Source organism: Paracholeplasma morum (genome assembly GCF_016907055.1).
GTDB classification, from domain to species: domain Bacteria; phylum Bacillota_I; class Bacilli_A; order Acholeplasmatales; family UBA5453; genus Paracholeplasma; species Paracholeplasma morum.
On the sequence record NZ_JAFBBG010000001.1, the window covers coordinates 1 to 115343 of the forward strand.

Annotated in this window: 109 protein-coding genes and 1 riboswitch (1 of these 110 running past the window's edge); of the genes, 30 read left to right on the top strand and 79 right to left on the bottom strand. The window is 34.6% G+C overall.

Annotated features, from left to right (window positions below; translation table 11 throughout):
• Nucleotides 1-221: 221 nt before the first annotated feature.
• The 4 genes from JN09_RS00005 to JN09_RS00020 all read left to right on the top strand — a co-directional run bounded on the left by JN09_RS00005 (nucleotide 222) and on the right by JN09_RS00020 (nucleotide 2617).
• Nucleotides 222-758, top strand: a complete 537-nt coding sequence (locus tag JN09_RS00005; RefSeq protein ID WP_204431742.1) for a GNAT family N-acetyltransferase — start codon at nucleotides 222-224, stop codon at nucleotides 756-758.
• A 67-nt stretch (nucleotides 759-825) separates the two neighbouring features.
• Nucleotides 826-1182, top strand: a complete 357-nt coding sequence (locus JN09_RS00010; protein ID WP_204431743.1) for an ASCH domain-containing protein — start codon at nucleotides 826-828, stop codon at nucleotides 1180-1182.
• A 151-nt stretch (nucleotides 1183-1333) separates the two neighbouring features.
• The gene (locus JN09_RS00015) at nucleotides 1334-1840 is read left to right on the top strand and encodes an AAA family ATPase (protein ID WP_204431744.1); all 507 of its coding nucleotides are present in this window, start codon (nucleotides 1334-1336) and stop codon (nucleotides 1838-1840) included.
• Between the two features lie 93 nt (nucleotides 1841-1933).
• On the top strand, nucleotides 1934-2617 hold the full coding sequence (locus JN09_RS00020; protein ID WP_204431745.1) for a hypothetical protein: 684 nt from the start codon (nucleotides 1934-1936) through the stop codon (nucleotides 2615-2617).
• 78 nt (nucleotides 2618-2695) lie between these two features.
• Here JN09_RS00020 and JN09_RS00025 read toward each other — a convergent pair whose 3' ends face one another.
• From JN09_RS00025 to JN09_RS00045, 5 genes are read right to left on the bottom strand one after another with little or no spacing between them, the layout of a single operon-like run.
• Nucleotides 2696-3763 (bottom strand): NADH:ubiquinone reductase (Na(+)-transporting) subunit F, encoded by a 1068-nt coding sequence (locus JN09_RS00025; RefSeq protein WP_204431746.1) that lies wholly within the window; start codon nucleotides 3761-3763, stop codon nucleotides 2696-2698.
• An 11-nt stretch (nucleotides 3764-3774) separates the two neighbouring features.
• Entirely contained in the window at nucleotides 3775-4356 is a 582-nt protein-coding gene (locus JN09_RS00030; RefSeq protein WP_204431747.1) for an Rnf-Nqr domain containing protein, read from the bottom strand.
• An 8-nt stretch (nucleotides 4357-4364) separates the two neighbouring features.
• Nucleotides 4365-4985, bottom strand: a complete 621-nt coding sequence (gene rsxE, locus JN09_RS00035) for an electron transport complex subunit RsxE (RefSeq protein WP_204431748.1) — start codon at nucleotides 4983-4985, stop codon at nucleotides 4365-4367.
• Nucleotides 4982-5566, bottom strand: a complete 585-nt coding sequence (locus JN09_RS00040) for an FMN-binding protein (protein WP_204431749.1) — start codon at nucleotides 5564-5566, stop codon at nucleotides 4982-4984. The genes rsxE and JN09_RS00040 overlap by 4 nt, the downstream gene beginning before the upstream one ends.
• On the bottom strand, nucleotides 5563-6375 hold the full coding sequence (locus JN09_RS00045) for an RnfABCDGE type electron transport complex subunit D (protein WP_204431750.1): 813 nt from the start codon (nucleotides 6373-6375) through the stop codon (nucleotides 5563-5565). The genes JN09_RS00040 and JN09_RS00045 overlap by 4 nt, the downstream gene beginning before the upstream one ends.
• Nucleotides 6376-6577: 202 nt before the next feature.
• Between JN09_RS00045 and JN09_RS00050 the strand changes: the two genes are divergently transcribed.
• Together JN09_RS00050 and rsmH (JN09_RS00055) are read left to right on the top strand one after the other, a co-directional pair.
• Nucleotides 6578-7192 carry a helix-turn-helix domain-containing protein gene (locus JN09_RS00050; protein WP_204431751.1) on the top strand — a complete coding sequence of 205 codons (615 nt, stop codon included), beginning with the start codon at nucleotides 6578-6580 and terminating at the stop codon, nucleotides 7190-7192.
• Between the two features lie 70 nt (nucleotides 7193-7262).
• Complete coding sequence (rsmH, locus tag JN09_RS00055) at nucleotides 7263-8294, top strand: 16S rRNA (cytosine(1402)-N(4))-methyltransferase RsmH (protein ID WP_204431752.1); 1032 nt, start codon at nucleotides 7263-7265, stop codon at nucleotides 8292-8294.
• A 359-nt stretch (nucleotides 8295-8653) separates the two neighbouring features.
• Here the strand turns inward: rsmH (JN09_RS00055) and JN09_RS00060 are convergent, their stop codons facing one another.
• Complete coding sequence (locus tag JN09_RS00060; protein ID WP_204431753.1) at nucleotides 8654-9319, bottom strand: LemA family protein; 666 nt, start codon at nucleotides 9317-9319, stop codon at nucleotides 8654-8656.
• 35 nt (nucleotides 9320-9354) lie between these two features.
• Nucleotides 9355-11157, bottom strand: coding sequence for an MAG1210 family protein (locus JN09_RS00065; protein ID WP_204431754.1), 1803 nt, complete (start codon nucleotides 11155-11157; stop codon nucleotides 9355-9357).
• Nucleotides 11158-11407: 250 nt separating this feature from the next.
• On the opposite strand from JN09_RS00065, the gene JN09_RS00070 reads away from it, so the two are divergent.
• The gene (locus tag JN09_RS00070; RefSeq protein ID WP_204431755.1) at nucleotides 11408-12442 is read left to right on the top strand and encodes a threonine aldolase family protein; all 1035 of its coding nucleotides are present in this window, start codon (nucleotides 11408-11410) and stop codon (nucleotides 12440-12442) included.
• A 13-nt stretch (nucleotides 12443-12455) separates the two neighbouring features.
• On the opposite strand, the gene JN09_RS00075 is transcribed toward JN09_RS00070, so the two are convergent.
• From JN09_RS00075 to JN09_RS00110, 8 genes are all read right to left on the bottom strand, one after another.
• A complete protein-coding gene (locus JN09_RS00075; protein WP_204431756.1) occupies nucleotides 12456-13286 on the bottom strand; it encodes an aldo/keto reductase in 831 nt (276 codons plus the stop codon).
• 31 nt (nucleotides 13287-13317) lie between these two features.
• Nucleotides 13318-15618 carry an ATP-dependent DNA helicase gene (locus JN09_RS00080; RefSeq protein ID WP_204431757.1) on the bottom strand — a complete coding sequence of 767 codons (2301 nt, stop codon included), beginning with the start codon at nucleotides 15616-15618 and terminating at the stop codon, nucleotides 13318-13320.
• A 40-nt stretch (nucleotides 15619-15658) separates the two neighbouring features.
• Complete coding sequence (locus tag JN09_RS00085; RefSeq protein WP_204431758.1) at nucleotides 15659-16114, bottom strand: NUDIX hydrolase; 456 nt, start codon at nucleotides 16112-16114, stop codon at nucleotides 15659-15661.
• A gap of 99 nt (nucleotides 16115-16213) precedes the next feature.
• Nucleotides 16214-16705: a hypothetical protein gene (locus tag JN09_RS00090; RefSeq protein ID WP_204431759.1), complete on the bottom strand. Its 492-nt coding sequence runs from the start codon at nucleotides 16703-16705 to the stop codon at nucleotides 16214-16216.
• 170 nt (nucleotides 16706-16875) lie between these two features.
• Nucleotides 16876-17223: a cupin domain-containing protein gene (locus JN09_RS00095; protein ID WP_204431760.1), complete on the bottom strand. Its 348-nt coding sequence runs from the start codon at nucleotides 17221-17223 to the stop codon at nucleotides 16876-16878.
• A gap of 67 nt (nucleotides 17224-17290) precedes the next feature.
• On the bottom strand, nucleotides 17291-18547 hold the full coding sequence (locus JN09_RS00100) for an HlyC/CorC family transporter (RefSeq protein ID WP_204431761.1): 1257 nt from the start codon (nucleotides 18545-18547) through the stop codon (nucleotides 17291-17293).
• 225 nt (nucleotides 18548-18772) lie between these two features.
• Nucleotides 18773-19165, bottom strand: coding sequence for an iron-sulfur cluster assembly accessory protein (locus tag JN09_RS00105; RefSeq protein WP_204431762.1), 393 nt, complete (start codon nucleotides 19163-19165; stop codon nucleotides 18773-18775).
• 51 nt (nucleotides 19166-19216) lie between these two features.
• A complete protein-coding gene (locus JN09_RS00110) occupies nucleotides 19217-20065 on the bottom strand; it encodes an RluA family pseudouridine synthase (protein WP_204431763.1) in 849 nt (282 codons plus the stop codon).
• A 129-nt stretch (nucleotides 20066-20194) separates the two neighbouring features.
• Between JN09_RS00110 and JN09_RS00115 the strand changes: the two genes are divergently transcribed.
• Nucleotides 20195-20980 carry a pseudouridine synthase gene (locus JN09_RS00115; protein ID WP_235985139.1) on the top strand — a complete coding sequence of 262 codons (786 nt, stop codon included), beginning with the start codon at nucleotides 20195-20197 and terminating at the stop codon, nucleotides 20978-20980.
• Between the two features lie 25 nt (nucleotides 20981-21005).
• Here the strand turns inward: JN09_RS00115 and JN09_RS00120 are convergent, their stop codons facing one another.
• From JN09_RS00120 to JN09_RS00130, 3 genes are all read right to left on the bottom strand, one after another.
• A complete protein-coding gene (locus tag JN09_RS00120) occupies nucleotides 21006-21986 on the bottom strand; it encodes an aldo/keto reductase (protein WP_204431764.1) in 981 nt (326 codons plus the stop codon).
• A 1-nt stretch (nucleotide 21987) separates the two neighbouring features.
• Nucleotides 21988-23190, bottom strand: a complete 1203-nt coding sequence (locus JN09_RS00125) for a BaiN/RdsA family NAD(P)/FAD-dependent oxidoreductase (protein WP_204431765.1) — start codon at nucleotides 23188-23190, stop codon at nucleotides 21988-21990.
• A 137-nt stretch (nucleotides 23191-23327) separates the two neighbouring features.
• Nucleotides 23328-23675: a hypothetical protein gene (locus tag JN09_RS00130; RefSeq protein WP_204431766.1), complete on the bottom strand. Its 348-nt coding sequence runs from the start codon at nucleotides 23673-23675 to the stop codon at nucleotides 23328-23330.
• A gap of 93 nt (nucleotides 23676-23768) precedes the next feature.
• Between JN09_RS00130 and JN09_RS00135 the strand changes: the two genes are divergently transcribed.
• The gene (locus tag JN09_RS00135) at nucleotides 23769-25106 is read left to right on the top strand and encodes an aldehyde dehydrogenase family protein (RefSeq protein WP_204431767.1); all 1338 of its coding nucleotides are present in this window, start codon (nucleotides 23769-23771) and stop codon (nucleotides 25104-25106) included.
• 36 nt (nucleotides 25107-25142) lie between these two features.
• Here JN09_RS00135 and JN09_RS00140 read toward each other — a convergent pair whose 3' ends face one another.
• The 4 genes from JN09_RS00140 to JN09_RS00155 form a co-directional block, all read right to left on the bottom strand.
• Entirely contained in the window at nucleotides 25143-25829 is a 687-nt protein-coding gene (locus JN09_RS00140; protein WP_204431768.1) for a winged helix family transcriptional regulator, read from the bottom strand.
• 421 nt (nucleotides 25830-26250) lie between these two features.
• The gene (locus tag JN09_RS00145; protein WP_235985141.1) at nucleotides 26251-26763 is read right to left on the bottom strand and encodes a glutathione peroxidase; all 513 of its coding nucleotides are present in this window, start codon (nucleotides 26761-26763) and stop codon (nucleotides 26251-26253) included.
• A 107-nt stretch (nucleotides 26764-26870) separates the two neighbouring features.
• A complete protein-coding gene (locus tag JN09_RS00150) occupies nucleotides 26871-33569 on the bottom strand; it encodes an InlB B-repeat-containing protein (RefSeq protein WP_204431770.1) in 6699 nt (2232 codons plus the stop codon).
• Between the two features lie 223 nt (nucleotides 33570-33792).
• A complete protein-coding gene (locus JN09_RS00155) occupies nucleotides 33793-35310 on the bottom strand; it encodes a sensor domain-containing diguanylate cyclase (protein ID WP_204431771.1) in 1518 nt (505 codons plus the stop codon).
• A gap of 273 nt (nucleotides 35311-35583) precedes the next feature.
• On the opposite strand from JN09_RS00155, the gene JN09_RS00160 reads away from it, so the two are divergent.
• The 7 genes from JN09_RS00160 to JN09_RS00190 all read left to right on the top strand — a co-directional run bounded on the left by JN09_RS00160 (nucleotide 35584) and on the right by JN09_RS00190 (nucleotide 41384).
• Complete coding sequence (locus tag JN09_RS00160; RefSeq protein WP_204431772.1) at nucleotides 35584-36630, top strand: mechanosensitive ion channel family protein; 1047 nt, start codon at nucleotides 35584-35586, stop codon at nucleotides 36628-36630.
• An 80-nt stretch (nucleotides 36631-36710) separates the two neighbouring features.
• Nucleotides 36711-37442, top strand: coding sequence for a sugar nucleotide-binding protein (locus JN09_RS00165; RefSeq protein ID WP_204431773.1), 732 nt, complete (start codon nucleotides 36711-36713; stop codon nucleotides 37440-37442).
• Nucleotides 37443-37511: 69 nt separating this feature from the next.
• Entirely contained in the window at nucleotides 37512-38171 is a 660-nt protein-coding gene (locus tag JN09_RS00170; protein ID WP_204431774.1) for a hypothetical protein, read from the top strand.
• A 186-nt stretch (nucleotides 38172-38357) separates the two neighbouring features.
• Nucleotides 38358-38999, top strand: a complete 642-nt coding sequence (locus JN09_RS00175; protein WP_204431775.1) for a cobalamin B12-binding domain-containing protein — start codon at nucleotides 38358-38360, stop codon at nucleotides 38997-38999.
• The gene (locus tag JN09_RS00180; RefSeq protein WP_204431776.1) at nucleotides 38996-40162 is read left to right on the top strand and encodes an ABC transporter permease; all 1167 of its coding nucleotides are present in this window, start codon (nucleotides 38996-38998) and stop codon (nucleotides 40160-40162) included. Before JN09_RS00175 ends, JN09_RS00180 begins: the two co-directional genes overlap by 4 nt.
• Nucleotides 40155-40850, top strand: a complete 696-nt coding sequence (locus JN09_RS00185) for an ABC transporter ATP-binding protein (RefSeq protein WP_204431777.1) — start codon at nucleotides 40155-40157, stop codon at nucleotides 40848-40850. Before JN09_RS00180 ends, JN09_RS00185 begins: the two co-directional genes overlap by 8 nt.
• 126 nt (nucleotides 40851-40976) lie before the next feature.
• Nucleotides 40977-41384 (top strand): Hsp20/alpha crystallin family protein, encoded by a 408-nt coding sequence (locus JN09_RS00190; protein ID WP_204431778.1) that lies wholly within the window; start codon nucleotides 40977-40979, stop codon nucleotides 41382-41384.
• Between the two features lie 30 nt (nucleotides 41385-41414).
• Here JN09_RS00190 and JN09_RS00195 read toward each other — a convergent pair whose 3' ends face one another.
• The 11 genes from JN09_RS00195 to JN09_RS00245 form a co-directional block, all read right to left on the bottom strand.
• Complete coding sequence (locus JN09_RS00195; protein ID WP_204431779.1) at nucleotides 41415-42158, bottom strand: hypothetical protein; 744 nt, start codon at nucleotides 42156-42158, stop codon at nucleotides 41415-41417.
• Nucleotides 42148-42852 carry an ABC transporter ATP-binding protein gene (locus JN09_RS00200; RefSeq protein WP_204431780.1) on the bottom strand — a complete coding sequence of 235 codons (705 nt, stop codon included), beginning with the start codon at nucleotides 42850-42852 and terminating at the stop codon, nucleotides 42148-42150. The genes JN09_RS00195 and JN09_RS00200 overlap by 11 nt, the downstream gene beginning before the upstream one ends.
• Nucleotides 42853-42945: 93 nt before the next feature.
• On the bottom strand, nucleotides 42946-43410 hold the full coding sequence (locus JN09_RS00205) for an NUDIX domain-containing protein (protein WP_204431781.1): 465 nt from the start codon (nucleotides 43408-43410) through the stop codon (nucleotides 42946-42948).
• Between the two features lie 49 nt (nucleotides 43411-43459).
• Nucleotides 43460-43987, bottom strand: a complete 528-nt coding sequence (locus JN09_RS00210; RefSeq protein WP_204431782.1) for a 2-oxoacid:ferredoxin oxidoreductase subunit gamma family protein — start codon at nucleotides 43985-43987, stop codon at nucleotides 43460-43462.
• The gene (locus JN09_RS00215) at nucleotides 43980-44723 is read right to left on the bottom strand and encodes a thiamine pyrophosphate-dependent enzyme (RefSeq protein ID WP_204431783.1); all 744 of its coding nucleotides are present in this window, start codon (nucleotides 44721-44723) and stop codon (nucleotides 43980-43982) included. Before JN09_RS00215 ends, JN09_RS00210 begins: the two co-directional genes overlap by 8 nt.
• Nucleotides 44720-45787, bottom strand: coding sequence for a 3-methyl-2-oxobutanoate dehydrogenase subunit VorB (locus JN09_RS00220; protein WP_204431784.1), 1068 nt, complete (start codon nucleotides 45785-45787; stop codon nucleotides 44720-44722). Before JN09_RS00220 ends, JN09_RS00215 begins: the two co-directional genes overlap by 4 nt.
• Nucleotides 45780-46004, bottom strand: coding sequence for a 4Fe-4S dicluster domain-containing protein (locus tag JN09_RS00225; protein ID WP_204431785.1), 225 nt, complete (start codon nucleotides 46002-46004; stop codon nucleotides 45780-45782). Before JN09_RS00225 ends, JN09_RS00220 begins: the two co-directional genes overlap by 8 nt.
• A gap of 11 nt (nucleotides 46005-46015) precedes the next feature.
• Nucleotides 46016-47095 (bottom strand): Glu/Leu/Phe/Val family dehydrogenase, encoded by a 1080-nt coding sequence (locus JN09_RS00230; protein WP_204431786.1) that lies wholly within the window; start codon nucleotides 47093-47095, stop codon nucleotides 46016-46018.
• Between the two features lie 183 nt (nucleotides 47096-47278).
• Nucleotides 47279-47707, bottom strand: a complete 429-nt coding sequence (locus tag JN09_RS00235; RefSeq protein WP_204431787.1) for a hypothetical protein — start codon at nucleotides 47705-47707, stop codon at nucleotides 47279-47281.
• A 27-nt stretch (nucleotides 47708-47734) separates the two neighbouring features.
• Nucleotides 47735-49111 (bottom strand): GGDEF domain-containing protein, encoded by a 1377-nt coding sequence (locus JN09_RS00240; RefSeq protein ID WP_204431788.1) that lies wholly within the window; start codon nucleotides 49109-49111, stop codon nucleotides 47735-47737.
• Nucleotides 49112-49124: 13 nt separating this feature from the next.
• A complete protein-coding gene (locus JN09_RS00245; protein WP_204431789.1) occupies nucleotides 49125-51287 on the bottom strand; it encodes a sensor domain-containing diguanylate cyclase/phosphohydrolase in 2163 nt (720 codons plus the stop codon).
• Between the two features lie 151 nt (nucleotides 51288-51438).
• Between JN09_RS00245 and JN09_RS00250 the strand changes: the two genes are divergently transcribed.
• The 4 genes from JN09_RS00250 to JN09_RS00265 all read left to right on the top strand — a co-directional run bounded on the left by JN09_RS00250 (nucleotide 51439) and on the right by JN09_RS00265 (nucleotide 54082).
• A complete protein-coding gene (locus JN09_RS00250; RefSeq protein ID WP_204431790.1) occupies nucleotides 51439-51939 on the top strand; it encodes an NUDIX domain-containing protein in 501 nt (166 codons plus the stop codon).
• On the top strand, nucleotides 51926-52639 hold the full coding sequence (locus JN09_RS00255) for a pseudouridine synthase (RefSeq protein WP_204431791.1): 714 nt from the start codon (nucleotides 51926-51928) through the stop codon (nucleotides 52637-52639). The genes JN09_RS00250 and JN09_RS00255 overlap by 14 nt, the downstream gene beginning before the upstream one ends.
• A 60-nt stretch (nucleotides 52640-52699) precedes the next feature.
• Complete coding sequence (locus JN09_RS00260; RefSeq protein WP_204431792.1) at nucleotides 52700-53263, top strand: DUF2179 domain-containing protein; 564 nt, start codon at nucleotides 52700-52702, stop codon at nucleotides 53261-53263.
• A gap of 150 nt (nucleotides 53264-53413) precedes the next feature.
• The gene (locus tag JN09_RS00265; protein WP_204431793.1) at nucleotides 53414-54082 is read left to right on the top strand and encodes an MIP/aquaporin family protein; all 669 of its coding nucleotides are present in this window, start codon (nucleotides 53414-53416) and stop codon (nucleotides 54080-54082) included.
• A gap of 39 nt (nucleotides 54083-54121) precedes the next feature.
• Here the strand turns inward: JN09_RS00265 and recD2 are convergent, their stop codons facing one another.
• The 5 genes from recD2 to JN09_RS00290 are packed head-to-tail and all read right to left on the bottom strand — an operon-like array spanning nucleotide 54122 to nucleotide 61036.
• Complete coding sequence (recD2, locus tag JN09_RS00270) at nucleotides 54122-56326, bottom strand: SF1B family DNA helicase RecD2 (RefSeq protein ID WP_204431794.1); 2205 nt, start codon at nucleotides 56324-56326, stop codon at nucleotides 54122-54124.
• Nucleotides 56323-57489, bottom strand: a complete 1167-nt coding sequence (locus JN09_RS00275; RefSeq protein ID WP_204431795.1) for an MFS transporter — start codon at nucleotides 57487-57489, stop codon at nucleotides 56323-56325. Before JN09_RS00275 ends, recD2 begins: the two co-directional genes overlap by 4 nt.
• The gene (mnmA, locus tag JN09_RS00280; RefSeq protein WP_204431796.1) at nucleotides 57489-58619 is read right to left on the bottom strand and encodes a tRNA 2-thiouridine(34) synthase MnmA; all 1131 of its coding nucleotides are present in this window, start codon (nucleotides 58617-58619) and stop codon (nucleotides 57489-57491) included. The genes JN09_RS00275 and mnmA overlap by 1 nt, the downstream gene beginning before the upstream one ends.
• The gene (locus tag JN09_RS00285; protein WP_204431797.1) at nucleotides 58616-60475 is read right to left on the bottom strand and encodes an NAD(+) synthase; all 1860 of its coding nucleotides are present in this window, start codon (nucleotides 60473-60475) and stop codon (nucleotides 58616-58618) included. Before JN09_RS00285 ends, mnmA begins: the two co-directional genes overlap by 4 nt.
• A 3-nt stretch (nucleotides 60476-60478) precedes the next feature.
• Nucleotides 60479-61036, bottom strand: a complete 558-nt coding sequence (locus JN09_RS00290; RefSeq protein WP_204431798.1) for a nicotinate-nicotinamide nucleotide adenylyltransferase — start codon at nucleotides 61034-61036, stop codon at nucleotides 60479-60481.
• A gap of 104 nt (nucleotides 61037-61140) precedes the next feature.
• Here JN09_RS00290 and JN09_RS00295 point away from each other — a divergent pair, with 104 nt between their 5' ends.
• The 3 genes from JN09_RS00295 (at nucleotide 61141) to JN09_RS00305 (ending at nucleotide 62337) form a co-directional block, all read left to right on the top strand.
• Nucleotides 61141-61620 (top strand): 1-acyl-sn-glycerol-3-phosphate acyltransferase, encoded by a 480-nt coding sequence (locus JN09_RS00295; RefSeq protein WP_204431799.1) that lies wholly within the window; start codon nucleotides 61141-61143, stop codon nucleotides 61618-61620.
• A 90-nt stretch (nucleotides 61621-61710) separates the two neighbouring features.
• On the top strand, nucleotides 61711-61911 hold the full coding sequence (locus JN09_RS00300) for a hypothetical protein (RefSeq protein WP_204431800.1): 201 nt from the start codon (nucleotides 61711-61713) through the stop codon (nucleotides 61909-61911).
• On the top strand, nucleotides 61912-62337 hold the full coding sequence (locus JN09_RS00305; protein ID WP_204431801.1) for a Fur family transcriptional regulator: 426 nt from the start codon (nucleotides 61912-61914) through the stop codon (nucleotides 62335-62337). It abuts the gene before it with no gap.
• Between the two features lie 59 nt (nucleotides 62338-62396).
• On the opposite strand, the gene JN09_RS00310 is transcribed toward JN09_RS00305, so the two are convergent.
• The 14 genes from JN09_RS00310 to cysK form a co-directional block, all read right to left on the bottom strand.
• Nucleotides 62397-63416 carry a DUF2804 domain-containing protein gene (locus JN09_RS00310; RefSeq protein ID WP_204431802.1) on the bottom strand — a complete coding sequence of 340 codons (1020 nt, stop codon included), beginning with the start codon at nucleotides 63414-63416 and terminating at the stop codon, nucleotides 62397-62399.
• 59 nt (nucleotides 63417-63475) lie between these two features.
• The gene (locus tag JN09_RS00315; RefSeq protein ID WP_204431803.1) at nucleotides 63476-64555 is read right to left on the bottom strand and encodes a phospholipase D-like domain-containing protein; all 1080 of its coding nucleotides are present in this window, start codon (nucleotides 64553-64555) and stop codon (nucleotides 63476-63478) included.
• Nucleotides 64555-65463 carry a 16S rRNA (cytosine(1402)-N(4))-methyltransferase RsmH gene (rsmH, locus tag JN09_RS00320; RefSeq protein ID WP_373422795.1) on the bottom strand — a complete coding sequence of 303 codons (909 nt, stop codon included), beginning with the start codon at nucleotides 65461-65463 and terminating at the stop codon, nucleotides 64555-64557. Before rsmH (JN09_RS00320) ends, JN09_RS00315 begins: the two co-directional genes overlap by 1 nt.
• Nucleotides 65453-67429 (bottom strand): LTA synthase family protein, encoded by a 1977-nt coding sequence (locus tag JN09_RS00325; RefSeq protein ID WP_204431805.1) that lies wholly within the window; start codon nucleotides 67427-67429, stop codon nucleotides 65453-65455. Before JN09_RS00325 ends, rsmH (JN09_RS00320) begins: the two co-directional genes overlap by 11 nt.
• Nucleotides 67430-67568: 139 nt before the next feature.
• Nucleotides 67569-67754 (bottom strand): 50S ribosomal protein L32, encoded by a 186-nt coding sequence (gene rpmF / locus JN09_RS00330; protein WP_204431806.1) that lies wholly within the window; start codon nucleotides 67752-67754, stop codon nucleotides 67569-67571.
• Nucleotides 67755-67765: 11 nt separating this feature from the next.
• Nucleotides 67766-68215 carry a YceD family protein gene (locus tag JN09_RS00335; protein WP_204431807.1) on the bottom strand — a complete coding sequence of 150 codons (450 nt, stop codon included), beginning with the start codon at nucleotides 68213-68215 and terminating at the stop codon, nucleotides 67766-67768.
• Nucleotides 68216-68321: 106 nt separating this feature from the next.
• Entirely contained in the window at nucleotides 68322-68975 is a 654-nt protein-coding gene (locus JN09_RS00340) for a hypothetical protein (protein WP_204431808.1), read from the bottom strand.
• Between the two features lie 153 nt (nucleotides 68976-69128).
• On the bottom strand, nucleotides 69129-69353 hold the full coding sequence (gene secG / locus JN09_RS00345; RefSeq protein ID WP_204431809.1) for a preprotein translocase subunit SecG: 225 nt from the start codon (nucleotides 69351-69353) through the stop codon (nucleotides 69129-69131).
• A 63-nt stretch (nucleotides 69354-69416) separates the two neighbouring features.
• On the bottom strand, nucleotides 69417-70418 hold the full coding sequence (locus tag JN09_RS00350) for a siderophore ABC transporter substrate-binding protein (RefSeq protein ID WP_204431810.1): 1002 nt from the start codon (nucleotides 70416-70418) through the stop codon (nucleotides 69417-69419).
• Entirely contained in the window at nucleotides 70415-71194 is a 780-nt protein-coding gene (locus JN09_RS00355) for an iron ABC transporter ATP-binding protein (RefSeq protein WP_204431811.1), read from the bottom strand. The genes JN09_RS00350 and JN09_RS00355 overlap by 4 nt, the downstream gene beginning before the upstream one ends.
• Nucleotides 71191-72168 carry an iron chelate uptake ABC transporter family permease subunit gene (locus JN09_RS00360; RefSeq protein WP_204431812.1) on the bottom strand — a complete coding sequence of 326 codons (978 nt, stop codon included), beginning with the start codon at nucleotides 72166-72168 and terminating at the stop codon, nucleotides 71191-71193. Before JN09_RS00360 ends, JN09_RS00355 begins: the two co-directional genes overlap by 4 nt.
• On the bottom strand, nucleotides 72158-73114 hold the full coding sequence (locus JN09_RS00365; protein WP_204431813.1) for an ABC transporter permease: 957 nt from the start codon (nucleotides 73112-73114) through the stop codon (nucleotides 72158-72160). The genes JN09_RS00360 and JN09_RS00365 overlap by 11 nt, the downstream gene beginning before the upstream one ends.
• A gap of 115 nt (nucleotides 73115-73229) precedes the next feature.
• Nucleotides 73230-73859, bottom strand: coding sequence for a serine O-acetyltransferase EpsC (epsC, locus tag JN09_RS00370; protein WP_204431814.1), 630 nt, complete (start codon nucleotides 73857-73859; stop codon nucleotides 73230-73232).
• 2 nt (nucleotides 73860-73861) lie between these two features.
• Nucleotides 73862-74788, bottom strand: a complete 927-nt coding sequence (cysK, locus tag JN09_RS00375) for a cysteine synthase A (protein WP_204431815.1) — start codon at nucleotides 74786-74788, stop codon at nucleotides 73862-73864.
• Between the two features lie 129 nt (nucleotides 74789-74917).
• Here cysK and JN09_RS00380 point away from each other — a divergent pair, with 129 nt between their 5' ends.
• Both JN09_RS00380 and JN09_RS00385 read left to right on the top strand, forming a co-directional pair.
• Complete coding sequence (locus JN09_RS00380) at nucleotides 74918-75529, top strand: MBL fold metallo-hydrolase (RefSeq protein WP_204431816.1); 612 nt, start codon at nucleotides 74918-74920, stop codon at nucleotides 75527-75529.
• Nucleotides 75530-75577: 48 nt separating this feature from the next.
• Nucleotides 75578-76933, top strand: coding sequence for an O-antigen ligase family protein (locus tag JN09_RS00385; protein ID WP_204431817.1), 1356 nt, complete (start codon nucleotides 75578-75580; stop codon nucleotides 76931-76933).
• A 95-nt stretch (nucleotides 76934-77028) separates the two neighbouring features.
• Here JN09_RS00385 and JN09_RS00390 read toward each other — a convergent pair whose 3' ends face one another.
• The gene (locus JN09_RS00390) at nucleotides 77029-79389 is read right to left on the bottom strand and encodes an ABC transporter ATP-binding protein/permease (protein WP_204431818.1); all 2361 of its coding nucleotides are present in this window, start codon (nucleotides 79387-79389) and stop codon (nucleotides 77029-77031) included.
• A gap of 128 nt (nucleotides 79390-79517) precedes the next feature.
• On the opposite strand from JN09_RS00390, the gene JN09_RS00395 reads away from it, so the two are divergent.
• Nucleotides 79518-80189, top strand: a complete 672-nt coding sequence (locus JN09_RS00395; protein WP_204431819.1) for a response regulator transcription factor — start codon at nucleotides 79518-79520, stop codon at nucleotides 80187-80189.
• Entirely contained in the window at nucleotides 80186-81217 is a 1032-nt protein-coding gene (locus JN09_RS00400) for a sensor histidine kinase (protein WP_204431820.1), read from the top strand. The genes JN09_RS00395 and JN09_RS00400 overlap by 4 nt, the downstream gene beginning before the upstream one ends.
• Nucleotides 81218-81389: 172 nt before the next feature.
• On the opposite strand, the gene JN09_RS00405 is transcribed toward JN09_RS00400, so the two are convergent.
• The 6 genes from JN09_RS00405 to nrdD all read right to left on the bottom strand — a co-directional run bounded on the left by JN09_RS00405 (nucleotide 81390) and on the right by nrdD (nucleotide 92084).
• Nucleotides 81390-81707 (bottom strand): hypothetical protein, encoded by a 318-nt coding sequence (locus tag JN09_RS00405; protein WP_204431821.1) that lies wholly within the window; start codon nucleotides 81705-81707, stop codon nucleotides 81390-81392.
• A 245-nt stretch (nucleotides 81708-81952) separates the two neighbouring features.
• Nucleotides 81953-85732: an InlB B-repeat-containing protein gene (locus JN09_RS00410; protein ID WP_204431822.1), complete on the bottom strand. Its 3780-nt coding sequence runs from the start codon at nucleotides 85730-85732 to the stop codon at nucleotides 81953-81955.
• A gap of 737 nt (nucleotides 85733-86469) precedes the next feature.
• The gene (locus JN09_RS00415; protein WP_204431823.1) at nucleotides 86470-88122 is read right to left on the bottom strand and encodes a ribonucleoside-diphosphate reductase subunit alpha; all 1653 of its coding nucleotides are present in this window, start codon (nucleotides 88120-88122) and stop codon (nucleotides 86470-86472) included.
• Between the two features lie 24 nt (nucleotides 88123-88146).
• The gene (locus tag JN09_RS00420; protein ID WP_204431824.1) at nucleotides 88147-89385 is read right to left on the bottom strand and encodes a ribonucleotide-diphosphate reductase subunit beta; all 1239 of its coding nucleotides are present in this window, start codon (nucleotides 89383-89385) and stop codon (nucleotides 88147-88149) included.
• 105 nt (nucleotides 89386-89490) lie between these two features.
• Nucleotides 89491-90156, bottom strand: a complete 666-nt coding sequence (locus JN09_RS00425) for a radical SAM protein (protein ID WP_204431825.1) — start codon at nucleotides 90154-90156, stop codon at nucleotides 89491-89493.
• Nucleotides 90153-92084, bottom strand: a complete 1932-nt coding sequence (gene nrdD / locus JN09_RS00430; RefSeq protein WP_204431826.1) for an anaerobic ribonucleoside-triphosphate reductase — start codon at nucleotides 92082-92084, stop codon at nucleotides 90153-90155. The genes JN09_RS00425 and nrdD overlap by 4 nt, the downstream gene beginning before the upstream one ends.
• A gap of 104 nt (nucleotides 92085-92188) precedes the next feature.
• Nucleotides 92189-92358: riboswitch (cobalamin riboswitch) on the bottom strand.
• Nucleotides 92359-92394: 36 nt separating this feature from the next.
• Here nrdD and JN09_RS07695 point away from each other — a divergent pair.
• Both JN09_RS07695 and JN09_RS00440 read left to right on the top strand, forming a co-directional pair.
• On the top strand, nucleotides 92395-93120 hold the full coding sequence (locus JN09_RS07695) for a recombinase family protein (RefSeq protein WP_308699511.1): 726 nt from the start codon (nucleotides 92395-92397) through the stop codon (nucleotides 93118-93120).
• Between the two features lie 84 nt (nucleotides 93121-93204).
• A complete protein-coding gene (locus tag JN09_RS00440) occupies nucleotides 93205-93468 on the top strand; it encodes a hypothetical protein (RefSeq protein WP_204431828.1) in 264 nt (87 codons plus the stop codon).
• 406 nt (nucleotides 93469-93874) lie between these two features.
• Here the strand turns inward: JN09_RS00440 and JN09_RS00445 are convergent, their stop codons facing one another.
• The 16 genes from JN09_RS00445 to JN09_RS00520 all read right to left on the bottom strand — a co-directional run bounded on the left by JN09_RS00445 (nucleotide 93875) and on the right by JN09_RS00520 (nucleotide 110134).
• Complete coding sequence (locus tag JN09_RS00445) at nucleotides 93875-94945, bottom strand: S66 family peptidase (protein ID WP_204431829.1); 1071 nt, start codon at nucleotides 94943-94945, stop codon at nucleotides 93875-93877.
• Nucleotides 94938-95819, bottom strand: a complete 882-nt coding sequence (locus JN09_RS00450; RefSeq protein WP_204431830.1) for a nucleotidyl transferase AbiEii/AbiGii toxin family protein — start codon at nucleotides 95817-95819, stop codon at nucleotides 94938-94940. The genes JN09_RS00445 and JN09_RS00450 overlap by 8 nt, the downstream gene beginning before the upstream one ends.
• Nucleotides 95816-96406, bottom strand: a complete 591-nt coding sequence (locus JN09_RS00455; RefSeq protein WP_204431831.1) for a type IV toxin-antitoxin system AbiEi family antitoxin domain-containing protein — start codon at nucleotides 96404-96406, stop codon at nucleotides 95816-95818. The genes JN09_RS00450 and JN09_RS00455 overlap by 4 nt, the downstream gene beginning before the upstream one ends.
• Before the next feature lie 491 nt (nucleotides 96407-96897).
• Complete coding sequence (locus JN09_RS00460; protein ID WP_204431832.1) at nucleotides 96898-97284, bottom strand: hypothetical protein; 387 nt, start codon at nucleotides 97282-97284, stop codon at nucleotides 96898-96900.
• A gap of 106 nt (nucleotides 97285-97390) precedes the next feature.
• Nucleotides 97391-98272, bottom strand: coding sequence for a nucleotidyl transferase AbiEii/AbiGii toxin family protein (locus tag JN09_RS00465; RefSeq protein WP_204431833.1), 882 nt, complete (start codon nucleotides 98270-98272; stop codon nucleotides 97391-97393).
• Nucleotides 98269-98859 carry a type IV toxin-antitoxin system AbiEi family antitoxin domain-containing protein gene (locus JN09_RS00470; protein WP_204431834.1) on the bottom strand — a complete coding sequence of 197 codons (591 nt, stop codon included), beginning with the start codon at nucleotides 98857-98859 and terminating at the stop codon, nucleotides 98269-98271. The genes JN09_RS00465 and JN09_RS00470 overlap by 4 nt, the downstream gene beginning before the upstream one ends.
• A gap of 208 nt (nucleotides 98860-99067) precedes the next feature.
• Nucleotides 99068-100333, bottom strand: coding sequence for a 23S rRNA (uracil(1939)-C(5))-methyltransferase RlmD (gene rlmD / locus JN09_RS00475; RefSeq protein ID WP_204431835.1), 1266 nt, complete (start codon nucleotides 100331-100333; stop codon nucleotides 99068-99070).
• A complete protein-coding gene (locus JN09_RS00480) occupies nucleotides 100330-101526 on the bottom strand; it encodes an L-serine ammonia-lyase, iron-sulfur-dependent, subunit alpha (protein ID WP_204431836.1) in 1197 nt (398 codons plus the stop codon). The genes rlmD and JN09_RS00480 overlap by 4 nt, the downstream gene beginning before the upstream one ends.
• 9 nt (nucleotides 101527-101535) lie before the next feature.
• Nucleotides 101536-103029, bottom strand: coding sequence for a carboxypeptidase M32 (locus JN09_RS00485; RefSeq protein ID WP_204431837.1), 1494 nt, complete (start codon nucleotides 103027-103029; stop codon nucleotides 101536-101538).
• Nucleotides 103030-103042: 13 nt separating this feature from the next.
• Complete coding sequence (locus JN09_RS00490) at nucleotides 103043-104014, bottom strand: magnesium transporter (protein WP_204431838.1); 972 nt, start codon at nucleotides 104012-104014, stop codon at nucleotides 103043-103045.
• Nucleotides 104011-105342 (bottom strand): magnesium transporter, encoded by a 1332-nt coding sequence (gene mgtE / locus JN09_RS00495; protein ID WP_204431839.1) that lies wholly within the window; start codon nucleotides 105340-105342, stop codon nucleotides 104011-104013. Before mgtE ends, JN09_RS00490 begins: the two co-directional genes overlap by 4 nt.
• 80 nt (nucleotides 105343-105422) lie before the next feature.
• Nucleotides 105423-107231 carry an ABC transporter ATP-binding protein gene (locus tag JN09_RS00500; protein WP_204431840.1) on the bottom strand — a complete coding sequence of 603 codons (1809 nt, stop codon included), beginning with the start codon at nucleotides 107229-107231 and terminating at the stop codon, nucleotides 105423-105425.
• Nucleotides 107228-108976, bottom strand: a complete 1749-nt coding sequence (locus tag JN09_RS00505) for an ABC transporter ATP-binding protein (RefSeq protein ID WP_204431841.1) — start codon at nucleotides 108974-108976, stop codon at nucleotides 107228-107230. Before JN09_RS00505 ends, JN09_RS00500 begins: the two co-directional genes overlap by 4 nt.
• Before the next feature lie 29 nt (nucleotides 108977-109005).
• The gene (locus JN09_RS00510) at nucleotides 109006-109392 is read right to left on the bottom strand and encodes an SHOCT-like domain-containing protein (protein ID WP_204431842.1); all 387 of its coding nucleotides are present in this window, start codon (nucleotides 109390-109392) and stop codon (nucleotides 109006-109008) included.
• A gap of 10 nt (nucleotides 109393-109402) precedes the next feature.
• A complete protein-coding gene (locus tag JN09_RS00515; RefSeq protein WP_204431843.1) occupies nucleotides 109403-109771 on the bottom strand; it encodes a DUF2089 domain-containing protein in 369 nt (122 codons plus the stop codon).
• Nucleotides 109772-109786: 15 nt separating this feature from the next.
• Nucleotides 109787-110134 (bottom strand): hypothetical protein, encoded by a 348-nt coding sequence (locus JN09_RS00520; RefSeq protein WP_204431844.1) that lies wholly within the window; start codon nucleotides 110132-110134, stop codon nucleotides 109787-109789.
• A gap of 220 nt (nucleotides 110135-110354) precedes the next feature.
• Here JN09_RS00520 and pepT point away from each other — a divergent pair, with 220 nt between their 5' ends.
• On the top strand, nucleotides 110355-111566 hold the full coding sequence (gene pepT, locus JN09_RS00525) for a peptidase T (RefSeq protein ID WP_204431845.1): 1212 nt from the start codon (nucleotides 110355-110357) through the stop codon (nucleotides 111564-111566).
• A 48-nt stretch (nucleotides 111567-111614) separates the two neighbouring features.
• Here the strand turns inward: pepT and JN09_RS00530 are convergent, their stop codons facing one another.
• The 4 genes from JN09_RS00530 to JN09_RS00545 form a co-directional block, all read right to left on the bottom strand.
• On the bottom strand, nucleotides 111615-112361 hold the full coding sequence (locus JN09_RS00530) for an alpha/beta hydrolase (protein ID WP_204431846.1): 747 nt from the start codon (nucleotides 112359-112361) through the stop codon (nucleotides 111615-111617).
• A gap of 4 nt (nucleotides 112362-112365) precedes the next feature.
• Nucleotides 112366-113634, bottom strand: a complete 1269-nt coding sequence (locus JN09_RS00535; RefSeq protein ID WP_204431847.1) for a tetratricopeptide repeat protein — start codon at nucleotides 113632-113634, stop codon at nucleotides 112366-112368.
• Nucleotides 113635-113705: 71 nt separating this feature from the next.
• Nucleotides 113706-114674: an SGNH/GDSL hydrolase family protein gene (locus JN09_RS00540; RefSeq protein WP_204431848.1), complete on the bottom strand. Its 969-nt coding sequence runs from the start codon at nucleotides 114672-114674 to the stop codon at nucleotides 113706-113708.
• A protein-coding gene (locus JN09_RS00545; protein WP_204431849.1) for a glycerophosphodiester phosphodiesterase crosses the window boundary here: on the bottom strand, nucleotides 114667-115343 show its 3' portion. Its footprint extends 799 nt past the window's final position; only the last 677 of its 1476 coding nucleotides appear in the window; its start codon lies off the right edge, out of view; it ends in the stop codon at nucleotides 114667-114669. The genes JN09_RS00540 and JN09_RS00545 overlap by 8 nt, the downstream gene beginning before the upstream one ends.

A 115343-nucleotide genomic window follows, 5' to 3' on the forward strand; every position in this document is an offset into this window, starting at 1 on the left:
AGAACCGTAGGGACTACGGGGATAGCCTATTGAGTCACTGGTGGGTACATCGGTTTGGATAGGAAGCCCCCACTTCTATTTAAGTGGTGGGTAGTTCACTTACAACATCAATATCGAATCACTGGGATTGAACTATAAGTATAAACAAAAACAATAATTGATATTACATAATATAAAGACATTTATTTCATCATCACTAGTTTTTTCTAGGAGGTACACTTATGCAAAACCCTTATATCTTTTGTCCTACTTATGAAACTGATTCTTTCATTATTAGGCTAGTTAAAGAATCCGATGCCGTTGATTTACTCACCTGTTATTCTGATCCAAAAGCTCAAGAATTATTCAATTGTGATCGCTGTTTCGGTGACTTTAAAATGACGAAACTTGAGGATATGAAATCCTGTATTAAGGCTTGGTTAATGGCCTATGAAAATGGTGATTTTATCAGGTTTTCCGTTATAGACAAAACCGCTTTTAAAGCAGTAGGAACAATCGAAATGTTTGGCTCTGTTGGTAAGACAAATGTAACTGCTGGTATCTTAAGAGTGGATATCGCCTCAAGGTATGAAGAGCTCTCCTATCTAGATGAACTGTTTAGAGTTACAAGCGAACACTTCTTTAATTTGTTTAAGGTTACTAAGATTTCTACCAAAGCGATTCCTTTAGCCAAAAATAGAATCGATTCTATAAAAAGACTTGGTTATAAAGAGCGTGTTATTACTGAAGGAAACCACTACTACTCATTAACTAGATAAGTATCCATCTTCAAAGTTGAAAACACATTATAAAAGAAGTAATTATCCCTACTGTAAGGAGTACTAAATGACACATTCAATGAACTTAAATGAGTCGCCTTTTCAAATGATTATGATGGGTAAGAAAACCATTGAGCTTAGACTTAATGATGAAAAAAGACGTCTGATCCATATAGGAGACTACATCTTATTTACTAATACAAGCAATAAAACTGAAACACTCTTGGTTGAGGTCATTAATCTATATCATTTTGACAGCTTCAAAAAGCTATATGAATCATTACCACTAGATAAGTGCGGGTATGAACCTGATGAGTTATCATCTGCAAGTCCGGATGATATGCTCTTGTATTATACAGAAAAAGAACAGCAATTATATGGTGTTCTAGGAATCGAACTAAAATGCTTAAAATCAGTCTATTAAGATAATAGCCTGATACATCTGTATTAGGCCATTTTATATATCAGGCATTTGATAGTACTAGGAACGATTGTATAAAATATCTATTGATGATAGAATAACGGCATATAAACAACAACTTTTTTACTTAAGAAGCATGATATAAGGGGTCAGTATGAAGATATGTATTATTGGACACTCCGGTAGCGGAAAAAGCACGCTTGCTAGAATACTATCCAAACACTACAATATACCAGTATTACACATGGACACCTTACAGTTTATGCCAGGATGGGTTGAAACAGACCGAAGGACATTCAATCATCAAATGAAATCATTCTTAGAGACTAATGAGTCTTGGGTAATTGACGGAAACTATAGGAAAATAGCTAAAGAACGTTTCGACTTAGCCGATAGGATTATTTATTTAGACTATAACAGATGGGTATGTCTATGGAATGCATTTAAACGATACAGAGAATTTAATGGCAAGACAAGAATCGATATGGCAAACGGCTGTAAAGAAAAAATGGATTTAGAGTTTATCAAATGGATTTTATATAAAGGTAGAACCAAAGAAAAGAGAGCCTTTTATCACTCTTTAGTAACTCATTCTAAAGATGGACTGATCTTCAAAAACCATAGGTCTCTAAATAAGTATCTTAAAAATAACAATTACTGATCACTTAGGATGTGATTACCCTTATAGAATCATCCACGCTTACAGAGAAAGGAGTTACTCAGATAAGTATGACTATCTGAGTGCACAATCGAGATGAAAAGAATAGCTGGATTATTTGTTATTACTGTTTTTGTTTTTCTATTATCTTCTTGTAAACTACTGCTGCCTGATGTGCGATTACGATCAGAGAAAAAAGACATCGTTGAATCTAAGTATGGTAATTTGGAGTACGTTATTGAAGGCATTCTCGTATATAAGAATCTAGAGAATCAATTTAAAGACATCGATGGTATTGACTATATCATAGAAAACGCTGGTGATAGAGGAAGCATCGCACCAAGACTTAAAGAAAACTTATTACTATTCGTTGATATCGTTAAACAAGACGATACCTACAAACTCTTAGTATATAACGATGTGATGAAGCGTAACAAAGACAAAGAAAAAATGTTTATCTTAACAGATTATATGCTTCCTGTCGATATGAATGAAGTAGAAACATATTTTAAGGATAAGGATGACGACTTTTCACTTATGGATTTGACAGTGGATTACTTTAAGAAAGACTCATCACTAGAAGGTAATATCTCTTACATGGATGAGATTATGATTGCTTTTTATAATAAACTTGCGGAAGGTGAAATCATGGTAACTTGTTATCATGATGAATCTGGAAACATCCTTATTAAGAGTGGTACCTCACTTTTGTTTGGTAATTCAGAAGACAAAATCATCTATTTTCCTAGTGATATAATCTACGAAGATTACATCAACTAGACCTATTTGCCTTTATTAGATAGTATTATTCTAAAACATAAACAAAAAACGGCTTATTAAAGCCGTTTTCTGTTTTTATTAGAATTTATCAAAGTAGATATTTTCTTCTTTCATACCTTTAGATTTTAACACTTTTACACACGCATCAATCATGCCAGGAGACCCGCAAAGATAAGCTTCATGTCCACTTAAATCATCGGTTAGTTTAGCAACCACTTCTGTGATTAAGCCTCTTTCACCTTTCCACGGACTATCCTTTAGTTCATGAGAGAGTGCTGGCACATAAGAGAATTTTGGAAATCTATTTGAAACATCAAGGAAATAATCTGTTAAGTAAAGATCCGCTTCTGTTCGTGCCCCAAAGAAATAGGTAGCCTCACGTTTGAACCCTTGTTCCATAAGACGGTATATGATTGAACGAATCGGTGCTTTACCAGATCCCCCCGCAATCATGATGATTGGTTTTGTCGATTCTTCTTGTAAGTAGAAATCTCCGAATGGTCCTGTAAGTTTTACAGTATCTCCAATCCTTAGGGCTTGGTTAACAAAGGTTGAGGCTAATCCATTTGGCACTTGTCTAATGATAAACTCAATTTCATAAGGGTTTGAAGAATCAGAGGCAATCGAATAAGCTCTAACCTCATCAAATCCAGGCACTTCAATTTGACCATACTGTCCAGGTTTAAAATACATAGGTTCGTCAAGTCTAAATCTAACCAGTTTGATGTCATAAGTCATTTTGTCCAATTTGATGACTTTTCCTTTAAAGCTTTTCGCGGTTAGTAACCCTTTAGGTAAAATGATTTTTAAGTCTGTAGAGACTTTAGTTTGGCAGGATAATCTAATTCCATTTTCCACTTCTTCTTTGGATAATAACCCAATTTCGGTCGGTTTTGGCGGTTCATGATAATCTATCAATCTAAATTTACAAGTCCCACAACTTCCTTTTCCGCCACAAGCAGACGGGATGTATATTTTATTTTTGGATAATGAATTGAGCGCTGTGTCATTGCCGAATACAGGGATCAATGTGTCTTCATTAATCGTAATCGTTCTTTCGCCGGATGAGCCTAATAGTTTTTCAAATACTAAGACAAATGCTGTGATTAAAATAAGGAGTCCCACTAATATGATAAATGTCCACATAGTATTTCCTCCTATATCGCGCCAATGCCAGTAAAGGCAAAGAACGCTAATGCTAAAATACCAAGGATAATGAATGAGATTGCTTTTCCTTTTAATCCACGAGGAATGTTTGATATCTCTTTCATCTTAATTCTTATACCAGCTAATAACACTATCGCAAGCATCCATCCTAAGCCACTTCCAAACGCGAATACTGAGGTTTCTAAAAATGAGTATTCTCTATTCATAAAGAATAAAGAGATGGCTAATACAACACAGTTAACTGTAATCAAAGGTAAAAAGATACCAAATGAGTTATACACTCTTGGTAAGTATTTCTCGATTACCATTTCCAGTAACTGAACGGTTGCTGCAATGGTAATCATAAAGACTAATAAGGCTAAATTGGTAGTATTGGTCTTTAACAATAATTGATAAATCGGCCAGTTAATCATGGCTGTAAGTGTGACTACTAAAACAACCGCAACCCCCATATTAAGTGCGTTTTTTATCGATGACGAAACCGCGATTAAAGAACACATCCCTAATATAAAGATTAGTGCGATATTTTGTGATAATATTGATGCAATAAAAATATCCCATAAACGTTCCATATACTCACCTACTCCTCATAATTTTTGGTTAGACTTCTCATGCCCCAAGCGAGTAATCCGATTACGAAGAATCCGCCTGGTGCCATCGATAAGACAACCCAATTAATCCAACTTGATGGCATGACTTGCATGCCCAATAATGTGCCATAGCCTAATAGTTCTCTAATGCCTGCAACCACAACTAAAACAATCGTATAACCCATACCGTTTGCGAATCCGTCAATCAGTGTATACTTAACTGGATTCTTTACGGCATAAGCCTCAGCTCTTCCCATGACGATACAGTTAGTAATGATTAACCCGACATAAGCACTTAAGTTTTTTTCAATGGTTGGGAAAAAGCCTTTTAAGAACATTTGAACAAGGATAACGAATGTCGATATAATGACCATATAGGCAACCATTCTCACTTTTGAAGGAATGAAGTTTCTTAGTAAAGATACGGTAGCCGATGAAGCCATTACTACGAATGTGACACCTAAGCCCATGGCAATTGCGTTAACGACTTGGTTCGTAACCGCAAGTGCACTACAAATCCCTAGTACTGAAATCAAAATTGGATTTTGACTAGATACCCCATTTTTTAGAGTTTGAAACCACTTGGTGTATTTCATTCTTAAGTAGTTCATAGTAACCCTCCCATTTTGATTTCATAGTTGTCATTTAACAGTAGGATGAACCGTCTTGAAGTCCCAGTAGCCCCTGTAATTTGATCGACTTGAACGGCTTTATCCAATGACAAATCCGGATCAGAGAGTGCTAAACTTGGATCAAACTTCTTACCTACAAAATTATTAAGGTATTTTCTGGTAGAGACTAACCCACCAAGACCTGGGGTTTCTTGTTGATTTAAGACGGTGATTTTAACAATCGTCTTTAAATCGCTTTCTAAAGTAATAACGCCATTGATTTCACCCCATAAACCAGAGCCTGTAAAGTAATAACTATATGTCCCCTCTGTTTTATGTTTGTATACAACTTCTCTTGGTGTAGAAGCTTCTACTTCTACTAAAAAATTCTCATCAAAAATACTCGCATGGTTCTCAACTGCAGAAGAGACTCCGTGATGATTTAACATCGCAGACTTCCATTCATAATTGGAATTGCGCAAGATTCTATTCTTAGTCAGTGCATCTACGCCTGTGATTAATCCAGCAGTTAAGACGCCTAATACTATCATAAAGATAAACGATTTCATTGAGTCTTTCATTCAATCACTTCCTTAATGGTTGGTTTGATAATATAGGCTGAAACAAACTGATCAATAAGTGGTGATATAGCATTGACTAAAATGACTGCATATATACCCGCAAACTCTCTATTTGAAGATTTTGTATTAATCAACCACATTAAAAACCCGAGAGTGATCCCATACATGAGTTTTCCAATATTCGTTTTTGATCCTGTTGAATGCTCACTGCCCATAAATAGACCAATGAAAACCATATTCGTTGTTAATAAGATATCCATAGGGTTTGGATTGGCACCATTTGATAAAGAAGAAACAAAGTAGAATCCAAAGAGTGTGACTAGGAAACTGATAACTGTATAAACCGATATTGCCTTAAGTGCCATTAACACAACAGCAAGCCCTAATGAAGTATAAATAAATAAATCCCCTACGACATTCCCAGACTTTTGATTAAGTAAGTAAGTTGGAAAAGACATAATGATGAATATTAACCCAAGTGCTTCAGCATTAAACACGTTCTTGTCTTGACCTCCAAAAAGGGCTTTGGCAAAAAACAGTCCAAACATTACACCTAACGAAACCATCCAGACATGATCTAGGATGTTGTATGGCACAATCAACGCGATTACCAGAGGGGTAATAAAATACGCCGTAAAATCGTAAGTCTCTTTTCGAAGATGCGTTGCCAAGAGTTCAACAACCAGTGAAGAAATGATTGCTACTAAAGCAATCCATAATACATTTAAACCATTCTCATAAATTGAGACGCCTAAAAGGACGGTTAATGCGCCAATAATCATTAACCGGTTTTTTTGATTGATACCCATATTTAAACCTCCTGTATTTTTTTTAATTCTATCATGAAAGTGTTTTCATATACAAGCAAATTACTTTGAACGTTAAATCATTTAGTTTTGTCATTTTTGTGATTCGCACACCCTGGTTTCATTACCAAACACTTAATATCTACTTTGAGTAGGTATTATTGCTAGTAAAATTGAATTATAATGAGATTGAAGAGGTGATTGTATGGATCAATACATAACCGGACAGGTTATAAGACAATTAAGAGAAAAGTGTGGATTAACACAATTAGAACTGGCTATAAAGTTATCCATAAGTGATAAGACTGTCTCTAAATGGGAGACAGGCAAAGGATACCCTGATATCACGTTGTTAGAAGGACTATCGAAAGCTTTAAATGTCTCAATTACAGAGCTATTAATGGGTAATCCAGTCGATAATACTAACTTAGCATCAAACATGTTAAAAACGCATTTCTATGTTTGCCCAATATGTGGAAATGTCACTCATTCTATTGGTCAAATAGCACTTAGTTGTCATGGTATTACACTACCCGCTCTAGAGGCTGAAGATTATCAAGTTAAGTCAAACGACTTTATGAGCATTGTTGAGGATGATATGTATATTAGAATTGATCATCCAATGACAAAGATACACTATTTATCATTTATTGCAGGGGTATCTTTTGATAGAGTTGAACTCGTTAAGTTATATCCAGAAGGCCCCAGTGAAGCAAGACTAAAGCAAAGGGGTTTAAAACACATCTACTTTTATTGTAATAAGGATGGTTTATATCGAATAAAGGTAGAAAATAGCGCACTTGTAAAAAAAATACCTTAAATGATGCTGAATGCTTTCATAATTTGTTAAACTAGGTTCTTTTTGGTATGATAGTTTTGGATGTGATAAAATGAACGCTGAAAAACCAAAAAGACGTGTTAGGTATAGTGGTAAGTACCCAAAACGCTTTGAAGAAAAATACAAAGAACAACAACCTGAGAAATACCAAGAACTCATTACCCATGTCATGAATAAAGGCAATACCCCTGCAGGAATGCACAGATCGATAATGGTCGATGAAATATTGGATTTCCTGGATATTAAACCTAACGAAATTGGTCTAGATGTTACCCTCGGATTTGGGGGTCATACTAAAGCAATGCTAACTAAGCTCAATCACACTGGGCATATTCATGGCGTCGACCAAGATCCTATTGAATTACCAAAAACATTGGATAGGTTATTAGATGCTGGATTCACTGAGAAAGACTTTAGTCTACACCAACTTAACTTTAAAGACATTGATCAAATCGGAGAAACCTTTGATTTCATTTTGGCTGATTTAGGCTTGTCTTCTATGCAAATCGATGATCCTAAAAGAGGCTTTACTTATAAGTTTGAAGGTCCACTTGACCTAAGAATGGACCCAACTACTGGCATTAGTGCAAAAGACCGTTTAATCAACATGACTTTAGAAGAAATCGAAGGTATGCTAATTGAAAATGCTGATGAACCTTATGCAAAAGAGATTTCAAAAGCGATTATCGAATCTTATCGTAAAGGTCATGCTATTGAAACAACAAAAGATTTACACGAGGTTGTCAAAGAAGCTTTAAAATTCCTGCCTAAAGCATTATTCGACGAGGCAGTAAAGAAGTCCTCAACGAGAACATTTCAGGCACTAAGAATAGATGTTAATGCTGAATATGAGGTTTTGTTTGAACTTCTGGAGAAAATCCCACCTCTTTTAAATAAAAACGGTAGGGTAGCGGTACTTACTTTCCATTCTGGGGAAGACCGTTTGGTAAAGAAAGCATTTAAACATTATGAAAAACTTGGAATTTATCAAGAAACCTCTGGACCGATGTTACCGACTCAAGACGAAGTATTTTTGAATCCTAGGTCAAGATCAGCTAAATTAAGATGTGCTATAAAAGCTTAAGAAGACAAGAATGTCTTCTTTTTTTGGCGAAAAAAAAGAGGCAATTTGCCTCTTTGGTTAAACGCCCTTATTTGCCTGTGATGAAATTAATCTTTAAGCCTTTTTTTCTAGCGTTTCTGACTTTGTTTTTCTTTAGGTGTGTTCCTCTAGAATCTTTGCCTTGAACTTGCATATATATGCTCCTTATAGTGGGATTTCTCCATACATATCATACGCCTATTTTTTTCAATTTTCCACAAAAATATTTTGAAATTTATAATTTTTTTATATAATTTATCGGCGCTCATCCTTAGGTGCTGTTGGGATAGAAAAAACGTCTATGGGTTGCCCCTTAGACGTTTACTTTTTTTAGTATTATCTTAGAAAAATTTTGATCTAGCTTGTTCTTTAACTTCTTTACTTGCAGTGAAAGGAATTCTAGTAGTGTATCCTGCTTTGGCAGCAACAATCATCTTAGTTGGCCATGCGAAAATATCAGAGTTCCATCTTAAAACTGTGTCGTTATAAACTTCTCTAGCAGCCGTAATTTCTTTTTGTAGATAACTATTTTGTTGCATAGCATCTGCAAGTGCACGGTGTGCTTTTAAGTCTGGGTAAGCTTCGAAAGCTACATTAATACTTCTCATAGCGGCATCTAATTGACCAGCAACTTCATTTCTGTTTGCTTCATCTGGATGTACGCCACCTCTAAACGCTGCCACAGATTTCATGACATCTTTGTCTAAATCTACGGATTTTTCAACAATACCAACCACGTTTTGAAGAATTTGAACTCTTTGTTCAAGATAGTTGTCAATTTGTGATGCGTTATGTTGAATTCTTTGTTGAAGTTGTCTTAAATATTTTTGTGCATTGATCTTCATGAATAAGAAGACAAGCCCTGGAATAATGAATAAAATCCACAATACAACTTCAAATATAATTGAACCAACACCTGTCTTAACAGGAATTTGCTTTTCAATTACATTTACATCTCGTCCGGCTTCGTTAACTGGACCATTCATTTCATCTAATTCGTTTGCCATTTACATATCCTCCATGTATTATATTTTATCAGACATTAGTCTTTGTTGATAACTGTTGCAATAAACGTACCCATCTTTAAGATCTTGTCTTTGTCAACATTGGAATCTTTAAGATCTTCAAATAGTTTTCTAAACTTTTCTTGGTGCGTTGGTTCTTTTTCTTCTGTTAAGACATTGATCTCAACTTTAGAATCCTGTGAAACTGGAATATACTCAGTCCATGGAACTGTAATGGTATGCATTCTACCATCTCCACCCATCTTGTTGACATAATCCACTCTAGGTTCTGAACGGTAGCCATAAGCAGTAACTACCACGTGGTCTTTTTCATCATTACTTTTAACTACCCTTGTTTTCAAGATGTTTCTTGTAACACATAATGGGTGTTTAAAGTTAGATTCATTCATACGGTTAACCACTTTCTCATGTTCATAAAATGATACATAGGAGTCGTATAACCCTTTATAAATATATTCGTGTGGTAATGTGTGTTGGTATAGCGGAATCGCTAGTATTGGGGCGAATGTGAAATACACATGTCTGAAGTATTCAACATTGTATTCTGTAAAACGTTTGATGATATCGTCAATGTCATACCCATGAAAGTAACTTGGAGCTATGTCTAGTTTTATTTCCTTTAGATGTTCTGGATAGACAATATTGATCTTTTTATGTTTTACAAAATCAAAGTCGTCACCAAATCCAATTTCTTTTTCCTTCATAAGTTCGAGTAATTGTTTTTGAGCGAGTGGGGTAAATAATAATCTAAACTGTACTTCGTTATTACGGTTTGTCGCACCGAATAAAACTTCAAACTCAGAGTTTCCCATTACGGTGTAGTTTTCACCTTTTGTAATACTCTTTTGAGATTTTTTCTCTAAGCGCTTAATCTCTTTATTAACCACTTTATCGATTTGTTTTTCAGAGAGATTTTCAGCATCTGAATCTTCTCTTGAGAAAATCAAATCTGGGGCTGCATCATTCCCATAAATTAAATAAGGTTGTTCTGCATACATCGGAAATGGTTTTTCAACGGTTGCAGTTAATACTTGTGTATGATGTTGTGTCACTCTTTTACCATTCACGGTTGTGCTAGTCGTCCAGTGAATCGTTTTCGAGCCTGAGTATTGTTTCACCCCTAAACGGTGAACTAAATCGTCACAAATGAAAAATGGATTGCCATTGATTTCGCCTGATTGAACAAACAGAGTCGAACGATCTAAATCCGGCACACCGCTCAAACCGAAACGGTTAACCAAATAGTCAAATCTCTTTGAATCAAACATTCTATCGAGCTTAATGAGTGGAATGGTCTTTTGAAAGAGTTCTCTACTCATGCCTTCATAAAATAACTGATTAAGTGGTAACATTTGTTGGAAAGCTTCTTGCATCAATGTGTTAATCACTTCATCGAGCTTCTGCTTATCTTTTTTCATTGTTTTAATCTGTGGGTTTAACTTCTTAATGATTAGGAATAAAAATAACCCAATAAATATAACTGATCCTACCATCACGAAAATCATGGTCATCTCTTCAGATAATGTAAACTGATTAATCGAAATGATAAGTGCTATCGCTAAAACAATAATCAAGAAAATCAATAGTCCACGTAAAGTCGATTTCTTTCGAATCGCCTTAACGATGGTATCGCGTTTTTGTTCTTCTTTTCGAATGGTTTTAATAGTTGATCTATTTGCTTCAACGTCTACATTAGATTTTTTGACTAAATCATCGATAAACTCCGTAACATTTTGGTGGTGTTTATCTTTATAGATTTGTTTATACTCTCTTAATGGTTCATCGATATAGGGATTGGTTTCAAAAATGGAATCTGACATCTATACACCTTTCTACCCTTCACGATAAAAAGACAAGGGTGAGTTTAATTGAATGTGTCCTTTAAAATTGTTCAAAGATATGATTTTTTTAACTCTAATTTAAGTTTACTACATAATCGCGTAATGTCAAGGTTTAATCGTAATAATTTACATAAATTTGTCCTATTTTTTTGAGTAAGGTTCAACTATGAACAAAAACCCTTAATTGAGGGTTTTTGTCCTATGATATAATACAAATAGGTGATAAAACATGATTAATTTCAAAAATGACTACAGCGATATCGCGCATCCAAACATCCTTAAAAAATTTGTAACCCATCAAAGTAAATCCTACACTGGATATGGTCTAGATCAAGAAACCATTAAAGTTGTTTCACACATGAAAAGCATGTTTACTAACGATATAGATATACACTTTTTAACTGGAGGAACAATCACGAATAAAACGGTGATCTCCCATATACTAAAACCTTATGAGGCAGTTATATCTGCAGAGACTGGGCATATCTTTGTCCATGAGACCGGTGCGATTGAACACACAGGACATAAGATTATCAGTGTCGCAACCAAGGATGGGAAACTCACTCCAGAAATGATTCAGAGTGTCTATCAATCCCATGTAGATGAACACATGGTTAAACCTAAATTAGTCTATATTTCTAACTCTACAGAGACCGGATTAATCTATTCTAAACAAGAACTCATGTTGTTGTATGATACTTCAAAATCCTTAGATTTGTGGCTTTATTTAGATGGAGCAAGATTAGGCGTTGCCTTAAATGCGAAAACAAATGACCTTACCTTAGATGAGATATCCAAATATACCGATTTATTTTACATAGGTGGGACTAAGAATGGTGCTTTGTTTGGTGAAGCACTCATCATTAAAAACAACACACTGAAACCTTTCTTTAGATACTCCATCAAACAAAATGGTGGATTGCTTGCCAAAGGCTTCTTAACCGCATTACAGTTTGATGCCCTGTTTGAGGATAACTTATTTAATGAGATTGCAATAAGTGCTAATGAGTCTTCTAGATATTTGATAGAGGGACTTCATAGCTTAGGGCTAGAACTTCATAGCACACCGACGAATCAACAGTTTGCGACCCTACCAAATGAGTGGATTAAAGCTTTAGAGAACAAATATTTGTTTGAAGTATGGACTATGGGTGATAAGAAAAGCACCATCCGTTTAGTCACAACCTATCAAACGACTAAAGCGGATATTGATTCATTAATAAGAGACATAAGTCTACTTATGAATAAAGAAGGACTGGCTTAGCCAATCCTCTTTTTTAGTCCCAGCGTCTTGGATCGCCTTTAATGGTATCCAAAACAGCCATATCTTCTGGTTTAATTGTAAAGTCGACTTCTTTATTCATGATGATACGATCTAAGTGTGTCGATTTTGGTAGTGGTGCTGTGTCTTTTTCTAAACAAAAACGAATGCAGATTTGTGCTGGGGATACATTGTATTTTTTAGCCATTTCAATAATGGTTTCATTTGTTAACAAATACCCAATTCCCAGTGGTGAGTACGCTTCTACTGTGATGTTATGTTTACGACAGTGTTCGATGGTTTCTTTTTGATCCATCCCAATGAAGTAGGCTATTTGATTCACTTGAGGCGTAATTTCACAGTGGGTTAATATATTGTCTATGTCTTCTTTATTGAAATTAGAGATTCCGATTGCGCGAATCTTTTTTTGTTTGTATAAGTCTTCCATTGCTTTATAAGCTAAGACGTTACCTTCTTTACAATCTTTTCCCATCTCACTCCATGGCCATGGGGCATGGATTAAGAATAAGTCTAGGTAATCAAAACCTAAAGCCTCTAAAGTCTTACTAAAGGCTTCGATGGCACCTTCATAAGTCTTGATGTGTGATTCTAATTTAGAGGTCACAAATATCTCTTCTCGTTTGATTTTAGAGTCTCTGATGGCTCTGCCAACTGAGGCTTCGTTTTGATAGCCTTCTGCGGTATCGATGTGTCTATAACCGTTTTCGAGTGCCATTAACACCGAATGATAGGCTTCATCGCCGTCTTTGACTTGCCAAGTTCCAAGCCCGATTTTAGGTATTTTTACGCCATTGTTTAAAACAAAGTATTGATTGATTGCTTTCATGTATATACCCTCCAAATTCATTATACCACCCTTAAGATTCGATTTTTTTCCAGAAACCATCTAAAGATTCTTTAACTCTCAAAAAATCATAATGCGTCTCTATCGGTTTCCAATGTTTAGGAATGAGTTTCGTATATCGATAACTTTGGTAACGATCATCCATCAGAATCGCAACCCCATAGTCTGAATCTCTACGAATGACCCTTCCTACAGCTTGAATGACTTTATTCAGCCCAGGATAAGTATAGGCATAATCAAACCCCTTGTTAAAGGTTTCCTCATAGTAGGCTTTTTGTTGTTCAGTCTCACTGTTAAATGCTGGCAATCCTACTCCAACAACGATAACACCATTGAGCATATCCCCTACATAATCAATGCCTTCTGAAAACATGCCTCCTAAGACAAAAAAGGCTACTTGAGAATATGGTTTGATTTGTGTAAACTCATCAAGGATGTCAGCTTTATTAGATTGATCCGATTTTGTTTGAATGTAATACTTATAATCTCTATCTGCTTCTATTTCTTTTGTGACAAGGTCTAGATATTGATAAGATGGCAAGAAACAAATGTAGTTGCCTTTTTTAGAGGCTGTTAAGGTATCCACCATCTTTAGTATTTCTTTTACCGTATAAATTCTGTTTTGATATCTGGTATCAATCGGATAATTAATGACTTTGAGCCTTTCTTTATCAAAAGGATTCTCGATCATAATGTGTTCACCAAGGTCATTAGATAGTAAAGTTTTATAGTATTCTAGTGGCATTAAGGTGGCAGAAAATAAGACAGAGCCATGAGCTTTATCTTTAAAAGTTTCTTTTAAGAACTTACTGGCATCCAGGCACCTCAACGTAATGGTGGTATCGGTATCCGAAGTCACAACATTCGTTTTGTAGTTAACTCCGTAAAGTTCATAGATTTTTTCAAACTGTAAGAGTTTAAAATATTCATCCATGATTAAGGATTTTCTACTATCTTTGGAGATAGAATCCATCGATTTTTGCATTTTACGCAAAAGATTACTAATTAAATCTGTTAAATCCTTACTTGGTTTATCATATTCAGAAAAGCCTATTGCTTCATAATTTTCGAAATGATTAATCAGCTTGTTAACAGAGTTTGTTACAGAAGGTTTAATCTTTCTGGTATATTTTCTAAGGTTAATCAGGTCTGATTTATTAAGAGAGGCTGAATACATTTCTTTTGAACGAGATACTAAATTATGAGCTTCATCAATCAATAAGATTGGATTGTACTTATCGTCTTCAAAATACCTAATGAGTCTAGCCCTTGGGTCAAAGGCATAATTGTAGTCACAAATAATGATATTAGAGATATTTGAAACCTCTAGTGAGAACTCAAATGGACAAACCATATGTTTTTTGGCATAGGATTCAATTGTCTCTCTATCAAAGATGCTTTCATGTTCATAAATGTCTTTTAACGCATCTGTTAACCTGTCAAAGAATCCTTTTGAGAAAGGACATGCCACGGGATCACAGTTTCTAACAGGTAAAAAACAAATCGCGTCTTTAGAGGTTAGAATAAGGGTTTTTGCCTTTAATCCATTAGCCTCCAAAAGTTTAGTTGCTTCATATGCCACTTGTTTGGCTTCGGTCTTTGCCGTTAAGTAGAAGATTTTTTCATTAGGGTCTTTAAGGGTTTTAAGGGTAGAAAAAAGGCTTGCCAATGTTTTACCAATGCCTGTAGGTGCTACGGCATAAAGTAAATCTTTCTGGTTAACGGTATGAAATACCCCCTTCATAAAGGCCCTTTGACCTTTACGATAATTTGGAAAAGGAAAGGTAATGCAAGCCAAGCTGTTGAAAAATAACGTCTCTTTCTCTTCAATCATTAATAGCCACCCTAAAAATACTTCTTTTGTATGATCGTAAAACTTTTTTAAGTCTTCTTTGGTAAATGTATAATAAAAAGCTTTTGTTTTGTAATCTACAATGGAAATATAAGTCAGTACGCCATCAATAGAATCGAGGTTTTCATTAATTATGTACATATAGGCATATAGTTTTAATTGAGCTAAATGCGTTATTTCAGGTTCAAAAAGGAAATCAAGAGACATGGTCGACTTGATTTCCTCAATAGAGGTCAAACTCATTAATCCATCCATTCGTCCTTCAATTAAAAAAGGATTGCCTTTAAAGGTATCTAGAAAGGTGATTACCACTTCTTTTTGTTTATCCGAACCATAATTTTTTTGAATGAGTTGATGGGCTTTAATGCCTTCTAGTTGGCGATTATTTTGAAATGTTTGACTGGACAGGTCACCATGCATATAGACATAGTTCACCATTTCTGTCACACTGACTTTAATCATGAGATCACCTTCAGTACCATTATAACGCAAAAAAAGACACCTACAAAGTGTCTTTGAATTCTGATCTAATTAAGTGGCCTTTTTCATAGAATAAATCGAGTCTAGTAAAGGGTTCATTGGCAAGAATCTTTTTGAGAAACAGGATATCGCCTTCCCATAGTTCTAAATTTAGGATGTCATCTTTATGGATATAATCCAAAACCCCTTCAGAAGATTCGATTACTGTACCTTCATAATCCTCTGATACATACAAATACATGTGTTCATAATAATTATCATCATGGAAGAAAACATGTCCGAAGAAGGTTTCATTTCTAAGTACTAACCCTGTTTCTTCTAATACCTCGCGGTATAGACATTCTTTTACCGTTTCGTTTTCGATTTTCCCGCCAACCCCTATCCACTTATTATGGTTATAGTCATTGGGTTTTAAGATTCGGTGCATCATCAAGTAATAATCGCCTTTTTTTATATAACATAGAGTAGTTTCAGGCATGTTTGTGACCTCCTAATTCGTATAAGTATCTGTCTTGATTGAGACTAATCGTACCAGAGCCAACAATTTTCATGATTTTGTCTTTGTACATGTATAAATCTACAGGGCTGACAATGTATAGCTTGGGTCTTTTTGGTGTTCGCGTTTTATGAGTTCTTTAGAGATATCTAAATAGTGTTTAATGCCTTTGTTATCGAGTTTCCCGCATGAACCAAAATGCATATTTTGATTACAAATAGTGCATATGAGTTTGTCATAACTGGATGTAATGGTTTCATTCTTACGACTAGGACAAGTATACACGATATGTTCTAAGCCTTTTATGTCATTCATCTTATATTTGAGTTTTGCCGTTTCATTATAGAGGTATGGGTCATAATAGAGATATTCAATCACAGTTTGATAGATTACATCTAGACTCATCACTTTTAGTTCTTCTTTCTTAAGACATTCTATCGTCGTATTTATGCGTCCTTTGAAAGATCTCTTTGTCCAAGGTGGGTTAACCATATAGGCGTTATGATGCTTAATAAAATAAACATCCACATTGGCTTTTTTTAAGAGTTTAGCTAAAGAGAAACTGTGGTTCATAAAGACCCCACTCATTGAGATTTGGCATTCAGGGAAAATCGAGATAATACCTTTTCTTCTTAATACCGTGAACTACTCAACACCGAATATATCTGCTGAGGCAAAACCATCTTTTTTTTCATGTATGACATTGATTAAGTTGTCTATAACGATAGACTCTCCTTATAGTATTAAATAATGTGTCCTTCTTTAGGAACGATGCAAATGAATTTAAATGGGGTATTTCCTGTGTTTCTAAATTGATGAAGTTTATTGCCTTCAATAAAGGCATAAGAACCTTCAAAAACCTTAGTAATGACGCCATCTATCTCGATTTCGCCTTCACCCTCTAAGACATAATTGATGTGTGGCCAAGGGTGTTTGTGTAATGGGCTATAACCATTGACATCCAAAGTCAAGACTCTAAGGACATGTGAATCCCAACCTTCATTAGGACCGACAAGTGCCTTCATCGTTGCGTTTTTGACCAAGGGACTATTCATAACAATCACTTCGCTATTTTTTTCATGATTTACCATACTAATACCTCCATATACTTATTTTACGTGATATTCTCACTTTAAGAAAGAAAAACTAGTCGGGTGACTAGTCTTCTGTTATCTCTTGAGTTCGAATGTCCTTAATGAGAACTTTTTGGATACGTTTCCCATCTATTTCTTTGATTTCTATTTCAAAGTTGTCAGTGGTGAAGGATTCCCCTTTTCTTGGTAGATGTCCAAGTGTTTCAACAATCCACCCAGAAACTGTAAATACATCGACTTCGTGCTTATAGTTAATGAGTTCGAAGAATTTCTCTACATTAGCATGACCAGATACTAAGAACTCATGTTCACCGATTCTTTCGATTTCATGAATGACCTCATCATGTTCATCCCAAATCTCTCCAACTAACTCTTCTAATATGTCTTCCATGGTTACGATCCCTACGGTACCACCAAACTCGTCAAGGACAACAGCGATGTGTATCTTCTTACGTTGTAGTTCACGAAGTAATACATCAATCTTCATGGATTTTGTGATGTATAGAGCAGGTTTGATGTATTCACTTACTAACGCGTCTGTACTATAGATATAGTTATGGAAGTCTTTATGGTGAATAATCCCAGTGATATGGTCGATTGTACCTTCATAAACTGGTAATCTCGAATACCCTGTTTCTGCAAAAACTTTCGCTATCTTCTCTTTATCTAAATCAGATGGAATAAACGTCACATCTGTACGAGGAGTTAAAATATCGGCTGCTTCAAGTTCAGTAAACTCGATTGCACTACGGATTAATGTGCCTTCATCTTTATTGATTCCGCCAGCTTCTTCAGCTTCATCCACAATCGTTAATAATTCTTCTTCAGTGATGCTTCTATCATCACTTGATTTAAAAATCTTGGATAAGAGTTTTTTCCAATGGGTGAAAAAGTAATTAAATGGCGTAAATACCTTTAACAAAACATTGATAAACGGTGCAATCCATAAAGCAAATTTTTCAGGTGACTCCTTGGCAATGGTCTTAGGTGAAACTTCAGCGAAAATCAAGATTACGATTGTTAGAACAACTGTCGAAACGGTTGCACCAACTTCTTGACCAAGAAACCCAGCGAAAAACAATGTTCCCATTGAGGCTGCTAAAATATTTACAATGTTATTTCCAATTAAAATCGTAGAAAGTAACACATCGTAACGTTCCGATAGTTTGATTACGAGTTTCGCTTTCTTATTTCCTTTTTCTGCAAGATTTTTCATTCTAATTCTATTGAGCGATGAAAAAGCGGTCTCAGTAGCTGAGAAAACCCCAGAAAGAACTATCGAAAATAAGATAATTATTAAGTATATACTGTCACTGTCCATATTGTATTGTTTAGATCCCCTTATGTTTATAGTTTTGACCCATAGGTCATATGTAGATATTATTATATCACAGGTTATTTTATTTTTATAACGAATATACAAAATACCATATTTTTTTTAATAAGTAATCTACAATAAGCGACACAACAACTATAGACATGGAAACATCCTATACAAAAGATAGTTATGATCGAAAAAAAAACCGAACAAGTCGGTGTTAATTAATTACTCGTGATGATGACCACATTGACATTCATGGTCTTCGTGATCGTGTTCACAGTCACAATCGTGTTCTTCATGATGGTGTCCGCCACAACCACATTCATGATCATGGTCATGATGGTGGTGCATAGATGCATTTTCATCCATAAACATTAATTCATCATTCTCAACATAGATTGTAACGCCTTCTGCGTGTAAGTAAGTTTCTTCTTCCATAACGCATTTTATGCCGTTAATATCATAAACGGTGTCGCCGTCTTCGATATTACCTAATCCGAAAACAATTTGGGCTTCTCCACTGCAGCAGCCATATTCTAAACCAGCGATTACGCAGTTAAAGTTTTCTTGTTTTAACGCATTCTCTAATAGTACTTTTGCTTCATCTGTTATTTTCATTTATATTATCTCCTTATAATCAGTAACATTATACTCTTATTTTTCCTAAACTCAAAGTAAAACATTCTCATAAAATGGAATGTCAGTTTGTATCGTTACAACATTCCCGTAAAGGTCTCTAAACTTAGTTTGATAGAAGTGTAAATAAAGTCTTTCATCTTTAGAACCATATAAAATATCGCCTTTTATAGGGTGTCCGATACTTGAAAGGTGTACCCTTATTTGATGTTTTCTACCACCGGCAATCATAATCTTTAAATAGGTCTCATTCTCCATTTTTTTCAAAACTTTGTAAGAGGTATAAGCATCTTTGCCTGTTTCTGAGATACGCATTTTGTTGGAGTGTCTATCTAGAGCAATTCTTTTCTTAATAAATCCATCTTTAACAACAAGCCCTTCTACGATAGCTAAATAGGTTTTCTCAATGTCTTTCGACTCAAATAGATTGGATAAGAAACTAATACTTAATGGGTTTTTGCCAAATAAAACAATCCCTGATGTATCGACATCAATCCTATGTGCTGGCAAAACACTAAAAGGATGATCATGCTTTTGATAATGAGCATTTACACGACTGGTTAGATTGTCTTTTTTATTTGAATCATCATAAACCAAAAGACCAATAGGTTTGTATACTGCGCAGAAAAACGCATCTTCATAAATGATATCAATGGTTTTATCAATAAGATGAATAGTAGGTTCTTTCATAAAACTAAAATCGATTTGGACAAAATCATTGGACTTAATGGGTACATCTTTTCTGATGATTTCTTGGTTTATCATTATTTTCTTACCAAAAATAAGTTCATTTACGTATGAACTTTTGATTTTGGTATGGATTAGAAACGATTGAATTGTCCCTTGATAGCCTTCCGGTATCATAAACGATAAAATACTCATATGAAAAGTTCCTTTGAATCTCAGTCTGGTAGAAAATAATCCTATAAACCATTATACCAATATTCCTAAAGAATGCGCATTTTAATAATACTTATGCCCTAGTTTTGGTATAATCTAACTGGTGATAAAATGTACGCAAAAAGAATATCTGAAATCCATAATGGCCAGGATGTAACAATAACTCATGAAAAAACGAAAGGCATTAGTATTAATAAATACTTAGCAGATGCTGAAATTGCTTCAAGAAGAGGCGCAGAGACGCTCATTAAAGATGGCAGAGTCAAAATTGATCAAGTGGTAGCAAAACTGGGTGACCGTGTGCTCGAACATCAAGTTGTTACACTGGATAATAAAGAAATTACCCCAGTTACCACGAAGGTGTATTATATTCTAAATAAACCAAAGGGAATTGTTTGTACCACAGAACCTTTAGACGGTAACATCGTAGATTACATGAATGTAGAAGAAAAAATCTTCCCAGTAGGAAGACTAGATAAAGATTCCACAGGATTAATCCTACTTACCAATGATGGTGATATCGTGAATAAAATCCTTAGAAATGAATTTGGACATGAGAAAGAATATGTTGTAACAACCGATAAACCGCTCACTGAATCATTTTTAAACTATATGAGAAACGGTGTCGTTATCTATAATCAAAAACGCAATACTTACCAACAAACCTTGCCTTGTGAAATCAAGAAACTTTCAGACAATTCCTTCTCAATAATTTTAAAAGAAGGGATGAATCGTCAGATTAGACGAATGACTCAAGCGCTTGGATACCAAGTGGAATCTCTAACACGTATTAGAGTCATGAACTTCACTTTAGATGGTATCCAAGAAGGATACTACAGACATCTAACTCAAGCAGAACTGTTAGACTTAAAAAAACAATTAGTCGAAGTAAAATAAAAACGGTCAGTCGACCGTTCTTTTTTTACCATAAATGATGAACTGATGGTTTGATATACTTATCGTAGATGCGTTTAACCTCATCCATTTCTTCAATAGATAAAGGCTTCAAATCGCTTGCTCTAACATTTTTGTATACTTGCTCAGGTTTGGATGCCCCAGGAATTACGACAGAGACTTCATCAAACATGAGAATATACTTAAGGGCAAATAACGTTAAGTCATTTGTATTGAAGACTTTCTTTAGTTCTTCTACAGCCCTTAACCCTAACTCATAATCCACACCGGAGAATGTCTCACCCTTATCAAAGGATTTACCCTCACGGTTATAAAAACGGTGGTCTTTCTCCTCAAATTTCTTTTGGTTATCAAATTTACCTGTTAAAAGACCACTTGCTAGAGGAACTCTAACGATAATTCCAACATCTTTCTTCTTAGCTTCCTCAAAGAAACGTTCGAGAGGCTTAAGACGAAACATATTAAAGATGACTTCAATAGCAGCAACCCCTTCATATTCGAGTGCTTTAAACCCTTCTTCTAGCGTTTCAATAGAAACCCCATAATTACGAATTAACCCTTCTTGTTTAAAGGATTCTAAAGCATCAAATACTGCTTTATCCTCATAGACACTTGAAGGTGGACAGTGAAGTAAAACCAAATCCAATTGGTCTTGTCTTAAATTCGCTCTAGAGTCGTTAACATACCCTAATAGTGTATCTTTGGTATAAGATTTAGCATCATGAGGATTAGATCGTCGCCCTATTTTTGTAATAATGTAAGGTTTTTCTTTGTTGATGAAGAAACTCCCGATGGTTTTTTCAGCAACCCCTCCTGAATAGACATCTGCTGTATCAATACAGTTAATTCCAGTATCAATGGATGCACATAGAGTCTCGTTTGCAAGATCAATATTAAATGGTTTGCCCCACGCATTCCCTAGTTGCCAAGTTCCTAAGGCAATTTCTGACACGAATACATTTGTTTTACCCAATCTTCTTTTCTTCATATTAAGCTCCCTTTAGTTTTTGTTTAACAGACTGTCCGGCTAAATGACCTGTAGATAGTGCGATGGTAATGTTAAATCCTCCAATTGGACCAGCTAAATCCATGGATTCACCTGCAATATATAATCCATCATGGTTTTTTAATGCCATGGTATTTGGGTCTATTTCTTCTAGAAGAATACCGCCTGCATTAACAAAAGATTTCTCTTTTACCTCAACATGGGATACCTCTACTGTAAACTTAAGAATCCTATCTTTAATTGCATTTAGTTTCTTACTTGATAGTTCCTTCAAACTGACATTTTCGATTTGAAGTGCATCTAGGACATACTTAGCTAATCGTTTTTGGACTAAGGATTCCAATAAAGCTAGTACTGATGAGTTCTTAGCCACTGTTTCATTAAGAACTTTATCAAAGTCTAAAGTAGTCAAACTAAAACTTAAACTGACTGGCCCTTTAGCTAAATCTTCATAAATCAGCTCAGATATGTGTAAAATCAGTGGCCCAGACAACCCAAAATGGGTAAAGATGACATCGCCTTTAAACGTCTGTTTACGTGTACTCATCTTCAGTTCAGTTGATAATGAAATGCCTTGAAGGTCTTTATAGACTTCATTATTCTTCAAATAGATAGGTGCCTCTGCTGGAGAAAACTGCTTGAATCCAACATTAAAAGGTTCTAACAATTTAAGGATGTCACCACTCGAACCCGTTGAAGGGTAAGCGTTCGATCCTACACATAAGATGACATTTTTTGCATAATAAGTGTCTGTCTTTGTTTTAATGACATAATAGTCTTCTTTTTGAATCTCTCTAACTGCTTGATTATAAAGAATTCTACCTGGTTCTATATCTCTTAATAAACTATTTAAGACATCTCTACTTTTTTCAGTTTCAGGAAAGAACTTGAAGTCTTGTTCAAGTTTAAGATTTAGTGCCCTATCCCTGAAAAAACCTATAATATCTTCCCGACCAAATTGGGTTAATGCCTTATATAAAAACTTACTTTTCTTACTGTTTAATGAGGCCATAAAAGCTTCTTTTGATAATACATTGGTTATATTACAACGCTTACCACCTGTAAGCATTAATTTCTTACCTACTTGTTCATTTTTTTCTAATAGAAGGAAATCGGTTCCTTTTAACTGGTTTGCAGCCATAAGACCAGCTGGTCCACCACCAACGATGATGACATCTTTAATCAAATTCTCACCCCTCATCTCTATTATATCTTCTCATATAACTATAAACAAAGAAAACCATCAAAGGATGGTTTTCTTTTCCTGAAAAAGGGATTTCTGTTGTATACATGGGAGGTATACATAGAGTATACGCCCCACAATTATTTTTTATTGGTAAAAATATTTGGTTCTCCACAATTTTTACAAAATTTATCTTCTTGGGCTATTCTCTCACCGCAATAAGCACAAAGAAGCGATGTTTTAACAGAACTAACAAATGGATCTTCATCCCTTTCATTCTTCCTAGCCTGATTTTTCATCCGTTTAATACTTTGTGATCCCACAATAGAAATAATTACAAAAAACACAAAGAATCCAGCAAATACAAAGATAAATGCATCTGCACCAGTTTGAGTCATCATCCCAAAATCCCCCAATCCAAAAACTATGAAAAACATTATAAAGAATAAAGCCATATAGGCTATCGGAGCCCCTTTTTTCTTATTCATCTAGTCACCACCTATCTATAGTATAATCTAAAAGCTTCTATTAATAAAATAATATTTATTTCGTATATAATATAATTATCCAAGGAGGTATTTATGCAAACACTTCTATCTTTACAACAAACCTATTTTAAAACCCAAACAACTAAATCCTATGAATTCCGTATCGAGGCGCTAAAACGATTAAAAAGATCGATTCAGAAACACGAGACAGAAATTCTAGAGGCTCTATATAAAGATTTAGGAAAAAATGAGATGGAGGCCTACTCTACTGAGGTAGGGTATGTCCTACATTCGATTAACTTTATGATGAAAAGACTCAAAAAATGGATGCGTGTCAAAAAGGTAAAAACCCCTCTATACATGCTGAATACTAAATCCTACATTCTTCATGAACCCCTTGGATCTGTACTCATAATCGGACCCTATAATTATCCTTTTCAATTAGTTATAGAACCACTCATCGGCGCAATATCAGCAGGTAATACCGCGATTGTTAAAGTTAGCGAGTTCGCACCTCATACAGAAAACATCCTTGAAATAATCCTTGGGGAGGCTTTTGAAAAGTCATATGTTACCCTAGTGAAGGGCGATTACCGAGTCAATCAACAACTTGTTAGTATGAAGTTTGATCACATCTTCTTTACTGGTTCAACGCATGTTGGGAAACTAATCTACCAAGAAGCCGCTAAAAACCTAGTCCCTGTTACGCTTGAATTAGGGGGTAAGAGTCCAACTATCGTCTGCAAAGACTCAGATATCCAAGAGGCCGCTACAAGAATCGCATTCGGCAAATTCACAAATGCAGGTCAAACTTGTATCGCACCGGATTATATCTATGTGGATAAGCATATTGAACAACCATTCGTTGAAGCTTTAAAAATGGCCATAAGAAAAATGTATCCAAATGAAGCAGATTTCACAAATGTAATTCCAAGACATGTTAAAAGAGTGAGTAGCCTAATTGATAAAGAAAAAGTGACTTTCCAACCTCATTTTGAATCAAAAATAGCTCCAACTATTATCCAAAATGTAACTTGGCAAGATGACGTGATGCAAGAAGAGATATTTGGACCTATCTTACCTATCTTAACGTTTGATCATATCGATGAAGTCATTGAGGTATTAATAAGCAAAGAGAAGCCTTTGGCTTTATACTTATTCACAAAAGATAAAGCTCTGCAAAAAAAAATTCTTAAAACCCTATCGTTTGGTGGTGGCGCGATTAATGACACATTGATGCATGTAGCCAATCCGTATTTACCGTTTGGTGGCATAGGGTTTAGTGGCATCGGACATTATCATGGGTATTACTCCTTTGAACTCTTTTCAAAGAAAAAAGGCTATATCAAGAAGGGTAAATGGGATTTAGGTATCCAGTATCCGCCTTATTCTTCTTTCAAGAAACGTCTAATCAAGTTTTTTCTTAAATAGATACGTTTACAAAAAAAACGAGCTCAGGGGCTCGTTTTAATCTAGTATGGGCTTGTTGAATCGATATCCTATCCCCCAGATTGTGTCAATCACGGGTGAATTTGGGTCGTACTCAACTTTTTGTCTAAGACGCGTTATATGTATACCAAGCGCATTATCGGTTGCAGACTCATCGTCATTCCATGCGTGTTGAATAACAGAATCTTTATCGACAACTGTATTTGCATTCTTAATCAATATACGTAAGATTTTTGATTCTGCATTGGTAAGTTTAATCTTTTCTCCCTCTTTGATAATTAACCTATTGTTTAAGTCGATTTCAACAGGACCAATTACAATTCGATTACTGACTCTGCTGGTTTTGATTAACAACTCAGTGATTGCATTAATCCTTAAAGCGGTCACTTTAGGGTTGGTCGCGGTTCTAATGACCCCACAAACCCCAGCTTTGTATATTTCACACTCTTCAGCATCTGATAAGCTTTTACCACAAGCATACACAGGAACCAGCGCATTACTCACTAAAACTCGAAGACGGTATAAGTCCTCTGAAAAATCGGATGACAAATCGTAAATAACGAAATCATAATTAAAACCGCTAGGCATCTTTGAATCAAACACAGAATACCGTTTTACGAGTACCTGAAATCCGGTTATTTCTATCTCAGAAACTAACTCTGAGAGTCTTTTCGCCCTCTCAGAAATGATCAGCACATTTCCCATTCTCTTTCCTTCTTTCATTTTTAAGCTTAATAATATGAAAAAGTATCAGATAGATTTTCACATCCTACCAATTCTAGTATATCAAATAAAGAACTTCGAATTCACTTCTTTTTTTACAATTTTGCATTTTTTGCATAAATATGTAAGCGTTTGTATTAAACTGCTTTATTTGTCTTAATAAAGGCTTAAATGAATTGAGCGTTTCTTTTTTTTATGAATACAAATTTTATGAAAGACATATTATCGCATACCTAACAGATAATCTAATAAGTTAATAATTATTCTTTTAATGTAAAATAAAGAAAAAGCCACTGTAATTAGAGTGAACCCATAATAGTAGACACAAAATAAAAAGTGCCTATTTTTTTTGGTTCATATCAGTAATAGCGTGCTTTTTCTGAATGAGATTTTTTATATGTCTTTAATTTGACTGAATGAGTTCTTTTATGAACGGTTCGATTTCTTCAGGTCTAAATGACGGAGAGAATCTGTACACTACCTCACCCTTTTGATTAACTAAGAACTTTGTAAAATTCCATTTAATTCTGCCTTTATACAAAAACTTAAAGGCGCCTTTCTTACCATAGTCAACTGGTTTGGCCTTTTTTAAGTGTCTAAACAGGTCAGATTGATTCTTACCATTTACATCTATTTTCGCATACGTTTCAAACTTGGTATTAAATTTGAGCTTGCAGAAGTTAGATACTTCTTCGTCAGATCCTGGTGCTTGATTCATAAACTGATTAGAAGGAAAGTCTAAGACTTCAAGGCCTTGTGACTTATACGTTTCATATAAAGCTTCAATTGCTTCATACTGATTTGTATAGCCACACTTTGTTGCTGAGTTGAAGATCAGCATAACTTTGCCTTTATACGCCGATAAATCCGTTGTTTCATGATTCGCTTTTTGAACTTTGATTTGGTATATACTCATATGTACCTCCATTTATTATCTATATATTATATAATGTTTCATTCACAATTTTTATATAAATGCTTTGTTAATATATAAGAAAAAAGCTCACCGAAGTGAGCTTCTTGCTATAAAGTTGGTAATGCTTCTTCATACACGATTAAGCACACGTGTGGATATCCATCAAAGCTAGAACCCACTTGTCCTAAAATGAATCCTTGGACTGTGACTTCGGTACCGGTGACTTGTAATTCCTGGAATTTAGGCGATTGATTCGAAATGATTTCAATTGTATCCGCTCCAGAATTAATACTTAGATAAATAATCCCCTGATCATTAACGATTGTACCAGTGGTTTCTACATACGCATGTGTATATTCACTCATGTATTCGCCATCAACTATCAAAGCATCAAGATCAATTACGGTAGCTGTTTCATTGATGCCTACATAATTACCAACTTTCAAATATTCGGTATTATAGATACCATAAACATCTCCGTACATGTTTCCTACACTACCAAATAATGTAACTTCATGGCCAATCATCGTGCTTGCATCGACTTCGAATTCAAAATACTGAACAATACCTGTACCATCGTAAACATAAACGATACCATCAAAGTTATAGTCTATGCCAATGATTACACCAGATATTGCTACACCTTCAACTTCAGATTGGAGCTCAAGCATTTCGATGATTTCACCAATGGATATGATATTCATTGGATTAACTGTAATCATAATAGGAACAACCACGCTTAGATTTTCAAAGGAGATAGTCATATCCAATTCATAAGTTGTTTGAACGAGAACATCCGAAATGAATAGATTATAACCATCATAAGTGAATATGTCTGATACTTCTGAGAAATCTACTGAGAATTCTCCGCCATATTCTGGATGAGTAGACTCTAATTCATAGGATTGTGTTCCTAAGAAGACTTGATTGAATTGATTGATTGCATATTCTTGAATGATCGTCAATTTTTGTTCAGCAGTTAACTCTCCAACAACGATGTTATCTTCGCCACTTGGAACTATTAAGATTATTACTGGTTCAATGTAGTTCTCTACACCTGATATGTAACCCTTGATTGTGACATTTTGTCCATTATACGGGAACAAGTATTCATCTGAGATCAACATGATACTGTAAGTGCCATCTGTAATCATGTAATTCGCATAATTAAAGGTCACAGTTCCTGTAAGCGTGACGTATGTCATAGGGATGACATCTTCCTTTAGTAAAGGTTGTAGTTCTTCAATTGTGGTTGAAACTGGATTATTAATGATTTGATTGTCACTAGATACGATATTAATTAAAGGTTTTTCAAAGTCACTTCTGAGTGTGATCCTTGAGTTATAATTATCTACAGAAGCAATTACTTCAATAAAATCGCCAATTTCTAGTTTGTAATAGGTGTTTAGAAGCACATAACCAGAATCATCCATAATGATGTATTCATAGTAATTACTAGCTTCGACTACTAACCCTTCGACATAAACATAGTCCTGTTGTCCATAATGAATCAAATCAGCGATACGGGTTAAGTTATATGGTTCAACATGAATTGTAAAGGTCTTTGTTCTACTGTAATCATTAATCGTAATTACTACTGAAAGTTCAATTGTTCCTGGCTGTTCAAGTTCAACGACATTGTTATCGATATCTAGTAGGTCAGCACCAGATAATAATGTAAACTCTAATGTAGCATCGAAAATAGGGTAACTATCTGGGAAATCGATTTGTTGGTAAGGTCTAAATGTTTGACTGTAATAGTAAGTGCCTTGCGCGACAATCTCATCGACCATTTCAGCTTCATCAGCATAGCCAAGTAGAACTGAGTAGGTATCACCACTAAACAATAAGATGTTTCCATCAAGCTCGTCATAGACCATGAAGCCTCTAACCTTAACTTTAATGTTTTGATACCACGATAAAACGTGAGCTCCAAATTGGTCTACTCTAACATGGTTTAAACCATCTGGTGACTCAATGACATAGGAGTAGTTCATTTCATCGAATCTAATCACACCTGAAACCTCTACATATCGATAATCAAATGGATCTGTTGTCGTGAATGCATTAAAATCATTAATCGATATTGGGGTTGCTGTAAGTGGATTGTCATGACCATAACTTAATTCTACTCCATAATAAGGAACACTTAATATTGGTGTTTCTCCAACAAGTACTAGACTGCCATATAAAGACAACTTAGTACCTTGACCGAACCCTAAGAAACCTTCTAACATCATAAATCCGGTTTCATCGGCAATAATTGTGTAATGGGATTGATACGAGTTTCCAACCACAATAACCTCAGTGAAGAACGAATCTCCTTCTTCACCTAATAGAATTTCTTCAATGGTTGAAATGGCCTTATTAACAATAAAGACTTCAAATGGATACTCTTGAATGATGTCTTCATAAGTTAAAACAAGTTTAAACTCAATAAGGGTTTCATTTGGCGTATCCAGATGGATGACGTGAGTAACGGCATCATAATATAGTGCATTCTCACCAATTGCTTCAATTTCATAAGTTAATCCATCGAATGTTGCTACGACAGGTTCAAATAAGTTCCCTGGCATAAAGAACGTTGGCAAGTATTGAGAAGCCTCATCAGCAACTTCATCCATTTGAGATTCAATGGACTTAGGAATTTCAATATCTCTAAAACCGTTCATAATCATAAACATATTGCCTTCAGGATTAACGACACCATGTCCATGAAGGATTACTTCATAAGAAACATAGTCATCGATCATGTCTACATAGTCTGCATGATTGATGTTAACAGATAAACGATTTGTTCCATCACTTAGATAATAATCGGATATTAACTCATCATATAATAATGTACCTCTGATATTTAGATTGAGATATCCTGTACCATATTGACTTAAATCGGCATTTAAAAATGTCTCAATTGACATAGTGATTTCATCTGGTACATTTCCATATCCATCATACGAGACCACTGGATCATAATTTTGGTTGATTACTCTAGGCGTGTGTAGGGCTTCTAAATACCCTTCGACAGTGACGATATCACCAATGCTAAGATAACTATTGGAGTACACTAACACGGTTCCTGTTTCATCCGCTATTAACACCATTCCCTTATCGTTGTAGTCAACGACAACACCAGTGAACTGTCTTAAATATATCTGTTCATCTTGAAGAATACTATAAATCGTGGTTGGTTCAAGCTTAACAAAAATATTAAGAGCTATAGATATTGTTTCTGAATAGATCTTGTAATTAATAGTAACGAATAATTCGATTTCTGTCGTAAATCCAATCTCATCGCTAATCTGTCCTGTTGTTATATCAATGAGTGTTGGATCAACAGCTTGATATACAATCTCTGCCCCAGGAATCAATGGATAAGAAGTAATTAACTCGACGATATCACCTTTTTCATATTGATTAAAATGGTATACCGTTTGAAGATGATTAGAAATCATGTCAATGACATTTTCATCTTTAAGAGTAACTGATATCTCAGCTTGATTGCCTGTAAATAGTAATGATAGTCCTAAATGAAATGGGAATATCAATCCACTGATTGTGATTTCATTTCCGACAAACAGAGACAACATTAAGTTAGCTTCTGCCGTTGGATTGATTAGCGGTACGCAACCATCTACATTACAAATACCATACCAACCATCTGAGCCCATTGAACCAACAACACCAGTGATATTTACATATTTAAACCACTCACTCATCAGTTCGATTTCTAGGAATTCTTGGATGGTGATGATTTCACTGATTTGAGGCATTGGGTTATCAGAAGAAATAACTTTAGGCATTGAATCATCTGATGCAAACAGAACCACAATACCATCTTGTGTAAATTTATACCCGCTGATTTCAATGATATCGCCAAAAGTAAGATCTTTCATAATCATAATAGGCACTACGCCATACTCATCCATGATGATTCCAAGACTAGCTTCCTCTTCATAAAAGTAGACAAAGCCTCTTAAGGTAACGAACGTTTCATCTGGAACATTAGAAAGTGTTGATGGTGTAACTACCAATTCTGTTTTTAAATTAATATAGAAAGTCTTTTGAACTGTCGTTTCATTAAGCGTCACTGTACAACGGAGTTCGATGACTCTATCAACATCAGTTTCTAGGAACTCGCCTGTTTCAACGTTGAAGTAATCCTTATTGTCACCTATGGTTTCAAAGGATAGTTCAACATTAAAGTATGGGTCATATGTCGGAAGCTCAATTATCATACCAGCATAGAAGTTCATTTCATTGAGCATATCACCTGATTGGAGAACTAAGTTAATTTTCTCTTCATCAGTCAAAACGATTTCTTCATATGAATCTATATCGATACGAACAACATATTCCTCGTACTCATGATCAATACTTTCAATATAGAATTCTATTTGGACGTATTTTCCAAGGTATGGTTCCATATCTTTATTTGGATAGGATATTGGTGAGACGACAAGTGCGATATCATCCATCATATCTGTTAAGAAGTAATCATAACCATCTGAATAGATGAATGCTAATGTAGAATACTTAATTGTATAGATTAACACCTCATATGAATTAAACTCACGGAAGTCTATTAATTCAATTGGCGTTGCTTCTGGAATTAGAATCGTTTCAGAAACCTCTTGTTCATCTGTAACATCAACGATTGTTGGTATATCAAATATGAAGTCAAATGTTCCTGATACTTCTAATGTGTCTCCAACTTCTACTAACCCATTCACGCTAGAGACGACAATAGCTATGTCACCATCTGATAAGTAGTAACCTGATTTATCAGGAAATACATATGTGACGATTCCTTTAACCTTCACTGAAGTTAAGCGTGGCATTAACAACATTACATCGAAGTTAACATAACCATCATCGATGACGAAATGAGCGTAGATAATTAAATCTGCACTTGGCATAACATATGAGTTTACCTTCGTATCAAATGTAGGTTCTAAATACCAACCTTCAAACTTGAATCCTTCTTTAGTTGGAATGCTAGGTTGATAAGTTTCTAGGTATTCTACAGTTTGTTCGGATGTAACACCATCTACACTAAGTGTAAGTGTATACGAATTAATTTCAAATTTAGCATAAACTGTGATATCCCTAGCAGGCATTGGATCGTTACCTACGGCAACTTCATATTGATTATCATAGTACCAACCTTTAAATGTATACCCTTCTTGGGTTGGGGCTGTAAGTTCGATTAATTCACCATACTGAACGTTAATTGGATCTAATGTAACCCCAACAAACGTAATCTTATAGGATATCGCTTCAAACTTAGGAACAATAATGATATTTCGAGCAGGCATGCTTGTAAGTATAAATGCCACATCCCCTTCAAAATACCCTTCAAATGTATATCCTGCAGGAATTACCGGTTCTGGTAATGTAATCGATGCTCCAAATACGACATCAATAACAACATCCGTTTCTAAATCAATTGTGATTGAATAAGTGTTTGGGGACCATTTAGCATACACCCTAACAGTATCCATTGGCATATTTGTTAATGCGAATGCCGTTTCAAGTGTGCTATCAAAAAACCAACCTTCAAACTTGTAACCATCTTTAGTTGGGGTAGTAAGCGTTGGAATGACTTGATTATAAGTTAACTTAAGTGTTGCAATCGCGTTACCACCATTGGTTTCGAAGATAAAATCGTATTTGATTGGTTCCCATTTCGCATATATAACAACATTTCTAGAAGGCATTGTAGTAAAGCTAAATGCGGTTTCTAACGTTTGATCGGAATACCAATTTACAAATGTGAATCCATCTTTAGTTGGATTAGCTGGTGCTGCCGTTGCTTGTCCAAATGTATAGGATGCCATAGCAACTTCTGAGCCACCATTTGTATTATATGTAATTGTATAAGTCTTAGGTGTCCATTTGGCATATAGTGTGACGTTATTAGCAGGCATTGTTTGGAAAACATAAGCCGTTGTAAGTAATTCATCACTATACCAACCTACAAAGTCGAAACCGTCTTTCGTAGGAGCTGTTGGCGCTGTAATGGTGCTACCATAAGCATATGAGACTGATGTAATTTCCGTTCCACCATTCGTTACAAATGATAAACTGAAATTCTTAGGAGTCCATTTGGCATATAGATTTACATTGTTTGCAGGCATGGATGTAAATACATATGCTGTAGTTAGAAGTTCATCTGCATACCAGCCACCAAAATCATAACCAGCTTTGGTTGGGTCAGTTGGTTCTGTAATCACTGAAGCGTATGCATGAGTAGTGACATCTATCGCTGTACCACCATTAACGTTATATGTTATTGTGTAGTCATTTACTGTCCATTTAGCGTATAGAACCAAATCGTTGTTTGGCATTTTAGAGAATGTATACGCAGTTTCTAACAAAGCATCTATATACCATCCTTGGAATGTATGCCCTGTCTTAGTCGGAGCGGTTGGCGCCACTATGTTTTCATCGGCCTCATATGTAAGTGTAGCAATCTCACTACCTCCATTTGTATTAAAGGTGATTGTATGACTTGATGCAAGCGGTAACCATTTAGCATATAAAGTAAGGCCACCAGTATTACTTAACAAGTCTGCGATTGAGAAAGGTTTGCTCAATAATTCATCTGTAAACCAACCACCAAATTCAAACCCTGTTCTAGTTGGTTCAGGCAATGTGATGTTTGAGTCGGTTGTTTTAATGGTTTGTTCGGCAATATCGTTGCCTCCATTAGAAACGAACGTGACTTTAATGGTTTTATCTCCTGTACAAGCAGACAAAAAACCTAGTAATAGAACGACAATTACTAAAAATCTCTTTCGCATATAAAAGTCTCCCCCTTTTTAAATGCTTTCGGACAGAAACTAGCTCCATCTAGTTCTCTTCTTAACTTCAATATATCTCATATAAACTGTATATACAACAGAATTTCCAATATATTAAATGTATTTCACTGTTTTAGGCTATTTTTAGTCTGTTTTATTCAAAAAACTACCATTTTTTCTACTTTACTAAGAAAAAAACCGGCTGTCTATAGACAATCGGTCATTACTTATGATGTTTTTTAGTTTTTTCTTCATACATTTTTTTATCTGCTTCATGAATTAGTTCTTCAAGTAACTTACCTTCTTGTGGGTATTTAGAATAACCTAAACTTGCCCCCATATTGATGGTATTCCCGTCGAGTTCTTTAAATCCTTCAATGGCTTTTCGTGTTCGATTTATTTTCTCAATGACGTCTTTTTCTGTACTGTCACTTCTTAAAAGAACGATAAACTCGTCCCCACCTAATCTTGCAACAAAGTGATTATTGAACACGGTTTTAAGAATTCTCGCAACCTCAATTAATACTAGATCTCCAAAGTCATGACCATAGGTATCATTAACTGGTTTGAATCTATCTAAATCCATAAACACTAGGGTAAATCCCTTCTTGGTTTTTAAGAACTCCATAACAAGTTCATTAAAGTGATTATTAAGCTGATGTCTATTCAACAATCCTGTTAATGAGTCATGTGTAGCAAAATAAGTGAGTTCTTCTTTTGCTTTGTAAAGCTCTGTTACATCACTCACTAGAGAAATAATTGTTTTTTCTCCTAATAAAGCCATTTCACTGGATGAGAAGATGACATCAATTACTTTGCCTGACTTAGTGTTTAGTTTGACTTCCAGTGGTGCTACTTTTTCACGACTGAAAAGTTTTCTATAAGTTTCCGCTCTGTAACTTTCAGACTCCCATATACCTAACTCTACACTGGTTCTTCCAACAGCTTCTTCTTTTGTAAATCCCGTAATTAGTTCAAATGATTTATTAACATCTAGAATTAACCCATCATCATATTTAGAGATGATCATTACGGTTGGTGACTCATAAAATGCACTTTCAAACTTGACCTCTTCAACTAAAATTTCTGCTTGAGCACGATTGTGAATGAGAACCAAAAGTGAAATAGGCAATAGTGTCATATAAACGATAATAGCAATCCCACTCACCGTACCATTTAACTGGTTATCAAATAGGTCTTTGAATACGATTCCAAACGAAACTAAATAAATGAGTCTCACAATGTTCACTGCAATAAAAGACAATGAGACTGCCATTAAAAACCTTGTCGTTTTGACGTAGTATGCAGGCATCTTGTATAAAATCATGTAACTCAAGTATCCGAAGAAATAGATGCTAACTAATGAAATAATCACAAACCTCATTTGTAAGGAAGGGTATACGTATAGGAAATATAGAAATGTCAATATCATTATAAAGACAATAATCCCATGCTGAGCTTTTCGATTAGGGATAATCATAAACCTACAAAACCCTCTAATTAACAAGACATAACTCGAAAAAATAAGCATGTTAGAAATGAATATGGTTAAAAACTCATTTGAGTCCGTTCGATATATCGTCAAATTAACCCCAATAGCCTGAATAAACAAACTCAAAATCCATTCGAATAATCCCTTATAACGATATTTATTGATGTACCACACTTCAATGAGTGCAATCGCAAAAATAAAAGCGACAACACTACCACCGAGATAAAGCGTTCTAACATCTAATTGCATAAGAACACCCTCTTTCACTATTATCATATCAAATCTTTACCGTTTCTACATAATCTATTGATTATTATTTGCCTAAAACATATCAAATTTTGCCGTGTATATCAAATCCAAACGTATTAATTATCAAGCATTATAACTCTATGTAGTTACTATTCTTATAAAATCTGATTTAGAGGATATTTTCTATCAAAAAAATCCAGTGCTTGTGTTATAATACACTCATGAAAGGAGTAGATTTAACGTAATTAGATTGGTCGTTAAATCCGTATAAATATGTCAAATATACTATCATTATTCACGAACAATATTTGGAATGCAGCATTAACAATCGCTGTTATTGTCTTCGTTGTAAGTCTCTTCATTCTTGAGAACAAACTTATGAAGAGATATGAAAACAAATGGCACAAAGTAGTCCTTCTTCTAATGTTTATCGTATCCGCAATCGTATTACTTGCAGGAATTGGGTTTATCCTCTTTATTTGGGGATATGACTTCAGCCATTACTTTGAAGATACATCAGTCATCATTCTCGAGTTTATCGAAAAGAGCCTTGGGATGATTATTGGATCTGTTATTGTTATCGCGTTATCAATGTTCATCATTAAAATTGCAAAACTTGGGTTTAAAAGCGTTGGCAAAAAACAAGGTCCGCTTCAAAAAAGAAAGAGAACCATTGCGAAAGTGTCTTTAAGCATTGTTAGATACTTTGTGGGTATCTTAGCAATTCTAATCATCCTATCGATTTGGGGCGTCAATGTTCTTCCAGCCTTAGCAGGTCTTGGGATATTAGGATTGGTCATCGGGCTTGGTGCACAAAAATTCATCAATGACTTAATTGCTGGATTCTTCATCATATTTGAACACCATTTTGATGTAGGAGACAAGATCGAGGTAGGCGGCTTCAAAGGTGAAGTAACCGACATCGGTTTAAAAACTACTAGAATTAAAAACTGGAAAGGTGAAATTAAAATCCTTGCCAACGGGCAAATCAATGAACTTATAAATTTCTCCAAAAACCCTTCAGTCGCTGAAGTTTACTTCACGATTGCATATGAGGAAGATGCCCAAAAAGTCATTGATTTATTGACCAAAGAGCTTAAAACATTTATGTCCCGCTTTCCTCAAATTATCGAAGACCCACAAGTATTAGGGGTTACAAACCTTAATACAAGCGGAATCGACTTACGAGTTATTGCAAAAACAGAAAATGAAACACATTACCCAGTTGAACGTGCAATGAGATTGTTTATCAAAGAAGTTCTTGATCAAAACAATATTGAAATTCCATTCCAACAAGTGGTTGTCAGAAACAAAGATTAACCCAGATAAACTGTCCTTTAGCCGACAGTTTTTTTCTTTTTTGTGATTTTGGTATAATACTATCGTAGGGAGGTGTTCTTATGAAAGTTATAATCACCGGAATGAATGGTACCGTAGCACCAGTAGTTGCAGAAGTATATCGACAAAAAGGTTATGATGTTGTTGCCTATGACCGCTCTATTACTTCTATTGATAATGAGACAGAAATAAAGGCGTTTATTAAAGAGCACAATCCAAAAATAATCCTTCACTTGGCATTAGGTCCTATATCTTGGTCAGAAATACTATCTAGCATCACCAAAGAGCTCGAAATTACATTTGTATATATCTCTAGCGTATCAGTTTACAGCAACGATCAAAAAGGACCGTTTGTTGCTACAGATACCCCTTGTCCTGTGGAAGACTATGGGATCTATAAGAAGGCTTCTGAAGAAGCGATAAAGGCAATCAATCCAGATGCATTCATTCTTCGAATTGGTTGGCAAATCGGACACGAATCCGGGTCTAATAACATGATTGATTTCTTTCAAAAACAAATGGATCGAGATGGGATTATAAAAGCTTCATCCAAGTTTTATCCTAGCTGTTCATTTATTGAAGATACTGCTTTAGCGATTTATGAAGTTGTTTTAAATCATATACCGGATACCTATTTAGTTAACTCAAATCACAACTATAACCTCTTTGAAATCGCAACTTATTTAAAGCGACTTCATCCCTTATTTAAGATCAAAGAAACAACGGATTTCTCTTATGACAATAGAATGTTTGACATTAGGGTACCTATTAAGAAATTATCAATCATTCCTTAAGGTTAATCTTGAATATCAATTGAATAACTGGTCTATTTACGATATAATTTTTACATATGGAGGGCTTATATGAAATACGGATATGGATGGGTATTAAAATTTATTTTAGCAGCAATTCTACTAGGAGTAGGTATCTACTTACAGTTTGCAGATGAAGTTGTCTACACGATCACTGGTGTAATTATCGTGATTTTCTCTTTATTACGTGTGATTCCTCTAATGAAATCACTGAATAAAGAAGTCTTAAGAACCGTTAACTTAATAGAAATAATCGCAGATACCCTTATTGGTAGCGTGATGATATATATTGCATTATCAGGCAAATTCGATGGCGGCAATGTTTGGGCACAAATCTACCGTTATGGTTTAGCATTCTTCTTCTATGCAAGAGCACTCGTATTCTTTAACAGTGTTACGTTCCTTGGAGAAAAAACCGAGATTCCTAAGTTTTGGGTTCATATTGGTTCAATCACTATCGGGACTTATATCGCAACCAATCAAGATTTCTCATATGAAACTGTTGCAATCTTCTTATTAATCGTTGCCCTTATAGGTACACTTTATCTAAGCTATGATGGTTATAAAGGATATACCCATTATAGAAAATTCCAACTAGAGATGAATAGTGGTGAAGGTAAAGGCAAGTCAAAAGAAACGACTAAAGAGATTGAAAAGAGAAAAGAAGTCATCTTGGATGAACAAAAAGATGACAGACCTTACGTAAACTAATTAAGAGCACTCCAAGTGAGTGCTTTTTTTATGCATATAACATGAATCTATTTATTTGAGAATCATCACATAATCCACACACTTTATTTCACTAAAGCAAAACACTGGAAAAGTAATTTAGAAAATTGATAACATACTATAGACTCCATTTTTATGATAATATAAAGATAACTAAGAGGTGAGATTATGGAGAAAATGTATCAAGATTTTTTACATTATTTGGAACATGAACAAAAAGATGAAGCATTGCTTTTCATACTTGGCCTTTTACAAGACAAAAAGGTCACGCTTTTCGATGTATACGATCGTTTTATTAGACCATCATTAACGAAATTTACTTGTAAGAGTGATGATGAAGACTACTGCATTTGGAAAGAACACACAAGAACTTCCATCATCCGCACGATTCTAGAATCAACTTACCCGTACTTAATTGAATTAAAAAAAGATGTAAAACCTAGAAATGAAAAGATTGTTGTCGTATGCCCAAGTGAAGAATACCATGAGGTAGGTGCACTAATCATTACGAATTATTTCACACTATCCGGATATGATGCGATGTTTATTGGGGCAAACACTCCAAAAGACGAAATTTTAACAGCAGTCAAGGCATTAAGACCTGATTATTTAGCCCTATCAGTGACCAACTACTATAACTTAGTGATAACAAAGAAAATAACCGATGAGATTAAAGAAAAGTATCCTGAAGTTGGAATCATCGTCGGTGGACAAGCTTTCCTAAACTCTGGTGCTTTAAACACAATCAAATACGATTACCACCTTAACTCTAAGGAAGATATCCTGAAGTTTGGAGGTAAGTCTAAATGAAACTAGCATTTAATATTGCCGTTAGATTTTTGAAATCCGGTAAGCTTCAAACTTTATTTATCATTCTTGGTATTGGGGTTGGGATTTCTGTTCAAGTCTTTATTGGGGCATTAATTTCAGGGCTTCAAAAAGACTTAGTAAATACGACGATTGGTAACACGTCTCAAATCACATTTACTAAAGTGGATGATTCAGACATCATAAATTATGACGACTTAATGAATGACATTTTAGATAGTGATTCTAGGCTTAGTGTCGCAACCCCGAACCTTAACGTAGCTGGGACATTCTTTTCAAAAAACAATACAAATCTTCCTGTTTTAGTCAGAGGATTTGAACTTGAAAGTGGCGATGAGATTTATGATTTTGAGTCCAAGTTAACTAAAGGTAGAATGCCAATTAATAATAACGAAGTCATTTTAGGAAGTTTCTTTGAAACTGAATTAGGGCTTGTTCTGGATGAAACTTATGTAATGAACGTCCCTGTATATGGGAATCGAAACCTTAAAGTGGTTGGCTTCTTCGATTTTCAAGTCAAAGCCATTAACGAAGGTTGGGCAGTATCAAATTTAACCACTGCTCAAGACTTAAAGGATGGCTCTAGAGTAGCTATGCAAATCGAAGCACAAATCAAAGGAGCGTATTATTTTGATGCAGTTGAGATTAGAGATAACGTGATTACCAAAATCGGTACTACCTATGAAGGTGCAGACTGGGTATCTAACAATGCCTCACTACTATCTGGTCTACAAGGCCAAAGCATTTCTTCATTAATGATTCAAGTATTTGTATTAATCTCAGTAGTATTAGGGATTGCTTCTATTCTTGCCATTATCGTATTACAAAAATCCAAACAAATTGGTATTTTAAAAGCGATGGGTATTAAGAACCTAGATGCTTCTTTCATCTTCTTATTTGAAGGGTTAATTCTAGGCATCTTCGGAGCCATCACTGGTATTGCTCTTGGGTTTGGATTATTGGTAAGCTTCCAAACATTTGCGATTGATGCTTCAACTGGGGAACCAGTCATCCCATTATTCATTGACTATGGATTCATTGGACTGTCTGCACTCATTGCTGTAGGTGTCTCGACATTAGCAGCACTGATTCCTGCAAGAAAATCTTCTAAATTATCAGTAATCGAGGTGATTAGAAATGCCTAATGTTATGGAATTAAAAGGTATCACCAAAGTATATGGTGAAAAGATCAAAACGCAAGTATTATTCGGGATTGATTTGGCTTTCGAAGAAGGCTCATTTAATGCCATCATTGGTCAAAGCGGATCTGGCAAGTCAACTTTAATGAACATTTTAGGTACACTAGACTATCCAACCGATGGTGACATCTTCATCAACAATATCAACACTAAGAATTTAAAGAAAAATCAGATTTCTGAAGTAAGAAATCAAAATATAGGATTCATCTTCCAGTTTCACTACTTATTACCAGAGTTTACAGCGCTGGAAAACGTATTGATGCCACATAAAATCTCCAAAAAACCAATTACTAAAGAGATATTGGATAGAGCCAACGAACTATTAGACTTTGTTGGTCTTTCAAAAGTAAAGAATAACTTAGCTGTAAATATGTCAGGTGGTCAGCAACAAAGGGTTGCGATTGCGAGAAGTCTAATCAATAACCCAAAAATCATCTTAGCCGATGAACCAACTGGTAACCTTGACTCTGATTCTACTGAACAAGTATACGGCTTACTAAGAGACATCAATAGACAATATAAAACGACATTCATCATCATTACACATGACCGAAAGATTGCTGAAAAAGCAGATCGTATTATTGAAATCAAAGACGGCAGAATTAACCTAGATGTCATGAATCAACTTGCATAAAAGAGGCTTCGGTCTCTTTTTTTATATCTTTTTTGGCACTCTATACTTGACAGTGCCAAAATAGTGTGTTATACTATAGCTGTACTTGGAAGAGTACACAAAATAATAAAAAAGGAGTTGAGTTTTATGATGAGTTTATTTAAAAGAGACAGAGATTTCTTTGATAGCCTTTTTGATGATTTCAACTTCACACCTTTCGTGAAAGCTGAAACAATGAAGACTGATATCAAAGAATCCGAAAAAGCCTATGAAGTACACGTAGAATTGCCAGGTTTTGACAAGAAGGATGTCAAAGTTAGCGTTGATAACGGCTATCTAGTCGTTGAAGCTGAACGTAAATTTGAACCTGAGGAAGAAAAGTCAGGTAAATACATCAAACGTGAACGTCATTATGGAATGATGAAACGTAGTTTCTATATTGGAGATGTTTCAATGGATACTATCGAAGGCAGTTTCAATCAAGGTGTATTGAAACTTACCATTCCAAAAGAAATCAAACGCATTGAAACCAAGAAATATCTAGAACTTAAATAGAAAAAGAGTAGCCGAGGCTACTCTTTTCATTTATTGTAATTCTAACTTCTTCTCGATAATAAAGTATGACGATACAAAGAATGCTATAGAAAATACTAAGTTCAACAGCGAGGATTGCCAAAACATCTCACTTGAAGTAATCCCGAGTATTGACGCATTAGAAACACTTCCGAATATGAGTTTCGATATGACATTCATCAAAATAGATAACCCTAGATAAAGCATAACGCCAACGACTATTTTTCTTTCTCCTTTGTAGATTAGATTTAATAGAGAAAACAAAAATAATATGAAGGTAACCGAGTATAATCCGGTCATCAATAAACTAATTAGTACTCTTATAAAATCTTGAGGTTGGTCAGCGATATTTCGCCAAATAGACTCTACCGCTACAAAGAAATCATTTTCTAAGAACACCGCTAAGAACACGACCCCACTTATAACACCAGCTATAAAGGATAGTATAAGCCACATCAAGTTAATAATCACTTTACTACTGATAATTTGTAGTGTTGTGGATGGTGTAGTAAATAGTAAATACCCTGGCTTACCAAACATTCTTTGACCGAAATTGATCATAATGGTATATAGTGTAAAAATAGCTAAAAGAATCATAATTAATCCGATCATGGAAACTGACAGTGCTAATAGTAAATCCGATTCAATTTCTACCGAAACAGCCAATAGTCCACTTCCGATAATGCTTACGATATACAGAGGTATAAATAGACGATAACTTGATAAAATCTCATGTTTCATTAACTTAAACAACATATTTGAACGCCTCCTTAAACACTTCTAACAGTGACTTTCCTGCCTCACTGACAAGTTCATCTGTATTTCGGTGTAATAACACTTGTCCGGATTTTAAGAAGACCACTTCATCGAATAAGGATTCAACATCGTATATTTGATGCGTAGAAAGTAACACAGTTGCATCTTGATTTCGATAAGACATAATGGTTTCTAAGATGATTTCTCTTAAGGCTGGGTCCACACCGCCAATTGGCTCATCAAAAATGTAGATTTTCGCATTTCTTGACAAAACAAGGGCTAGTTGGAGTTTTTCTTGATTTCCTTTAGATAGTTTTTTAATGAGATGTCTATCTTCAATTTTAAACTTTCTCGTTAACTCTTCGAATTTATTTTCATCAAAATCCTCGAACATATCTTTAAAATACTTTTTCAAGTCCTTGATTCGCATCCATGAATCAAAATAAAGTTGGTCTGGTAAGTATGCCACACTCGCCTTGGATTCATTTGATATATTCTTTCCATCAACCAACACTTCACCCTCATATGTTTTTATCAAACCTGTGATGATCTTAATTAATGTGGTTTTTCCTGATCCATTTGGGCCTAAAATCCCAATTATTTTCCCGCGTTCGAGTGTTAAGTTGATATTATCTATCGCATTAAGCGTCCCATATCGCTTCGTTAAGTTTGAAATCTTAATCATTTCTTCCATAATAACTCTCCTTATTTAATTAAATCGTAATTTTATGTTAATTATATCAAATCACTACAGAAAAGTACATCTTTTCCGGTTAGACAGTAATAACTAATCCATTTCTAAATCAAAGTTTCCCGATACCCATTTTCTAATACACTTTAAATCGGTAGGTGTAATGTTAATTGGAATCGCATTTTTAGGAAAAAATTCTAAGGCTAGCGACTCTTCATTTAGTGAAAGTTTCGGTGTTGGAATCCGCTCATAAAATACAAATGAAACATAAAAGGTAATGTCTCCATTTGGATAACAAAATGCTTGTTCATTACCTGAGTATATCCCTATTAATCTAGGGTTATTAACACGAATACCTGTTTCTTCAAATACTTCTCTTTTGAGTCCATCTATGATTTTTTCATCTAGTTCTAACGACCCTCCAGGAATACCATATAAACCATTATCACTCCGCTTTTGAAGTAGGATTTCTCCTAGCTCATTTTCTATAATAATTCCTGTACTAACGCTTCTAATTGGTTCGTGTCCGACAATGGAACGAATCGTTTTAATGTAGTCCATTTTCCCTCCTATAATAAAACCTACACGAATAACCGTGTAGGTTCGATCTCTATGCCTCGAAGCCGAGGTCTATTGCTTTTTTATTAATTTCAATTAAGTGTTCTTTTTTTGAACCAAAGTAATACTTGAGTGCCTCAATCACATCTTCCTTTTTAAAGAGATTAGTATCTTTGAGGTATTTACCCAATAGAATCATATTGATGGTTTTAGGTTCATTTAGCTCTTTTGCCAGATCGTTGGCTTTAATCCCAGCTACCGTGATTGAGTTGGGGTTTTGAAGATGGATTAATGACTCATTATAAAGCATGTAACCCTTGTTTTTAAGGGTGTTTTTGAACTTTAAGTAACTTGGTTCGTTTAGTACGATTAAGTCGTCAGAATCCTTAAATACTGGTGAGTAGATGGGTTCATCTGAGATTGTAACCATACAATTCGCAGTCCCGCCTCTCGTTTCTGGTCCATAGGTTGGAACCCAAATTGCGTTTAACCCTTTTAGGGTTGCACTGTAAGCTAATACTTGACCTAATAACATAACGCCTTGCCCGCCGAATCCAGCGATTCGAATGGTCTTAGTCATTTTTGCCCACATCCTTATACACGCCAAGAGGGAATTCTGGAACCATATTATCAGTAACCCATTTCATGGCTTCAGCTGCCCCCATACCCCAGTTAACTGGACAGGTTGATAACACCTCTATCATTGTGAATCCGCGGCCTTCTAATTGATATTGAAAAGCTTTTTTGATTGATTTTTTAACTTTATTAACACTTTGTGCCCCAGTCAACGAAACCCTTTCAACATAGGCAACGCCTTCTAAATGTTGAAGCATCTCAGATACCTTAATAGGATATCCTTGAGTTTTCGGGTCTCTTCCAGTTTGTGAAGTCGTTGTTTTTTGACCTACCAAAGTGGTTGGAGCCATTTGTCCACCTGTCATGCCATAGGTTGCGTTATTTGCGAAGATTACAGTAATGTTTTCACCACGGTTAGCCGCATGAATGGTTTCTGCGATTCCAATAGATGCTAAATCACCATCTCCTTGATAGGTAAACACCACATTATCTGGCAAGACGCGTTTAATACCTGTTGCGGTTGCACAAGCTCTGCCATGTGGGGCTTGTTGCATATCACAGTTGAAGTATTCATAAGAATATACGGAGCATCCTACAGAAGCAATCCCAACAGTTTTTTCTAAAATACCTAGTTCAACCATGACTTCTGCGACAATTTTGTGCAAAATACCGTGAGTACAGCCAGGACAATAGTGAGTTTTTTTATCTGTTAGACCAGTTGTCTTTTCGTATCTAATCATTCTCTCACCCACTTTTTAAAGTTTATGATGGCATCACGAATTTCTGTTGGATCGATGACAACACCACCGGTTCTACCATAAAATGCCACTTCGAATCTGCCCTTGTTCGCAATTTCAACGTCATCCACCATTTGGCCTAAGGACATTTCGGTTACAAGTATGCCTTTACAAGTATTTGGAATAAGATCAAATGCTTTTTTAGGAAATGGCCATACCGTAATAGGTCTAATCATGCCTACATTAATGCCAGCATCTTTAAGCATTTCAATGGCACTTCTAGCGATACGAGCCGTTGTCCCATAGGCAACGATAACGTAATCTGGATTGTCCATATTAATGAGTTCGTAACGAGCCTCATGTTGTTTCATTAGATCATATTTCGCTTTAAGTTTTAAGTTATGTTCTTCTAAGGCTTGAGGGTCTAAGAATAAACTAGAGATAACATTTCTACCTGGATGGTTTTGTGTTCCAGTGGTTGCCCAAGGTTTAGATACCATGTCTCTTGTTGGCACTGGTTTATCCAAATCTACGGATTCCATCATTTGACCAATTAACCCATCGACCAATATCATTACAGGGTTTCGATATTGATCTGCAATATCAAACCCTTCTTTAATACTGTCTACGGTTTCTTGAATCGATTCCGGCGCAATTACCAATAAGTGATAATCCCCGTTTCCACCTCCGCGTGTTGCCTGATAGTAATCGGCTTGAGATGGCTGAATACCACCTAGTCCTGGTCCACCTCTCATAACAGAAACAATTAAACACGGCAATTCTGCCCCAGCAATATAAGAAATCGCTTCTTGTTTTAAAGCAATCCCTACACTAGAACTCGAAGTCATTACACGTTTTCCTGCACCAGCTGCGCCATAAACCATGTTGATGGCTGCTACTTCAGATTCAGCTTGTAAAAACACTTTCCCAGCTTCTGGTAAGTATTTCGATAAGTACTCAGGCACTTCATTTTGTGGTGTTATTGGGTATCCGAAAAACGCATCAACACCTGCTTTAACAGCAGCTAAAGCGATGGCTTCATTTCCTTTTATTAGTTTCTTAGACATCTCTCGTTTCCACCTTAATGACAGAATCTGGGCAAATCATTGCGCAAAATGCACAACCAATACATTTATCAATATCAGTGACATCTACTAGTTGATAACCCGATTGGTTTATTCTTGTTGTAGACATTTCTAGTATTTTGACTGGACAGTTATTTACACATAACTCACAGCCCTTACAAAACTCATTGTTAAAATCCAAAGAGTAATACTTTTTCAAAGGGGTTCCTCCTATCTTGGAATATAGTTATCGTGTAAATTCTTAATAGTCTGAATACGTTTTTTAGCAAATACTTTTGCTGCTAATTGTGTGTGAATGTTCTCTTGTTCAGAGATTTGATAGATTTCCAATAAACGATCATATATCAACTTAATGTCAGCCAATACTTTTTCTTTTGGCTGATTCATTAACTCATAATACACGTTAATGAGTCCACCTGCATTTATGACAAAGTCTGGGGCATATAAAATACCTCTTTCTTTGATCATATTTCCATGTGTATCTTCATCTAATAAGACATTGTTCGCTGTACCAGCGATGATTTTAGCTTTAATTTGAGGAATGGTATCTGAATTTAAGACGCCACCTAAAGCACACGGTGACAATACATCAACATCTAGACCAAATAATTTGTCTGGATCAACAAATTCTACTTCTGGATGTTCTTGTTTCATACGTTCTATGTGTTTTGGATTTATTTCTGAAAAATAGATTTTTTTAGCATTTTCTTCTAATAAGTACTCGGTTAAATAATAGCCAGTTTGTCCTGCTCCTTGTATCGCAAATGTATACTTAGAAATATCTTCACAACCGAATTTCTGTTTTAATGCTGACTTAATGCCATAAAAAGCACCTAGCGCAGTAATTGGAGATGGGTTGCCTGATTTGCCTTCAAGACCTACAACATAATCAGTTTCCATGTGGATATAGTTCATATCTTTAGTGTTTGTGTTTACGTCTTCTGCCGTAATGTATCTACCATTTAATGATTGAACATATCTTCCAAGTGCTCTAAAATAGGCTTCACTTTTGACTTTGGTTGCATCACCGATTAAAACCGTTTTGCCACCACCAAGATTCAACCCTGCAGCTGCGGCTTTATAAGTCATACCTCTTGCTAGTCTCAAACAGTCAAGAACAGCATCATCTTCTGACTCATAATTCCATAATCTAGTACCACCAAGGGCTGGCCCTAATGTTGTATTATGAATCACTGTTACCCCTTTTAAACCTGTCGTACGATCGTAAAAATAAACCACTTGTTCAAACTCATGCTTTGCCATGTAATCAAATACTTTAAAATCACTCATATTATTCTCCCTTCGCAAATAAAAGCGTTTACATTTGTATTATAACATAAGTTATAACGCTTCTCTTAGTGGTTTTTATCTTATTCAAAAAATTTACACATAGAATATTTTTATACATCTTTATAATCAAATAAAGTCCATTTTCGTTGTTATACGAAATTGGACTTTACAAAAAGATATATCTTATGCGTTTTTCTTAGAAAATATCGTCTTAAAGAAATCTACATTCACAATAAAGACAAATGGTAATAAATAGACAGACGCCGCCAATACAGATTCGAAATATTCTGTGAAAGCAACCAGTTCAGCAGGGGTAAAACCTACTTTAATAACGAAATAATACATATCAATTCCTAGCGTGATAAAAGGGCCATCAGGTTTACTAGTGAAGAACACGATGCTATACCAAATGAAATACCCAACTTGACTCCCTAAGGCAATATCATTTGGTTTATCCTTTGAGATTACTATGAATACCACATTAAACACAATCATTGATAGTAAGAATGGATAGGGTCCATTAATGCCATCTAAAAGTAGAAATTGAATCAACTGTAGCAAGTAAAATACTGAAAATAGACTATAAAGTACTAAATGAATATTTTTTCTCATATCATCCCTCCTACTTCTATTTTACAACTATTCGATGCTAAAGAGGTCGTATTTCTTCTCTTGGTTCCTATTTTTGTTTTTATACATCATCTTGTCTGCTTCATTAATGACAGTCATAATCTCCGAATCATACATTAAAAGACTTATCCCATAAGAGATGGCAATTGGGTAATTGGATGAGTCGTTTTCCCTAGATATCTCTGAAATAATTCTTGAGACAATCTTCTTAGCTAATACAAGATCACAATCTTCTAGGATTAAGACAAACTCATCTCCACCGAATCTAAACAACAAGTCATTTTTTCTCAAACTATCAAGGATAATCTTTGAAGTAATCTTTAATACGGTATCCCCCGCAATATGCCCAAATTGGTCATTGATTAGTTTTAAGTTATCAAAGTCAATCATAACTAAAGAAGCGCTCCAGTTAGAATCATACATGGCATGAAAATTCTCAACATATCGATCAAAATAACTGCGAGAATAGGCTTTAGTCATCGAGTCATAATCCGCTATTTTCATAATGGCATCACTTTGAACTTTGTGTTTCTTTAATAACGTAGCCATCTTTTTGAAAACTGATGCATTCAGTAATAAGAATGCTACTAATGTAATTGAGATAATTGTTAGCAAACTAAATTTTACGCTTGTATCAATCACACCATACAAGGCCTTACTATTAATGCTAATCGCATAGTAGATGTTTGCATACTCAAACTTTCCTAGATAATAAAGTCTATCTCCTGTCAAGTATAGTGTGGATCCATTACTACGAATATCACTAGACTTATTTATGATGTAATCATTATGGCTTCTTTGATTACTAAGGGCGAAGCTATACTGAGATATAAATAAACTAGACATCGATTGAGTTAAGTCATATTCCATGATTAGTCTTCCCGTCATCGATGAATCCACAGGTGAATAGATTGGATAGACGATGATTGCATTGTATTTATCTTCATTTTGAATAATGCCTATTTCATAATAATCGATTTCAAGAGAATCTAGATAATCATCATTGACTGATCCGTAGGCAATGATTGAGGTATCTCCTGATACTATTTCAGCATAAGATAGATTGGAAATATTCGACATAGTAACAGAAAAAGCCGTCTCGAATAGAGCGGTTGTTTCTTGGTTTGTGAGCTCGCCATCCTTAAAGGATCTCAATGTATTTTTGGTGTAATAGTCACTGGTTATGAGATTGGCTTTTTCATGAGCATTTTTGAAGAATGCATCAAGCGTATCTTTGTAGATTCTAGCTGTTGTACTAAAGTTCTTTTGTTTTTCACGTTGAATCGTGCGCTGAAGTGGACTATAGATTCCAAACATTGATAAAAGGGTGAGGCCAACAGTGAAAATAACTATGATTACAATCATGCGTTTCAATAGTTTTTCCATAAAAGCACCTCATTTATGCAAATATGCCGATAAATGCCTCGACGATATCTGGATCAAACTGTGTACCTGAACATTTCTTTATTTCTAATATCGCCTCTTCATGACTTCTTGCTTTGCGATAAGGTCTATCTTGAGTTATCGCATCATAAGTATCAATGACTGAGATGATTCTTGAAATCAATGGAATTTCCTTGCCTTTTAACCCATCAGGATACCCTGTGCCATCAAATCTTTCATGATGTGAGAGTATGCCTTCTGCGATGGATTTGAGATCAATGCTGCTCATTGCTATTTGATATCCGATGGAAGGGTGGGTTTTCATTATTTTCCACTCTTCATCTGTTAATTTCCCTGGTTTATTGATGATATTTGATGGAACGCCCACTTTACCAATATCATGAAGCAAAGCGAGTAGATATAAATCATCCATCGTGTTTTGTTTTAAGCCTAACTTATCGCCAACTTGGAGTGCAATACTGCCCATTCGCTCCATGTGATCTTGTGTTTCTTGCGAGTTTGCCATCATCGTTGCTTTTATAGATGACAATGAATCGCGATTATTTTGAGCTCTGGCAATCAGCTTTCTTCTATGCATGTAATCCTCAGCTGACTTAATAATGGTTTGCATGTCCTCTGAATCATTCACTTTAGTTTCAAATCCCATTGAAACCGAGAGTTGAAAGTCTTTTATATCAGACTTATAGATAAACTGTTTGGCATCTTCCTGGATGTTTATCATGACTTCATAGGTGTTAGAAGCTTCGCTATGAGGTAGTATTAATGAAAACTCATCTCCACCAGATCTAGCTACAACCACACCATCTTTTTCGTATTTTTTTAAGACATTAGCAAACTCTTCAATGACTTTATCGCCAAATTGTCTTCCAAAAACATCATTGATAAATTTCATGCCATCTAAGTCCGCTACCATGATTCCGATTGGGTATCTAGCTTCCTCAACATATTTATTTAGCATATGGTCGAAATATAACCTGTTTTTAAGTCCAGACAATCGGTCATGATACATTAAGTGCTCAATCTCTATGTCTTTTTGACGACGCTTATCTAAATCAATAATGATCCCTTCAATGGCAACGACTTCATTACTTTGACTATAAATTGGTTTACCTTTTTCGTAAACCCATTTTGATTTTCCTTCTTTAGTTACAATCATATACTCTTTCTCAAACTCATTACCAGTTTGAATTGAGTTTTGCCAATCGGTCCAAATTTCTTGTTGATAGTCTTGATGAACGATTCGGGAATAATTAAATGGCGCTTCGTTTTCCATTTCAAGTTTAGTATAACCTGTTAACTCATATACCCCATGAGACACAAATGTAATTGTTCTCGATTCATCTGGAAGCGATTGATAAATTAGACCTGGTAAATGATTTAATGCAATAGATTTGATGTCTTCGGATATTTTAAGTTGGTTTTCTAATTCTTTTTCTTTACTGACATCTTGGAAAGACATCACATAGCCTATGGTAGCATTCCCTTTAGTTCTTCTAGTGACACTAAACGTAACATCAATCCACGTCCCATCACTCTTAATGAACTTCGTGGTTTGATTGTAAAATGGCACCCTATCGAGCAAAGCACTGAACTTTGATCTGATTATGTTTTTTAAATGTGCAAACAATAAATTGAAAATATTAACGCCAATAACACTAGACTCAGAAATATAGCCTAGAATAGACAATGCGCTTTGATTTAGTGAGACAACTTTGTGTTCTTGGGACACAACCATAATGCCTTCTGCAATCGAATTCATAATCAAATGATGCTCTTCTTGTAAATGTTTATAGGCATCTTCAAAAGGTTCGCATTGCTCTGCCACTAACACAAACTCATTTCCTTTGTGTCCAATGATATTCACTTTAAACGTTTGCTCAAATTGCTTATGATAATAGTTAAACTCTTTTAAGTCCTTCTTGGATACCTCAAAAATCTGTTCGATGAAACCATCTACTTCTTTTGGGTCTTTGTGCTTTAAACTCTTCATGCTTTGTCCAATTAGTTCTGATTCAGATGTTCTCAACAGGTTATAAAATGCCTGATTAGCCTCTAAATAACGGTAATCAATTGGTTTATCTTCAGAATAGACCATTTCGCATCTAGCGTAGGCTATCTGACACTCGTTAATAATTCTTTCAAATACGAAATCATCCACTATATTGATCCTCTTTATCCTATATTGTAGTCTAACAAATTCATTATAAGTTAAACAAAGCGTTTTTACAACATGAATTTCTTTAATATGGCTTTGTTATCTATCGAAATCCATTTGTTTTTGGTAAAATAGAGATGGAGGATTTATCTATATGAGAGCACTTTTCTGTCCACATTGTGGAACAAGACTGACTGAAAAACGGATCGGCGATGAAGGCCTCGTCCCTTATTGTGATTCTTGTAAAAAGCCAATATTCGAATCATCTAGTGTATGTATTTTGACCATGGTTATCAATGAACTAAATGAAGTAGCTTTGCTGAAACAAAATTATGTTTCTAAAGATTTTTATGTGTTTGTTGCTGGATATTACAAACCAGGTGAATCTGCAGAAGATACCGTTAAACGTGAAGTGTTTGAAGAAATTGGTCAAACCGTTAATGAGTTGAAGTTCATAAAGAGTGAATACCATGAACGATTGGATACTTTGTTTTTATTGTATGTTTCAAAAGTCATCAAAGAACCCTTTGTGTTATCTTTTGAAGTGGATGATGCTTTTTGGGTGAAATTGCCTTTAGATGAATCATTACTTAATCAAAAAGGAGTGGCTTTAATGTTATATAAAGCCTATTTATCTTATGATGAGACTCGATAAATACCTTGCCCATGCTGGTTATGGCACACGTACTGAAGTAAAACAACTTATAAAAAAAGGCCTTGTAAGTGTAAATGGTGAAATTATACTAAAAGAAGACAAAAAGATTGATGAGGCGTTAGACGAAATCCTATTAGAAGGCTCTTTAACCAATTACAGACAATATGTCTATTTAATGTTACATAAACCTGATGGCGTCATCAGCTCGAACTATGACCCTTACCATAAAACTACAAAGTCTTTATTGGTAGGCTATGAAGCCTTTCAAACATTTCCAGTAGGAAGACTAGACATTGATACTGAAGGTCTTCTAATCGTGACCAATGATGGTCTATTAGCACATCAACTCTTATCGCCTAGATACCATGTTGAGAAAACCTATTATGTCGAATTTGAAGGCGACTATAAACAAATCTACCAATCTTTATTTGAGACTGGAATAACGTTAGACGATGGGTATTTATGCATGCCTTCAAAAATAGAAAAACTTGAAGGTAACAAGGCTTACTTAACCATCAAAGAAGGTAAGTTTCATCAAGTCAAAAGAATGTTTCAAAGTTTAGACATGAAAGTAACCTATTTAAAGAGGGTGACCTTTGGGCCAATCAAACTGGATGAAACACTAAAAAAGGGGTCCTTTAGAGAATTAACTCTTGAAGAAGTTAACTTACTAAGAGCATCCTGCAATAAACCGATTTAACCAAATTATTACAAATTAAATAATCTCTTATGTTACAATTATATAAGGTGGGTGAGACACATGTGGGATAACTTTATACACATATTAACAGTGACTTCAATTTGGGAACTGTTGTTGATTTTTTTAGCAAAAATTATAGAAGTATCAATAGGTACAATGCGCATTATTTTAATCTCAAAAGGATACCGTAAGTTAGGAACTATACTTGCGTTAATCGAGATTATCTTATGGGTATTTATTGCCAGCGGAGTCATAACTGGAATAAGTGAATCGCCTATGAAGGGTATTGTTTATAGCTTTGGATTTGCTGCTGGGGTTTTTGTTGGATCACTTATAGAACAAAAACTTGCCTTTGGTAAAGTTCAAATTCAAACGATTACAGATTTCGGTCATGGGAAGAAAATTGCGAATCATCTAAGGAATCTAGGGTATGGTGTTACAACCATTGATGCCATTGGGAAAGATGAGAAACGAATGGTGTTAATCACATTTGCGAATCGTAAGAGCGTTGTCTCAGTCATTGACAGCATCAGAGAAATACACCCAAATGCAATGGTTGTGTCCAATGACATATCCAATGTAACTGGTGGCTACATTATGCCACTTAGAAAACTTTTCAAATAACCACTAAGGCTAAATGCCTTAGTTTTTTTTACGTTTATTCTGTTTTAAATAGATAGATATCCTATTTTTTGAATTATTTCCCCGCCTTAAGCACTTAGATTGAAAAGCTAGTTGTGCTGTGCTAGAATGCTCATAAAGGAGATTAAAAAAATGAAATTATATCAAAAACTATTTGCAGAATTTTTAGGTACATTTGTACTTGTATTATTCGGTACAGGTGTCGCAGTGACAACAGGTCACTTAGGTGGATTAAATATTCTATTCACAGCTTTAGCATTTGGCTTATCCGTAGTTGTTATGGCAAATGCAGTAGGACACGTGTCTGGTGGGCACTTTAACCCTGCAGTATCGCTTGCTGCATTCTTAGAAAAGCGTATTACAGGTATAGAATTCTTATACTATGTTGTTAGCCAATTGGTTGGGGCATTACTGGCTTCAACAATGGTACTAGTGATTGTTGGATCAAATTCAAACTTAGGTTCAAACCTAGTTTCAACTGCACTTCCTAATACAGGATTTGCTGAACTACTAGTTGGACTATTGGTTGAAGTATTCTTAACATTCATCTTCATTACAGTCATTCTACAAGTTACATCCAAAGAAAAATCGTCTGTTGTTTCCGGTTTAATTATTGGGTTAACATTAACACTAATCATTATTTTCGGATTCCAATTAACCGGTTTAGGTGTTAACCCTGCAAGATCACTTGCACCAGCGATACTACAAGCTGGTAAAGCACTCGAACAAGTTTGGATATTCATCGTTGGACCACTAATTGGTGGCTATTTAGCACATCTGGTTCAAAAAATTCTTAAGTAATTATATAGAAAAATGAGCACTTTATCGAGTGCTCATTTTTCATAAGAAATCATAAGGGGATAATACTTTATCCTCTTTTTTATTGGTCGATAAGAATTCATCAAGCGTTGTTTGACGTTTTTCATTGAGTACTTTAGACGCTTTTTCTATCAAAGATAAATCCCCCACCAGAGTTAAGTGTGTCTTGGTTCTAGTTATGCCAGTATAAAGAAGTTCTTTTCTAAGCATTCTCTGATAGCCTCTTACAAGTGGCATGATAACAACTTTGTATTCGCTACCTTGAGATTTATGAATGCTGATTGCATAAGCTAGATTAATATCATCTAGTTCCGCTCTTGAAACTGTCACAACATGATCGTCGAAATCAATGTATAAAATATCTTGATCATTAGGGTCTTTTGAAATGTCTTTGATGATACCGATATCCCCATTCATAATGCCTTTTTCAGGATTATTGGAAAGTTGAATGACTTTATCGCCAATAACATAAGTTTTATCACCATAAGTAATCTTCTTTTTAGTTAAATCAGCATATCGTCTTTGTAAGGCAAGGTTAACGGCATCAATTCCCAATGGTCCTTTATACATTGGGATTAATACTTGAATATCTTCCTTCAACGAATACCCCATATCAAGTGCTTCATCAATGGTTCCGATGATAATGTCTAATACACCAGACTCCCCTTTTGAAACAAATTTTATATCTTCTTTCGACTCATAATCTAAGTCCGATACCGACTGGTTATTCACTTTTAGAGCTAAATCGATGATGCCGGAGTTTTTTGCTTGTCTATGGATTTCTTTTAACGCAATGACTGGCATGAACTTTGATGAAATTATGTCTGCAAGTATTTGACCAGGGCCAACAGATGGCAACTGATCTTCATCCCCAACTATGACAACCTGTGCACCAGATTTTATTGCCTTAAAGAGGTTTTCTGCTAGAAATATATCAATCATTGATGCCTCATCGATAATGATTAATTGATGTGGCAATTGAATGATCTCGTTATAGTAAAATACACCTTCATAGTTATACCCTAACGCTCTATGGATTGTAAGTGCCTTCATCGACATTACAGACTGCATACGTCTTGCGGCTCTTCCTGTTGGAGCTATTAGTAAAATGGATTCACTGGCTGATTCTAATTCTAAATCAATATCATTTTTAATCGCATAGATTTCTAGCAATCCATGGATAATTGTAGTTTTACCTGTACCAGGTCCGCCTGTAATTACAGAAATCGAACTGGATAGTGCGCTTTTAATCGCTTCTTTTTGCTTCTCTGAATACGTAATTCCTAGCTTTTGTTCTGTTAGCCAAACCAGGTTATCTGCTTCTGTTTCATCAATGGCTTCAATGTCCGTTTTTAGACGTTTAAGTTCATTGGCAAGCGAGGATTCACTGTTATAGATAGATTCTAAATAATATTTATCCTTATCCTTAATGATTCTATCAGAATCTATCAAAGATTTAAGTGCCTCTAATAGATTATTTTCATCTATGGTTTCATCAATCATATCCTTAGCAGCGTCAACGAGTTGATGGTCTTTAATATAGGTATCTCCTTTTTGTAAGGAAACGGTTTTAATCCCAAATAGTAATAAAGCTTCGATTCTTCGAGAATCTGTAGGGTTCATACCAAAGGTCATTGCAAGTTGGTCAGCCCGTTTAAATCCAATCCCCTCAATATCGTCAATTAGTCGATAAGGATTTTCTTTAATGACATCTAAGGCATCACTTCCATACTTAGAATAGAGCTTCATAGCCATTTTTGATGTCAAGCCAAACCCATATAACGATACTAGGGTCTGTTCAACTACTTGATTGTCATAAAGTTGTTTATAGAAACGTTCAATTTGAAGACGGTTTAACCCCATATTAAGAAGAGTTGTTTTATCATTCAAGATTTTCTTAATGGCATCATCACCAAGCGTATCGACTATTTTCTTTGCTCTAGTAGGGCCGATTCCAGTAAATAAATCACTGGATAAATAGCTGATTAGTCCTTGTTTGTTTTGGACTTCTGCCTTATTGAAAGAAACCACTTTGTACTGGATACCATACTTAGGATGACTGGTTTCTTCACAAACAAATGTATAAGTCACTTCTTTAGACAGTTCTGGGTAGTAACCAGTAATAATGACTTCATCCATGTTCTCAAGGACAATTTTAGCAATACTAAAACCGTTGTCTTCATTTCTGAATAAGTAATGTGTAATGTTGCCTGTAAGTGTAATCATGTTCGTCTCCTTTGATAAAAGTAAAGTACGACACTAGACATCAACAATAGTATCGATAAAATCATGAACATATAATGACCTAAATCATCGTAAAAGAATCCTGCCAAAACAGGTCCAATAATCGCACCAAGCGCAATTGAACTGGTTCTCGCACCCATCAAAATGCCTGGGGATACATCTTTGTATGTAGATAAATGATATGCAACAGTTGGTTCATAAACGGCTTTACCAGCTATGTATATGAGGTAGAAACTATAGGCAAATATCAAGAAGTAACTTTGATCAAATGCAAACGTCAAAAATGAGAAAATTGCTTGTACAAGTACTGAAAATACAAGGATATGTGTGTCTTTAAATCGAGAGGATAGTCTTGGAACAACTAGAAAACTAACAATTAATACAACCACACCTGTAACGAATACAATCGAACCAATATCGCTAGATTTATAGCCAATATCTGTCATGTATAAATCAACATACTTCGAGAAATTCGTTTGAGCAATTGAAATAATTGACATCATAATAACAAGCAAAAACAGGGGTTTAGAGAGTTTTCTTAATTGAGCTAACTGTTTAAACGCACTTTGTCTTGCTGAGGCTATTTTGACAGGTTCATGCACATTAACCAGTTTAATAGAAACAATCGCTAATAGAATGTTAAATGCCCCTTGAATATACATCAAGACATATTCTTTTCCTACGAAGAAATCGCCAATAAAACCGCCAATATAGTAGCCTAATGTCGATCCAATAACATTAAAGGCAACTATCAAAGATATGATTTTGGATTTACTGTCTTTAAAGTCATCATTTACACTAATGTGAGCAAGCACATTAGATATGACCGCACTTGCAAAGACACCGGCTGTAAAACGAACCAAAATAATTAAATAGATATTAACAAACAAACCAAAGAGTGCCTGACTAATTCCGTATCCCATAAGGCCGATAATTAAAACGGCTTTTCTATTTCTAGAATCGCCATAATTGCCCCAAAATGGAGCCATAATAAATTGTCCTAAATTCATACTCGCGAATATAATACCAAACAAACTCGAATCAACATTAATCGATCTTAGATGTGCTGGCGTTACAGGATGGGCAAGATTCATGCTTAATCCAACGAGCATGGAAAACCCAAACAGTATCCAAACTTTACGCATTAATAATTTCTCTTTTCACTATTTCTATAGACGGTATCAATAAATCCGCCGCCCACACAAACGTCACCTTCATAGATTGCGCAAGCTTGCCCAGGGGTTACAGCTCTTACAGTTTGTGGGTATCTAACCTCTAGGGTTTTATCATCAATAAATCTTAATTCGATATCGTTATCTTCTTGACGATATCTGAACTTAGCTGTGAATTTTCTTCCTTCTAAAGAACGGTCTCCACGCCAAGTTACATCGGTTACGATACAAGCATCGCTGTATAGATAATCATGGTGAAAGCCTTGTTCAACAAACAAAACGTTGTTAACAACATCCTTACCAACCACAAACCATGGTTCTAAATCGTATTCTTTAAGCCCACCAATACCTAGACCTTTTCGTTGTCCGATTGTGTAATTCATTAATCCATCGTGCTTTTTAATAAATGTCCCATCTAAACGTCTCATGTCGCCAGATTTCTTATAGATATAATTGCTTAAAAAGGCGTTAAAATGACGTTCTCCGATAAAACATATACCTGTAGAATCTTTCTTGATTGCAGTTGCTAGATTATGTTTTTTCGCAATCTCACGAACGTCTTTCTTATCAATATCTCCTAATGGGAACAGAGCTTTTTCGATTTGACTCTCTGTTAATTGTGATAGAAAATACGTTTGATCCTTGTTTTGATCTTTGGATCTTGCAAGTACGGTATGACCATTTCTAACTTCAGTTTTGGCATAGTGTCCCATTGCTATATAGTCTGCATCTAGGCGTTTCGCATAGTCTAAAAAAGCCTTAAACTTAATTTCTGTGTTACATAATATATCTGGATTTGGTGTTCTACCACGTTCATATTCATTTAAAAAATAGGTGAAGACTTGTTTCCAATACTCCTCAGTAAAATCCACTTTATGTAGTTTGATACCAAGTTGGTCTGCCACTTTTTTGGCATCCATATAATCCACTTCTTGAGCACATATTTCATCATTAACGGTAGGATTCCCGTAAACATCTTGATTGGCTGCGCTGTCCCAATTACGCATAAAAACCGCTTCAACATCATACCCTTGTTCGAGTAAAATGACTGCGGCTACGCTTGAATCAACACCACCACTTAATCCTAATATAACTTTCTTCATTTAATCACAACCTTTATGTCTGAAGGCAATCTAAAATCGCCCCTTGGGGATAAGGAAATATCCAGTACTTTTGGCCCGTCAGGTAGTACTTGTCGTTTAAACTGTTGAGCGTAAAAACGGTTCATGAACGCCTTGGATTTATCAATAGCGGTCACGGAATCAAGCCCAAACACTTCTTCTAACAAGAAAGCCATTTTAGTATGGTCATCTCCACATTTTAATAATCGATATAACAGAAAATCATTGATCATGTATTTTCCAATAATGTCTTCTGTGACCTGATCTTTAATAAGTTCAGGTGAAACTGGTGTATCAACAATATCTAATAATATTTCTTTAAGTTCTTTATACTCATTCGCATACTCACTAACCATAAATTTGACCAATGTCTTTGGCAATCCGGCATTAATGCCATACATACTCATTTGGTCACCACTATAAGTCATAAATCCTAAAGCGATTTCTGACAAATCACCCGTACCTAGTACAATGCCATTTTCCTTATTTGCAAGGTTCATTAAAAGCATTGTTCTTATTCTTGCTTGGGTGTTTTCATAGGTAATATCCGTTTTGTTTTCATCTTGTTCAATCATTTTAAAATGAGTTAAGGTTTCTTCAACAATGGATTTCTCTAATTGGGTAATTCCTAATTTATCCATCAATAGAATCGCATTTTGCTTGGTTCTACTGGATGTACCTAGTCCTGGCATAGTTACCCCAATGATATTGGTCGCTGGTCTGTTTAAAAACTTCATTGTATCTGAAGCAATCAATAAAGCCAATGTAGAATCTAAACCTCCAGAAACACCAATAATGAGCTTTTGATTGCCTAAATGCAATAATCGTTTAGCAAGTGCTTGGGTCTGAATGCGTTTAATGTCATTGAATGCTCTTATTGGATGTTCACTTGGAACAAAAGGATAAGGATTTAGTTTTTTATGAAAGTGAAAAACTTCTGTTATAGGAAACGAAATGGATACTCTAATGATATCAAATTGTTCTCTATGTAAAGAATCTTTAAGATTGTTATCATGTCTACGTTTGAAGTTTATTTCACCGAAATCAATCTCAGTTATTAAAACTTGTGTTTCTGGTGTATTGAAAAAAGCTTCTTCTCTCAAATCACCATTGATAGCGACCATATTATGTCCAGAAAACACCGTGTCACTTGACGATTCTAACATTCCTGATGAAACATATAAATATACTCCTGAATTACGTCTAGAGTTTTCCACAACTACCATTCTTCTAGTCTCGTTTTTGTATAAATACTCTGTAGAGGCAGAAAGATTTAAAATCATGTTCGCACCCATAAGCGATAAGGCATTACCTGGTGAGAAGTTTGTCCACATATCTTCACAAATCTCAACACCAAAACGAATGTCTTTATCTTTATCTTCAAACAAAATGTCTCCGAATGGTATGCGCTTATTGAAAAGCGTGACTTCCTTTAGTCTAATGTCTAAGCCTGAATTAAACCATCTTTTTTCATAGTATTCATTGGTGTTAGGTAAGTACTTTTTAGGGATAATCCCAAGAATTTCGTTGCCTCTAATTACACAAGCAACATTGTATAGTACACCTTCAATATCTAGAGGTAATCCAACGGCGACAATCCCATTAAAACTATTCTCTTTTAAAAATCTTTGAAGTTCTCTTTTGGTTTGGATAATCAACTCTTCTTGATAAAAAAGATCACCACAAGAATAGCCAGTAATCGATAATTCTGGAAACAAAACAAGTCCTGCTTTAATCTCTTTTAAAGCAAGAAGCATTTCATCTACATTAAATTTTGGATGTCCTACTTCTAGTTTTGGCGTCACTAAAGCAACTTTTAAAAATCCGTTTTTATACATAGTTTATACCTCATATAGATGATGTTTTTTGATATAGTTTAAGACACTTTCATCAAGTTCTTGTGTGTTTTCTTTTGGATTCTCTCTGAATCTAGATGATTTTTCTTTTAAATCTAAGTTTTCAATACTGAACCTTTCTAAAGGCAAATTAAGGTCTTTAATCATATCTTTAATTTGATGATCACGATCAATCGCAATAAATCGATAAGTAGAGATTAAACGATCGTTTTCTATCCAAGTTCCGATGTTTTTTAGATTATCAGCGCCTAATACGAAGAAAACCTCCTCATTGTATAACTTGGAGAAGTGATCCAATGCCGATACTGTTCCAGTAAATGTCTCTGTCTGTTCAAAGTCTGAGACAACAACACTAGTTTCCTCACTAATCAGTTTTAGCATCGCTTTTCGGTGCTCATAACTAACCAAACCCGATTTAGGATACTTATTGCCTACTGGCAAGAATATAAACAGAGATGGTGAGTATTTTTTCATTAAATAATCTTTAATTGTCTTATGAGCTTTAGTTGGGGGATTAAACGATCCACCATAGATTATTATCATATCATCACCAAAACAATTATATCATATCTATAGATATAATTATCTTAAGTAGACTTAATATTTGTGCTATAATAAAGATAAATCTAACACCCTAGAGGTAACCAATGATAAATGAACCAAATCAAAAACCAGATGAAAATGAACATACGTTTAAAACGATAGAAGCAAAACCTGTTACTTTAGACGAAAATTTCGATTATTTTGGTCAAAAACTCCATAGAAAAATACTATCAAAAATCTTGGTTTTAATAATTAAGATTCTTTTTGTCTACATTTATGGGTTCTTCTTCATTGGTTTTAGAGTGAAACATAAAGAAAACTATAAAAAACATAAGAAAAAAGGTGCTGTGATTGTCTCTAATCACGTACACCAATTTGACGCATTCTTACTAGGTTCATACTTTTGGCCAAAACGTTTATACTTCACCATGCTTAAAACCAATCTCGGACTTCCATTTGTTGGAAAGCTCTTTTATCTTGTTGGTGGTGCGCCAATTCCGGATACAAAAGATCAACTCATACGCTTCCAGGAGCAATTAAACGATAGGCTTCATCACAACTCGATGGTGGCTGTTTTTCCTTGAGCGTCACTTAGACCATACTGTGATCACATTAGACCTTTCAAAAAAGGTGCATTTCGTTTTGCATTCAATGCGAATGTTGATATAATACCTATGGTATTCGTTTTTAAGAAGCCAAAAGGTCTATTCAAACTCTTAAAAAAGAAACCATGTGTTCATTTGCATATTTTAGAACCCTATACATTGGTTCAAAAAGAAACTAAATATGAAACATTATCTTATAATACAGACGTTTTATATGAAATGATGAAATCATACTTTAATGCAAACAGTGATTACCTAGGAGGCGATTAAATGGACTCACGCGAGAGCTATTTTAATAAATTACGTAAAAATAATTTACGCATTACCAATAGCCGAAGAGCAATGATTGATGTGTTAGAAAATAACCATCTAACATTTAAAGAAATTCAAAATGCCTTGGCTAAAAAGGGATTTACAAATATTTCTACAATCTACAACAACCTTGATTTTTTAATTGAACAAAAAATAGTAGTTGAGTTATACATTAACGACACAAAGTATTATGACCTAGCTATTGATAATCCTATGCACAATGCAGACAGCCATGTTCACGTTGTTGTAAAAGATACCAATAAGATTACTGAGATTAACAACACTGATATATTTGATTATATCAAGCAAATTCCCGAACTGAAAGATTTACATTTAGACTACATTCGCATTACTATTGGTGCAAGAAAAAAGAAAACATACTAAAAAACAAACCGCTATATGACTGCCCTTGACTGAATAAGGACGTTCTATAGCGGTTTTTTTTACCAGTTATTAACAACTTTTTCAGCAAATCCAAATAAATTATTCACTTCTACTTTTGTCCCACTAGGTAATATAAAATATCCATTAAAATACCCAAATACCTGGTGTTGAATCGACTTGATAACCAATACATTCGAGTTTGAGTTCCTATCCACTACAGGTGAGAAGTCCAAATATATATCTTCTGTTTTTGACTTAAGAACCCATGGCATCATAAATTTGTCTTTGCCTGAATCCTTCGGAATAACAAACTCGATATCTTGGAATTTATAGTTTATCGAATCATAGTAAAACATGTTTTCAGATGCGTTTTTTGTATCGCCAAAGCCATAGCCTAAGTTAAAGCCAATTGGTTTGCCATTTTGTGTACCCGAAGCACTTGACCAATACCAAGTATTCTTATAGGTCCATACCCCTCTTCCCCAGTCCAATGTCCCATAAGCATTGTCTAATGGGTATATGGATGTTCCGATTCTAAATGAACCTTCTACTGTCATTAGGTTAATCTTATGATTATAGTAGAAATGTTTTGGTTTATCGAATGGCGTAGCAATCACAATGGATGTGTTCGGGTTTTCTTTTAGTACGACATCTAGACTAAACTTAGATCCTTGAAACTTGTTCACGTCGACTAATAACCTACGATGCCCGTTTTCATGTAAAAACTTAAATGAGAAGCCTTTTCTAGTAAAAACCAAATCCCCCATTTTAGAACTGTTTGGTAAGTTGAGTTTCTTAAATGGTATGCCCATTTTAGAAAATGTATGGTAGGTCTTTTTCTCAAAATCGAGTACGGTTACAGAAGCAAGCCACATATAACTGTTATCCGCAACCGTTAATGCAACCCCATGTTTGTTGTTGCCGATGTAGTAATAGTCCCATTCCTTAAGTCTTAGACCCTTGACATTTACATCCTTTTTATCATAGGTACGGATTAGGTCTTCATTATAGCCTTTTTCAATCAGTTCACCATTTTCATCAAGTAACATGCCTTTGGTCAATCTAACCTCTTGTTCCATAGTAACACCTCTTAAGTCTAGTATATCATAGAAGAAAAAAGAAACACAGTTCGTGTTTCTTAACTAACTAATTTTTCCAACAAAGCCAGAATTTTACTATATTTTATATCAGAATAATGAGTTATTGTGGTGGATTTTGCCACCATTTTCTTATGTTCATCTAAAAAATCATCGACCACGGTTTGATCTTTAATCACTAAAGAACATTCCCCTAATTTATAAAATGCAGCGTTATTTAAGTTCGTAGATCCAACAATAAAAGTATCATCTACAACCATTGCTTTTGCATGAACCAACCCTTCATAAAGGTAAATGAATGCCCCTTTTCGATAGAGTTTTTTCAACAACATTAAGTTGAAGTGGGTTTGAAGATTGGAAACCTTGGAAGTCAATATTTCCACTTTAATGCCCTTTTTAAGTGCATTCAAAATTGCTTTAGTTGACGTCTTTGCTCCAAAATAGGCCATATGCATAACAATCTTTGACTCTGCTTGATTAAACATTTTTGGGATTAGAATGCTCGCCTCAGGTTCATGTGCGTTTGTTACAACCTCAAGTACTCTAGTTGAATCAAAAGCTTTTCCGTTTAATCTTTCCTTAAAATACACAATAAAGGCTTCATCTTCGATTTGAACCATATAATCTTTATAGACTCTTCCCTGAATATCTTTACCATCTTCTTTATCCTCAATGTTAACACCACCCATAAATAGGATTCTGTCATCAATAATATAGTATTTGGTATGGTCTTTCAAGACACTTTGATTAAGGGTTAAGTTCGGGTGATTAAGGACTTTATCTAATAATGGGTTGGGATTTTGATTGTACCCTTTTGGTTTTCTTTTATCAGAATACATCCAATCAATTCCTCTGATAAGTGGTGAAAGTTTTCTGTTTTTCTGTTTATGAAAAAGACTTTGTTTGTTTTCTTCCGATTTCTCGAATATCGAACCGTACTCATCTTTCTTAATGATGACTTTTACACCACGATTTAAAGCCTGGTATACATGTTCTAAAACCACATTACCAATGTTATCATCTCTCCAAATAAACATTTGGATTTCGATTGTGTGAGTTGCTTCATCGATAAGTTTGGAAGCTCTAATAAAGGCTTCGTGTCCGCTTTTAATTAGTTCCATTAGTTCTTAATAGCAGCTCTTAGTTTTGCTGATAAAGAGCGACTATTCTCCTTAAGTTCCTCTTCACTAGGAAGGATTGGTTTACGATTATAAAGTCTAAGTGGCGCCAATTGATTTGATAAAATCGGTACGCCTTTTGGGACTTTGAGTTCGCTATACTCTTTAAAGAAGTGTTTAATCAGTCTATCTTCTAAACTATGGAAGGTTATGACAGATATTACGCCATCTTTGTTAAGCATATTAATGATTTTGGGCAAGGTTCTTTCAAGAACGCCTAGTTCATCATTAACTGCGATTCTCAATGCTTGAAAGACCTGTTTAGCTGAATGAGACTTTTGAAGGTACTTATATTGATCGGTAATCTTAACCAAATCAAAAGTGGTATTTAATGGTCTAAGTTCAATGATTTTCTTCGCAATCGGTCTGGCAAAATCTTCTTCTCCATATACTTTGAAAATATATGTAAGTTCATCTAAAGAATATGTATTTACGATGTCGTAAGCACTCTTTTTAGCATCTTGGTTCATTCTCATATCAAGACGAGCGTCTTGCATATAAGAGAATCCCCTTGAACCATCATCTATTTGAAATGAAGACATCCCTAAGTCCATAATAATGCCATCAATTTTGGTGATACCCAATTTAATAAGTTCTTCTTCTATGAATTCAAAGTTACGGTTAATTGCGGTAAAATTGTTAAATCTTTCTAGTCTTTTCTTCGCTTGGTTGATGGCGAATATATCTTGATCAAACCCATACAAATGACCGCCATCAAGACGTGATAAAATGGCTTCTGAATGACCGCCACCCCCAAGGGTTGCGTCCACGTAGATGCCATCTTTTTTAATATTGAGTGATTCAATAGTTTCTTTTAGTAATACTGAGTAGTGTTTCATATTATTTCTCATCGAAATATCGATATTTCAATATCGCATCGTTCATTCTCTTATAATCATAAAATGCGTTTGATATTTCTTCAATTCGGTCTGTATAAAGCTCATTATCAATCCATCTCGATGGAAGAATTAAGTGATAATCATCTGTAAACAAGTCTAGTGTCATTGGGTTATAGGCAAATGTTTTATCGCTTGATAAGATGTCTACGCCAAAATGATAATTTTCGTTTAAGTTAAACAGATTAGCAAGCGTTCTTTTGGTGTCTGTTTGTCCTCTTACCAATGAGGTATCCACATCTATAGATTTCAAATCCATTCCTGGTGCATAAATCATAAATGGTACATTGTGCGATAACTTTTGATAGTCTATATGAGTAAGATCAGGATAAATTTGATTTAAATCATACATGGTTAATCCTGCGGTATGATCACCATACAATACAAACACAGTTTCTTCAAGAAGGTTCAATGATTGAAGTGTTTCAAACAAAGCCTTTAGCGTGTCATCGGTTCGTTTTGCATAATCCAAGTAGTTCGCTAAATCGCCCTTTAATACTGCTTCCCAAGGGTTTATACCTGTAATACCTTCAAAATCAAAATAAGGTGTATGTAGAATGGTTGTTAAGGCAAATATAAATTGCAGTTCATCTTTTTGAAGCGTGTCAATTAAGTATTCAAATATAACAGTATCATCAACCCAACCATTAATGGTTTCGGTTTCAGGATTGTAATACCCTTTATCTAGAAGCACTTCCATACCTGCAAAGTTATTTTCGTTAAATCCGAACGTAGCATAATTCTCCCTACGCTTATAGAAGGTTTCAGTAGAACCGTTCATTGCATAGGTTTCATAGCCTTTTTCCGAAAACAATCTTGGGAGTGTCTCAAAATTATTGGCGATGTAATCAAAATAGGTCACAATTTGACCAGTAGCACTCATACCAGTAAGTGTCGCAAATTCAGCGTCACTTGTCTTACCGACTCCAATTTGAGAGTAAAAGTTATCGTAGTAAAGGGTGCTATTGTCACGTATTAAACTATTTAAAAATGGTGTGATTTCATAAGTCTCCTCTTCAATACCCACTTCGAGATTTAAAACAAAATCATTCAATGATTCAAGTTGTAATAAAACGAGGTTCTTCCCTTCAAATAAACCCTTAAAATCTGGATTATTGCAGGTAGTTTCATCTAAAAAATTGAGTGGGCACTCTGACTTAACGTTTGTAATAAAGTCTTCGATTTCTATCGCGAGATCAGATTCTTCGTCAATGACAGGTTCGCCTGATCCTAGTGTGTAGCTTAGTAAGTCGTTAATGTAGTAGTTGTAAAGGCCCATGGTTTGAACCCCTTTTAAGGCTACTCTATTTTCTTCATAAAATGAAGATTTGATGATGTTTTGATAGGACAGTTGAGAAACACCAACCATCATCAAACTTAATAGAAAAACATTCATCATCTTTATATTCATTTTCAAGTTCTTGTTTAGGTACTTAGATTCCTTAAATGGTCTTTTGGTCCATACAAACACAATGATATACAAGAAAAAGAACGCTGGAATAATCGCAATGTACTGTTTCATTCTAAATAGATTTCGCCATAAATGAATAGTCAATTGTTGACCCAATACTGGTGCACTATTCGAGAAGGTTCTCGCATTAAAGAATGAGAAGGCAGTTCCGTAATAGAATGAATATATTTTTAAAGAGAATACGACTACAGATAATGCGATTCCCATAATTGAAACGGTTGTAACAAAAGTAGCTTTACGTTTACTAAACAAATAGGCAATGACAATCAGGAGAATCAGCACGCCTAAATCACCTAAGGAAGCATTGAGCGAAACCAAAAAATCTTCATTATAAAGATTCATTCCTGGATTGAACATTTGTGCTGTTACCATGAGTCTATTCAACATCAACAACACAATAAATGAAATTATAGTTAATATGATAATTGCATTACCACTTAATCGCTTCATAAAAATACCTCAAATCTCATATTTATACAAGTATATCATAATCCTTTATAAAGGATTTGTAAAGAAAAAGGAAAAAATAGGAAAAAAGTTATACATAAGTATAAAGAAAAAGATGCCTCTTGGCATCCTTCTTTAAAGCTTATTCAGCTTCTTTGACGTTAACTACTTTTTTACCTTTGTATTCACCAGTAATTGGAGAAACTCTGTGAGGTAATACTAAGTCACCCGTTTGTGGGTCTACCACTAAAGTAGGTTTGCTTAGTTTGTAGTGTGTACGACGTTTTCTTTTTGCAGTCTTAGACGTGCGGCGAAAGGGAACTGCCATTTTCACACCTCCTATTTATTGTTAAAATGGTCTTTAAGTTGAGCAAATACTTCATTCACTTTAGGTTCTTCTTCGAACTCGGTTAGATCAGCATCATCCGCATAAACCTTGAGTGGAATTTCGCATATCAATGCGCCCCAAACAATTTCTGCTAAATCAACTTTATCATTAACGATTCGATATTCAGATTCTAATTCGTCTGAAACATCCTCTTCTATAGTGAAACTTAAATCGTATGGTACTGGTTTAAGTGTCAATGCGCATGGTAATATCACTTTTGTACTTACTTCAAATTTAAATAGAATATTTCTTTGCGTTAAAAATGACACAGTGCCTGTTACTTGAACAGGATTGATGTCATAAAGTATGGTTTGATCGACTAAACGGTCTTTAAAATCCAATTTAACGTCTATACCATTCAAAGAACATTCATTTTTGAGCTTATCAAGTGTGTAAATCATATTATCACCAGCTGTTTAATTATACATGGTTTTATTTTGAAAGTCAATCAAAAACAATAACTGTCCTTTCAAGAATAAAGACCTCTAAATAGAGGCCAAAAGTAAACTATAATCCGCGTTTCATTCTTAGAAACTCTAAGATGTCTGAAAGAACTTTTTGTGTATCTTTTTGAATGCTGACACCCTTTTTAAGTTCTGTTTCTTTTTTAATGATGTCTTTTAGTCTCACAACAATCGTTTGGTTGTTAACTAAATTCAGTTTTAGATCAATCAAATGATGGAATGACTTTTTAGTCATAAATCTAGTTGACTGAGTTTCAACAGATACGATTGTCTGATAAGGTACTTCTACTGCATGATCATCCGAAAACAAGTTTTCTTCATGGTTAACAAGCGTTTGATAATAGAAGAGTTGTTGTTCTCCAAACAACAGAACCGTTAATCTTGAATGGTTATAGCGGATTTTATCCTGTTTTTTCCCGAGTTTGAATCTAAGCTTAAGTCCCTTATAAAAAGCTTCTGGCATGGAAATCACAAGCGGGCTAAACTCATTTGTGTGTTCTGCTTGTAGCCCAAGCGTTTCCAATGCTCTTTGAACAGCATTTTCATAGTCTTTTTCTACAAATGAATCAAACTTAGATGCACCCTCCATGCGTTTATTAAAGTACTTCTTCATGAAACGATGTCTTTCGGCAATTTCATGTCTTTCCTTCTCAATTAGGAGTTTTTGAGCTTTCTTTTCTTTTCTGGTAAGACCCATAACCGTCTCCCCTTCCACTAAATCTACTCTTATTGTATCAATAGATGACCCGGTAGTCAATTAATCACATTGTGAAAATGGCTCTGTTTTCGATAATTTACAGAAAAAAAGCCACTTTCAAATGGAGTGGCTTTAAATGATTGATAGCTTGGGTTAGTGTGTTAAAATCGAAACAACAATCATTGCTACAAAAAGAATAGATGTAATAGCAGTGAAGCGCATTAAGAATAATTCAACGCCTCTTGCTTTAGAGTTCTTAAAGAGTTCTGATTTTTCACCACTGAAGGCTGATGCAACGTTGTCTTGAGATGATTGTAGCGCTACTGAAACAATTAAAAATAGCCCTAGCACTAAAACAATATAATCCGCAAAATTCATGTGAAAACCTCCTAAAATACACTTTATTGTAACAATAAATACTGCTTTTGTCAACGAGATAAACTAACTAAATAACTTATCTGCGTCGTTGATCATTGTAAGGGTAGATTGGTACCCTCCTGATACGATATACCAGCTCACTGAATCTAAATTAATTATTCTAGAATTCTTGTAGGCATTCGTAGACTTGACGAGATCATTATCCAAAACACCAATGGATGCTTCTCCACCAGTTGCTTGTGATCTATCTACAACGAAAATCACATCTGGATTTAATGTTTGAACATATTCAAATGATACATTGTCGCCATGAGCGTTGGCATCAGCATTACCAAAGTTTGGATCTGCTGCTTGGAAGCTAAGTTCATTATGGATAAATCCGAATCTAGAGCCAATTCCATAGCCAGAAATGTCATCTCCGTTGGTCATTAGGATTAAAGACTTAAATCCACTTTCAATAGCTTTTGCCTTAACTTCACTTGTTTTGGTATCTAGCGTTTCTGCCATTTCATCGAACTTATCGTGTCCACCAAAAATCAGTTTGAAGTTTGCAAGTGTTGCCTTAACAGATTTTAGGTAATCAGTGTTATCTACTGCCACATTAAGGACTGCAACATTGCCAAGTTCTTTTTTCAAGCTGTTATAGCTCCAACTGCTTCTACTAGAGATAATTACTAAATCTGGGCTGAATAAATCCAGGTCATCAAAACTTGGTTCAAACAGTGTGCCTGCGTTTGTTACAGAATCTGTGTTGTATTTTGATAAGTATGCTGGGACATTGGATTTTACGATTGCAATTTTTTCAATTCCAAGGGCTTCAAGTCCAATAAAATCTAGAATGTCTAATGCACCAAAATCAAAAATTGCAACCTTTTTAGGATTGGTTGGAATCACTTCAGTGATGGTTTCTGTGGTTGCATTCGGGTCATTTCTAACCTCAGCTTTTGTGATTACTTGAGTAATCGATACAGTTTCTGGATAAGCTTCATCATCACCAACAATGGTGCATGCTGTTAATATAGATACACTAAATACTAGTGCAATTGCTAAAAATAGTTTTTTCATATAGCTTCTTCTGGTTCTCCTTGGTAGTATATACAATATTTCTTTCCGTTAACCCCTGCAATGCAGAATTCATGGTCGAATACATAGTCTAATACGCCTTTATCCATGATTTCATCTGGGGTACCTTCTTTAATGATTTTGCCATCTTTCATCGCGATTATATGATCAGAGAAAGTAGCTGCAAAGTTAATGTCATGTAAAACAATCATGACGGTTTTTCCTAATTTTTGTACTAGATCTTGTAATATAAGCATCATATCCACTGAATACCTCATGTCAAGGTTATTAAGCGGTTCATCTAATAAGACATACTTAGTGTCTTGCGCAACAATCATTGCGATATAAGCACGTTGTTTTTGACCACCAGACAATTGGTTGATGTTTTTATTTTCGACTTCTTTTAATCTTAAGAACTTAATTGCTTCATCGATTTTAAGTTCATCTTCTTTAGTTAGATTGCCTTTTGAGTGTGGCCACCTTCCGAATGAAACCAATTCTCGAACCGTTAAGTTCACTTGAATTTGGTTGGTTTGCTTGAGGATTGCTATTGCTTTTGCAAACTGATTCGGTTTTATTTTATTGATGTTAACCTCATCTAAATAGACTTCACCTTGATCTGGGGTTAAGAGTTTGGATAAAACCCCTAATAAAGTAGATTTGCCTGCCCCGTTAGGACCGATTAATGCTGTAACAGCGCGTTCTTTAATCGAAATATTAATGTCGTCCAAAACGACGAGGTTGCCATATTTTTTAGATACATTTTTAATCTCAATCATGACTTTTTATCTCCTTTTATCAAAATGATAATCATATAGATACCACCGACTAAATTAATTAGTACTGATAGTGATGTGTTAAGCTTAAATACTTGTAATACGAATTGTCCTAATACTAAGAATACAATCCCCAGTAAAGATGAGACAAAGAATATTGGTTTGTGGTAATCGGTTTTAAGGATTTCTCTTGCTAAATTCACACTGAGTAATCCTAGAAACATTAATGGACCCACGAGTGCGGTTGAGACACTAATCAATATCGAGATTAGAATCAAACTCTTGTTCATCATCTTTAAGTAATCTATTCCAAGACTTTTTGCTTGGTCTTCCCCTAAATTCATAACATCGAAGTATTTCAAATCTTTAATCATGAATAAGAGTGTAATGACCATAACTGGTAGTGCAACCAACCACAAGATGTCTGTGTTCATGTTGGTCAATGAAGGCATTGTTCTTGAAGTAACTACTAAGAAATCCTCTGGATCAATGACTCTATTTAAGAAGGAAGTTAAACTTCCCATTAATGTTCTAAATACCATTCCAACCAATAATAACAAGGCTAGATTGTTCTTACCCTTTCTAAGGACAAACCCATATAACAACATAGATGTTCCCACCATTAAGGCGGTAGACAGTATGAAGTTATAATAAGCATTTGCGATTAAGATCGTTTGAGACCCAAACACAAATACGATTAAGGTTTGAGAGAGGATAAACGTTGAATCAAATCCAATGACACTTGGGGTTAATACTCGGTTGTGTGTTAGTGTCTGAAATACAAGTCCGGTTATGCCCATTGTAATGGCAACAATAATCATTGCTACTACTCGTGAAAAACGTCTGGATAGGCCTCTGGTCAACTGACCGACCGTAATGACATCTACACCAGCTAACCAGTAAAACAAGTAAAGTAAGACAGCAGATAACGCGATAATACTTATAATCGTGATAGGTTTTATATGTCTACTTTGCATAGTTAACCCTCCTATAGATTAGGTATAGGAAAACGATGCTACCAATGACACCCATGGTTAGGGATACTGGGATCTCATATGGGAAGATAAGTATCCTAGAAATGATGTCTGCAAATAAAACAAACACACTCCCGAATAATACGACATCCCATGAGGTCTTCTTAACGTTGTCACCATAGTAGATTGAAACCAAGTTAGGTACTACTAATCCAATAAATGGAATGGAACCTACGACAACATAAATGGAGGCTGTCACCAATGAGATGATTAACAATCCAATCATCATCGTTTGTTTATATTTAACACCTAAGTTTTTTGCGAAATCTTCGCCCATACCTACGATGTTAAACTGAACCATGTAGATGAATGCAACAATAATCGGAATAATCGCGATGTATAGCAATTCATTGTTTCCTGAGATCTTTGTTGTAAAGCTCCCGAGACCAATCGTATCAATGAATTGAGTTGCATTAAATTGAAATGCAATAAAGGATACGATTGCCGATATGATTGACCCAAACATCATCCCTATTAAAGGCACATAAATATCATTCTTAAACTTAATCTTCTGAAGAATCGTTATGAAAACAAAACTTCCGATGACTGCAAACATGAATGCGAACAGTAACTTTGAAGTCATACTCAAACTACCCAAGAATAAATAGGCTACTAGTAAACCTAATTGAGCAGAATCGGTAACCCCCACTACTGAAGGTGAAATGAACTTATTTTTACTAATTGTTTGCAATATTAAGCCACTTAAAGAAAGCCCAACTGCTGTAACGATAATCGACACAGTTCTAGGTACTCTTGACGTCCAGATTAAGAACCAAGCCTCTTTATCTAGTTGGATAATATCTATAATTGTTATATTCGCAACCCCTATTGAAATTGAGGCAATGATTAGAACTATGAAAGCGATTATTAACCATACTCTCTTTTTCATCTACAACCCACCTTATGTTTTACATACTCATTATATTTTTAAAGGGGGGTCAGTTCAAAAGATATGATAAACATTATAAATAGGGTGTTTTTCGCGTTTAAATAAAGAAAAAACATCATTTTTCTGATGTTTTGTACTTTTCCAATTCTTCAAGTCTTTCCTTCAGTGTTTGAAGTTCTTGACGCATTATTTCACATTCACAAGCTGTGTCGTATACCCTATTGCCATCAATTGAAATGAATCTCATAGGATTCCCTACAACCACACTTTTTGGAGGAATGTCTTGCTTGACCATTGTGTTGGCACCAATCACAGAGTCATCGCCAATATTGATGTTTCCAACCAATGTACTATTGGCATAAATCTTAACGTTATTGCCAACATTGGGATGTCTTTTTCCACTTGAAGCAGTTGAATTGCTCCCTAATGTAACCCCATGAAACAATACTACATTATCTTTAATCACTGCTGTTTGTCCAATGACTACACCGGCACCATGATCTATAAATAACCCTTTTCCTATTTTCGCACCCGGATGGATATCGATATTTGTAAATGTTCTTCCGATGTTTGAAATGATTCTTGCAAAACCTGTCCATTTAATTCTATAAAAGAAATGTGCTACCCGATGAAACATTAAAGCATGTATGCCTGGATAGGATAAGAGTATCGTGAGTTTGGTTGGTGCAGAAGGATCATTTCGTTTAGCTGCATTTATGGTTAATCTCAGTTGTTTGAAGAACATAATTATTCAAATATCCCTGTTGAGAGATATCTTTCCCCAGAATCCGGTAACAATACTACAATACGTTTATTCGAATATAATCCTGTCTTAGCTAATTTCTCACATGCAGCTAATGCTGCACCAGATGAAATGCCTACAAAAAGACCTTCAATACGTGCAACGAGTTTTGTCATTTCTATGGCCTCTTCATTTGTGATTTGAACGATTTCATCGATGACATTAACATTAAGGACATCAGGCACAAACCCAGCGCCAATACCTTGGATTTTATGACTTCCTGGGGCATTACCAGATAAAACACTAGAATCTTTTGGTTCTACTGCGACGATTCTAACATTCTTTAATGTCTTCTTTAACACTTCTCCAACTCCTGTGATGGTACCACCAGTACCAACACCAGCAACGAATATGTCAACTTTTTGGTCAGTGTCATTTAGAATTTCTACTGCAGTGGTTCTTCTATGCATTTCTGCATTGGCTAAGTTTTTAAATTGTTGAGGCATGATGTAATTAGGATTTTCAGACAATAGCTTTTCCGCAAGCATAATTGACCCCTTCATCCCTTTTGAACCCTCTGTTAGTATAACTTCTGCTCCCAGTGCTTTTATTGTCAAGAGACGTTCTTTAGATACACTTTCAGGCATAATGATTTTTAGAGGAATGCCTTTTGATGCACAAATAAATGCCAAACCAATCCCAGTGTTACCTGAAGTAGGTTCAACGATCACTGTATCTTTAGTTAGTAAGTTTCTTCTTTCTAAGTCTTCAATCATCGCTTTCGCCAAGCGGTCTTTGACAGAGGAAAGCGGATTGTATTTTTCTATTTTGGCAACCAGTTCAACATCCAATCCTAGTACTTTTTCTAATCTATTCAATCTGACTAAAGGCGTGTTGCCGACTAAGTCAGCATAACTATTTGCTATTTTCATAAGGATACCTCATCTCGATACTATTTTATATGTTTTATGAATTAATTTCAATCTTAATGAACTATAAAGCCTTGTATATGGATGGCGACTTTTGACTATTTTGATTATAATGTAGTGGAGGTGTTAATTATGCATATTAAAAAATTCGTTTTGGGTGATATTCGCTCGAACTGCTATATTGTTTATCAAAACCACAAGGCACTAGTCATTGATCCTGGTTTTGAAAGCCAAGAGGTATATGATTTCATAAACAATGAAAATCTTGAAGTGACGATTATTTACGCTACTCATGGACACCTTGACCATGTAGGTGGTATAAATGCCTTAAAACAAAAGTTTCCGAATGCAGTCGTATATGCTCCAAAGCGTGATATCGATTTTTTAGATGTCACTAAAGGCTATTCAAGATTAAAAGAATCCGTGAATGTCGATTATTTACTAGATAATGACATTGAACAGGTCATTCTTTTCGAAGGCGTTAATTTTCGAGTAATTCATACCCCTGGTCATTCTAAAGGTGGCACATGCCTTTATGCTAATCAAACGCTCTTTAGTGGTGATACACTTTTCTATCAAACGGTTGGTAGAACAGATTTACATCAGTCTTCGTTTGAAGAACTAAAATCATCCATTCTCGAGAAGCTTTATACCTTGCCGGATGAAACCATTTGTTACCCAGGACATGGTAGTTTTACAACCATCGGTCATGAAAAAAAATCAAACGTGTTTGTTAGATTATAGTGATTTTTAAAGAAATATAGTTTATAATAAACCGAAGGATAGGTACACATGAACAAACTTAAGTCTTTTTTACAATCAAATATATATATCATTTCGGTTTTCTCATTAGCTTTTATCGCTTTTATTTCTACAGGCGATTTTCAAATAATCAATAGGATTGCGATGAGTTTTTTACTTATAGCATTTGCATTGATACTATCTTTCAGCAAGGATACAATCTACGTTGTTCCTATCACATTTGCTTTGTTATACTCTTATAACACAACCAATCCGAATCTAGATACACTTAGTGGATTCAACTTTGTCTACCTGATTGTCATCTTCGTGATTGGTGGTTTAATAACTCACATCATTAGATTTAAACCGAAGCCCAAAAAAGGCGTTTTAACGATTAGTTTCGCCTTATTCATACTTAGTTACTTTATTCCAATGATTTATAGACCGTTCACATGGACACTATTACAGTTATCATCGATTTCAATTGTCTATTTATTAGTGTATGTTTTACTTGGATCAACCATCAAACCGAATAAGGACTTTTTGATGAAGACCTTGTTTGCGGCATCTGTATTATTGGTATTAGAAATGGCTTACCGAATTGGCATTGGGTATTTTGAAACACCATCCAATCTCGCTTTGTTTGACCGAATTAAAGATGGTATGCGCAGTTCTTGGTACAGTGAAGACTTTGGTTGGGGTAACGTTAATGATGTTACAATCCACATCACACTTCTATTTGGTAGTCAAATATACATGCTAATTAAGTATCAAAAGAAAATCATCTTCTGGTTAACTCCACTGTTCACAGTGTTTGTTATTTTCTTGATGGCTTCAAGGGGTGGGTATTTATCCATTGGGCTTTCACTAGTGATTTATGGCTATTTAATCTATAAAAATGCCGATAAAGAAACTTGGAAGAACTTGCTTATTACGTTATCCGTTGGTGCTTTAATTGCCTTAGCTTTACTCCCAGCAGTGATAGAAGCAATCATCATTATGGCACAAGGTGGGTTTAAAGACTTTAATTATTTCACATCAGATCGACTAGTTCTCTATAAAAACGCAATTAAGCTATTCAAGCAATATCCACTCTTCGGAGCTGGATGGGAATCGATGACAGATGTTGTAAATCCAAACCGCATTCAAGTATTCCATTCGACCATATTCCATACCTTAGCAGTTATGGGATTATTAGGAATGGGCATCTTAATTTATTACTTCTATGTTAGCTTCAAATTTCTATTTACAAATAGGACGCTTCATAAAACAATGATTGCTGTCGGTATTTTAGTCAGTCAGTTGCACGGGCTCTATGACAATACTCAGTTTATGTTGATTTATACCATGGCAACAATTCTTCTATTTACCATGCTAGAACCATTAGAAAATAAAGATATTCTATAATAAAACCCACTTTGGAGGATTACCATCCAAAGTGGGTTTCTGTTTTAATAATAGAATAAATATGATTAATTGAAATTAAGAAATATAGATACTTATTATTCTGATCTAAGTGCAAGCACTGGGTCTTTCTTAGATGCTCCTCTAGCAGGAATTAACCCCGCTAATACGGTTAGACCTATAGAAATAACGATTAGTGCAACTGCGCTTAATAACGATAGACTAGAAATGTTTTTCACTTCCGTTAGTTTATATACAATTGAGTTAATTGGGAACGATAACAAGTAAGCAATTAGCACACCGAATAATCCAGCAAGCCCACCAATTAGGAAGGTTTCAGCATTAAATACTCGAGTGATGTCTTTCTTTCTTGCTCCAATAGCTCTTAGAATACCAATTTCCTTCGTACGTTCAAGTACTGATACATAAGTAATGATACCAATCATTATTGAGGATACTACTAAAGAAATTGATGTAAATGCGATTAGAACATAGGAAACTGTGTTGACCATTTGTTGGAAGAAATTCCCTAGAAGTTCTGCCAAGTCTGTATAGTAAATCGCATTGTCTTTATTTGCTTTGTTATAGTTAATTAAAGTTTCTTTTATCAGTTCTTTTGATTCAAAATTTGAAGGATAAATACTAATTGTATTAGGGACATCATTTCCTCCAAATGAACGGATAATTGCTTTATAAACATCTTCATTGATTGGTGTGCCAGTCAATGGGTTAATATTGGCATTTTGTCTCATAAATGTCACAATCTCTGAGGTCATATTTCCATTTTGAACGTAGCTATATAATTCTTTTGTGTATCCAAAACCGGTTGAATGAACGGATTGGTCAGTTTGTTCATTTTGTCTAATAATTCCAACAACTTTAAGGGTTAATGTCTCATCGAAATTAATGGTTTGAGGTGAATTCAAACGGAACACATCATCAACATTAACGTAGATTTGATCATTTAAAGCCAGCTCATACTCTTTATCCAAGATGGTCGTGAAATCTACTTCCTCTAATCCATCGCCTGACTCTTTCAAGCCGAGTTTTTCTAATATGGTTTCAGAGACTTTATTATACTGATCAACGATTAATACGAGTTCGTCTTTATCTTCTGGAAGACGTCCTTCAATAATGTCATATTGGTCATTGATAAATGCGTCGTTAACAAGCATCGTCCATGGGCTTCCACCGCCACCAAATGGTCCACCAGATTGTTCTTTAGTTTCTAGTTTTTGATAGACTTTAGTCTCATTAACGTTCTTAACATCGTAAATATCTAAAGAGAGTCCTGTTTGATATGTCACATCAAGCACCCATTCTTCTTTGATGTTTTCCTCTAAGAAATCAATATACGATTCTGTAATGTCGTTTCGTTTCATTACATCTTCAGCAGAAATGACTTGTTCAACAAATACCTTCTTTTGACTCGGAAACTGCTCAAATACTTTAATGCCTTCTAGAGCTTTCATTGCCGCATTAAGGTCAAAGGCTGTCTCACTAATGGTTAAGGGGTTACTTGACAAGGTATCACGTTGGATTTTGTCGATATAGTTATTCATCCCTGTAGATAAACTTAGAATGAGCGCCACACCAATTATCCCAATTGAACCAGCAATTGCGGTTAATATCGTACGGCCTTTTTTAGTAATCAAATTCTTAAGAGAAAGTGATAAAGCCGTCATAAAACTCATTGAAGTTTTGTCTCTTACCTTCTTCGTTTGTTTCGAAATTTGTTTCATTGACTCTACTTGATTCTTGAACATAACATCTTTAGATGCATCGTATGGATTAGTGTCTTCCGTAATTAGACCATCCGACATTTTAATGACACGATTTGCGTATTCTTCAGCCAATTCTGGATTATGAGTTACCATTATGACTAAACGATCGCTTGCAACCTTTTTGATGAGGTTCATAATTTGTTCAGATGTTTTGGTGTCCAATGCACCTGTTGGTTCATCTGCTAGTAAAACTTCTGGGTTATTGACCAAAGCTCTAGCAATCGCAACACGTTGCATTTGACCGCCTGATAATTGATTTGGTTTTTTATACAACTGGTCATCCAGTCCAACCTCATTTAAAACTGCAATCGCACGTTTTCTTCTTTCTTCTGCTGATATCCCTGATAATGTTAAAGCTAACTCTACGTTTGCAATAACGGTTTGGTGAGGAATTAGATTATAGCTTTGAAAGATAAACCCAATACGTTTGTTACGATAATTATCCCAATCCTTGTCCAGAAAATCTTTGGTCGATTTGCCATTAATTAACAAGTCACCGCTAGTATATTGATCAAGACCTCCAATCAAGTTCATTAGTGTGGTTTTACCTGATCCACTTTGTCCTAGTATCGCAACAAATTCATTTTTTCTAAAATCAAGCGAGATACCTTTAAGTGCTTTGATTTTCAATTGTCCTATTATATAGTCTTTTTTTATGTCTCTAAGTTGTAGCATAGATTGACCTCCTAATTTGATTCTGAAAACTATTATACCTTATGTAGATAAACTGAACATAAACAAATGCAAAATTGTTTGGTATACTATGATATGTTATACTAATACTAGAAAACGAGGTGTTTCTTATGGCAAAAATACTTGTTGTCGATGACGATAAGAATACTAGAAAACTAATTGAAGTATCATTAAACAAGCACCATGATGTTTTATTGGCGACAACAGGAAAACAGGCGCTTACTATCTTTGAAGAAAACGTCATTGATTTACTTGTTGTCGATGTAATGATGCCTGAAATTAACGGTTATGAATTAACAAAGCTGCTAAGAGAAACCAACCACAGTAATCCAATTCTTATGTTAACGGCAAAACACTCTATTGCTGACAAGCAAAAAGGATTTTCACTAGGCATTGATGACTTCCTAACAAAACCTTTTGATCCAATTGAACTTCAACTTAGGGTGGATGCTTTGCTTAGAAGGTCTTTAATATCTAGCAAGCACATCTTAGACATCAACGGTATCACCTTAAATAAGAAATCCCTTGAAGTCACTACGTCAGATGGCTCGATAATGCTTCCTAAAAAAGAATTTGACTTGTTGTTTAAGTTTCTAAGTTACCCCAATATCATCTTCACTAAATACCAATTAATGGATGAGATTTGGGGCGTATCCAATGATTCTGATGATCATACAGTCAACGTTCATGTTAACAAACTGCGTAATAAATTTAGTTCATGTGACGCATTTGAGATCATGACTGTACGTGGATTAGGATTTAAGGCGGTGCTTAAAAAGTGAATCAAAAATACTATATTTATCATTCTGTTAAACGTCTAACCCTATTTATCTTTTTCACAATGTTCATATCAGGGTTGATTACTCTATTTATAACTTTGACGTTAATCTATGTTATTAAAATAGAAATGAAGTTTTTAAGAAACCCTTTATACTTACTAGCCACCTCATTGGTTGCTTCAAGTTTACTAGCTACGATTATTACTTTCCTTTCATCGAAGAACCAAATGAAAGAATTAAATGACTTTCTAAATGCAATCAACCATGTTGCAAGAGGCGATTTTAGCATCCGTTTAAAGAAACCAAGTAACCATCGAATGGAGTTAATCTATCAAAATTTTAATGACATGGCTGCAGAACTCTCAAGCATTGAAACGCTTAGAAATGATTTCGTCTCTAACTTCTCTCATGAGTTTAAAACGCCGATTGCATCGATTAAAGGATTTGCAAAACTCCTTCTTGAAGGCAACCTTACAAGAGAGGAACAGATGGAATACTTAGATATAATTTATCAAGAATCCAATAGACTTGTGAAGCTTTCTGAGAACACACTCAATCTAACCAAACTTGAAACACAAACCGTTGTCTTTGAGAAAACCAATTATCAGATTGCTGAACAAATCAGACAGTGTGTGCTGATTTTACAAAACGAATGGGAAGAAAAATCGCTCAATATCACCTTAGAGTTGGATGAAGTCACCTATCTTGGTAACATTGAATTGATGCAACAACTATTCATCAATATCATTAATAATGCTGTTAAGTTTTCCAGACAAAAAGGTGATATTGCCATCACTTTTAAAAAAGCTGGGGATGTTCATCTATTCATTATTACCGATAATGGTATTGGCATGGATGAGTCTACTGTAAAGCATATATTTGATAAATTCTATCAAGGAGATTTATCACACGTTACTCCAGGAAATGGGCTAGGATTGTCGATTGTCAAACAAATAGTAACGCTCATTAATGGGGAGATCACCGTTAATAGTGTTCCTAATGAAGGCACGACTTTTATTATTAAGTTCTAGAAATCTCTGATAACAAACCCTACTGTTTTTATTATTTGGTCTGTATCCAAGAAAAAAATCCCAATAATTACATAAAAAACAAAAAACCAGTCAGGATAGACCGGTTTAGGTTAATACAAAATGACTTTGAAAAGATGAGAATTCATCGATAAAAGTCATTTTTTTCTTATTACTATAACTTTTTAACTGCTTTCAATTCAATATATCCACGTTCGCCAATAGGTTCTAATTGAATGTGTGGTTCTCTTTTGTTCCATTCATATCCAAGAACATTTGGGTTATAGTTCTTGATTGCGTTTTGAAGTTCTGTGATTGCTTCAACATAATTTTCTTCCATGAAATGTTCACCAGTAAACATTAAATAAGTCGCTTTATCTAGTGTGATGACATCAAAGCCTTCAGGGATTTCTCCATTATAGTCAATGTCTACTTCTATCCCTTGAACATAACTAGACGTATCTTTTTCAATAAGTCTTGATGGTAACCTCATCGAGACTGGTTCTTTATAAGAAGACTTAATACTCTAGAAAGATCCGCCAAACTAATCTTACTATCAATATGTTTCTCGATATAAAGTTGCATATTCCTAACCGCTTCTATTTTCGTCATAATTACCTCACAACCTAATTATATCTATAGGCTTAGCTGAAAACTCGATTTATTTTGCTATTATCTTTATATTATAAGTATTTATAGAAAAAGAAAACCGGCCTGTTTTAAAGGCCGGTCAAATTATTAAGCTACGTTAATGTTTAACACTGTTTCAGTACTGTTATTGTTAAATGCTTGAGCAATTTCAATCGTAACGTTGATGTTTCCACCTTGATTCCATTTGTATCTGGATAAATCAATCATTCCATTTGTTAAAATATCTGATTGAGTAATCGATGTAGATGTCCCCGGAATTGAATTATTAAAGTCAGCTTCAAGAATTTCTACTAGGAAATTAGAGGTCGAATCATTATTGTTTCTAAAGTATTGTCCCCAGTAATCAAGTGATGAATTAAGTCTTGCATCCACGTGATATATTACAATACCCGCATTATCTAATACATGAGGTAAGTTAACATGGGCATTATAAAGACCATTTGGCGTATAGAACATTACTAATAAGTACTCATCAAATGCGTTACCATCCTCTAAATCAGATGCTCTGTATGGAATTAATAAGGTGTTATTCAATCCATCAGTATCTGTTGAGTATGCATCTAATGACACTTGGTATGAGCCTTGAGTTGCTAATAATGGTTGTACCCATCCTAATACCATCTTATTAAATGGTCCGTGGTCACCAGCATTATTATCCATCATGTCAAATCCACCTACTGCACCGTAGTCTAAAGCATCATTATATGGATATAAGTCAGGCATACCCATTAAGTGTCCCATTTCATGAACAAATGTTTCCGCATTGACTTTTAGGTTAGGCATACCAGGAAGTGTATCATTAATGAATGAATAACTTGCCCAGAAGTAATAGTTAAATAGTTTACCATCTAAAGCTGAAAGGTCGTTAGCAACGCCACCTTCTGCAGTAAATACCCATGCCCACCATGGATCAGTGCTTGTACTATAAGCTACTGAGTAGATGAAGATAACTGCGTCAATTAACCCATCATTATTGGAGTCATATTGACTATAATCAATTTGTGAATCAAGGCCTAATAAAGCTTCTTTAATTGCGTATTGATCTCCCTCATCTGCATAGTCTTCATAGAAAGACTTCGCATTTGAAGTTGTAAACTTAGGTGCAATATCAAATGTAACATCTAAGTTAGTATAACTGCTCTTATAGTAATAACTTGCAACAGATTCCCATCCAGTTTCTAGAGAGGTTCCATTGAAAGCAATGTTTAATTTTTCTTCATAATCCATTGGGAATGGATTGCCTTTGATTTCTACAGGAATTACTAATGCATTGTATTTACCTGTTGAAGGTAGCCCTGATTTACCAAATTTTTCTATTTCAAACTCATTAATGGTTTGACGATGTGATAAGGTTTCAAGTGTTACTTTTTCAATTACAGGATCATATTTCCATACACGAACTGAAGCTGTTTGGCCATCAGCATCGATGTATAATGCATATGCTAAATCGTCATTCATCTTAATTGAATAGACTGACTTGCCTCTGCTTAATGATAATATTTCATCAGCTTCATAACCTTGCAATACTAAGGCAGCTAAGTAATTATCTACTCTAGTTTGGAAGTCTTCATGAGCAAATACGCCATTGATTGCATATTCTAAACTGTTAATCTTTTTCAAGGTTAGTTCAGTTATGCCTTCTAATTCAGGAAGTAAACTAGATAAGCCTGATTCGTTTAGATGACCACCTAATAATACAATCATGTCTGACCATGATTCAATTACTGGTGCGCTACCTGAAGCCAATACAAAGTTAAATAGCATAAATTGTCCGCCATTTCCACTTGTATCCCCAGCACCTGTAAATACTAATCTAAACTTAGACGCATTTACATTGTTGATGGTAATGGTTGTTTTATCTGAAGTGATTTGACTATAGAAGTCACCTCCAGCTAAATCCACCCAAGATGATCCATCAAACACTTGAACTTTACCACCTTTTAAGCGGCTTGTGAATGCATCTCTTGCTTCAATTTCAAATGTAAATGACGCAATACTATTTCCAAGTGTATCTATTTCAATATAGGCTAGTGCACTAGGGTTATTCTTAACATCTGCTGCAAAGATTAAACCTGCACTTAAACCACCAGGTAATGAACTTGCTTTAGATGAATCCGCAATGTTACTTACTTTAACAACCACTTTTGAATCACTGCCCGGGAAAGTAATTACTTTATTAAGGTTAGTTCCATATGAAGTTGTAAGTTCAGTATCGGTATCTTGAACATTAAATTCGTAATATACACCTTCTACTGGTTCAACAGGATCTACTGGATCTGCTGTTGGTGTATTGTAGATTCCTACGACATATACCACTAAACCTTCATAGGTATCTGGATCTTCGAAAGCGTAAATGAAGTAGTTTCCTACAATAAATGCTTGTTCTGTTTCATCGTATTCGAACATAGCTTCTAAAGCATCCCAATAGTTACTACCTTCGGTTTCAGTCCAGTCAAATGCATCGATGTAAACGACTAGTTCTTCACCTTCTGAATCATTAACAAGGCTATAATCGCTTGTCACAATTTCAGGAATTAAAGCATAGAAATCAAACCCAAGAATTGCGTTAAGTTCAGTTGGATCAAATGAAGTATCATCGTTTCCTCCACCCGCTTTTTCGCCATAGACAACAAACCCATAAACGGTTAATCCAGGATACGTTTCATCGTCTTCATAATATTCAACAAAGAAATCACCGATTTCGAAGCCTTGAACTTCTTCATTAAACAGTAAAGTAGCTTCGATCATATTAGCAAAAGCATCAAATTGTGCTGATGTAAAATCAAATAAGTCTACATATACTGTATATACTCCTTCATCTGATACGTCAGTAATCAGATAGTCAGAAGAAACTATTGTAGGTAATAAATCAGAAATTGCGAATCCAAGGATTTCATCAAGTTCAGTCTTATCGTAGTCTTTACCTGCAAATTTAGATTGTGCAGTAAACTGAGCAACATAAGTTTGGTTCTTAGAAACGACTTCTAAAGCTGGAGCCCATCCGGAGAACACAAATGTATGTGTATCTGTCTCTGACTTAACAGGAACTATACCCGCATAAGTTGGCATGACGCCTTCAGTGAATGATTCTACACTAATAGTTGAACCGTCTTCATTTTGCCATGTGATTTCAAAAATAGGTTTAACTACTTCTGTCCACTTAGCGTATAGGTCTAGGTCACCTTTTGAACCTGCTGCAATGCTTGTTACAGCGGTCACAAAATCCGCTTCTTTGTACCAACCTGCAAATACATAACCATCACGAGTAGGACTAGATAGTGTGATTGCATCTAAAACAGTATAGCTTACTGGGTTTAGATTTGAATTAACACCATCATTAAGGTGATAGGTAATCTCGTAAGCATCTGTTTGCCATTTGGCATACAGATCAAGTGTTCCTTTAGAACCTTTTGCGATACTAGATACAGCAGTCTTAAAATCTGCCTCTTTATACCATCCACCAAACACATACCCATCACGAGTCGGATTTACAAGCGTTACTAAATCTACTATTGTGTAGCTTATAGGGTTACCACTTGCGTTGATGCCATCGTTCAAGTGATAATTAATTTCGTATGTATTAATCTCCCATTTTGCGTACAAAGTCACAGTTTCTTTGATGTCTTCAGTTACTTTTGATTGTTCTGATAATGCAACATCATTATGCCAACTTTTAAAGGTATAACCTTCTCTAGTTGTAGAAACTTGGCTTAGTTTGTCGATACCATAGGTATCAGTGAATGAAACTGTTTCGATTGCTGTTCCCTCGTTGGTTACAAATGTGATTGTTTTTGCTTCTGTTTTATCACATGCATAAAGTCCAAACGAAAATAACAATAATGCGAAAACCACCATTATTTTTTTCATTAAATTCCCTCTTTCTATATTAATAATAATATGTGTTTTAGATATTATGATAGCATTAAACCACCACAAATGAAAGAACTTTTTCATATTTATTTCACTCATTAGTGTATTCAATAAAAAAACGGTCATTTTTATACTTTTTTTTGTTGGAAAACGCTTTAAAACGTTTTATCAAATTAGATGATCTTATCCAACTCTCCACTTTGATTACAAGAGTTACACTTAATATTGTTGTGCATTATGTCTTAATTTGGTTGCAAATAAGTTTTTTGATTGTTCCCTGAGAAGACAAAAAAGAAGCATTTAACCTAGTTTTAGTGGTTAGGTGCTTCTTATATTAATGTATGATGAATATTTTTCCTGTACATGATTAAAATTTGTCTAAATTACCAAAAGTAATATATTTATTTGTTTATACATCTAAATTATCAGAACCGAATTATGTTATTAATCCTTTTTATTGCAAGAGTGATTTTAGGGTTTAGGCTCCCTTTGCTCTACTGAATTGTGTGCGCTATTTTAATATAATCACATAACATCTTTAAAATATACACACAACTAGAATTTGCTGCTTACTGTTAGAGTTCAAATCTTTGTATCTACATTGTTTAACACATAGAGGTTTTACACATATTTAGCATTCCTACTTTGGAAATATGTAAAATTTCATTACGTTATAAAAGGACATAAAAATTAGAATTTTGGAATAAACTGTTGTTTTTAAACATATATTCAATTTATCCTTCGCAACTCGAACAACCTTCGCTCATCACTTTTTTACGTGATAATGCTTGAGCTTGACTCATACTATATTGGTAGTAAAGCGATTTGATTCCCATATTATGTGCGTATAGATATAATGCATTGATTTCCTTAACTGGAATGTCTGATGGAATCATTAAATTTATCGACTGTGCTTGATCTATATATTCTTGACGAATAGCTGCTTGATCAATAATTGAATGTGGATTAATTTCTGCAAACGTTTTGAATACTTCTCTTTGCTCCAACGTTAAGAAATTCAAATGTTGAACTGAACCATCTGCCTTTCGGATGGATTCCCAAACATCATCATTATCTTTACCAATTTCTACTAATAGTTCTCTTAAATAGGGATTCTTAAATGTCATTTTAGTTTTTGACAAGTCTTTAACATAATAATTTGAAAACTCAGGTTCAACTGATTGGGATACTTGACCCAGTATTGTTGATGAACTCTTAGTTGGAGCAACTGCCATTAATGTCGTATTTCTACGACCATATCCAATTAACACGTCTGGTTCACCATATAATTGAGCTAATTCAGCGGATGCTGCATATGTTTTCTCTTTAAGTGTTCTTGCAATTTCTACATTTTTCTGTGCAGCTTTTCTACTTTCAAAGGCGAGAAAATTGGATTGTAAATAGGAGTGCCACCCCAAAATACCAAGGCCTAAAGCACGATGTCTTTTTGCGAATGTGTTCGCTCTTTGATAATACATGTTATTTTCAGTTTTGTTTATAAATTCTGTAACAACAGTATCCAAAAAATACGTTAAAGTTTCAATTGCATCTGTGTTCTTCAATTCGTCCCAATGCAAAAGATTGATTGATGATAAAACACATGTAAATGTCTCATCATTACTTGAAGGCAGAGCAATTTCAGAGCACATATTACTTGCAAAGATTCTCGTGTTTTTATCGATATACACTTGGGGTTTATTCTTGTTAATATTATCGCTAAATAGAATATAAGGATAACCTATTTCACTTCTTCGTTGTAGTACTTTTGCCCACAATTTTCTTGAATGACTATCGCCTGATTTAACCTTTTCTAAGAAAGTATCAGATACAGTAATGCCTGTTGTTAAACCTTGAATTGGGTTACCTTCAGTACCTATATCTAAAAACTCATCCGCATCTGGATGTTCAATAGGCAAGTAAGCACTGAAAAAACCTCTTCTAACATTACCTTGTGAAACAACATCCGCTAAAGTATCAAACATTCTCATAAAGTGAACGGTACCATTTGAGTTACCACTATTCTTAATTGCAGCCCCACGATGCCTTACAGCTCCAAAAAATCCTGATGTTCCGCCTCCGCTTTTCATTAACATTCCATTTTCTGCATGTCCAAATAAGATAGAATCCATCGTATCATCAATATATGAACCGAAACATGAAACTGGCAAACCTCTTTCTAAACCGTAGTTTGCCCATACAGGTGAAGATAATGAATAATATCCTCTACCCATGTATTCATAAAACTTATCTGCAAACCCTGGAATTCCTAAGTATTTCTCTGCTGTATTTGCAATGTGACGAATTCTATCTTGAGCAGTTTGTCCTTCAAGAAGGTATCCTCGTGAAAGGAATTTCTGAGATTCTTCATTTAACCATTCAAATGCCATATTTATAGCTCCGTTCCTATTAATTTAAAACAAATCATCTTCAGTAAATGATTTTGTTTTTTTAGAATATGCAACACTTCGTTTAACAAAAAAGTCAATATTTTTTGTACTTAATGTTTCTTCAATAAACCAATCAGTTTCTTTGATCGCAGTTTTATCAACTTCAAATATAGCCTCTAATCCAATAGATTGAATAGATTCATTGAATCTATTTTTGATGAATTCTTTTACCACGTATTTGGATAAAAAAACTAAATCTGCATTCCCGTAAATCCAGTCAACGATTTCAGATTCAGCTTCGTAAGCTTCGATGCACGCTTTCTTGATCTGCTCGATTTTTTTTAAGTCGAACCACTCTGGATTTTCTTTTTTAATAATGTTTACAACATCAAAACCAAATCTCGCATGGATATCTTCTTCTTTGGATGTTGCTTCCACCGCGTTGGAAATACCTTTTAAGACATTCTTGTGTTTATTAAAAGACATCATAATTAGAAATTGAGAAAATAGCGAAACATTCTCAACAAACATGGAAAACAAAATGATGTTATTAAAATAGTCTTCATTGTCTATAGGTGTTTTATTTACTTTTTCAAGATATGCAATACGTTTTTTAATTGATGGAACATTGATTAAATCTTCAAATTTTTCATTCAATCCTAATAACTCAATTAGGTTTGAATATGCATCAGCATGTCTTACTTCAGATTCTGCAAATGTAACACCAACACTTTGAAACTCAGGTTTTGGAAATCTTTCGTATATCTTCGACCAAAATGTTTTGACTGCAACTTCAATCTGTGCAATTGCTAACATTGCGTTTTCTATAATGGAAATTTCTTCAGGTTTAAGATTGACTTTCATATCTTGAATATCTGAGTTGTAGTTGAATTCTGTATGAATCCAGTATGAGTGGCGGATAGCGTCAACATATTCCATAATCTCAGGATACTCGTATGGTTTTAGATTTGTTCGTTTTTTAAAGATATCTTTCTTATGTAATAGTCTGTAAGTAATATATGCTCTTGCTGCTTCAAAATGACCTATACGCATTAGCTCGTTTTCAACAAAGTTGTGAATTTGGTCGACATGAATCGAATCAACGCCCATGTCATAAATCTGTTTGTGAACTGCTACTGCTATGTCTTTTGGGAGATTTTCTCCAGGCTCACTTGAAACTGTACTCATAGCTTTTCTTACAGCTTTTTCAATCTTTTCGAGCGTATAATTTTGTGCTTTACCATTCTTTTTTATTACTATCATAGGCAATCCCCCTTATTTTAATTCATTATGTTTTTATATTTTAAGAACTATTGATTCATTTTACTATCTATTTTTGAATTGAAGTGACCGCTTTTTTGAATAAGCTTATGATAATTCATTCAGATTGACAAACCTATGGATTTCATAAGGTGTATCCTTATGATACTTTTTATTAAGAAGATCAATCCATACTTGACACTCTAGAAAAGCAGATGGATGAAGAAATGGATATTTGACACTTCGTATTTGATTAAAGCCTTTATCAGTTTTGACCACCCATTCTATCGTTTCAATCATTTGATCAATTTCGATTTGACTTAAACTTCGTCCTAGCGTTTGTGTAACAATATCCTCATCTTGGATTGTAAGTAGATGGTAAGGAAGCTTTAAATCAACATGATACCCATCCACCATGCCCTTTTCCCACAGCATACGCATTTTTTCTCCATAATACCCTGTAGTGTAGATGACTATCGGTTTAATGGAAGCATTTCTTACCTTTTTTAGATCTAATATAAGATGTTCAATCGGAGCTTGTAAAAATTCACCACCACTGAAAACAATCATTTCAATGATGTTTTCGTGCTGTTGAATAATTGTTATCACTTCATCAATGGATAAAGCATCCGGGTGTCTTTTTAAAATGATTTCATCATAGTTTATGCACTTGTAACAACGAAACATACAACCTGTTAAACCGTGAATGAGAATTACTGTTTTTCCAGAAACTTCAGCTAAGGTTATCTGTACATGCGGATAGTATCTGATCATTTTGAATCTTCAACTTTAAATCTTCTTCGTTGAGCCCAATCAAGTCTTCTCGCCTTACTCCAAAAGTTATAGTCACCATGATAATAACCTTCTGAATTGACATGAATGTTTTGTCTAGCAATCATACGAACATAACCAATGACACGTGAGAACGCTGCTATATCTGTTGATCCACAAACCGGGCATGAAGTGATATCTTTAGCATCCTTCCCAACAATACGTTGACCACATTGCTGACATGATGTAATTGTTGGAGTTAAGGTGATATAATTAATCGGTTTCTGGAATAAATTCCTTAAATAGTTTGCTAAAACTTCAGGTTCGATCTTATCTTCAAGGAAGTGATGCAAGATAGAACCAGATGTGGCATATCCTTGAAACTCTGCTGCATTCTCAATTTGTTCATGAAAATCAACTTCACTAAACGGTAGCATACATCCACTTGTCAAATATACATCGTCACCCTGACCTTGAACAAAAATTTCTCTATTTCGTTCTTTAGCCCATTTCACATCATGCCGAGCTAACTTGATGCCTGCATTTTCAGCAGGAGCATATTCAATGCCACATGCTACATGATCTCGAACAATAAACTCATTGATGATATCGCTCATGTATTGCATGAGATTATGAGCATATTTACGGGCTTCTATATCTTTTAACCCATTTTGAAAACCTGAGTTAATTAAACCTTCATGCATGCCTGTGATTGCAAAGACATTGAAATAGTTTTTTAGATTATGATTAAAAGCAAAAAATGTTGGATAGAGTTCTTTATGATTTTCAACCCATGATCTCTTAGCCATATGACCTTCTTGCATGATTTCTAAGTACTCACGTATTTTCTGTTTAAGTAAGTTTTGATCATGACCAAATTCAATCATCATACGATTCATGTTAAGATTAAGAACTTGAATAGCCCCTACATTACCTACACTGCTTCCAAATATCCCCCCTCCTGCACGAGATAAAACAGATAAATCAATATTTAAACGACAGCACAAACTCCGTGATACAGAGGGATCTTTTGGTTTGATATACGGATTTAATTGAGTATAATATGGATCTGTAAACGGTCTTGTTCTAAAGTTTTCAAAATAGACACCACCCCATTGATACATTTGTTCAAGCAATTGCTTAAACACTTCATTTCCATAGTTAAAATCATCATCAATTTGAACTGTTACTAATGGAAATGTCAAAGGAATACCTTTTTGAGTTCCTTTAGCCATTGCGTTGATAAATGCTAAGTTGATGCGATCAAAATAAATTGCGGGTATTTCTTTATACTGGTAATCTTTAGGTTCTCCACCAACAATCACATACTCATCTTTAATTTCTTCAGATGGTTTGCCAAATTCAAGCGTGCAATTTGAAAAGGCTGACTCAGAACCTGAACGTAGTGGTAAATTGAGTTCATAGACTAACTGATACATTAATTTAGTTAAAGTATGATCTGTATAAAACTGACGATTCAACTCTTCTTCATATAAGTAAGAAGCTAAAATCGTTGTCATTTGCGAAAGCATGACAGCTCCACTAACCTGTTGGCTCATCAATGTGACAACGTTGCTGAAATGTCGAATGAGTGTCGGAAGTGATGATGCTGGGCCACTCTCTAACATATTCTTCGCTAGACTTGGAATACCAAGAGTAGCAATATCTTTGCATGATACACTTTGGCAATAAGAGGATAACTGTTTATCGTGAATATAGACAACACCATCCTCATATAATTCTGTTAGTTTTTTCGGTAAAACATACTTTAATAGATATTCTTCTTCTGCCTTATTCGTGATATTCTTTCGCAATAAAGGCAGTGAATAAACAAAATTACTGTTCTCTCTTTTTAAGTAATCTGCTTTCTTGTCTTCATCATTTCCAATAAATTTGTTAATTAATTCATCTGTCGTTTTAAACATAGCCATTTTTCTAATCCCCTTTATTTTAAGTATAAAAAAAGCACACCGTTCACGAGGGTATGCAAAAAAAGAGGATTATAAATAACCTTCTTTTTCTCACTCCCAGGAGAATGGTATTGTGGTCTAAGGTAGGTCTACCGGCTCAACTTCATTCTACATGCACCTTCCCGATTTCTCAGTGGTATATTGCATTTCGTCTATTTCACGGTTGCTGGGACAGCCCAAGATTATCACTTGATTCCCTGTTATGCATGAATGCACCTTATGTTTCGATTGTATATTAAATGATTGGTCAAGTCAATAACAAGAAGTAGGCATTGGTGTAGGTCTAGGAAAAATTTTAGAGCAACTCATTGAGATGGGTGCCAAGACAGGTGCTGGTAAAACAGAATGGCGACTTTCAACGATTACAACGATTCTAAAGAATGAGAAATACATGGGTGACATGCTGCAACAAAAAACAATCAGCATCGATTATTTGAGTCATGCAAGAGTCAAGAATACAAATCACGCACCTACTTATTATACAGAAAATAGTCATGAAGCAATCATCGATAGAGAAACCTTTGAACTTGCTCAACGTATTAGAAAAGATAGAGCTAAGGTTAGAATTGGCGAGGATAAAAACCTCTCAAAATATAGTAGAACATATCCTTTGACGGCAATGATTATTTGTAGCGAATGTGGTCGAACGCTAAAAAGACGTTATTGGAACTACGGTAAGCCATCACAAAGGGTCATGCAACAGTGTGGCAGTTACATTGACGGTAAAGCGAATTGTAATGCAAAGGCGAGTCGTCAAGATCTCATTGAAGCAACAACAATTCATATGCTAAACAAAGTCTTCTTAAAAGATCTAGATATCATGTCAACCATTCAAAAGGTAATTAAATCAACCATCAAAGTCGATGATATCCAAAATATCATTGAAAAGTTAACATCAGAAAGAGATGAAAACGAAATAGCATTATCAAATCTAATTGATACTAAGGTAAAAGCACCCGATATTCCAGAATCAATATTTAATGCAAAGTATAGATAATACTCCGATCGTCTTAAAGTTCTAACTGCAGAGATTAACAAACTTGAACTTGAACATGTAGAAAACTATGACACCAGAAAACGTATGGATAAGATCAACGAGATTCTAGGTAAAAAGAATCTAGTCATCGATGAACTTGATTCAGAGATTTTGAGTACATTCATCTATAAAATGATATCCGTAAGTCCAAATGAGATTGTATACTGTATTGCTGGAACCAAGAATTATTCAGACAATGAGTTCAAAGAACGACGTTTTGAGTTCTTAAAAACTGAACCAATCATTGTGGAAACATATCACGCGCCCGATGGCTTAGCTAAGATGTTATATCGGGTTGTAGTGATATAATTTTTTATCAATTAGATGTTCTAACACTCAAGAAAATATATGCTTAGAGCATAGTTTGATGTTTCCACATTGATTTTGATATGTTTCCACATTGGGCAAAAAGCAAAAAAAGAAGCATTTAACCCAGTTTTTAAGGGATAAATGCTTCTTGTCTTATTATATGAATGGCTTTGTTAAGTGGTTTTTAAAGAAAGCAATGTGATAGTTTCAACGTGCGTTGACAAGACTGAATTGCTTGCAAAATCAACGTTGTGTGTATCAAAGAAACATCAAAATCAACCAAAATATGTTTTCCTTTACATGGTTGAAAACTGTCTATAATACCAAAGTAACATAAATTATATCGCATAAGTGGTCAAAACAACTAGAATTTACTTGTGCTAGATAATGTAGTAGATATCAATAACTATTCAAACATTCTTTCTACTACTGAAATTGACTTGTTATAAAAATCAACTTTCCCTTTAATCCCGTAAGGAATAATGGTTCTTGGAAGTGCATGTCCAAAGTTTAAGTTATATACTATGGGTAAACCCATATCATTTGATATCTTCAATAATACTTCTTTATATTCTTGATAATAGACCTCATCATATGGTTTACCAACCAATAAACACCTAGCATGACTAATAACACCTTCTTCAATTAAGAAGTAAAGCATACTTTCAAACATTTTTGGTGTTGGTTTTTCTTCACTTGTTTCGAGAAATATGATTTTGTCAGTAAAAAAATCTTTGTTAGGAATTAACCCATACTTATCATAAATATGCCTTTGATCTGGATACCTCTCACTTGTGTACAAATCATAGATACTTTCTAGACATCCTCCCCAGAATACGCCATCAATGACATCCGATCCATTTAAGAACTCGTGCCCTTTGTTTTCATCTAAATCGTAAAGCGGAACAGATAGTTGATCTACGCCATAGTTTGTTCTATTCAAATACCATTTAGAACTAGATTTTATTTCAAACTGTTCATCATTTATAAATAATCTCTTGTAGCTGTTCAGTGTGTATGGAATCATTTCCTTCTGTAGTTCACAAAGATCTGATAAGAAATTTAACCCATAATAAGTTACTAATCCTAATTTATTTAGCATCAAATGATTATTCGTAGAATCTGAAAAACCTATAAAAACTTTCGGATTTGAAAGTACCAGACTTTTAAACTCCTCATTCATAAGATACGGTATTGTTTTATAAGTATCGTCCCCACCAATGGCACAAATAATGCCCTTTATAGTCGGATCTTTAAATGCAAGTCTTAAATCATCAGCTCTTTTACTCGGGTTGTTTTTTACAAAGTCTAATCCCTTTAGCGCATTAGGCATAAAGACAGGTTCAAGACCTAGTTCTTCTAATCTTTTTATGCCAAGTTCTACCTGGTGTTTCACTTTAGGTTCACCTAATATACCCGATGATAAACTAACAATGGCGATTTTGTCACCCTTTTTAAGTTGTTTAGGCTTAATCATTATTATCCCCCAAATCCACTTTAATTTGCTCCGTAATGGATTTAAAAAACTCGCGACTCCAAAGGTCTAAACTAGACTGATCTTTAATAAATGGTCTAACATCGGATTTGGCAATATCATAATCAATCTGGTCGAATCGTTTTTTCAACATGTCAATTAATAAATCTCGAGTCAACTTGATGTTTTCGTCAATTGTCTTAGTTTGTTTCAGTCTAGATTCTAAGTGTTTTAAATTCACTTTTGTCTCTAAACTTAAATAATAGACATAATCATATAAATCTCTGCCCTTTATGCGGTTCTTCCAACTTCTAGCAATCACGGCATGAATTTTACCAGCAAATAACGATGAAGCATCATAAACTCGAACTTGATAGGGGAATGGTAATAAACGAAACTTTATTTCTGTATGTGCGTATAGCGGTGGATTTACATCAACTTCAAACTTGATGATAATCTTTTCGTTATGGATAATAAGTCTAGAATCCGACGAACTTGAATAAATAGTCATCAAGGTTTCTTTTGTATTACCTTTGATGAAAGCTGAATCAATATTTGAGTTTACTGTCTTATCCTTTTTGGAAACTTCAAAATTGAGTCCAAGTGAGTTTACAGCATCACTTATTGGTTTAAAATATTTACTAATATCAAAAGTATCATCTGATACAAGTAGACTAAAGTCCAAATCCTCACTAAATCTATCCATTCCGTAAAAAATTCTTAAAGCTGTTCCACCATAAAAAGCAGCTTGGGTAAAAAAGTCGGTTTTAGAAAGACCTGCCAAAACCACTTCTTGTAAAACTTCTTTTATTGCGTGTTTCTTATCTTCTAACGTTTTCGGATTATACTTATTGATCATCTGCTGAATAATTGTCATTTCATATACTCACTTTCAATGTATTTTCTTAAGTAATTCATATTGCTCGAGATGTATTTATCAGATAAAAACAGTATTTCATCAAAGTTAAGTTGTTCAAAGATATCCTTGTTTATCCGTAAATCATCAAAAAGTAACATTTTTAGTTCTTTCATACTTTTTACTGGTTTTCTTATATATAGTAAATCACATAGTGCTTTTTCTGGGTTAGCCATAAAATAAGCATACCCGTCTTTTTCATATGCTTTTACTGAAAAAGGAAATGCAGCATTTGGAACATCTCTATAGGTATAAAGTCCGAAATGGTTTTGATAAACTTTGCTTTTTCTTTTGTTGAATGTTGCATTTGTATAAGTAACAACCCTTTCAGGGATGAGATTATGATATGAAAGTGCATATTCGAAAGATAAATAGGATGGTCCATAAATATAAGAAGCGAGTAAAAATCCATCAGCTGATTCGTTAGTTTCATAAATACCACGTACAAGAGGAAATAAGAAACCACTATCAATGTCTCTTTTGATTTTACCATTAATATCCGTATAATCCTTATACTTTTCTTTTAGGTTTAGTGTTGTAACAATCATATTATTTCCTCCACTTAATTTTATTATATGCTATTATCTGGAGAATATCAATATATTTAGTTTCTTTGATATCTTTTAGATCAGAGTGACTAGTATTTTTCAAAACAAAATAATCGTAGCCGAAACATATCATGGATAAAACCAAAAAAAGAAGCATTTAACCCTACTTTAATGGGTTAGATGCTTCTACTACTGTTTTATGAACGGCTTTGTTAAGACGTTTTTAAAGAAAGCAATGTGATAGTTTCAACATGCGTTGATGCGACTAGATTGCTTACAAAATCAACATTGTGTGTATCAAAGTAACATCAAAATCGACTAAAATATGTTTACATTTACATGGTTGAAAACCGTCTATAATGCCAAAGTAACATATTTATAGGTTTTAATCTAAAACTATAAGTGAGCGTCATAATTACCTCATCTCCATAAAAGAATAAATCTTTAATCCATTTAAGTTGCACAATAAACAAAGGATTTTTCATATGATCTTATTTAACTTGCTCTAAAATCACAAGTAATTCTTTTGTTATATTACTGTAACCATTCCAGATAAAGTATTGTGTTACAATCTCATGCTCATCATATTCAACAACTAGAAAATTGCATGTATATCCATCATTTTTTCCATACTCATAATCATCGATTTTTTTGGATTCTTCACTGTCAAAAACAAAAATATCATAGCAATCTACAAGTTCTTTCCAAGTGTTATAAATCGCACCTTCAGTGATGTCAATTAAATCCATATTCTCATGATTATATGCGCTATGTTGCTTAAATCTATCTCCACGAACTTCATTAAGGTCTGAGACACTTGCTAACCTTGGATTAAATCTTTCGTTTAATTTCTTTCTTATTTCTTTTTTGTTAATCATGAATGCCTCCTACTTATTATATTTAATGAATAAAGCATGTGCATGTTCTATTCTGAACGGATGATAATGTAGCAAATGTATGTCACCTATTTTAAGTTGTTTGGGTTTAATCATTATTATCCACTAAATCTACTTTAATTTGCTTAGTAATGGATTTAAAAAATTCGCTACTCCAAAGGTCTAAACTAGACTGATCTTTAATAAATGGGCTAACATCGGATTTGGCAATATCATAATCAATCTGATCAAATCGTTTTTCCAACATGTCAATTAATAAATCTCGAGAAAGTTTGATGTCTTCGTCAATTGTTTTAGTTTGTTTGAGTCTAGATTCTAAGTGTTTTAAATTAGCTTTTGTCTCTAAACTTAAATAATAGACATAATCATATAAATCTCTGCCCTTTATGCGGTTCTTCCAACTTCTAGCAATCACAGCATGAATTTTGCCAGCAAATAACGATGAGGCATCATAAACTCGAACTTGGTATGGGAATGGTAATAATCGAAACTTAATTTCTGTATGTGCGTATAGTGGGGGATTTACATTAACTTCAAACTTTATGATAATCTTTTCATTATGAACAATAAGTCTGGAATCTGATGAACTTGAATAAATAGTAATCAAGGTTTCTTTTGTATTACCTTTGATGAAAGCTGAATCAATATTTGAGTTTACCGTCTTATCCTTTTTGGAAACTTCAAAATTGAGTCCAAGTGAGTTTACGGCGTCACTTATTGGTTTAAAATATTTACTTATATCAAAAGTATCATCTGATACAAGTAAGCTAAAGTCCAAATCCTCACTAAATCTATCCATTCCGTAAAAAATTCTTAAAGCTGTTCCACCATAAAAAGCAGCATGGGTAAAAAAGTCAGTTTTAGAAAGACCAGCCAACACCACTTCTTGTAAAACTTCTTTTATTGCATGCTTCTTATCTTCTAAGGTTTTTGGATTATACTTATTGATCATCTGCTGAATAATTGTCATTTCATATACTCACTTTCAATGTATTTTCTTAAGTGCTTCATATTGTTCGATATGTATTTATCAGATAAAAATAGTATTTCATCAAAGTTTAGTTGTTCAAACATATCTTTATTTACCCATAAATCCTCAAAAAGCAGTCTCTTTAATTCTTTGATACTTGTTACTGGTTTTCTATTATATAGTAAATCACATAGTGCTTTTTCTGGGCTAGCTATAAAGTAAGCATACCCGTCTTCTTCATAAGCTTTTACTGAATAAGGAAATGCAGCATTTGGAACATCTCTATAGGTATAAAGTCCGAAATGATTTTGATAAACCTTACTTTTTCGTTTGTTGAATGTAGCACTCGTATAAACAACAACTCTTTCAGGAATGAGATTATGATAGGAAAGTGCATATTCGAAAGATAAATAGGATGGTCCATAAATATATGAAGCAAGTAAAAAACCATCAACCGAGCTTTCTGTTTCATAAATGCCTCGTACAAGAGGAAATAAGAAACCATTATCAATATCTCTTTTGATTTTGCCATTAATATCCGTATAACTCTTATACTTTTCTTTTAAGTTTAATGTTGTAACAATCATATTATTTCCTCCACTTAATTTTATTATATGCTATTATCTGGAGAATATCAATATATTATGAGCAGATGAGTGTTTCCTTGCTAAAGCAAAATATATGTTTAGTGCATCTTTTGATGTTTCCACATTGGGCAAAAAGCAAAAAAAAGGAAGCATTTAACCCTATTTAAAGTAGTTAGATGCTTCTTGTTCTATTATACGAATGGCTTTGTTAAGCGGTTTTTAGAGAAAGCAATGTGATACTTTCAACGTGATAGGTTGAAGGAAACATTCTAAAGGGTGTAATTGATTGGATTACATAGTATTCCGATAGTTTTTTCATATCTCTTGCGAGTGTCTTTAAGTCACAAGAAACATAAACTATTTGCTTAATTGGATGCTCAATAATCATGTCAATGATTCTTTCGCTTAACCCACTTCTTGGAGGGTCGAATATGATCACATCTGATTTTGGAATCACTATTTCTAGTTTCTCTTCGACTTGTCCTTGTATAATTTCAATATTAGAAAGTTTATTTTGAATAATAGATGCTTTTGCTTGAATAATAGAATCTTCATTGGACTCTATCGCATATACTGTCGTCTCATTATTGGATATATACTGACCGATTGAAGCCATTCCAGCATAGGCATCAATGATTATTCTACCTCTTATATTAGCTTTGATATGGTCATACATTTTTTTAGCAACTTCTGTATTCACTTGGAAAAAACCACTTGGACCTATGTTAAAGGAAACGTGATTGAATTCAAGTGGTAAGGTCTTTAGTCCATATATATGTATTGAATCCGCTCCAAGAATCTCATAGTCTTCTATCGAATGATTGATATATAATGAGTCCGCATAAGGCTTAAAAAGTTCAATCACAGATGATAAGTCACTTGGTGTTTCATTAACGCTTAAAACCATCATTACCTGTTTTTCATTGGTACGCAGGGTAATATGTTTCAACCAATTAAAAGTAAACTGTTTTATTCCAAATAAGGTCGAAAGTTCTCTAATCGTTTTAGTTAAAATAGGTAATGCTAGCTCATGATTGTTAATCTCGATTAAATCTCTTGATTGTTCCCTATAGACACCCAGTTTTAAAACACCATTTATTAGTTTGGTATGTAGCGTAATCTTATTTCGGTAGTGTAGTTTACGGTTATCTGAAACCGTAGGATTTACACTCACATCAAGATTTGCGATCTTCTTAAGGGTTTCTTTTGTAATCTTTTCCTGCCAAAGGCATTCTGCATCTAGGGATAACCCATATAAAGGGGCATAATCAAAACTTAAATCAGAGATTCGATCCGGGCTTTTTTCAATAAGTTCTACTAACTCTGCCGTAACATAGTTTTTCTTATCTTTAATGATAGAGATACGTCCCACTTCATTGGCGAACATGCCTTTGATAAAAGTGGTTTTTTCATTCAGTTTTCCGATGCCTTGGCCTTGATAGTCCAAGTCATATGTCTTAATTATTGGGTTCATTTTTTCGTTTTATAGAAGAAGGCCATACCTGCTTCTGCGGTTTCTTTATATTTTGGATGCATGTCTAGTCCGGTTTGATACATGGTATTAACAATCATATCAAAGGATATTTTTCTTGTATCGGATAAGAACCCAGCTAGGCTTGCGGCATTGATTGCGCGAATGCCTGCAACAGCATTTCTTTCAATGCAAGGGATTTGAACATAGCCATCTATTGGGTCACACGTTAACCCTAAATGGTGTTCCATTGCAATTTCAGCAGCATATTCAATTTCGTCTAGGCTCATGCCTTCGATGTATGCCATGGCTGCAGCCGTCATTGAGCAGGCAGAACCTACTTCTGCTTGGCATCCGCCGACAGCACCACTAATTGTTGCGTTTTGCTTAATAACATTACCGATTACACCTGCTACCGCAAGGGATTCGATGATTTTCTTTTCTTCAATCTTAGAATCTTTATATAAATAATATAGTACTGCTGGCAATACACCAGAAGCCCCACATGTAGGTGCAGTGACAATAATCCCACCAGCCCCATTTTCTTCAGATGCAGCGAATGCATAGGCGCTAACGAGTCTATTTTGCATCTGTGAATCCGTTTCGTTTACTTTAGCACGACTAAATAAGGTTTTTGCTTTTCTTTGAACCTTTAAATCTCCTGGCAATAACCCCTCTGTATTTAATCCTTTTTCAACAGTTTTTTTCATTTGTTCCCAAATGGATTTTAAGAATGCTTGAATGTCTCCTGACTCTTTTTCTATAACATAATCGTATAGACTTACCTTTTTATTTGTACAATACGCTTTGATTTCATCAAATGTTTTCTCTTGATAGACATCTATGATTTCATTTTCTTCTTTATCATATAAGATGTCTCCACCACCAATACTCTTAACAGAAATACTATCTAGGAGTGTGTCTCCTTGGAATACTTCAAACACCATATAATTTGGGTGTTTATTGATGTCAATTGCCTGAATGAAACGAACAGGTTTTGGACTAAATGTGTCTAAGATAACTTGGTCTGTTAAATGCCCTTTTCCTGTTAGTGCTAACGAGTTAAAAAGGGTCACATTATAATGGGTTGCAGATGGGTGTTTCTGATTAATATAGGTTGCAGCAAACCCTGGTCCCATTGTATGTGAACTTGATGGACCATGACCTATTTTATAAAGTTTCTTTAGCGATTGCATAAACCCTCCTTAGGCTTTAATACCTAGTATTTTCTCGTACTTGCTGATTAAGTAATCTACATAATAATTTGGATTGAATGGTTCATTGGTTGCCATCATCAATAGTGTTTTAGGCTCATATAAGCATCCATATTGATGAATATTTTGTTTAAGCCATTCGTTTATCTTATACACTTGATTAGATATTAAAGCTTCATCGATGTTAATTGATTGATTCATCTTATGATAGATTTGAGCAGAGATTGCACTGCCTAATGCGTAAGTTGGAAAATAACCAAATGAACCTAATGACCAGTGAATATCTTGTAATACGCCTTCTTTGTCTGTCTTAGGTTTGATTCCAAGATAGGTTTTATAGAGTTTATTCCAAGTTTTAGGTAAGTCTTTTGGTTTTAGCTTTCCATTAAATAACATCTTTTCGATTTCATATCTAACCATGATGTGTAGGCTATAGGTAAGTTCATCTGCATCTACACGAATAAGGTTCATTTTAACTTCATTAACGTAACGAACGAATTCTTCTAAGGTAACATGTTTTAGTTCTTTCTTAAAAGTCTCTTGGAGTTTAGGGTAGTGTGTTTGCCAAAATGATTCACTTCTAGCAAGCATGTTTTCATATAGTCTAGATTGTGACTCATGAATTCCCATAGAAACGCCACCTTTTAATTCAGTGTAATCATAGGCTGGATTAACTTGTTGTTCATAGATGCCATGACCCATTTCATGAATGGTTGAGAAGATTGCACTTCTAAAGTCATCTTGATAACTGGTTGTGATTCTCGTATCCACACTAGATACTCCCGATGTGAATGGGTGTGCAGATTCCTTTAAAACCCCTTGATCCATGTTGTAGTTAAAAACTTCTAACAAATATTTGTTAAAAGCTCTTTGTGGTTCGATAGGGAAGGCTTTTTTTAAACTGCGTGAGAACACTTGTTTGGTTGCGGCAGCTTTCTTTGCAAACGGCACAAGCTTTTCTTTTAGGGTTTCAAAAAAGACATCATAATCGGTAGTACTCATTCCAGGCTCATACATGTCAAGCAGTACGTCATACCCTTTTAATGTGTCTGTTTCTAAGTACTTAACCATTGTTTTTTGGAAATTGATTACTTTTTCTAGTGTTGGTAAGAACCCTTCAAAATCATTTTTTTCTCTTGATTCAGCCCAAATTTGACCCGCTTGTGATAACAATACTTGAAACTCAATATAGTCCTTTTTAGGAATCTTTCTCATTTGATCTAAATCTTTTTTGACCAAATGGATTTCTCTTTTAAGCTCTAATTCTAGGGTGTCATCTTCTGCTAGCTTATCAATGGCTTCAATTCTTAATGGGTCAGTATCTACTTCATATGCCAAAGTAGATAAAGTTTCTATTTGATTACTGCGATAATCCATGGCATTTTTGGGGGCCTCAGTTTCTTGGTCCCATGAGACTAACCATAAGGCATACTGATAGGCCATTCTCTTTTCTCTAAATGCTAAATACGTTTCTAAATAATCCATGTGATATATTCTCCTATACTAAAAAAATGGTTGCTAAACTAAAATAAATAAATAGTGATATGACGTCGTTTAAAGTAGTCATAAATGGTCCAGATGCGACTGAAGGATCAACGTTCATCCGTTTCAAAGTCACTGGAATAAATGCACCAGTTAGAGCCCCAACCGATAACGCTACTAAAAGAGTCATACTTACTGTTATGCTAATTTGAAGATTGGCTTCTGTAAATCCGTTTTCAAATACATATAAGAATAACAATGAAAAAAGAAAGCCTGTCAATGAAACTATGACGCTATTAATGAAGCCAACCAAAAGTTCTTTTTTGATGAACTTAGTTAATTTGGCATCTGGGTCTTCATTCATAACCAATATCGTTCTCGCGAGTGATTGGGTAGATATGTTCCCTGCTGAGTCAAGAATCATCGGTTGGAAAAGCACTAATAGAATCACACTTTGAATGGTAGATTCAAAAATCGATAGTACGGATGCCGTTATTAAAGATAATCCTAAAAGGATAATGAGCCACGGAAGCCTCTTTTTACTTCTTGAGATTGGTTTTGAATGAACATCATATTCAGATAATGAAGCCAATCTATGATAGTCTTCAAGCGTCTCATCCGCTAACATATTTAGTGCCATTTCAGCTGTGAAAATGCCTAAAATCGTTTTCGATTTAGATAGTACAGGAATCATATCCTGGTCATAATCTTGAATCGTATCAATCGCTTTTGCGATCGAGTCGAACTCACTAATGTGATGGTATTTGACGTTCATAATCTCTCTAATCTTCATTGGTGAACGCGCAATAATTAGGTCTTTTAAGTCTAAAATTCCTAAGAGTTTATTCTTTGAATCTACAATGTATAAAACATCTATCAACGTTTCGTCTGTTGAAGTCGAGATGACTTTTTTCATCGCTTCTTTAACGTCCATACCTTCTAAAAGTGTCACATAGTCTTTGGATACTACATCTAGTATTTTCTTCATAAGAACGCCTCCACCATGAGACTGGCTAATCCATAATAGATGATGATTGTTGATATATCGATTACGGTCGTGATCAGTGGCCCTGAAGCCGATGCTGGGTCTAAACCCATGCGTTTAATAAGAACAGGAATGATGCTTGAAAAGAATGTCCCTGCTGTAATGGAAAGCCACACAGATAAGCCAATAACTAATCCAAATATCATTGGGTTTTGGTTTAGAGAAGGATTAATAAGAATGAACACGATTGTAACAACAAAGGATATAACGGATAGCACTAATCCGGATAATATTCCGGAGCCAAACTCATAGAGCAAACTCTTCCTTACTATGTGATTTGGTTCATCATCGGACAACATAATTAGACTAAACGTTAATGTTTGAGTGCCTGCATTCCCAACCATTGACAATATCAAGGGTTGAAGAATAACAATAATGGTGTAAGTTGATAAGATGCCCTCAAATACCAGCGCTAATCTAGCAATTGGTAAAGCTAATACCAGTAAAACAATCAACCAAGGTAATCGTTGTAATGCACTTTTTATGGCCCCTTCGTTAGAATCATCACTGACCAAATACATTTTTTCGATGTCTTCAATCATTTCTTCTTCATACGTATCAATCGCATCATCCAGTGAGATGATCCCAACAAGTTCATTTTTATCGTTTAGTACTGGGCAATAATTTAGCCCATTTTCTTGAATAAAATCAACGGAGTCCTCTTTATCGTCATTTGCATAGACAAATAAACTAGATTCGTATAGATCTTTTACATAACACGGTGACTTGGCTTTGATTAGTTTTTTAAGCGGTAGAATGCCGATAAATGTTTTGTGTTTATCAACGACATAAAGTTTGTTAATGGTTTCAACTTCTGGTGCATTTTGAACTAAATACTTCATGACTTCTTTGATTTCCATGTCTAAATAAACTTCCAAAAAGCTATTCGTCATGATTGAACCCGTTTCATTCTCATCATAAGATGAAAGTGAATAATAGTCCTCTTTAAGTTCTGGTTCAAGTTGACTGATTAGGTCCTCTTTGTCCTCACTTTCAAGTTCATTGATAATATCTATCGCATCATCAGGTTCCATTTCACTTAAGATATCTGCTTGTTCTTCAGTTTCTAAAGTGTTAACCAATAATAGAGCATCATCGATATCTAGATAGGATAGCAAATCTGCTTTTGATGAATCGTTTAAAAGCGAGAACAGTTCATCTCTATCCTCATCCTCTAAAGATAAATACAGTTCTTTTAAATCAAAGGCGTGAAGGGATTTTAAATAATTAAGTCTTTCTTCTTTAGTCTGTTTTAAATATGTTTCTTTCATATATGTTCCCTCCTTAATTACTAGTATAACCGAAAAATCTTTATTTATATAATAAAAAAGCCGTTTTACACGGCTTTTAACTATTTTTTGGACTCGTATTGTAGTTGATACAAATTGTAATACAATCCTTTTTGTTTAAGGAGTTCTTGGTGTTTGCCCATTTCTTTGATTTCACCTTTTTGCATGACAATAATCTTGTCTGCATGTTGGATGGTTGATAATCTGTGAGCTACCACTAACATTGTATTAAGTTGCATCATTTTCTCTAAAGACTCTTGTATCAAGGATTCGGTTTCTGAGTCAATGTTTGCTGTGGCCTCATCGAGAATCATTACCGATGGTTCATAGGTAAGAGCTCTTGCGAAACTTAAGAGTTGACGTTGCCCAGTTGAGAAGTTGATTCCGCGTTCTCGTACGATATGGTCATAACCATCATCTAAACGATCAATAAATGTATTTGCTCCAACATAGCTAGCGGATGAAATCACTTTTTCTTTAGGTACAGTGTCATCATGTAAAGTTATGTTTGATTCAATGGTTCCTGTAAATAAGAATACATCTTGAGGCATTTGACCTATGTGTTTTCTCAGGCTAGAACGCTTTATGCGTTTGATGTCAATGCCAGCAATCAGGATTTGACCCTTTTGAATGTCATAATTTCTTACAATTAAGCTCATAATCGTTGTTTTACCTGAGCCGGTTGCTCCAACAAAGGCAACTGTGTCATTTGGATTAACTTTAAAGGAAACATCTTTCAAAATCCATTCGTCTGTATTGTATTGGAACCAAACGTTCTTAAATTCAATTTCACCTTTAAAATCCACAAGTTCAATTGCATCTTCTTCGTCATTAATTTCTGGTACTGTGTCTAATACATCAAAAATCTTTTCGCTTGAAGCCAATGCACTTTGTAGTACGTTAAACTGCTCTGCTAATTGTTGAACTGGTTCAAAGAAGCTATTGGCATATTGATACATTGTAACCAATAAGCTCACTTTAATGATGATCACTTCTGGGCTCGCATTTTGGTTAATTAAATCCAAAATGTCTAGTCCGATGTAGTAAATAATAATCATGGTAGCTGCCATTGAGAACAAGTACATTAATGGTCTGTAGATCGCGAAGACTAAGATTTCATTAAACTGAGCTTTTCTAAGGTTCTTACTTTGGGTTACAAACGCTTTATATTTCTTATCTTCTTGATTGAATATTTGTGTCAGTTTCATCCCAGAGAGATTTTCAGAAAGGAAAGCATTCATATTACTTACACGATTTCTTACGTTTCTATAAGTCTTTCTCGATAGTTTTCTGAATAATAAAGTCGAAACAATGACAAACGGAAACACAAGCGCCATCATCAAAGTGGATTTGTAATCAAAGATCAACATGATGACAAAATAGGTTACCATCATTAAGGAGTTTCTAAGTAGTGACACAATAACACTTGAGTACATTTCTGATAATGTGTTCGTGTCATTGGTTACTCTAGTTACCAGTTTTCCAACAGGGATTTGGTTAATTTGATTGTTGGATAATGTGTGAATATGATCAAAGACCTGCATTCTAATATCATATACAATCTTTTGTCCTGCACGTTGCAATAACCAGTTTTGATAATAAATGATCACCGATACTAAGGCAATAATACCTAAGAAGAGTACTCCAATCCATGCAAATTGAGCCATCTTACTAGAAACTGACCCCGTTCTTCCAATGATTCTAATTGCAAACCCGATCAATATAGGTGCTAATGCAGATACAGCAATGTCCCCTAACATTAATAGTGAAGAGATCAAAAAGTCCTTGGTAAAGGGTCTAGCATATTTAACTAATCGGTTCACAATTGAACGGTCAGTCTTGGTTATGGTCTGTTCTTGGAAGTCTCTCATGCGTCCCCACCTACCATCTGTTCTAATGTTTGTTTCTTAACCATGTCCTGATACAATTCACATCTACTTAATAATTCTTCATGTGTCCCCACATCAAGCAGTTTCCCGTTATCTAATAAGACAATTTTGTCCATCTTCTTAACGGTAGAAATTCTATGTGCAATAATAATGGTCGTCTTATCTTTTCTTATATTTTGAAGATTCTTGATGATTGCTTCTTCTGTCTTTGTATCAACGGCAGAAACTGAGTCATCTAAGATTAATATTGGGGCATCTTTAGAAAGTGCTCTCGCAATCGATACTCTTTGTTTTTGTCCCCCTGATAAAGTCACACCACGTTCACCAATCTCTGTTTCATATCCGTCCTTGAAATCCACAATGTTATCATGGACGTCCGCTAATTTAGCATAATATGAAGCTTTTTCTAGTGATATATTATCCTCACTAAATCCTATATTGTTGAGGAGTGTTTCTGAGAATAAGAAGTTATCTTGTGGTACGTATGCAATGTGTTTTCTCACATGCCTATATGGTAGTTCCATAATATCATTACCATCTAAAAATAGTGATTTTGGATTAATGTTGTAAAGCCTTAGCAATAAATCGACTAAAGTACTCTTACCAGATCCAGTTCTTCCTAAAATACCAACCATTTCTCCCGCTTCAATTCTAAAAGATATGTCGCTTAGAACCTCATGTTCTAAATCATCTGGATAAGAGAAATTTAGGTGATTAAACTCGATTGAACCGGTAATAGGTTTTTCTGAAACACTAGGTGCATCTTTGATCATAACTGGTTCACTTAAGAAGTCACTGACACGTTTCTTACTGGCTTGTGCTTGGCTACTAATGGATGCGAATTGAGATAGTGCCATAACTGGCCAGATAAGTAATGTAAATAATGTGAAGTATTCGGTTAAATCCCCAGCACTGAAGTTGGTTGTTAAAGCCAAAAATGCACCATATACTACTATTGTAAGGATGGTTAGGTTAATAAAAACATTAATAATTATATTAACGAAGATCATCGACTTGACAAAGTCTACATGTTTTTCATAAAATTGATCATTCTTTAATTTAAAGAAATAGGCTTCTTTCGCCTCTCTAACGAACGCACGAATAACTGAGAACCCAGAAAAAGATTCTTGAGTAAACTCATTCATTTCTTCAAAGGCCTCTTGTCGATATTTAAACTTTAAACGCATACGTTTTAATATAAAGATAGCGACTACCCCTAATAAAGCCATTGGAATAACCGCAATCAATGTCATGGTTCCAGATAACTTTGCCATTCGTATTACAACGATAGACCCTAATGCGAGTGAATCAACCAACATTAAAATACCAGGCCCAAAGGCTTGTCTTAATGCTTCCAAGTCAGCTGTAAAGTAGGTCATAATACCACCAACTTTATGCTTAGCATAGTAGTCTATTCCTAATGCTTCTGCTTTCTTGAACATATCGATTCTAATGTCGTTCTCGATAAATCTTGCTGCTCCAAATACGAATACTCTCCATAAGAAACGCCCAACCACCATAACGAGAACAATCATGACAAGTCTTTGGAGACTGTCATGAAAGTCTTGTTTGGTTAGGACATTATCATTAAATCCATCAATTAATGATGAGAAAATCGCTGGTATTTCTACTTGAATTGAATCTATATATACTAGGGTTATTACGCCTAATATTAATGGTATGAAGTATTTAATATAATACTTGTTAAAATATTTTCCAAAAACCATGATTCTAACCTAACTTTCTAACGTATTTTTTATTCGATGAAGATTTTAACTATATCTCCATCCGCACTTGTGATATCCACGATTTCTCCAATGTGTCCATCTTCAATCATCTCAATAATTGAATCCATGTCAATGTTGTTTTGAATATCACTGTTTCCAAAGTTAATTTTACCACTCTTTAAAGCTGTTTTCGCAAACTTTAATGGGATATTTACATTGACTTTGTCTCCGTCACCTGAAATGATTCTAACTTTAAACATTAAATTTTTTGGGTCGGATTTGTATTTAGGGACGATTACTTCAACTTTTGATTGATCAGATGGTTCTTTTTCTAACGCTTTTAATAATCTATCTGCCTCATCTACTGTGATGATGCCTTCTTTTAACATCTCTAAAATTTTTTGACTATCGCTCATGTTTCTCTCCTTATTTAAGCTTTCTTAAAAGCTCTTCGGCTTCTTCGATTGAAATTAATCCATTTCTGATTTGATTAAATATATCTATACGTTTCTCATCTTCTTTAGGCGTTTCAACTTTATATCCTAAAGCTTGAGATACTTCATCTAGGTTTTTCTTTACGGTTGGGTAAGAAATTCCTAACTCTTTTTCGATTTGTTTGATATTACCTTGGTTTTTAATAAACACTTCGATGAAGTATTGTTGTTCCTTTGAAAGGTAATCAAACTTTGATAATTGAAATTCCCCTTTAATCGTTAAATCTTTTTGTTTACTTTGAATCTCTGTAATCACTAAATCAGATCCCAAGAGTTCGAATACTTTAGTAATATCTCTCATACATTCTCCTTCGGCTTATGCGCCCCATAATTCAAATCTGAATGGTTCATCGCTAGATTGAACTTCTAAGATTAAGTTATTTTTACCTAACATCTTGAGAAGTTCTACAATGTTAATCGTAATTGGGCTGGCCATTTTCATGTAACGATTATTACTGATTTTAATCAGTCTTTTCTTAAACACATTCACGATCCAAAATGGTATCATTGGTGATAAGAATAAGTAATTTTTGTACATAATTGCCATTCGTAACCCACTTGCCTTCTTAAACTTATAGGGTTTTAAAGCCTTTAATTTATAGTTCAAATAGTCGTTGACAGTAATTGACTGCTTTTCAACAGACTCTAAGGAATACTTACTCATGTTATCCCCTCCGATGACACTAGTGTATAGCCATAATTATTAATTGTCAACACTAATATTGATTTTTTTAATTTTGATATTGATTTTTTTAATTTTTGAGTTGCGATAAAGCCAAAATTGTTGAAATATAGATTGAAATTATTGATTTTTCCATTCGAGTGTGATTTATGTTAAGCTTAGAGGCCTATTTGTTATATAATATACATGGAGGTATCACTATATGAACTTAGTAGAAAGATTTTTAAAATATGTATCAATTGATACTCAATCAGATCCAACTGTTGAGACTTGCCCTTCAACACTAAAACAAAAAAATCTAGGCGAAATCCTAGTTAATGAATTAAAAGAAATGGGCGTAGAAAATGCGTTCATGGATGAACATGGGTACGTATACGGATTAATTAAATCCAATTCAAAGAAAGATATTACACCAATTGGCTTTATTGCCCATATGGATACTAGCCCCGATGCACCCGGAGATAATGTTTCCCCTCGTATCATCAAAGATTACGATGGATCTCCAATTATTCTTAATGAGAAGTTATCCATGGACCCAACACATTTCGAAGCATTAAAGTATGTAATCGGTGATGATATTATCGTTACAGACGGTAACACGTTATTAGGTGCGGACGATAAAGCTGGTGTTGCGGAAATCATGACGATGGTTGACATCATGACTAAAGCTCCATTTGAACACGGTGACATCTATATCGGTTTCACCCCTGATGAAGAAATTGGACGTGGTGCAGATTTATTTAACCTTGATTGGTTTAAAGCCAAGTTTGCTTATACAATGGATGGGTCATTAATTGGCGGCATCGAATTTGAAAACTTCAACGCAGCTAGCGCAACTATTGATTTTGTAGGTAAATCCATTCATCCAGGCTCAGCTAAAAATAAATTAGTTAACGCCATGCACATCGCATTCGAGTTTCATCAAATGCTTCCAGTATTCCAAAACCCAGCATATACAGAAGGTTATGAAGGGTTTAATCACTTAAGTCAAATCAATGGTTCTGTTGAACACGCACACATGCACTACATCATAAGAAACCACCACATGACTAAGTTCAACGAACAAAAAGAAGACTTCAAAGCCATTACAAAATACTTGAATGAAAAGTATGGCTATGAAGCTGTTAAGCTTAATATCACTGACAGCTACTTTAACATGTATGAAATCCTTAAAAATGATATGATGCCTGTAGAGTTGGCCAAAAAGGCTATTGCTAACAATGGTTTAATTCCACATTCTGAAGCTATAAGAGGCGGAACAGACGGTGCAAGACTAACATTCATGGGTCTTCCTTGTCCAAATCTTGGTACAGGTGGTTTTAATTTCCATGGCAGATATGAGTTTGCAAGCATAAATCAAATGGAAACAGCCGTAGACATTATGGTTGAAATCATTAAATTAAATTCTAAGTAATAAATACAAAAAGCACTTAGTCATCATAGCGATGAACTAAGTGCTTTTTTACTTAATGACTTCAATAATAATATCTTTAATTCGTTCTCTCCAGCTGGATTCATGATGAATTCCACTTGGTATTTCACGATAGACAACATTTATTTTCTTCGAAAGTAACGCTTCATAGACATTTCTGTTTGATTCTATGTACGTAAAGTCATCTTTGTCTTCAGAATCGCCTGTATCTATATAAAGCATACCTTTGTGTAGTTTTCTTGTTCGTTTGATATATTTAACAAAATCTTCTTCTGCAATCCAAAAGGCATTGGAAAGGCCAATAGCATTTTTGAAGATACTTGGATAAGTCAAACTAGCATATACGCTGATCAAACCACCCATAGAGGACCCACCAATTGTGATATTTGAATCATCAATGGCGTATTTACTACTTATAAAAGGAATCACGGTTTCGATTAAGTCATGAATATAGATATCACCTTTACCACCTGTGATACGTTTTATGCCATCTAACTCAAATGGTTTTGAAACAAACGGGTTATATTCATCCAGTCTATCCAAGCCATTTGCACAAGATACTCCTGCAATAATCATACTCGGGAGCGAATCGAAGTGTTCCATTAGTCCCCATGACGTCCCAAAAGACGCTTTTTCATCGAGAAACATGTTTTGACCATCATTCATGATTAATAGAGGATAACTTTCGTGTTTAGTGTAATCAGATGGAATTAAAAGAAAAAGGCTAGCCTCCCTGCCTATTTTAGGAAGCTTAATGGTTTTTTCTATTAGTTTCATGTCACTACTCCTTACGTTTTAAAAATTTAATGGTAGCTTCTAAGTAAGTTTTCGATGGTTCATGTCCAAGATCTGCAGCTTTTTTCCAATAGTGCATAGCTGTTTTTTCACTCTTCTCAACACCAAGTCCACGAACGTATAATATGCCTAGGTTATATAATGCCCCAAGCACATCTTTTTCTGCAGCTTGACGATATAAAACCGAGGCTTTTTGATAGTCTTGATTAACAAAATCCCCATTTTGATACATTACACCAAGATTATATTGTGCATAAGGATGTTTCTGTTCAGCAGCTTTATTAAGCCAAAAGAATGCTTTATCGTAATGCGTCATCCCTTTAAACTTAAAGTAAGTAACGCCTAGGTGATACTGTGCATTCATATCTCCTTGGTTAGCAGCAAGCGTTAAATAAACAACTGCTTCATCCGGATTCTTTTCAACACCATCGCCATTTTTATTCATTAATCCTACATAGTATTGACTAGATGCATAGCCTAAATCAGCACTTTCTTTTAAGTACACAAAAGCTTTATCAAAATCTTTCTTACCAAACTCGCCCTCATAATGAAATAACCCTAGTGTATGAAGCGCTAAATAATGGTGTTGTAGGGCGGATAATTCTAGCCATTTCTTCGCCTCAAAATAATTTTTATCAACCACTTCACCATCAATGTATAATAATGCTAATGCATATTGCGCATACGCATGACCTTGAATGGCTGCCTTTGAATAATTATCAAATATGACGTCAATTCTTCCAACATCAGATTTTAAGGCTTCATAAATAGATCCTAGAAGAAACTGAGCTTCTGAAAAACCTATTTTTGCAGATTTTTCTAGGTATTCAATAGCAGTTGCTACATATTTTTTGACATAAAATCCATGATAATAATAACTGCCCATAATGTATAAAGAAACAGGATCATTTTGATTAGCTTCATCTAATAACCCTAAATAGCCAGCTTCAAAATAGTCTTTCGCTGTACGTTCGTCTTTTAGTACCCCATGTCCGGTTGTATGTAATAAAGCATAGCCATAGAAGCATTTTAAACTTCCTAATGACATTCCCGACTCATATAATTCTTTAGCTTTTACTACATCCATTGTATAACCTTCACCAATTGCATAGGCTCTACCCAAATGATAGAACGCGTCTGCATAGCCATCAGCAGCCAACTTTTCTAATAACTGATTGGCTTTATATACATCTTTTTCTTTCACGTTTAGGTTCAAATAACCTAAAGCTTCATAATATAATGTTTCCATATCCATAATTATCACATCTCCAATACATTTATATCATATAATGACTTTTTTTTCCTTGTTTACGCAAAAAAAGACGCTTATAGCATCTTTTCAATTTCTTTAACGATGTGGTTTGCTATTTCGATCATTCCATAATGGCCTGGATGAATTAAATCGAACGATAAGTGATGCTTGCTTAATACGCCACTTCCATCAATGTAACGATAGTTAGGATACCCCTTAACAATTTCTTTAAATGCGTTTCTATAGAGAATAACATCGTCTTTGTTGCCTCTATTTTGATCAAGCCCATACATTCTCCAATTATCTAGTACAGACATACAAACCACAACAGCATTAGGTTGAGTAATTCGAATTTGCTCTAGTAAATATGAAAGACGTTCTTTAAATGTATCGACATGAAACCCATCCCCAATCATGTTGACCGAAAGTTCAAGTGTAATCAAGTCATACTTAGTTTTTAGCATTTCATCCACGAGGGATTTTTCAATGTAACAAGATCCGCTCATACCCATGTTAAAAACATCATATCCCAACTTTTCGCCAATTATCATCGGATAATTCAAGTCTGGTAAATAGCTGCTTCTACCTTGTGTAATGCTTGTACCATAAGCCAAATAGCGTTTTTCTGGCATTAATAAGCGACTTGGTACATAATGATCCCCAATGATTGATTCAACAATTAGCGATTCTTTAAATAGAATTCTAATGACACTTGGATGAAATCGATGGAATGGTAAAAGTTTCTTTATGTCAGAGTCGCTAAACTTAGGTGTAATCACCAGTGATAACTCTTGATTAATCGTATAGAGTTCACCTTGAAAATCCCCATAATAAACCATGATTTCTGAGGTAGAAAATGATTTTAAATGAATCGTTACTGGATTTGAAGCTACAAACCGAATCTCTGAACCATGAAAACTATGAATGTTGCCTTTACCTTTTTCTGATAAACCAGCATATGCAGTTGGATTAAATTTTTCTAGGACATACCCCTCTTTAGTTTGAGTTATGTTTGATACATTATGATAGTATAAATTATTCATGATTTGCCCTCACCACTTCAACTGTGATCAAATCCGAGACAAGTTTATACTCAACTAGAGGTGTTTTAACGAAATGAACCGCATATATATGAGCTAACCCTTCGTGACTAGCACCAATAACAACATTGTTATCAATTACCAGTTTTGTAGGATTATCGAATAAAATCTCAAAATGAGTACTGACACGTGTCCCTTTATTGCTAGTTACTTCGAGTTCGAGTGGTTCACCAATCGTATACTTCTGTCTAGCGTGAACATTTAAGTACTTGATTAAGTCCTTAAATCTATCTGACTCATCCGTATTAATTCCGTAATAGCCCGATAAAAACATGTATTTTAAATCGTGGTCTGTCTGTATTCCCCAAGGACAAACCATGATTGCTCTTTTTCTTAAAATTTCAATCAGATTATTTTTCTTATGATTATAGTACGGATGAATCGTTAGATTATACTTATTTGAAATCTTGATAATATCAGAAATGCTCATTTGACTTGAATTCAAATCAATTAAGAACCCACGACTATATTCTTTTAAGTATTTCTTAAAATTTACTAATGCAAATGGATAAAAGCTCATAAGAAGTGGTGGAATATCCATTTCTCGTGCAACATATCTAAGACGTTTCATCGCTTTTGCGCTTGATGTTTTAGATTCTAATAGCAACTGCG

Excerpts from the sequence above, each read along its gene's own strand:
- JN09_RS00205 (WP_204431781.1), bottom strand. The coding sequence starts at position 43,410 with ATGGACTACATTAAAACGATTCGTTCCATTGTCGGACACGAACCAATT.
- JN09_RS00355 (WP_204431811.1), bottom strand. The coding sequence starts at position 71,194 with ATGATTGAGATTAAAAATGTATCTAAAAAATATGGCAACCTCGTCGTT.
- JN09_RS00405 (WP_204431821.1), bottom strand. The coding sequence starts at position 81,707 with ATGAGGTTACCATCAAGACTTATTGAAAAAGATACGTCTAGTTATGTT.
- JN09_RS00115 (WP_235985139.1), top strand. The coding sequence starts at position 20,195 with ATGTACGCAAAAAGAATATCTGAAATCCATAATGGCCAGGATGTAACA.
- JN09_RS00480 (WP_204431836.1), bottom strand. The coding sequence starts at position 101,526 with ATGCAATCGCTAAAGAAACTTTATAAAATAGGTCATGGTCCATCAAGT.
- JN09_RS00385 (WP_204431817.1), top strand. The coding sequence starts at position 75,578 with ATGAACAAACTTAAGTCTTTTTTACAATCAAATATATATATCATTTCG.
- JN09_RS00450 (WP_204431830.1), bottom strand. The coding sequence starts at position 95,819 with ATGACAATTATTCAGCAGATGATCAATAAGTATAATCCGAAAACGTTA.
- JN09_RS00085 (WP_204431758.1), bottom strand. The coding sequence starts at position 16,114 with ATGCCTGAAACTACTCTATGTTATATAAAAAAAGGCGATTATTACTTG.
- JN09_RS00195 (WP_204431779.1), bottom strand. The coding sequence starts at position 42,158 with ATGTTGTTTAAGTTAATGAAACATGAGATTTTATCAAGTTATCGTCTA.
- JN09_RS00470 (WP_204431834.1), bottom strand. The coding sequence starts at position 98,859 with ATGATTGTTACAACATTAAACTTAAAAGAAAAGTATAAGAGTTATACG.
- JN09_RS00240 (WP_204431788.1), bottom strand. The coding sequence starts at position 49,111 with ATGGAAAAACTATTGAAACGCATGATTGTAATCATAGTTATTTTCACT.
- JN09_RS00305 (WP_204431801.1), top strand. The coding sequence starts at position 61,912 with ATGGACTCACGCGAGAGCTATTTTAATAAATTACGTAAAAATAATTTA.
- JN09_RS00025 (WP_204431746.1), bottom strand. The coding sequence starts at position 3,763 with ATGTGGACATTTATCATATTAGTGGGACTCCTTATTTTAATCACAGCA.
- JN09_RS00325 (WP_204431805.1), bottom strand. The coding sequence starts at position 67,429 with ATGAAGCGATTAAGTGGTAATGCAATTATCATATTAACTATAATTTCA.
- JN09_RS00460 (WP_204431832.1), bottom strand. The coding sequence starts at position 97,284 with ATGATTAACAAAAAAGAAATAAGAAAGAAATTAAACGAAAGATTTAAT.
- JN09_RS00310 (WP_204431802.1), bottom strand. The coding sequence starts at position 63,416 with ATGGAACAAGAGGTTAGATTGACCAAAGGCATGTTACTTGATGAAAAT.
- JN09_RS00190 (WP_204431778.1), top strand. The coding sequence starts at position 40,977 with ATGATGAGTTTATTTAAAAGAGACAGAGATTTCTTTGATAGCCTTTTT.
- JN09_RS00420 (WP_204431824.1), bottom strand. The coding sequence starts at position 89,385 with ATGATAGTAATAAAAAAGAATGGTAAAGCACAAAATTATACGCTCGAA.
- JN09_RS00065 (WP_204431754.1), bottom strand. The coding sequence starts at position 11,157 with ATGTCAGATTCCATTTTTGAAACCAATCCCTATATCGATGAACCATTA.
- JN09_RS00445 (WP_204431829.1), bottom strand. The coding sequence starts at position 94,945 with ATGATTAAGCCTAAACAACTTAAAAAGGGTGACAAAATCGCCATTGTT.
- JN09_RS00180 (WP_204431776.1), top strand. The coding sequence starts at position 38,996 with ATGAAACTAGCATTTAATATTGCCGTTAGATTTTTGAAATCCGGTAAG.
- JN09_RS00170 (WP_204431774.1), top strand. The coding sequence starts at position 37,512 with ATGAAATACGGATATGGATGGGTATTAAAATTTATTTTAGCAGCAATT.
- JN09_RS00255 (WP_204431791.1), top strand. The coding sequence starts at position 51,926 with ATGAGACTCGATAAATACCTTGCCCATGCTGGTTATGGCACACGTACT.
- JN09_RS00200 (WP_204431780.1), bottom strand. The coding sequence starts at position 42,852 with ATGGAAGAAATGATTAAGATTTCAAACTTAACGAAGCGATATGGGACG.
- JN09_RS00150 (WP_204431770.1), bottom strand. The coding sequence starts at position 33,569 with ATGCGAAAGAGATTTTTAGTAATTGTCGTTCTATTACTAGGTTTTTTG.
- nrdD (WP_204431826.1), bottom strand. The coding sequence starts at position 92,084 with ATGGCTATGTTTAAAACGACAGATGAATTAATTAACAAATTTATTGGA.
- JN09_RS00215 (WP_204431783.1), bottom strand. The coding sequence starts at position 44,723 with ATGATTAGATACGAAAAGACAACTGGTCTAACAGATAAAAAAACTCAC.
- epsC (WP_204431814.1), bottom strand. The coding sequence starts at position 73,859 with ATGTTCTTCAAACAACTGAGATTAACCATAAATGCAGCTAAACGAAAT.
- JN09_RS00040 (WP_204431749.1), bottom strand. The coding sequence starts at position 5,566 with ATGAAAGACTCAATGAAATCGTTTATCTTTATGATAGTATTAGGCGTC.
- JN09_RS00015 (WP_204431744.1), top strand. The coding sequence starts at position 1,334 with ATGAAGATATGTATTATTGGACACTCCGGTAGCGGAAAAAGCACGCTT.
- rlmD (WP_204431835.1), bottom strand. The coding sequence starts at position 100,333 with ATGAACCCAATAATTAAGACATATGACTTGGACTATCAAGGCCAAGGC.
- JN09_RS00050 (WP_204431751.1), top strand. The coding sequence starts at position 6,578 with ATGGATCAATACATAACCGGACAGGTTATAAGACAATTAAGAGAAAAG.
- rsmH (WP_373422795.1), bottom strand. The coding sequence starts at position 65,463 with ATGAGAAATAATATGAAACACTACTCAGTATTACTAAAAGAAACTATT.
- JN09_RS00335 (WP_204431807.1), bottom strand. The coding sequence starts at position 68,215 with ATGATTTACACACTTGATAAGCTCAAAAATGAATGTTCTTTGAATGGT.
- JN09_RS00090 (WP_204431759.1), bottom strand. The coding sequence starts at position 16,705 with ATGAACCACAGTTTCTCTTTAGCTAAACTCTTAAAAAAAGCCAATGTG.
- JN09_RS00535 (WP_204431847.1), bottom strand. The coding sequence starts at position 113,634 with ATGGATATGGAAACATTATATTATGAAGCTTTAGGTTATTTGAACCTA.
- JN09_RS00185 (WP_204431777.1), top strand. The coding sequence starts at position 40,155 with ATGCCTAATGTTATGGAATTAAAAGGTATCACCAAAGTATATGGTGAA.
- JN09_RS00500 (WP_204431840.1), bottom strand. The coding sequence starts at position 107,231 with ATGAGAGACTTCCAAGAACAGACCATAACCAAGACTGACCGTTCAATT.
- JN09_RS00290 (WP_204431798.1), bottom strand. The coding sequence starts at position 61,036 with ATGATAATAATCTATGGTGGATCGTTTAATCCCCCAACTAAAGCTCAT.
- JN09_RS00045 (WP_204431750.1), bottom strand. The coding sequence starts at position 6,375 with ATGGGTATCAATCAAAAAAACCGGTTAATGATTATTGGCGCATTAACC.
- JN09_RS00080 (WP_204431757.1), bottom strand. The coding sequence starts at position 15,618 with ATGATTAAAGTCAGTGTGACAGAAATGGTGAACTATGTCTATATGCAT.
- JN09_RS00300 (WP_204431800.1), top strand. The coding sequence starts at position 61,711 with ATGGTATTCGTTTTTAAGAAGCCAAAAGGTCTATTCAAACTCTTAAAA.
- JN09_RS00265 (WP_204431793.1), top strand. The coding sequence starts at position 53,414 with ATGAAATTATATCAAAAACTATTTGCAGAATTTTTAGGTACATTTGTA.
- JN09_RS00410 (WP_204431822.1), bottom strand. The coding sequence starts at position 85,732 with ATGAAAAAAATAATGGTGGTTTTCGCATTATTGTTATTTTCGTTTGGA.
- JN09_RS00020 (WP_204431745.1), top strand. The coding sequence starts at position 1,934 with ATGAAAAGAATAGCTGGATTATTTGTTATTACTGTTTTTGTTTTTCTA.
- recD2 (WP_204431794.1), bottom strand. The coding sequence starts at position 56,326 with ATGATTACACTTACAGGCAACATTACACATTACTTATTCAGAAATGAA.
- JN09_RS00145 (WP_235985141.1), bottom strand. The coding sequence starts at position 26,763 with ATGAGTATATACCAAATCAAAGTTCAAAAAGCGAATCATGAAACAACG.
- JN09_RS00100 (WP_204431761.1), bottom strand. The coding sequence starts at position 18,547 with ATGGACAGTGACAGTATATACTTAATAATTATCTTATTTTCGATAGTT.
- JN09_RS00060 (WP_204431753.1), bottom strand. The coding sequence starts at position 9,319 with ATGGCAAACGAATTAGATGAAATGAATGGTCCAGTTAACGAAGCCGGA.
- JN09_RS00250 (WP_204431790.1), top strand. The coding sequence starts at position 51,439 with ATGAGAGCACTTTTCTGTCCACATTGTGGAACAAGACTGACTGAAAAA.
- JN09_RS00465 (WP_204431833.1), bottom strand. The coding sequence starts at position 98,272 with ATGACAATTATTCAGCAGATGATCAATAAGTATAATCCAAAAACCTTA.
- JN09_RS00490 (WP_204431838.1), bottom strand. The coding sequence starts at position 104,014 with ATGAAGAAAATACTAGATGTAGTATCCAAAGACTATGTGACACTTTTA.
- JN09_RS00295 (WP_204431799.1), top strand. The coding sequence starts at position 61,141 with ATGATAAATGAACCAAATCAAAAACCAGATGAAAATGAACATACGTTT.
- JN09_RS00425 (WP_204431825.1), bottom strand. The coding sequence starts at position 90,156 with ATGATCAGATACTATCCGCATGTACAGATAACCTTAGCTGAAGTTTCT.
- JN09_RS00510 (WP_204431842.1), bottom strand. The coding sequence starts at position 109,392 with ATGAGCGATAGTCAAAAAATTTTAGAGATGTTAAAAGAAGGCATCATC.
- JN09_RS00005 (WP_204431742.1), top strand. The coding sequence starts at position 222 with ATGCAAAACCCTTATATCTTTTGTCCTACTTATGAAACTGATTCTTTC.
- JN09_RS00135 (WP_204431767.1), top strand. The coding sequence starts at position 23,769 with ATGCAAACACTTCTATCTTTACAACAAACCTATTTTAAAACCCAAACA.
- JN09_RS00175 (WP_204431775.1), top strand. The coding sequence starts at position 38,358 with ATGGAGAAAATGTATCAAGATTTTTTACATTATTTGGAACATGAACAA.
- JN09_RS00360 (WP_204431812.1), bottom strand. The coding sequence starts at position 72,168 with ATGCAAAGTAGACATATAAAACCTATCACGATTATAAGTATTATCGCG.
- JN09_RS00120 (WP_204431764.1), bottom strand. The coding sequence starts at position 21,986 with ATGAAGAAAAGAAGATTGGGTAAAACAAATGTATTCGTGTCAGAAATT.
- rsxE (WP_204431748.1), bottom strand. The coding sequence starts at position 4,985 with ATGAACTACTTAAGAATGAAATACACCAAGTGGTTTCAAACTCTAAAA.
- rpmF (WP_204431806.1), bottom strand. The coding sequence starts at position 67,754 with ATGGCAGTTCCCTTTCGCCGCACGTCTAAGACTGCAAAAAGAAAACGT.
- JN09_RS00315 (WP_204431803.1), bottom strand. The coding sequence starts at position 64,555 with ATGGAACTAATTAAAAGCGGACACGAAGCCTTTATTAGAGCTTCCAAA.
- JN09_RS00440 (WP_204431828.1), top strand. The coding sequence starts at position 93,205 with ATGGATAAGATCAACGAGATTCTAGGTAAAAAGAATCTAGTCATCGAT.
- JN09_RS00365 (WP_204431813.1), bottom strand. The coding sequence starts at position 73,114 with ATGAAAAAGAGAGTATGGTTAATAATCGCTTTCATAGTTCTAATCATT.
- JN09_RS00350 (WP_204431810.1), bottom strand. The coding sequence starts at position 70,418 with ATGAAAAAACTATTTTTAGCAATTGCACTAGTATTTAGTGTATCTATA.
- mnmA (WP_204431796.1), bottom strand. The coding sequence starts at position 58,619 with ATGAAGAAAGTTATATTAGGATTAAGTGGTGGTGTTGATTCAAGCGTA.
- JN09_RS00260 (WP_204431792.1), top strand. The coding sequence starts at position 52,700 with ATGTGGGATAACTTTATACACATATTAACAGTGACTTCAATTTGGGAA.
- JN09_RS00230 (WP_204431786.1), bottom strand. The coding sequence starts at position 47,095 with ATGAGTGATTTTAAAGTATTTGATTACATGGCAAAGCATGAGTTTGAA.
- JN09_RS00390 (WP_204431818.1), bottom strand. The coding sequence starts at position 79,389 with ATGCTACAACTTAGAGACATAAAAAAAGACTATATAATAGGACAATTG.
- rsmH (WP_204431752.1), top strand. The coding sequence starts at position 7,263 with ATGAACGCTGAAAAACCAAAAAGACGTGTTAGGTATAGTGGTAAGTAC.
- JN09_RS00075 (WP_204431756.1), bottom strand. The coding sequence starts at position 13,286 with ATGAAAGCAATCAATCAATACTTTGTTTTAAACAATGGCGTAAAAATA.
- JN09_RS00415 (WP_204431823.1), bottom strand. The coding sequence starts at position 88,122 with ATGGCATTTGAATGGTTAAATGAAGAATCTCAGAAATTCCTTTCACGA.
- JN09_RS00285 (WP_204431797.1), bottom strand. The coding sequence starts at position 60,475 with ATGTATAAAAACGGATTTTTAAAAGTTGCTTTAGTGACGCCAAAACTA.
- JN09_RS00070 (WP_204431755.1), top strand. The coding sequence starts at position 11,408 with ATGATTAATTTCAAAAATGACTACAGCGATATCGCGCATCCAAACATC.
- JN09_RS00340 (WP_204431808.1), bottom strand. The coding sequence starts at position 68,975 with ATGGGTCTTACCAGAAAAGAAAAGAAAGCTCAAAAACTCCTAATTGAG.
- JN09_RS00520 (WP_204431844.1), bottom strand. The coding sequence starts at position 110,134 with ATGAGTAAGTATTCCTTAGAGTCTGTTGAAAAGCAGTCAATTACTGTC.
- JN09_RS00455 (WP_204431831.1), bottom strand. The coding sequence starts at position 96,406 with ATGATTGTTACAACACTAAACCTAAAAGAAAAGTATAAGGATTATACG.
- JN09_RS00235 (WP_204431787.1), bottom strand. The coding sequence starts at position 47,707 with ATGAGAAAAAATATTCATTTAGTACTTTATAGTCTATTTTCAGTATTT.
- JN09_RS00010 (WP_204431743.1), top strand. The coding sequence starts at position 826 with ATGACACATTCAATGAACTTAAATGAGTCGCCTTTTCAAATGATTATG.
- JN09_RS00155 (WP_204431771.1), bottom strand. The coding sequence starts at position 35,310 with ATGCAATTAGATGTTAGAACGCTTTATCTCGGTGGTAGTGTTGTCGCT.
- JN09_RS00220 (WP_204431784.1), bottom strand. The coding sequence starts at position 45,787 with ATGTCTAAGAAACTAATAAAAGGAAATGAAGCCATCGCTTTAGCTGCT.
- JN09_RS00505 (WP_204431841.1), bottom strand. The coding sequence starts at position 108,976 with ATGGTTTTTGGAAAATATTTTAACAAGTATTATATTAAATACTTCATA.
- JN09_RS00110 (WP_204431763.1), bottom strand. The coding sequence starts at position 20,065 with ATGAGTATTTTATCGTTTATGATACCGGAAGGCTATCAAGGGACAATT.
- JN09_RS00165 (WP_204431773.1), top strand. The coding sequence starts at position 36,711 with ATGAAAGTTATAATCACCGGAATGAATGGTACCGTAGCACCAGTAGTT.
- JN09_RS00030 (WP_204431747.1), bottom strand. The coding sequence starts at position 4,356 with ATGGAACGTTTATGGGATATTTTTATTGCATCAATATTATCACAAAAT.
- JN09_RS00160 (WP_204431772.1), top strand. The coding sequence starts at position 35,584 with ATGTCAAATATACTATCATTATTCACGAACAATATTTGGAATGCAGCA.
- JN09_RS00485 (WP_204431837.1), bottom strand. The coding sequence starts at position 103,029 with ATGGATTATTTAGAAACGTATTTAGCATTTAGAGAAAAGAGAATGGCC.
- JN09_RS00130 (WP_204431766.1), bottom strand. The coding sequence starts at position 23,675 with ATGAATAAGAAAAAAGGGGCTCCGATAGCCTATATGGCTTTATTCTTT.
- JN09_RS00380 (WP_204431816.1), top strand. The coding sequence starts at position 74,918 with ATGCATATTAAAAAATTCGTTTTGGGTGATATTCGCTCGAACTGCTAT.
- JN09_RS00275 (WP_204431795.1), bottom strand. The coding sequence starts at position 57,489 with ATGCGTAAAGTTTGGATACTGTTTGGGTTTTCCATGCTCGTTGGATTA.
- JN09_RS00530 (WP_204431846.1), bottom strand. The coding sequence starts at position 112,361 with ATGAAACTAATAGAAAAAACCATTAAGCTTCCTAAAATAGGCAGGGAG.
- JN09_RS00540 (WP_204431848.1), bottom strand. The coding sequence starts at position 114,674 with ATGAATAATTTATACTATCATAATGTATCAAACATAACTCAAACTAAA.
- cysK (WP_204431815.1), bottom strand. The coding sequence starts at position 74,788 with ATGAAAATAGCAAATAGTTATGCTGACTTAGTCGGCAACACGCCTTTA.
- JN09_RS00395 (WP_204431819.1), top strand. The coding sequence starts at position 79,518 with ATGGCAAAAATACTTGTTGTCGATGACGATAAGAATACTAGAAAACTA.
- JN09_RS00095 (WP_204431760.1), bottom strand. The coding sequence starts at position 17,223 with ATGGTAAATCATGAAAAAAATAGCGAAGTGATTGTTATGAATAGTCCC.
- JN09_RS00515 (WP_204431843.1), bottom strand. The coding sequence starts at position 109,771 with ATGAGAGATATTACTAAAGTATTCGAACTCTTGGGATCTGATTTAGTG.
- JN09_RS00140 (WP_204431768.1), bottom strand. The coding sequence starts at position 25,829 with ATGGGAAATGTGCTGATCATTTCTGAGAGGGCGAAAAGACTCTCAGAG.
- pepT (WP_204431845.1), top strand. The coding sequence starts at position 110,355 with ATGAACTTAGTAGAAAGATTTTTAAAATATGTATCAATTGATACTCAA.
- mgtE (WP_204431839.1), bottom strand. The coding sequence starts at position 105,342 with ATGAAAGAAACATATTTAAAACAGACTAAAGAAGAAAGACTTAATTAT.
- JN09_RS00105 (WP_204431762.1), bottom strand. The coding sequence starts at position 19,165 with ATGAAAATAACAGATGAAGCAAAAGTACTATTAGAGAATGCGTTAAAA.
- secG (WP_204431809.1), bottom strand. The coding sequence starts at position 69,353 with ATGAATTTTGCGGATTATATTGTTTTAGTGCTAGGGCTATTTTTAATT.
- JN09_RS00210 (WP_204431782.1), bottom strand. The coding sequence starts at position 43,987 with ATGACTAAGACCATTCGAATCGCTGGATTCGGCGGGCAAGGCGTTATG.